General features: G+C 68.1%; 107 protein-coding genes and 1 pseudogene (2 of these 108 only partly in view). 51 read left to right on the top strand and 57 right to left on the bottom strand.

Annotation, left to right across the window (positions count from 1 at the left end; genetic code table 11):
• The 7 genes from U5N23_RS19900 to U5N23_RS19870 all read right to left on the bottom strand — a co-directional run.
• Window positions 1–262 carry the beginning of an enoyl-CoA hydratase/isomerase family protein gene (locus U5N23_RS19900; protein WP_322594458.1) on the bottom strand. 533 nt of this gene lie to the left of the window's left edge, so the window shows 262 of its 795 coding nt (coding positions 1–262); it begins with the start codon at window positions 260–262; its stop codon lies off the left edge, out of view.
• A 9-nt stretch (window positions 263–271) separates the two neighbouring features.
• Complete coding sequence (locus U5N23_RS19895; RefSeq protein WP_322594457.1) at window positions 272–2,071, bottom strand: AMP-dependent synthetase/ligase; 1,800 nt, start codon at window positions 2,069–2,071, stop codon at window positions 272–274.
• Window positions 2,068–2,889 carry an ABC transporter ATP-binding protein gene (locus U5N23_RS19890; protein ID WP_322594456.1) on the bottom strand — a complete coding sequence of 274 codons (822 nt, stop codon included), beginning with the start codon at window positions 2,887–2,889 and terminating at the stop codon, window positions 2,068–2,070. The genes U5N23_RS19895 and U5N23_RS19890 overlap by 4 nt, the downstream gene beginning before the upstream one ends.
• An 11-nt stretch (window positions 2,890–2,900) precedes the next feature.
• On the bottom strand, window positions 2,901–4,079 hold the full coding sequence (locus U5N23_RS19885; protein ID WP_322594455.1) for an ABC transporter substrate-binding protein: 1,179 nt from the start codon (window positions 4,077–4,079) through the stop codon (window positions 2,901–2,903).
• Between the two features lie 17 nt (window positions 4,080–4,096).
• A complete protein-coding gene (locus U5N23_RS19880; protein WP_305744243.1) occupies window positions 4,097–5,134 on the bottom strand; it encodes a branched-chain amino acid ABC transporter permease in 1,038 nt (345 codons plus the stop codon).
• A gap of 90 nt (window positions 5,135–5,224) precedes the next feature.
• The gene (locus U5N23_RS19875; RefSeq protein WP_322594454.1) at window positions 5,225–6,106 is read right to left on the bottom strand and encodes a branched-chain amino acid ABC transporter permease; all 882 of its coding nucleotides are present in this window, start codon (window positions 6,104–6,106) and stop codon (window positions 5,225–5,227) included.
• Window positions 6,103–6,969, bottom strand: coding sequence for an ABC transporter ATP-binding protein (locus U5N23_RS19870; protein WP_322594453.1), 867 nt, complete (start codon window positions 6,967–6,969; stop codon window positions 6,103–6,105). The genes U5N23_RS19875 and U5N23_RS19870 overlap by 4 nt, the downstream gene beginning before the upstream one ends.
• A gap of 150 nt (window positions 6,970–7,119) precedes the next feature.
• Here U5N23_RS19870 and U5N23_RS19865 point away from each other — a divergent pair, with 150 nt between their 5' ends.
• Window positions 7,120–7,893, top strand: coding sequence for a TetR/AcrR family transcriptional regulator (locus tag U5N23_RS19865; RefSeq protein ID WP_322594452.1), 774 nt, complete (start codon window positions 7,120–7,122; stop codon window positions 7,891–7,893).
• A 19-nt stretch (window positions 7,894–7,912) separates the two neighbouring features.
• Here U5N23_RS19865 and U5N23_RS19860 read toward each other — a convergent pair whose 3' ends face one another.
• The 6 genes and pseudogenes from U5N23_RS19860 to U5N23_RS19835 all read right to left on the bottom strand — a co-directional run.
• On the bottom strand, window positions 7,913–11,380 hold the full coding sequence (locus tag U5N23_RS19860) for a DEAD/DEAH box helicase family protein (RefSeq protein WP_322594451.1): 3,468 nt from the start codon (window positions 11,378–11,380) through the stop codon (window positions 7,913–7,915).
• A 166-nt stretch (window positions 11,381–11,546) separates the two neighbouring features.
• A complete protein-coding gene (locus tag U5N23_RS19855; protein WP_322594450.1) occupies window positions 11,547–13,286 on the bottom strand; it encodes a restriction endonuclease subunit S in 1,740 nt (579 codons plus the stop codon).
• Window positions 13,283–14,845, bottom strand: coding sequence for a class I SAM-dependent DNA methyltransferase (locus U5N23_RS19850; protein ID WP_322594528.1), 1,563 nt, complete (start codon window positions 14,843–14,845; stop codon window positions 13,283–13,285). The genes U5N23_RS19855 and U5N23_RS19850 overlap by 4 nt, the downstream gene beginning before the upstream one ends.
• Window positions 14,846–14,954: 109 nt before the next feature.
• Window positions 14,955–15,383: a Cu(I)-responsive transcriptional regulator gene (gene cueR, locus U5N23_RS19845; protein ID WP_322594449.1), complete on the bottom strand. Its 429-nt coding sequence runs from the start codon at window positions 15,381–15,383 to the stop codon at window positions 14,955–14,957.
• Window positions 15,380–15,598, bottom strand: a complete 219-nt coding sequence (locus U5N23_RS19840) for a heavy-metal-associated domain-containing protein (RefSeq protein WP_322594448.1) — start codon at window positions 15,596–15,598, stop codon at window positions 15,380–15,382. The genes cueR and U5N23_RS19840 overlap by 4 nt, the downstream gene beginning before the upstream one ends.
• 106 nt (window positions 15,599–15,704) lie before the next feature.
• Window positions 15,705–15,893, bottom strand: a pseudogene (locus U5N23_RS19835) (NADPH-dependent FMN reductase); the annotation flags it as partial.
• Window positions 15,894–16,065: 172 nt separating this feature from the next.
• Here U5N23_RS19835 and U5N23_RS19830 point away from each other — a divergent pair.
• From U5N23_RS19830 to U5N23_RS19820, 3 genes are all read left to right on the top strand, one after another.
• Window positions 16,066–18,303, top strand: coding sequence for a heavy metal translocating P-type ATPase (locus tag U5N23_RS19830; protein ID WP_322594446.1), 2,238 nt, complete (start codon window positions 16,066–16,068; stop codon window positions 18,301–18,303).
• 148 nt (window positions 18,304–18,451) lie between these two features.
• Window positions 18,452–20,131: a methyl-accepting chemotaxis protein gene (locus U5N23_RS19825; protein WP_322594445.1), complete on the top strand. Its 1,680-nt coding sequence runs from the start codon at window positions 18,452–18,454 to the stop codon at window positions 20,129–20,131.
• Between the two features lie 149 nt (window positions 20,132–20,280).
• Window positions 20,281–20,859, top strand: coding sequence for a hemerythrin domain-containing protein (locus U5N23_RS19820; RefSeq protein ID WP_322594444.1), 579 nt, complete (start codon window positions 20,281–20,283; stop codon window positions 20,857–20,859).
• A 7-nt stretch (window positions 20,860–20,866) separates the two neighbouring features.
• Here U5N23_RS19820 and U5N23_RS19815 read toward each other — a convergent pair whose 3' ends face one another.
• Window positions 20,867–21,991 carry an alkene reductase gene (locus U5N23_RS19815; protein ID WP_322594443.1) on the bottom strand — a complete coding sequence of 375 codons (1,125 nt, stop codon included), beginning with the start codon at window positions 21,989–21,991 and terminating at the stop codon, window positions 20,867–20,869.
• A 198-nt stretch (window positions 21,992–22,189) separates the two neighbouring features.
• Here U5N23_RS19815 and U5N23_RS19810 point away from each other — a divergent pair, with 198 nt between their 5' ends.
• Window positions 22,190–23,407 (top strand): YbfB/YjiJ family MFS transporter, encoded by a 1,218-nt coding sequence (locus tag U5N23_RS19810; RefSeq protein WP_322594442.1) that lies wholly within the window; start codon window positions 22,190–22,192, stop codon window positions 23,405–23,407.
• Between the two features lie 33 nt (window positions 23,408–23,440).
• On the opposite strand, the gene gstA is transcribed toward U5N23_RS19810, so the two are convergent.
• From gstA to U5N23_RS19780, 6 genes are all read right to left on the bottom strand, one after another.
• Window positions 23,441–24,049 (bottom strand): glutathione transferase GstA, encoded by a 609-nt coding sequence (gene gstA / locus U5N23_RS19805; protein ID WP_322594441.1) that lies wholly within the window; start codon window positions 24,047–24,049, stop codon window positions 23,441–23,443.
• 96 nt (window positions 24,050–24,145) lie between these two features.
• Window positions 24,146–24,916, bottom strand: coding sequence for a class II aldolase/adducin family protein (locus U5N23_RS19800; protein ID WP_322594440.1), 771 nt, complete (start codon window positions 24,914–24,916; stop codon window positions 24,146–24,148).
• Between the two features lie 125 nt (window positions 24,917–25,041).
• Window positions 25,042–26,274, bottom strand: a complete 1,233-nt coding sequence (locus U5N23_RS19795) for a GAF domain-containing sensor histidine kinase (protein ID WP_322594439.1) — start codon at window positions 26,272–26,274, stop codon at window positions 25,042–25,044.
• Between the two features lie 126 nt (window positions 26,275–26,400).
• Window positions 26,401–26,859, bottom strand: coding sequence for a carboxymuconolactone decarboxylase family protein (locus tag U5N23_RS19790; protein WP_322594438.1), 459 nt, complete (start codon window positions 26,857–26,859; stop codon window positions 26,401–26,403).
• 129 nt (window positions 26,860–26,988) lie between these two features.
• A complete protein-coding gene (locus U5N23_RS19785; RefSeq protein WP_322594437.1) occupies window positions 26,989–27,885 on the bottom strand; it encodes an RNA polymerase sigma-70 factor in 897 nt (298 codons plus the stop codon).
• A gap of 196 nt (window positions 27,886–28,081) precedes the next feature.
• Window positions 28,082–28,807, bottom strand: a complete 726-nt coding sequence (locus U5N23_RS19780) for an aldolase (protein ID WP_322594436.1) — start codon at window positions 28,805–28,807, stop codon at window positions 28,082–28,084.
• A gap of 203 nt (window positions 28,808–29,010) precedes the next feature.
• On the opposite strand from U5N23_RS19780, the gene U5N23_RS19775 reads away from it, so the two are divergent.
• Window positions 29,011–29,511, top strand: a complete 501-nt coding sequence (locus tag U5N23_RS19775) for an Lrp/AsnC family transcriptional regulator (protein WP_322594435.1) — start codon at window positions 29,011–29,013, stop codon at window positions 29,509–29,511.
• Here U5N23_RS19775 and U5N23_RS19770 read toward each other — a convergent pair whose 3' ends face one another.
• From U5N23_RS19770 to U5N23_RS19755, 4 genes are all read right to left on the bottom strand, one after another.
• Window positions 29,512–29,772: a YkgJ family cysteine cluster protein gene (locus U5N23_RS19770; RefSeq protein ID WP_322594434.1), complete on the bottom strand. Its 261-nt coding sequence runs from the start codon at window positions 29,770–29,772 to the stop codon at window positions 29,512–29,514.
• A 23-nt stretch (window positions 29,773–29,795) separates the two neighbouring features.
• Window positions 29,796–30,386, bottom strand: coding sequence for an NAD(P)H-dependent oxidoreductase (locus U5N23_RS19765; protein ID WP_322594433.1), 591 nt, complete (start codon window positions 30,384–30,386; stop codon window positions 29,796–29,798).
• A gap of 47 nt (window positions 30,387–30,433) precedes the next feature.
• Complete coding sequence (locus tag U5N23_RS19760) at window positions 30,434–30,919, bottom strand: DUF1772 domain-containing protein (protein ID WP_322594432.1); 486 nt, start codon at window positions 30,917–30,919, stop codon at window positions 30,434–30,436.
• 74 nt (window positions 30,920–30,993) lie between these two features.
• Window positions 30,994–31,590: a Crp/Fnr family transcriptional regulator gene (locus U5N23_RS19755; RefSeq protein WP_322594431.1), complete on the bottom strand. Its 597-nt coding sequence runs from the start codon at window positions 31,588–31,590 to the stop codon at window positions 30,994–30,996.
• Between the two features lie 169 nt (window positions 31,591–31,759).
• Between U5N23_RS19755 and mnmG the strand changes: the two genes are divergently transcribed.
• The 14 genes from mnmG (at window position 31,760) to U5N23_RS19685 (ending at window position 44,779) form a co-directional block, all read left to right on the top strand.
• The gene (gene mnmG, locus U5N23_RS19750) at window positions 31,760–33,733 is read left to right on the top strand and encodes a tRNA uridine-5-carboxymethylaminomethyl(34) synthesis enzyme MnmG (protein WP_322594430.1); all 1,974 of its coding nucleotides are present in this window, start codon (window positions 31,760–31,762) and stop codon (window positions 33,731–33,733) included.
• Window positions 33,711–34,481, top strand: a complete 771-nt coding sequence (locus U5N23_RS19745) for a hypothetical protein (protein ID WP_322594429.1) — start codon at window positions 33,711–33,713, stop codon at window positions 34,479–34,481. The genes mnmG and U5N23_RS19745 overlap by 23 nt, the downstream gene beginning before the upstream one ends.
• Before the next feature lie 102 nt (window positions 34,482–34,583).
• The gene (gene rsmG, locus U5N23_RS19740) at window positions 34,584–35,261 is read left to right on the top strand and encodes a 16S rRNA (guanine(527)-N(7))-methyltransferase RsmG (protein WP_322594428.1); all 678 of its coding nucleotides are present in this window, start codon (window positions 34,584–34,586) and stop codon (window positions 35,259–35,261) included.
• Window positions 35,262–35,383: 122 nt separating this feature from the next.
• Window positions 35,384–35,998, top strand: coding sequence for a LysE family transporter (locus U5N23_RS19735; RefSeq protein ID WP_322594427.1), 615 nt, complete (start codon window positions 35,384–35,386; stop codon window positions 35,996–35,998).
• A 16-nt stretch (window positions 35,999–36,014) separates the two neighbouring features.
• The gene (locus U5N23_RS19730) at window positions 36,015–36,815 is read left to right on the top strand and encodes a ParA family protein (RefSeq protein WP_322594426.1); all 801 of its coding nucleotides are present in this window, start codon (window positions 36,015–36,017) and stop codon (window positions 36,813–36,815) included.
• A gap of 34 nt (window positions 36,816–36,849) precedes the next feature.
• Window positions 36,850–37,419 carry an RBBP9/YdeN family alpha/beta hydrolase gene (locus U5N23_RS19725; RefSeq protein ID WP_322594425.1) on the top strand — a complete coding sequence of 190 codons (570 nt, stop codon included), beginning with the start codon at window positions 36,850–36,852 and terminating at the stop codon, window positions 37,417–37,419.
• 5 nt (window positions 37,420–37,424) lie between these two features.
• Window positions 37,425–37,721: a cupin domain-containing protein gene (locus U5N23_RS19720; RefSeq protein ID WP_322594424.1), complete on the top strand. Its 297-nt coding sequence runs from the start codon at window positions 37,425–37,427 to the stop codon at window positions 37,719–37,721.
• 56 nt (window positions 37,722–37,777) lie between these two features.
• Complete coding sequence (locus tag U5N23_RS19715; protein WP_322594423.1) at window positions 37,778–38,695, top strand: ParB/RepB/Spo0J family partition protein; 918 nt, start codon at window positions 37,778–37,780, stop codon at window positions 38,693–38,695.
• Between the two features lie 433 nt (window positions 38,696–39,128).
• Complete coding sequence (locus tag U5N23_RS19710; RefSeq protein ID WP_322594422.1) at window positions 39,129–39,881, top strand: class I SAM-dependent methyltransferase; 753 nt, start codon at window positions 39,129–39,131, stop codon at window positions 39,879–39,881.
• 321 nt (window positions 39,882–40,202) lie between these two features.
• Window positions 40,203–41,753, top strand: a complete 1,551-nt coding sequence (locus U5N23_RS19705) for a hypothetical protein (protein WP_322594421.1) — start codon at window positions 40,203–40,205, stop codon at window positions 41,751–41,753.
• 34 nt (window positions 41,754–41,787) lie between these two features.
• Window positions 41,788–42,186 carry a YcfL family protein gene (locus tag U5N23_RS19700; protein ID WP_322594420.1) on the top strand — a complete coding sequence of 133 codons (399 nt, stop codon included), beginning with the start codon at window positions 41,788–41,790 and terminating at the stop codon, window positions 42,184–42,186.
• A 29-nt stretch (window positions 42,187–42,215) separates the two neighbouring features.
• The gene (lpoB, locus tag U5N23_RS19695) at window positions 42,216–42,833 is read left to right on the top strand and encodes a penicillin-binding protein activator LpoB (RefSeq protein WP_322594419.1); all 618 of its coding nucleotides are present in this window, start codon (window positions 42,216–42,218) and stop codon (window positions 42,831–42,833) included.
• 28 nt (window positions 42,834–42,861) lie between these two features.
• Window positions 42,862–43,797: a hypothetical protein gene (locus U5N23_RS19690; RefSeq protein WP_322594418.1), complete on the top strand. Its 936-nt coding sequence runs from the start codon at window positions 42,862–42,864 to the stop codon at window positions 43,795–43,797.
• 34 nt (window positions 43,798–43,831) lie between these two features.
• Window positions 43,832–44,779 (top strand): alpha/beta hydrolase, encoded by a 948-nt coding sequence (locus tag U5N23_RS19685; RefSeq protein ID WP_322594417.1) that lies wholly within the window; start codon window positions 43,832–43,834, stop codon window positions 44,777–44,779.
• Window positions 44,780–44,789: 10 nt separating this feature from the next.
• Here the strand turns inward: U5N23_RS19685 and U5N23_RS19680 are convergent, their stop codons facing one another.
• Both U5N23_RS19680 and U5N23_RS19675 read right to left on the bottom strand, forming a co-directional pair.
• The gene (locus U5N23_RS19680) at window positions 44,790–46,205 is read right to left on the bottom strand and encodes a hypothetical protein (protein WP_322594416.1); all 1,416 of its coding nucleotides are present in this window, start codon (window positions 46,203–46,205) and stop codon (window positions 44,790–44,792) included.
• Window positions 46,206–46,478: 273 nt separating this feature from the next.
• Window positions 46,479–47,111, bottom strand: coding sequence for a flavin reductase family protein (locus U5N23_RS19675; RefSeq protein ID WP_322594415.1), 633 nt, complete (start codon window positions 47,109–47,111; stop codon window positions 46,479–46,481).
• A 217-nt stretch (window positions 47,112–47,328) separates the two neighbouring features.
• On the opposite strand from U5N23_RS19675, the gene U5N23_RS19670 reads away from it, so the two are divergent.
• The 12 genes from U5N23_RS19670 to U5N23_RS19615 all read left to right on the top strand — a co-directional run bounded on the left by U5N23_RS19670 (window position 47,329) and on the right by U5N23_RS19615 (window position 60,492).
• Entirely contained in the window at window positions 47,329–47,862 is a 534-nt protein-coding gene (locus U5N23_RS19670; RefSeq protein WP_322594414.1) for a sigma-70 family RNA polymerase sigma factor, read from the top strand.
• Between the two features lie 101 nt (window positions 47,863–47,963).
• Window positions 47,964–49,037 carry a FecR family protein gene (locus U5N23_RS19665; protein WP_322594413.1) on the top strand — a complete coding sequence of 358 codons (1,074 nt, stop codon included), beginning with the start codon at window positions 47,964–47,966 and terminating at the stop codon, window positions 49,035–49,037.
• A 130-nt stretch (window positions 49,038–49,167) separates the two neighbouring features.
• Entirely contained in the window at window positions 49,168–51,621 is a 2,454-nt protein-coding gene (locus U5N23_RS19660; RefSeq protein ID WP_322594412.1) for a TonB-dependent siderophore receptor, read from the top strand.
• A gap of 7 nt (window positions 51,622–51,628) precedes the next feature.
• Window positions 51,629–53,272 carry a PepSY-associated TM helix domain-containing protein gene (locus U5N23_RS19655; RefSeq protein WP_322594411.1) on the top strand — a complete coding sequence of 548 codons (1,644 nt, stop codon included), beginning with the start codon at window positions 51,629–51,631 and terminating at the stop codon, window positions 53,270–53,272.
• Window positions 53,273–53,302: 30 nt separating this feature from the next.
• The gene (locus U5N23_RS19650; RefSeq protein WP_322594410.1) at window positions 53,303–53,953 is read left to right on the top strand and encodes a nickel uptake transporter family protein; all 651 of its coding nucleotides are present in this window, start codon (window positions 53,303–53,305) and stop codon (window positions 53,951–53,953) included.
• Between the two features lie 6 nt (window positions 53,954–53,959).
• The gene (locus tag U5N23_RS19645) at window positions 53,960–54,271 is read left to right on the top strand and encodes a DUF3649 domain-containing protein (RefSeq protein ID WP_322594409.1); all 312 of its coding nucleotides are present in this window, start codon (window positions 53,960–53,962) and stop codon (window positions 54,269–54,271) included.
• Entirely contained in the window at window positions 54,268–54,624 is a 357-nt protein-coding gene (locus U5N23_RS19640) for a DUF3325 domain-containing protein (protein ID WP_322594408.1), read from the top strand. Before U5N23_RS19645 ends, U5N23_RS19640 begins: the two co-directional genes overlap by 4 nt.
• Window positions 54,625–54,727: 103 nt before the next feature.
• Window positions 54,728–55,384, top strand: coding sequence for a hypothetical protein (locus tag U5N23_RS19635; RefSeq protein WP_322594407.1), 657 nt, complete (start codon window positions 54,728–54,730; stop codon window positions 55,382–55,384).
• Window positions 55,384–56,634, top strand: a complete 1,251-nt coding sequence (locus U5N23_RS19630) for an efflux RND transporter periplasmic adaptor subunit (RefSeq protein WP_322594406.1) — start codon at window positions 55,384–55,386, stop codon at window positions 56,632–56,634. The genes U5N23_RS19635 and U5N23_RS19630 overlap by 1 nt, the downstream gene beginning before the upstream one ends.
• Complete coding sequence (locus tag U5N23_RS19625; RefSeq protein WP_322594405.1) at window positions 56,631–58,595, top strand: MacB family efflux pump subunit; 1,965 nt, start codon at window positions 56,631–56,633, stop codon at window positions 58,593–58,595. The genes U5N23_RS19630 and U5N23_RS19625 overlap by 4 nt, the downstream gene beginning before the upstream one ends.
• A gap of 26 nt (window positions 58,596–58,621) precedes the next feature.
• Complete coding sequence (locus tag U5N23_RS19620) at window positions 58,622–60,025, top strand: efflux transporter outer membrane subunit (RefSeq protein WP_322594404.1); 1,404 nt, start codon at window positions 58,622–58,624, stop codon at window positions 60,023–60,025.
• A complete protein-coding gene (locus tag U5N23_RS19615; RefSeq protein ID WP_322594403.1) occupies window positions 60,022–60,492 on the top strand; it encodes a Fur family transcriptional regulator in 471 nt (156 codons plus the stop codon). Before U5N23_RS19620 ends, U5N23_RS19615 begins: the two co-directional genes overlap by 4 nt.
• Window position 60,493: 1 nt before the next feature.
• On the opposite strand, the gene U5N23_RS19610 is transcribed toward U5N23_RS19615, so the two are convergent.
• Complete coding sequence (locus U5N23_RS19610; protein WP_322594402.1) at window positions 60,494–61,396, bottom strand: LysR family transcriptional regulator; 903 nt, start codon at window positions 61,394–61,396, stop codon at window positions 60,494–60,496.
• Window positions 61,397–61,535: 139 nt separating this feature from the next.
• Between U5N23_RS19610 and U5N23_RS19605 the strand changes: the two genes are divergently transcribed.
• Window positions 61,536–61,943, top strand: a complete 408-nt coding sequence (locus U5N23_RS19605) for a tautomerase family protein (RefSeq protein WP_322594401.1) — start codon at window positions 61,536–61,538, stop codon at window positions 61,941–61,943.
• Between the two features lie 24 nt (window positions 61,944–61,967).
• Here U5N23_RS19605 and U5N23_RS19600 read toward each other — a convergent pair whose 3' ends face one another.
• Together U5N23_RS19600 and U5N23_RS19595 are read right to left on the bottom strand one after the other, a co-directional pair.
• Window positions 61,968–62,534: a DUF4124 domain-containing protein gene (locus U5N23_RS19600; protein WP_322594400.1), complete on the bottom strand. Its 567-nt coding sequence runs from the start codon at window positions 62,532–62,534 to the stop codon at window positions 61,968–61,970.
• Between the two features lie 133 nt (window positions 62,535–62,667).
• A complete protein-coding gene (locus U5N23_RS19595) occupies window positions 62,668–63,504 on the bottom strand; it encodes a helix-turn-helix transcriptional regulator (RefSeq protein ID WP_322594399.1) in 837 nt (278 codons plus the stop codon).
• 104 nt (window positions 63,505–63,608) lie between these two features.
• Here U5N23_RS19595 and U5N23_RS19590 point away from each other — a divergent pair, with 104 nt between their 5' ends.
• The gene (locus U5N23_RS19590; RefSeq protein WP_322594398.1) at window positions 63,609–64,856 is read left to right on the top strand and encodes an MFS transporter; all 1,248 of its coding nucleotides are present in this window, start codon (window positions 63,609–63,611) and stop codon (window positions 64,854–64,856) included.
• 34 nt (window positions 64,857–64,890) lie between these two features.
• Here the strand turns inward: U5N23_RS19590 and U5N23_RS19585 are convergent, their stop codons facing one another.
• The 5 genes from U5N23_RS19585 to U5N23_RS19565 all read right to left on the bottom strand — a co-directional run bounded on the left by U5N23_RS19585 (window position 64,891) and on the right by U5N23_RS19565 (window position 70,183).
• Window positions 64,891–65,769 carry a sugar phosphate isomerase/epimerase family protein gene (locus U5N23_RS19585; protein ID WP_322594397.1) on the bottom strand — a complete coding sequence of 293 codons (879 nt, stop codon included), beginning with the start codon at window positions 65,767–65,769 and terminating at the stop codon, window positions 64,891–64,893.
• A gap of 5 nt (window positions 65,770–65,774) precedes the next feature.
• Entirely contained in the window at window positions 65,775–66,986 is a 1,212-nt protein-coding gene (locus U5N23_RS19580) for a dihydrodipicolinate synthase family protein (protein ID WP_322594396.1), read from the bottom strand.
• Between the two features lie 37 nt (window positions 66,987–67,023).
• A complete protein-coding gene (locus tag U5N23_RS19575) occupies window positions 67,024–68,187 on the bottom strand; it encodes a Gfo/Idh/MocA family oxidoreductase (protein ID WP_322594395.1) in 1,164 nt (387 codons plus the stop codon).
• 104 nt (window positions 68,188–68,291) lie between these two features.
• Complete coding sequence (locus U5N23_RS19570) at window positions 68,292–69,293, bottom strand: tripartite tricarboxylate transporter substrate binding protein (protein ID WP_322594394.1); 1,002 nt, start codon at window positions 69,291–69,293, stop codon at window positions 68,292–68,294.
• A gap of 236 nt (window positions 69,294–69,529) precedes the next feature.
• Window positions 69,530–70,183 carry a TetR/AcrR family transcriptional regulator gene (locus U5N23_RS19565; RefSeq protein WP_322594393.1) on the bottom strand — a complete coding sequence of 218 codons (654 nt, stop codon included), beginning with the start codon at window positions 70,181–70,183 and terminating at the stop codon, window positions 69,530–69,532.
• A 280-nt stretch (window positions 70,184–70,463) separates the two neighbouring features.
• Here U5N23_RS19565 and U5N23_RS19560 point away from each other — a divergent pair, with 280 nt between their 5' ends.
• Entirely contained in the window at window positions 70,464–71,855 is a 1,392-nt protein-coding gene (locus tag U5N23_RS19560) for a hypothetical protein (RefSeq protein ID WP_416208638.1), read from the top strand.
• 100 nt (window positions 71,856–71,955) lie between these two features.
• On the opposite strand, the gene U5N23_RS19555 is transcribed toward U5N23_RS19560, so the two are convergent.
• The 7 genes from U5N23_RS19555 to U5N23_RS19525 form a co-directional block, all read right to left on the bottom strand.
• The gene (locus tag U5N23_RS19555; protein WP_322594392.1) at window positions 71,956–74,190 is read right to left on the bottom strand and encodes an NADP-dependent isocitrate dehydrogenase; all 2,235 of its coding nucleotides are present in this window, start codon (window positions 74,188–74,190) and stop codon (window positions 71,956–71,958) included.
• A gap of 283 nt (window positions 74,191–74,473) precedes the next feature.
• Complete coding sequence (locus tag U5N23_RS19550; RefSeq protein ID WP_322594391.1) at window positions 74,474–74,965, bottom strand: hypothetical protein; 492 nt, start codon at window positions 74,963–74,965, stop codon at window positions 74,474–74,476.
• 5 nt (window positions 74,966–74,970) lie between these two features.
• Window positions 74,971–75,459, bottom strand: coding sequence for a hypothetical protein (locus U5N23_RS19545; protein ID WP_322594390.1), 489 nt, complete (start codon window positions 75,457–75,459; stop codon window positions 74,971–74,973).
• Window positions 75,460–75,530: 71 nt separating this feature from the next.
• A complete protein-coding gene (gene pdeM, locus U5N23_RS19540) occupies window positions 75,531–76,268 on the bottom strand; it encodes a ligase-associated DNA damage response endonuclease PdeM (RefSeq protein ID WP_322594389.1) in 738 nt (245 codons plus the stop codon).
• A gap of 12 nt (window positions 76,269–76,280) precedes the next feature.
• Window positions 76,281–78,995 (bottom strand): ligase-associated DNA damage response DEXH box helicase, encoded by a 2,715-nt coding sequence (locus tag U5N23_RS19535; RefSeq protein WP_322594388.1) that lies wholly within the window; start codon window positions 78,993–78,995, stop codon window positions 76,281–76,283.
• Entirely contained in the window at window positions 78,992–80,704 is a 1,713-nt protein-coding gene (locus U5N23_RS19530; RefSeq protein WP_322594387.1) for an ATP-dependent DNA ligase, read from the bottom strand. The genes U5N23_RS19535 and U5N23_RS19530 overlap by 4 nt, the downstream gene beginning before the upstream one ends.
• Window positions 80,701–81,768 (bottom strand): ligase-associated DNA damage response exonuclease, encoded by a 1,068-nt coding sequence (locus U5N23_RS19525; RefSeq protein WP_322594386.1) that lies wholly within the window; start codon window positions 81,766–81,768, stop codon window positions 80,701–80,703. Before U5N23_RS19525 ends, U5N23_RS19530 begins: the two co-directional genes overlap by 4 nt.
• A 173-nt stretch (window positions 81,769–81,941) precedes the next feature.
• On the opposite strand from U5N23_RS19525, the gene U5N23_RS19520 reads away from it, so the two are divergent.
• On the top strand, window positions 81,942–82,454 hold the full coding sequence (locus U5N23_RS19520) for a BON domain-containing protein (RefSeq protein ID WP_322594385.1): 513 nt from the start codon (window positions 81,942–81,944) through the stop codon (window positions 82,452–82,454).
• Between the two features lie 152 nt (window positions 82,455–82,606).
• A complete protein-coding gene (locus U5N23_RS19515; protein WP_322594384.1) occupies window positions 82,607–84,193 on the top strand; it encodes an ABC transporter substrate-binding protein in 1,587 nt (528 codons plus the stop codon).
• Window positions 84,194–84,212: 19 nt separating this feature from the next.
• Here U5N23_RS19515 and U5N23_RS19510 read toward each other — a convergent pair whose 3' ends face one another.
• From U5N23_RS19510 to U5N23_RS19480, 7 genes are all read right to left on the bottom strand, one after another.
• Window positions 84,213–85,682: a M81 family metallopeptidase gene (locus U5N23_RS19510; protein WP_322594383.1), complete on the bottom strand. Its 1,470-nt coding sequence runs from the start codon at window positions 85,680–85,682 to the stop codon at window positions 84,213–84,215.
• On the bottom strand, window positions 85,679–86,935 hold the full coding sequence (locus U5N23_RS19505; protein WP_322594526.1) for a Zn-dependent hydrolase: 1,257 nt from the start codon (window positions 86,933–86,935) through the stop codon (window positions 85,679–85,681). Before U5N23_RS19505 ends, U5N23_RS19510 begins: the two co-directional genes overlap by 4 nt.
• Before the next feature lie 27 nt (window positions 86,936–86,962).
• Window positions 86,963–87,667 (bottom strand): ABC transporter ATP-binding protein, encoded by a 705-nt coding sequence (locus U5N23_RS19500; protein ID WP_322594382.1) that lies wholly within the window; start codon window positions 87,665–87,667, stop codon window positions 86,963–86,965.
• Entirely contained in the window at window positions 87,664–88,449 is a 786-nt protein-coding gene (locus U5N23_RS19495; protein WP_322594381.1) for an ABC transporter ATP-binding protein, read from the bottom strand. Before U5N23_RS19495 ends, U5N23_RS19500 begins: the two co-directional genes overlap by 4 nt.
• Window positions 88,446–89,444, bottom strand: coding sequence for a branched-chain amino acid ABC transporter permease (locus U5N23_RS19490; protein WP_322594380.1), 999 nt, complete (start codon window positions 89,442–89,444; stop codon window positions 88,446–88,448). Before U5N23_RS19490 ends, U5N23_RS19495 begins: the two co-directional genes overlap by 4 nt.
• A gap of 8 nt (window positions 89,445–89,452) precedes the next feature.
• Entirely contained in the window at window positions 89,453–90,313 is an 861-nt protein-coding gene (locus U5N23_RS19485) for a branched-chain amino acid ABC transporter permease (RefSeq protein ID WP_057200353.1), read from the bottom strand.
• A gap of 81 nt (window positions 90,314–90,394) precedes the next feature.
• Window positions 90,395–91,600, bottom strand: a complete 1,206-nt coding sequence (locus U5N23_RS19480) for an ABC transporter substrate-binding protein (protein ID WP_322594379.1) — start codon at window positions 91,598–91,600, stop codon at window positions 90,395–90,397.
• A gap of 259 nt (window positions 91,601–91,859) precedes the next feature.
• Here U5N23_RS19480 and U5N23_RS19475 point away from each other — a divergent pair, with 259 nt between their 5' ends.
• Entirely contained in the window at window positions 91,860–92,705 is an 846-nt protein-coding gene (locus U5N23_RS19475) for a FadR/GntR family transcriptional regulator (protein WP_322594378.1), read from the top strand.
• A 4-nt stretch (window positions 92,706–92,709) separates the two neighbouring features.
• On the opposite strand, the gene U5N23_RS19470 is transcribed toward U5N23_RS19475, so the two are convergent.
• A complete protein-coding gene (locus U5N23_RS19470; RefSeq protein ID WP_322594377.1) occupies window positions 92,710–93,033 on the bottom strand; it encodes a YnfA family protein in 324 nt (107 codons plus the stop codon).
• Between the two features lie 111 nt (window positions 93,034–93,144).
• Here U5N23_RS19470 and U5N23_RS19465 point away from each other — a divergent pair, with 111 nt between their 5' ends.
• Together U5N23_RS19465 and U5N23_RS19460 are read left to right on the top strand one after the other, a co-directional pair.
• Complete coding sequence (locus tag U5N23_RS19465; RefSeq protein ID WP_322594376.1) at window positions 93,145–93,489, top strand: NIPSNAP family protein; 345 nt, start codon at window positions 93,145–93,147, stop codon at window positions 93,487–93,489.
• Window positions 93,486–93,830: an antibiotic biosynthesis monooxygenase gene (locus U5N23_RS19460; RefSeq protein ID WP_322594375.1), complete on the top strand. Its 345-nt coding sequence runs from the start codon at window positions 93,486–93,488 to the stop codon at window positions 93,828–93,830. The genes U5N23_RS19465 and U5N23_RS19460 overlap by 4 nt, the downstream gene beginning before the upstream one ends.
• A gap of 13 nt (window positions 93,831–93,843) precedes the next feature.
• Here the strand turns inward: U5N23_RS19460 and U5N23_RS19455 are convergent, their stop codons facing one another.
• Entirely contained in the window at window positions 93,844–94,584 is a 741-nt protein-coding gene (locus tag U5N23_RS19455; RefSeq protein WP_322594374.1) for a metallophosphoesterase family protein, read from the bottom strand.
• A 26-nt stretch (window positions 94,585–94,610) separates the two neighbouring features.
• The gene (locus U5N23_RS19450) at window positions 94,611–95,279 is read right to left on the bottom strand and encodes a hypothetical protein (RefSeq protein WP_322594373.1); all 669 of its coding nucleotides are present in this window, start codon (window positions 95,277–95,279) and stop codon (window positions 94,611–94,613) included.
• 427 nt (window positions 95,280–95,706) lie between these two features.
• Between U5N23_RS19450 and U5N23_RS19445 the strand changes: the two genes are divergently transcribed.
• Together U5N23_RS19445 and U5N23_RS19440 are read left to right on the top strand one after the other, a co-directional pair.
• Window positions 95,707–96,861, top strand: a complete 1,155-nt coding sequence (locus U5N23_RS19445) for an AAA family ATPase (RefSeq protein ID WP_322594372.1) — start codon at window positions 95,707–95,709, stop codon at window positions 96,859–96,861.
• A complete protein-coding gene (locus U5N23_RS19440) occupies window positions 96,852–97,454 on the top strand; it encodes a hypothetical protein (protein WP_322594371.1) in 603 nt (200 codons plus the stop codon). The genes U5N23_RS19445 and U5N23_RS19440 overlap by 10 nt, the downstream gene beginning before the upstream one ends.
• Before the next feature lie 133 nt (window positions 97,455–97,587).
• On the opposite strand, the gene U5N23_RS19435 is transcribed toward U5N23_RS19440, so the two are convergent.
• Entirely contained in the window at window positions 97,588–99,012 is a 1,425-nt protein-coding gene (locus U5N23_RS19435; protein WP_322594370.1) for an FAD-binding oxidoreductase, read from the bottom strand.
• A gap of 196 nt (window positions 99,013–99,208) precedes the next feature.
• On the opposite strand from U5N23_RS19435, the gene U5N23_RS19430 reads away from it, so the two are divergent.
• From U5N23_RS19430 to U5N23_RS19410, 5 genes are all read left to right on the top strand, one after another.
• On the top strand, window positions 99,209–100,000 hold the full coding sequence (locus tag U5N23_RS19430) for a GntR family transcriptional regulator (RefSeq protein WP_322594369.1): 792 nt from the start codon (window positions 99,209–99,211) through the stop codon (window positions 99,998–100,000).
• The gene (locus U5N23_RS19425; protein WP_322594368.1) at window positions 99,997–100,809 is read left to right on the top strand and encodes a transporter substrate-binding domain-containing protein; all 813 of its coding nucleotides are present in this window, start codon (window positions 99,997–99,999) and stop codon (window positions 100,807–100,809) included. Before U5N23_RS19430 ends, U5N23_RS19425 begins: the two co-directional genes overlap by 4 nt.
• A gap of 76 nt (window positions 100,810–100,885) precedes the next feature.
• Window positions 100,886–101,560: an amino acid ABC transporter permease gene (locus U5N23_RS19420; RefSeq protein ID WP_322594367.1), complete on the top strand. Its 675-nt coding sequence runs from the start codon at window positions 100,886–100,888 to the stop codon at window positions 101,558–101,560.
• A 6-nt stretch (window positions 101,561–101,566) separates the two neighbouring features.
• On the top strand, window positions 101,567–102,220 hold the full coding sequence (locus U5N23_RS19415) for an amino acid ABC transporter permease (protein ID WP_322594366.1): 654 nt from the start codon (window positions 101,567–101,569) through the stop codon (window positions 102,218–102,220).
• A complete protein-coding gene (locus U5N23_RS19410) occupies window positions 102,204–103,001 on the top strand; it encodes an amino acid ABC transporter ATP-binding protein (RefSeq protein ID WP_322594365.1) in 798 nt (265 codons plus the stop codon). The genes U5N23_RS19415 and U5N23_RS19410 overlap by 17 nt, the downstream gene beginning before the upstream one ends.
• A gap of 61 nt (window positions 103,002–103,062) precedes the next feature.
• Here U5N23_RS19410 and U5N23_RS19405 read toward each other — a convergent pair whose 3' ends face one another.
• The gene (locus tag U5N23_RS19405) at window positions 103,063–103,524 is read right to left on the bottom strand and encodes a hypothetical protein (protein WP_322594364.1); all 462 of its coding nucleotides are present in this window, start codon (window positions 103,522–103,524) and stop codon (window positions 103,063–103,065) included.
• 215 nt (window positions 103,525–103,739) lie between these two features.
• Here U5N23_RS19405 and U5N23_RS19400 point away from each other — a divergent pair, with 215 nt between their 5' ends.
• On the top strand, window positions 103,740–104,243 hold the full coding sequence (locus U5N23_RS19400; RefSeq protein ID WP_322594363.1) for a hypothetical protein: 504 nt from the start codon (window positions 103,740–103,742) through the stop codon (window positions 104,241–104,243).
• 414 nt (window positions 104,244–104,657) lie between these two features.
• A complete protein-coding gene (locus U5N23_RS19395) occupies window positions 104,658–105,230 on the top strand; it encodes a cob(I)yrinic acid a,c-diamide adenosyltransferase (protein ID WP_322594362.1) in 573 nt (190 codons plus the stop codon).
• 33 nt (window positions 105,231–105,263) lie between these two features.
• Here the strand turns inward: U5N23_RS19395 and U5N23_RS19390 are convergent, their stop codons facing one another.
• From U5N23_RS19390 to U5N23_RS19375, 4 genes are all read right to left on the bottom strand, one after another.
• Window positions 105,264–106,073, bottom strand: coding sequence for a GntR family transcriptional regulator (locus tag U5N23_RS19390; protein ID WP_322594361.1), 810 nt, complete (start codon window positions 106,071–106,073; stop codon window positions 105,264–105,266).
• A gap of 73 nt (window positions 106,074–106,146) precedes the next feature.
• On the bottom strand, window positions 106,147–107,370 hold the full coding sequence (locus U5N23_RS19385) for an amidase (protein WP_322594360.1): 1,224 nt from the start codon (window positions 107,368–107,370) through the stop codon (window positions 106,147–106,149).
• A gap of 10 nt (window positions 107,371–107,380) precedes the next feature.
• Complete coding sequence (locus U5N23_RS19380) at window positions 107,381–108,295, bottom strand: polysaccharide deacetylase family protein (RefSeq protein ID WP_322594359.1); 915 nt, start codon at window positions 108,293–108,295, stop codon at window positions 107,381–107,383.
• Complete coding sequence (locus U5N23_RS19375) at window positions 108,292–108,744, bottom strand: nuclear transport factor 2 family protein (protein WP_322594358.1); 453 nt, start codon at window positions 108,742–108,744, stop codon at window positions 108,292–108,294. Before U5N23_RS19375 ends, U5N23_RS19380 begins: the two co-directional genes overlap by 4 nt.
• A gap of 267 nt (window positions 108,745–109,011) precedes the next feature.
• Between U5N23_RS19375 and U5N23_RS19370 the strand changes: the two genes are divergently transcribed.
• Together U5N23_RS19370 and U5N23_RS19365 are read left to right on the top strand one after the other, a co-directional pair.
• A complete protein-coding gene (locus U5N23_RS19370; protein ID WP_416208637.1) occupies window positions 109,012–110,205 on the top strand; it encodes an ABC transporter substrate-binding protein in 1,194 nt (397 codons plus the stop codon).
• A 75-nt stretch (window positions 110,206–110,280) separates the two neighbouring features.
• A protein-coding gene (locus U5N23_RS19365) for a branched-chain amino acid ABC transporter permease (RefSeq protein ID WP_322594357.1) crosses the window boundary here: on the top strand, window positions 110,281–110,546 show its beginning. 613 nt of this gene lie beyond the right edge of the window; only the first 266 of its 879 coding nucleotides appear in the window; it begins with the start codon at window positions 110,281–110,283; its stop codon lies off the right edge, out of view.

Here is a 110,546-nt window from a genome sequence, read left to right as displayed (position 1 = left end):
CTAGCAGGTCCATCGCGCCCTGCACGGGGTCGGCGCGCAGGGTGGCCAGGTCGCCACCGGCCATGAAGCCCTTGCCGTTGCCGCGCAGCACCACGGCGCGCACGCCCGGGTCAGCCGCAATGGCCTGCACGGCGGCCAGGAAGGCGCGGGCCATGGGCACGTCGATGGCGTTGAGCGCGGCGGGGCGGTTGAAGCGCAGGGTGGCGATGGCGCCCTGGCGTTCGAGCAGCAGGGGAGGCGCAGCCTCGGTGGGGTCGGTCATGTCCATTCCTCAGCGGTACAGCGCTTCGATTTCAGCCGCATAGGTCTTGTAGATGCTGGAGCGGCGCACCTTCATGGTGGCGGTGACCTCGCCGTCGTCGTGGTCCAGCTCCTTGGTGAGCAGGTGGAACTGGCGGATCTGCGAGACCTGGGCCAGCCGCTCGTTGCCGCGGCGGATCTCGGTGTCGATGAGTTCGCGCACCTCGGGCGCCTCCACCAGCGAGCGGAAATGCGTGAACGCCAGGCGCCGGGCCTCGGCCCACTTGCCCACGGTCTCGTAGTCGATCATCACCAGCGCACCGACGAACTTGCGGCCCTCGGCGACGATGATGCATTCCTTGATGAAGGGGCTGCCCTTCATGGTGTTCTCGATCTCCGAGGGCGTGAGGTTCTTGCCACCCGCCGTGATCATGATGTCCTTGAGCCGGTCGACGATCTTCAGTTGGCCCTGCTCCTCGCGCACCACGTCGCCGGTGTGCAGCCAGCCCTCGACGATGCTGGTGGCCGTGGCCTCTGGGTTCTTGTAGTAGCCCGCGAACACCATGTCGCCGCGCAGCTGCAATTCACCGTTCTCGGCAATGCGGTGCGCCACGCCCAGCGTGGGCACGCCCACGGTGCCGACCACCACGTTGTCCAGCCGGTGTCCCGTGACCATGCCGGTGGATTCGGTCAGGCCATACACCTCCACCAGCGGCAGGCCGAGCACGCGAAAGAAGCGCACCACGTCGGGCGGGATGGGCGCGGCCCCGGTGAGCGCCACGCGCGCATCGCGCAGGCCGATGAAGTTCTGCAGTGCGCGGAACACCAGCCAGTAGCTGGCGGCAAAGGTCGCCCGCTCGGCCAGGCTCCAGGTGCTGCGCGGCTTCTCGGCCAGCGGCTGGCAGGCGGCGATGGCGCGGTGGAACAGCCGGCGGCGCAGGCCCCCGGTCTCCTGCAGCTTGATGTGGATGGCGGCGTGCATCTTCTCCCAGATGCGCGGCACGCCGAGGAACATGGTGGGTGCCACCTCGCGCAGATCCTCCTGCACGGTGCGGATGGATTCGCCGAAGTTCACCTGCGAACCGATGTACACCGGCACGAAGCTGGTGAGCATCTGCTCGGCCACGTGGCACAGCGGCAGGTAGGACAGGTGGGTGGTGGCCGCGTCGAGCTGCAGCCGATCGACGATGCCGGGCACCACGCCGCGGATGTTGCGGTAGCTGATCATGGCGCCCTTGGGCTTGCCGGTGGAGCCCGAGGTGTAGATCATCAGGCCCACGTCGTCGAGTGTCTGGCGCGCCAGCGCCTCGTCCACCTGCGCCTGCTGGCCGGATGCGGCGCCCAGCGCCTCGACTTCGGCAAAGGTGGCGATCAGCGCACGCACCTCGGGCGCGAAGCTGCGCAGGCCCTTGGCCTCGATGACGATGATCTTTTTCAGGCGCGGCAGCTCGGGCAGCGCCGCGAGCAGCTTGTCGGTCTGCTCCTGGTCCTCGCAGACCATGATCTCGATGTCGGCATGGCCGACCACATAGGCCACCTCGTTGGTAGGGCTGGTGGGGTAGACGCCCACCGTGACCGCACCGACCAGGCCTGCGCCCATCTGCGCGAGCACCCACTCCGTGCGGTTCTCCGAGATCACGCCCACATGGCCACCGGCCGGCAGGCCCAGCGCGCGCAGCCCCAGGCCGAAGTGGCTGGCCCGCTCGTGGTAGCTGGCCCAGGTGAAGGGCTTCCAGATGCCGAAGTCCTTCTGTCGGATGGCCACGCGCGCAGGCTCTTTGCGCGCGCGTTCGCGCAGCATCTGGGGCAGGGTGAGTTCGGGGAGTGTCATGACAGCCATCGCTTGCGGCGCTTATAGTGCTTGATGTCCTTGAAGCTTTTCGCTTCGCCACCGCCACCCATGCCGAGGTAGAACTCGCGCACGTCGGGGTCGCTGGCCAGGCGCTCGGCCGTGCCGTCGATCACGATCTTGCCGTTCTCCATGATGTAGCCCTGGTGGGCGACGGCCAGCGCCACGGTGGCGTTCTGCTCCACCAGCAGCATGGAGGTGCCGCGCTCGGCGTTGATGCGCGCGATGATGGTGAAGATGTCTTCCACGAGCTTCGGCGACAGGCCCAGCGAGGGCTCGTCGAGCAGGATCAACTGGGGCTGGGCGATGAGGGCGCGGCCGATGGCCAGCATCTGCTGCTCGCCACCCGAGAGGTAGCCGGCCAGGCCCTTGCGCCGCTCGTGCAGGCGCGGGAAGTAGCTGTAGACGCTGTCGAAATCGGGCTTCGCATCCTTGCGGCCCGTGAGTGCATAGGTGGCGGCCACGAGGTTCTCCTCCACCGTGAGGTCCTCGAACACGCGGCGGCCTTCCATCACGTGCGACAGGCCGTTGCGCACCAACTGCTGCGGCGCGAGCGCCGCAGTGGGCTGGCCGTTGAAGCGGATGCTGCCCGATTCCACCGTGCCGTCTTCCAGCGTGAGCAGGCCCGACACCGCCTTGAGCGTCGTCGACTTGCCTGCCCCGTTACTTCCCAGCAGCGCCACGATCTGTCCGCGCGGCACGGACAGCGACAGGCCGCGCAGGGCCTGCACGACCTTGTTGTAGATGACCTCGATGTTGTTGACTTCGAGGACGTGGTCCGTCGTGGCGGGCTGGGTCATGGCAGGCAAGGTCAGAGCTTGATCCAGTCGGAGGCGGCGACCATTTTTTGTGCCTTCATGTCCGCGCGGTACACGCGGCCCACGGGGATGGAGTTGCCGCTGATGGTGATCGGCACGCCGATCAGGCCGCCGGTGTCGAAGTCCTTGATCGAATTGAGCGCAGCCTTGAGGTTCTTGCCATCGAGCGGTTTGCCCGCGTCCAGGCAGCGTTTGGCCGATTCGGTGAACAGCATGGCGGCGAGGAAGCCCTGGATGTAGGCCGTGCTCTGGTACTCGGGGCGCAGCGCGCGGATCTTCTCCAGCATGGGCGCCTTCTCGGTGTCGTAGTAGTAGCGGTAGGGCATCACGCCCATGAAGCCGTCGGCGGCCTCGCCCATCTTCATCACGGTGGAGCTGTCCATGGTCCAGAAGGTGCCCATCCACTTGCTGGTCATGCCCTGCTGCTTACCCTGGGTGATGAACTCGGGGATGGGGGCCAGGATGTAGCCGTGGAAGATGGTGTAGTCGGGCGCTGCGCGGCGCAGCTTGATGACCTCGCCAGAGACGTCCACGCTGCCGGCCGGCGTCATGATCTTGACCGGCACGGACAGGCCGAGCGCCTTGGCAGCGGCTTCGCTCTTGTCGATCGGGTCGCGGCCGAACTCGGAGTCCGAATACACGAAGGCCACCTTGGCGCCGGGCTTTTCCTTGGCGATGTGCTTGAGCAGGATGCCGAACATCTCGGTGTAGTCGGGCCCCACGAGGAACTGGTGGGGGTACTTGGCGGGATCGTTGAGCTCGGACGCGAAGGACGCGCCGGCCATCAGCGTGGTGCCGGCGCGGTCGAGCTCGGGGTTGATGGTCTTGGAAAAGCCCGTGGAGTCGCCGTAGTAGAGGTTCACCTTGTTCTGGCTGGTGATCTTCTTGTAGGCCGCCACCGAGACGTCGACCTTGTAGCCCGTGTCCTCGGGCACGTACCTGAGCTTGCGGCCCTTGATGCCACCCGCGTCGTTGACCATCTTCACGTAGTCGCCGATGCCGGCATTGATGCCCACGCCCGCAAACGCGAACACGCCCGTGAGCGGGATGGAGCCGCCGATGACGATGTCTTCGCCCGATTGCGCGAGCACTGACAGTGGGTGTGCCAGCGCTGCGGCGCCTGCGGCGGCGAGCAGTGAACGGCGGCGTGGGGAGGTGGGGGTCTTGTGCATGCGTGTCTCCTGGTGGTTTAGTTTCTGAAAGGCCAGAGATGGAAGAAACGGCGGATGCGCCGCCACACTTCGGCCAGGCCATGGGGCTCGAAGACGAGGAAGCCGATGATCAGCAGCCCGAAGATCACGGTGCGCACGGGCGACAGGAACACCGTGAGTTCGTTGCCGCCAGGCAGCAGGTTGACGACCAGCTTGAGCAGCTCGGGCACCATGGTCATGAACACTGCGCCCAGGATGCCGCCCAGGATGGAGCCCATGCCGCCGACGATGATGGCCGCCAGGAAGAAGATGGACATGAGCAGCGGAAAGCTCTCGGGCGTGACCACGCGAAAGAAGTAGGCCCACAGGCCGCCGGCCACGCCCGCGTAGAACGAGGACAGGCCGAACGACAGCAGCTTGTAGCGCAGCAGCGGGATGCCCAGCACCTCGGCCGAGATGTCGCGGTCGCGGATGGCGATGAAGGCGCGGCCCACGCGCGTGCGAAACAGGTTGGCTGCGCCCAGCAGCATGAGCACGGTGACCGGCACGATCACCCAGTACAGGCGGAACGAGGTGTCGAGCGGCAGGCCGAACAGCTTGGCCGGCGGTACGCTCAGCCCCCCGGTGCCCCCCGTGAACTTCCAGTTGGCGAAGATGAAGTGCGCAATGAAGGATGCTGCGATGGTGGCGATGGCCAGGTACAGGCCCTTGACGCGCAGCGAGGGGATGCCCACGACGATGCCGCCCAGCATGGCCACCAAGCCACCGGCCAGCAGGTTCACGAGGAAGGGTGTGCCCACGCGCGTCTCCAGCACGGCCACGGTGTAGGCCCCCAGGCCCATGAAGGCGGCCTGCCCCAGGCTCACCAGCCCCGTGTAGCCCGTGAGGATGTTGAGCCCCGTGGCGCTGGCCACGTTGATGCTGACCAGGCAGGCCAGGTAGAGCCAGTAGTCGCTGGCCATGAAGGGGAAGAGCAGCAGCAGCGCAGCGGCCACCGCGAGCCAGACCTTCTGCGTGCGCGAGTCGAACAGCGCCGCGTCGGCGACGTAGGATTCCTTAAGGGTGCCGATGCGCATCAGGCCTCCCGCCGGGCCGCCCCAAGGCAGGCCTGCGCCCCCCTGGGGGGCAGTGAATACACGAAGTGATGAACGTGGGGGCGCATGTTTCTAGAGTCTCTCGATTTCGTGCGTGCCGAACAGGCCGTAAGGGCGAACGAGAAGCACTGCTACCAGGACGATGAAGGTGGCCAAGAGCTTGTATTCGCCGCCCAGGTAGGCGCCGGCCAGGGCCTCGATGAGGCCGATGAGCAGGCCGCCGATGAGGGCGCCGAGCACGCTGTCGAGCCCGCCGACGATGACCACCACCAGCACCGACAGCCCGAACACGCCCATGCTCGACGAGATGCCGCCGATGGAGCCGACGATGATCCCGGAGACTGCGGCGATCATGGCCGAGACCACCCAGGCCAGCGAGAACACACGCGGCACGTTGATGCCCACCGAGTAGGCGGCGGCCTGGTCGCTGGCCGTGGCGCGCAGGGCCACGCCGCCGCGCCAGAAGCGGAACACCAGCAGCACAGCTGCGATGAAGTCCACCGCGATCATGGCGCCCCAGAACACCTTGGGCGCGAGGAAGGCATCGCCCACCATGATGGCTTTGCTCGGCATGAATTCGGGCAGGCGGCGCTGGTCGGCCGTCCAGATCATCTCCACCAGGCCCACGAGCACCGACGCCAGGCCCACGGTGACCATGAAGACGGAGATCGGCGGCTCGCCCAGCAGCGGGCGGATCATGGTGCGCTCGATCACCGCGCCCAAGAGGCCCGAACCGAGCACCGCCGCAGGAATGGCCAGCCACAGCGGCAGCGCGAAGGTGGCGGCAAAGGTGAAGAACAGGTAGGCGCCGACCATGAGCATTTCGCCGATGGCGATGTTGACCACGCGCGTGGCCTTGTAGACCATCACGAAGGCCAGTGCCGCCAGCGCGTACAGGCCGCCACCGGCAATGCCGGTGAGGCTGATTTCGAACAGGTAGGCCCAATCCATCATGCGACTCCCTGCAGCGGCGTCGCGGCCCCAGCATGCAGCCGGGCACGCAGGTCGCCCACGTCGCCCGCGCCCAGGTAGGCGCGGACGACCTCGGGGTTGGCCTGCACTTCGGCCGGCGTGCCCTGGGCGATGACCTGGCCGAAGTTGAGCACCACCACGTGGTCCGACAGGTCCATGACCATGCCCATGTCGTGCTCGACCATGAGCACCGTGACGCCCCACTCGGCGCGCACGTCGAGGATGAAGCGCGCCATGTCCTCGGTCTCCTCGCGGTTCATGCCGGCCACGGGCTCGTCGAGCATCAGCACCTCGGGCTGCATGGCCAGGGCGCGGGCCATCTCCACGCGCTTTTGCAGGCCGTAGGGCAGGGCCGAGACGGGCGCGTGGCGGATGTGGTCGATCTCCAGGAAGTCGATGATGCGCTCCTCGATGTCGGCACGCAGGGCGGCCTCTTCGCGGCGTGCGCGGCCGATGTACAGCAGCGCGTCGAGCACGTTGGTCTTGAGGTGCGCGTGGCGCCCGAGCTTGATGTTGTCGAGCACCGTCATGCCGCGAAACAGCGCGATGTTCTGAAAACTGCGCCCCAGGCCCAGCCGGGCGCGCTGCGGTGCCGGCACGCGCGTGATGTCCTGGCCCTTGAAGCGGATGGCGCCGCTGCCCGGGCGGTAGAAGCCCGAGATGGTGTTGAACAGCGAAGTCTTGCCCGCACCGTTGGGCCCGATCACGGCGGTGATGGAGCCGGCCTGCACGCCAAAGCCCACGCCAGTGAGCGCCTTGACCCCGCCGAAGGCCAGCGTGACGCCATCGACCTGCAGCAGGGGCGGCGCGCTGGCGGGGGGATTGCCGGGTGGGTATGTCTCCATTGGCTTTCTAATGCGGGTTTGTGCTGACCAGAAAATGCCTGCGGGCCTGCAGAAATTTCCTACTTGTGCGTAAACTGTTTACTCGCGAGTAGATTCTGGAAGGCCCGGCGCCAAACCAGCATCCGTACTTTCCCGAGGAACCAGCCCGCCATGCCCAGCCCCACCGTGTCGCCCCCCCGCAGTGCGGACCGCCCGCCCGCGTCGCCCTGGGCGCCCGCGTCGCACCGCGAACAGCAGCGCGAAGCCAAGCGCAATGCCGTGCTGCAGGCCGCCGCGCAGCTGTTCAACGAACGCGGCTTTCACGCCACCTCGCTCGACGACATCGCCGCGCGGCTGAACGTGACCAAGCCCACGCTGTACTACTACGTGAAGAACAAGGACGAGATCCTGCTGCAGTGCGTGAGCAAGGGCCTGGAAATGATGCTCGAGGGCATAGACGCCTCGCGCGCGGCCGGCGGCAAGGCCATCGACCAGCTCATGACCTGCATGCAGGTGTATGCGCGCATCGTCACCATGGACTTCGGCAAGTGCCTGATCCGCGTGGGCGACGAGCAATTGCCGCCGGAAAGCCGGGTGGAGCTGCGCCGCCTGAAATCCGCCATCGACCTGGAATTTCGCCGCCTGGTTGCCGAGGGCGTGCAGGAGGGCTCGCTGCAACCCTGCGACCCGAAGATGACGGCCTTCGTGATCGCCGGGGCGCTCAGCTGGATCGGCCGCTGGTACCAGCCCGGCGGCGAGTACACGGCCGAGCAGGTGGCCGAGCAGTGCATAGCGACGCTGTGCCAGGGGGTGCTGCGGCGCGCCGATGGGGCCGTGGTGGCGGCTGCTTCAAAAGCAGCACCGGCAGCCGACAAGCCTGCGCGCAAACGCAGCGTAGCGCCTGCAAAGAAGGCGGCGCTGAAAGCTGCGGGCAGGGCCAGCTGACGCGCAACAAACGACTATGTCAGGCGGCTGCCTGCTGCAATTCAAGCCCCTCAAGCGCCTGGAACAACTGCTCCACTTTGCAGGAGTCAAAAACGCCATCCGGCCCCTGGACATGGATGTCGGTAAACGGCGATTCGTAGAGCCTTGATGCGGGCATGGCGCCGTGCTCGGTCAGGTGCTGCACGATTTCTTCGACAAACTGCAGCTGGCTGGCGCTGGCAGTGCCCGCTGCAATCAGGTTGGCAAATGCAGCCATGGCGGCCTCTCTGTCCAGGCCGACCAGGGATCGCACAAACACCGGCAGGCTGGTGTGCAGTGTGACGGCACGTTCAATATCGCTGTCCGTGCCGCCTGCCTCGTGCAGCAGGGCTTCCAGCTCCTGCAGGTCGGCGGCGGTCAGGGGTTGGTTGCGGCGCAGCTTGTGCAGTGCCAGCCGGTCATCATGGGCACGCAGGAAGACCTTGGCCTTGGCACGAAACCGATCAAAGTCCACCGCGCTGGCCACCAGCGGCAGGTCCACCTCGGTCGTCTCGCCAATGGCATCTTCAAAGTCGGTATAGACGACACTGCGGCTGCCTTTTTCAATGAGCTTGATGAGGCTGCGCAGCTTGCGCCGCGCCTGCTCCAGCATGGGCAGGGTCACGTCCTGCCACCATTCGTCGCCAGCGATGGCTTCGATCAGCAGCAGGTGCTCGCGCACGCTCGGTACATTGGCCAAGTCCAGCAGGCTGTCGGCCAGTTGCTTCACCTTGGCCTGCAGGCGTGGAAAGGATGGCTCACTGCGCAGCATCGCTAACTGGGTGTTCAGCAGCAGGGCATCAAAGCGCTTTGCATCCTCGTCGTCATCACGCATGGCTGTGGGCAGGCCCGACAGATGCGTGCCCACCTCGGCTAGCTGATCTGCGGTGGGGCGCTTCCACGCCTCCAGTTGGGCCCAGGCCTCCACCCAGCGGCGCTGGGGGCGTACTACGAAGTTGTCCAGCGACATGCCTGCCACCATGCTGTGCAGCAATGCGGCGGTGTCACGGCGGATAGTGGCTTCGGTCAGCACGGGCGACTGCTGTGCTTCATCGGCCACACCATTCATCTGCTGGCGCTTGTCCAGCAGGTCGATCAGCTCCAGCCGCGCGTTGAACAGCCGTTGCGATAGCGGTTGCGCTACGGCGCCTTCACTGCCTTCAAGTTCCTGGTTGAAGTATTCCAGGTTCTGGCAGAAGTCGAAGATGAAGAAGTCCTTCTTGTCCTGGCCCGGGCCATACAGCTCCTTGCACAGCCGCGTGCCTCGCCCCACCATCTGCCAGAACTTGGCCTTGGAGCGCACGATCTTGAAGAAGACAAGGTTCACCACCTCGGGTACATCAATCCCGGTGTCCAGCATGTCCACCGAAATGGCGATGTGCGGCATGCGGTCTTTCTGCGAGAAGTCGTCGATGAGCGACTGCGCATATTCGGTCTTGAACGTGATGGTGCGTGCGAATGTGCCCCGGTACTCCGGGTAGCTCACATCAAACCGCTGTTGGATGAACTCGGCGTGCTTTTGGTTCTTGGCAAAGATGATGGTCTTGCCCAGGCGGTCGCCACCCGCCACCTTGTGGCCCTTGCCCATCAACAGGGCCAGCATCTTGTCCACCGTGTCGGTGTTGAACAGCCATTTGTTGACGGCTTCGGCGCTCACTTCATCGGGAGCTTCGCCGCTTTCATCGTCCCACTCCAGCGCGTCCCACTGGTCTTTCTCGTCGTCACTCAGCTCGTCGTAACGGATGCCTTCGCGCTGAAACTTCAGCGGCACCGAGACCGCCCTGGGCGGTGCCAGGTAGCCCTCGGCAATGGCGTCGTTCAGCCCATATGCATCGGTGGGCACGCCGCTTTCCAGGTCGAACAGGCCGTAGGTATTGCGGTCGATCTCATCCTTGGGCGTGGCCGTCAGGCCCACCAGCAGCGCATCGAAGTAGCTGAAGATGGCGCGGTACTTCTGGTAGATGGAGCGGTGGGCTTCGTCCACCACAATCAGGTCGAAGTGCCCCACGCCAAAGCGGCGCTTGCCTCCGCTGGCGCTTTCGTTGATGAGCCCCATCATCGTGGGGTAGGTGGATACGTAGACCCGACCCTCGGTGGCGCGATCCGTCACCAGATTCACGGGCGCTGCATCGGGCAGGTGGGTCTTGAAGGCGTTGACGGCCTGGTTCACCAGCGCCACGCGGTCGGCCAGAAACAGCACGCGCTTGGCCCAGTTGGCGCGCATGAGCAGGTCCACCAACGCAATCACCGTACGGGTTTTGCCCGCACCGGTGGCCATCACCACCAGGGCCTTGCGGTGCTGGTCGTGTTCAAACACTTCGGCAATGCGGCGAATGGCGCGCTGCTGGTAGTGGCGCTCCACAATGCCTGCAGGGATGTTCAGGCTGGCCAGCGGCTTACGGGTGGTGCGGCGCTGGGCCATCAGCTCCAGTTCGTCTTTGGTGTGGAAGCCCTGCACGGGCCGGGGCGGGCTGGAGGTGTCGTCCCACATCCAGTGCTCGTAGCCATTGGTGCCGTAGATCACCGGCCGGTGGCCGTAGCGCTGCTCCAGGCAGTCGGCGTACAGGCGGGCCTGCTGCTCGCCCTCTTTGGCGCTGCGGCGGGTGCGCTTGGCTTCCACAATGGCCAGCGGAATCTCACCACTCCACAGCACATAGTCGACAAAGCCCTTGCCTTGGCCGTTGGGCATGCCCTGGACTTCAAACTCGCGGTCACGCGGCTGGTTCAGTGCCCAGCCAGCTTCCTTGAGCAGCAGGTCGATGAACAGATCGCGCGTGGCGGCTTCATGGTAGTCGTGGGCTGCGGCAGGTTGCGCCGCGTTGGCGGCTTTTGCCGCCGCAATCTCGGCGCGGTAGCGGGCCAGTTCGGCATCCAGCTCTGCATTGCGGGCCGCCGCCTCGCGCAACGCTGCATCGCGTTCGGCCAGGGCAAGGGCCTGTTTGGCCAGCGCCTCTTGCGCAGCGGCCTGGGCTGCACGGCTGGCTGCCTGTTCTTTGGTCGCGTCGGCAGACGCTGGCCGGGACAGCAACTCAGCACGGAATTGCAGGGCTGCAGCAGGGCGGTCTGCCACCCGTCGTGCATAGTGCTGTGCCAGCCAGAAGGCCACATGGAACAGCTCGCGCAGCGCGGCCATTGCGTCGTTCGCCGTCACCGGGCGAGCGTCATGCACCGCCTTGTTGCCCAGGCGGCGGATCACGTCCATCTTGGCATGCACGGCCGGGCCGACCAATTGCTGAAAGCTGGGCTCGAACAGAAAGGCCGACAGGTCCGCTTTGTAAGGCATGCGCAGGCTCCCGCCTTTGCCCCCCTCTGCCTGGTACAGCCACGCTACGGCCAGTTCCAGCGAGCGGCGGGCATAGAAGCAGGTGGTGCGCGCGTCGGTATGGGCTGTCGCCTCGGCCCGGCGGGCTTCGGCCAGCAGGTCGGGCCAGTCGGACTGGAGGAAGGAAAAGTTCGACGGAGTGCTCAAGAAGTATTCCCCCTCAATCCCAAGAATGCCGTTCTATAGCTTGGCCTAAAGCATCGATGCTTTAGAAAAAGCTTTATAAGCCGTTGTTCTTAAAAGAAATTCTTCGGCCGTTGCTGATCGCTGTTGTGCTCAGATCATATGGAATCTTTAGTCCATACGGGGTGACTTAGAGATTCCAGTGGCGCTGGCGCGCTTCGGGTGACAAGGTATCGACGATGTACCTTAGCGGAACGGTTTCGTTTTTGGGCGTGCGTTCATAAGCGCTGTCATGCGAGGCGGCTTTGGTTTGCCCGAACTTCATGTCGCGACAGTAGCGGACGGCCCAATCCAGACTTTCCACCATGGCGGGGCTGAGCTTGCTGAAGTCAGCATCGCGCAGCGCGGTGAGCGTGTGACCATGAAGACGCAGCGCCGCGCGTAGCGCACCATCGTCGAAATCGCTGAACATTCGTTCCCCGATGAGCACCCGCGTGGCGTCGTAGGCCGCTTGGGGAACAGGGCCATGGGGCAGTGCGCAATAGGTCTCGCCGTAAATCTGGTGCCCGTAGTGCTCAAGGTGATGCTTGTCCGCGAAGTAAATGGCTTTGAGGGTGTTGTACTGATCTCCCTTGGGCATTCGTTTGGCGATGTAGATCAGCGCCTCTTGGCCAATCGAGGCTTCCAGCCGCAGCAATCCCTCCAGGTCTTGGGCTGGCGAGCGTGGTGCGGCGGCGTTCTTATCTGTAGTGGTGGATGCCAACTCGCCACGAAAGGCGCGGTGCTGAAGTGAGGTAAACAGCGCATCGAGCGCGGCAAGGGCTTTGCGATGAACGGCTTTGAGGGCCGCGATCGATTGGATACGGGCGGCGAAGGCATTTTGGAGGGCGAGAGGAGGGAGTGCAACTGGTGTATCTCGCACATTTGAAACGCTGATGGTGTTGAGGCCCGAGGTTGATTTTCCAGCTCGCAACAAATGCAGGCGTCCTCCCGGCGAGTTCACATACTCGCTGGCAAAAACTGGATCAACCTTATCGCGATTGAAGCGTGCGCGAATAAGGTGGTTCTGATGCACGCACTGCTCAATTTCCCCGCTCCATAGCGCTGCTCGCCCGATCTCGTTGGGATTGCCGTGGCCCTCTACTACCAGCAGATCGTCTTTCACCAAAATCGTTCGCCGAAGCTCGGCAGGAGTCGCTCGAATGGTCTTGATCTCGGAAAGATCCAATACTCCGCGATAAACATTGGCGACCCTGAGATAGGGAACCTCCAAAGGCAGGGCTGTGCGGGTTCTGGTCACTTGCAAGCCCCCCTGCACCTCCGCCAGCTCACCAATTGTTGATATGTCCCATCTCTTTGGATTCGTCACTGGGTCCCCAAACATATCGAGAAACAGGGACTGGGTGAGGCTGTCGAGCAGGGCCAGGGCGGTGTGTCGTTGAGTTCGGAGGGCTTCGGCTTGGTCGAGGATGGCGGCGATGCGGCGTTGGTCTGAGAGCGGAGGTAGGGGAACGGGATACGACCAAAACTCGCTCATTACCATCCGTGGCATCTTGGCTCCCGCAACGACGTTGGTTGCAAACGCAAGAAACGTTGGCGACCGTAGGAAATGCGCGAGGTAGTTAGGCAAAATCTTGGATTCGTCACACCGCAATGGGACTAGCTCCGTGGTGGCGACACCGTCGTTTTCGGCAACAACAACCTTGTTGAGATAGGGGCGCAGTTTGCAGTACAGCACTGTGCCCTTGTTGAATACGTAGGTGGATGAGCCAACCTCAGTGCGATCAAGCATGAGTTTGGACAGCACTTTGCCGCTGTGCGATTCAATTTGGTCCAGGTTAAGCGCCAAAACTTCGCTTTTTCCTTCAGGAAGGGTCGCTTTGTGTGCATCGTCCAGCAATGAACGCATAGGCGCGGTAGGAAAGCTCACTGCAACATCCCTTCCAGCGCTTCCATCCCCTTCGTGATTTCCAATTCAATGGCCCGCAGTTCGGCCAGTATTTCTTCTGGCGTATCGTGCTTCACGGTCTTGTGCACCACCGCCTTGTACCGATTGATGCTCAGGTCGTAGCCAGTGGCCTCAATATCGCCTTTGGGCACGCAAAAGCTCTGTGCAGTGCGGGGGCGGTCAGGTTCGGTGCCATTGCGCTGACCCCAGCGCTCCAGCACATCTGGCAGGTTGTTCTTGGCGTGCTCTGCCTCGGATAGCAGGCTGCGTTTATCTGCAAAGCGCTGTAGGCCCAGAAGGCTTGTATCCAGCAGCGGTTGGCGTTTGTCATCCAAGCTCCATCCATCAGCCTGCATGTCGTAAAACCACACATGGTCGGTGCCGCCGCTCATGGTCTTGGTGAACAGCAGGATGGCGGTGCTGACGCCCGAATAGGGCTTGAACACGCCGCCGGGCAGGCTGATGACGGCGTCGAGCCTTTGCTCTTCCACCAGCTTGCGGCGCAATTCCTTGTGGGCCTTGCTGCTGCCAAACAGAACGCCGTCGGGCACGATGACGGCAGCACGGCCGCCGGTTTTCATGAGGCGCAGGAACAGGGCCAGAAAGAGCAGTTCGGTCTTCTTGGTCTTGACGGTTTGCTGCAGGTCCTTGGCGGTGGTTTCGTAATCCAGATTGCCCGCAAAGGGCGGGTTGGCCAGGATGAGGCTGTACGCATCGGCATTGCCTGCTGCGCCTTCGGCCAGGGAGTCGCGGTATTCGATGGCGGGGTGTTCCACGCCGTGCAGCACCATGTTCATGCTGCCAATGCGCAGCATGGTGTTGTCGAAATCGTAGCCGTGGAACATGCCGTTGTGGAAGTGCGTGTTCTGAGCGGGCACGCGCAGCATGTCGGGGTAGGTACGGCGCAGGTATTCGCCCGCGGCCACCAGAAAGCCGCAGGTGCCACTGGCTGGGTCGCAGATGGTGTCTTGCGGCGTGGGGGCCGTGAGGGCCACCATCAGGTCGATGATGTGGCGCGGGGTGCGAAATTGCCCGTTTTGGCCGGCGGATGCGATCTTGCCGAGCATGTACTCGTACAGGTCGCCCTTGGTGTCGCGATCATCGAGCGGAATGGCGTCAAGCAGATCGACCACCTTGGCCAGCAGGCCAGGGGTGGGGATGGTGAATCGCGCATCGCGCATGTGGCGGGCGAAGGCCGTTTCTGCTGCGGGGCCGCCGGACGTTTGCAGGCCACGCAGGAAGGGGAAGACCTGGTTGCTGAGCACGTCGAACATATCGGCAGGCGCCATGTTCTTGAAGCGGGACCAGCGCATGTCGTCGAACGACCGGCTGTTGGGGTCCAGGCCTGCGGGGATGATGCGCACGGGGGCGGTCTTGAGGCGCAGGGCCTTGTTGTCTTCGCGGGTCTGGTCGCTGTCGAGGGCGCGCAGAAAGAGCAGGTAGGTGATCTGCTCGATGACTTCAATGGGGTTGGCGATGCCGCCGGACCAGAAGGCATTCCAGACCTGATCGACCTTGTTGCGGAGTTCACCGGTGAGCATGGGAGCGAGACTTTTGGGGCATGGGGAAGCCCGAGAGTCTGCCATGGGACTGCCTAGGGCGTGCCATTCGCGGACCAGCCATGGTCTCTCGCTATTGAAATGAGAGCGATTAGCGAGCGTTTTGCTCGGGAATCCCCGCCAGGTCATCCAGGATCGGGCAGTCCGGCCGCTCATCCCCATGGCAGCACGACACCAGCGTCTGCAGGCTGCGCTGCATGGCCTGCATGGCGGCGATGCGCTCGTTGAGGTCCTCGATGTGGGCCTGGGCGATGCGCTTGACCTGGCTGCTGGCGCGGCTGCGGTCCTGCCACAGGGCGAGCAGGCCGGCGATCTCTTCCATCGAGAAGCCCAGGTCGCGCGCGCGGCGGATGAAGCGCAGGCCATGCACGTCGGCTGCGGTGTACTGGCGGTAGCCGCTGTCGGTGCGCGCCACGCTGGCCACCAGGCCCAGGGATTCGTAGTGGCGCACCATGCGCGCCGAAACCCCGGCACGGCGCGCGGCCTCGCCGATGGGCACGGGCCAGTCGGTCTTGCTCATGCCGCGACGGCGTAGCCTTCTTCGGCGATGGCCGCGGCCAGCGCTGCGCGCGCGGCGCTGCTGTGCGCCACATGCACATTGCCGCTGGCGCGGTCGATGCGCACCGTGGCATCGGGGTCCACGCCTTGCACGGCCTGTGTCACGGCGCGCTCGCAGTGGCCGCAGGTCATGCCCTGGACCTGGAAGTCATGGCTGGTGGTGGTGGATGGCTGCATGTGAAGACTCCTTGCTGATTGGCTGATTGCATTGAACAGCCTGGAGCGTAAACCTTCACATGGTGGCAAGGTCAAGCCCTGCTGCAAAACCTTGAAGAGGGACTGCCTACCTCGGCCGGGCGCGGCGCACGCCGGCATCGGGGCGCGAGAGGGTGCCCGCGCGCAGCTCGCCCACCGCCACCGCCAGGGCCTGGGCGGCGCCGCGGATCTCGGCCTGCATGGCGGCATCCCGGTCCAGCACCTCGTGGCTCTGGGCATAGCTTTCGTAGTAGCCGATGTAGCGGTCCAGGCGCGCGGCGCGGTCCAGCGGCTCGGGGGCTTGGCCGGTGCGCGCCCGTAGGGGTGTAGGGCTTGTCATGCACAAAATTCGACCACCGCCGGCAATGCCGCCGTATCGGACAAGGCGCCGACTTGATCTGGGGCAAGGGCTTGACCTTCACACCATGGCAAGCTGTAAGGTACCCCTCATGACCAACGACACCACCCCTGACCGGGCCCTTGAGGCCTTGCAACATTTCGACCTGGGCATCGGCGGCATGACCTGCGCCAGCTGCGTGGGCCGCGTGGAGCGTGCGCTGCGCAAGGTGCCGGGGGTGCAGGATGCCTCGGTCAACCTGGCCACGGAGTCCGCCCGCATCGGCGTGGCGGCGCCCGCCGGCAGCGATGCCGCGGCGCTGGAGGCGCAACTGCGTCGCGCCGTGCGCAATGCGGGCTACGAGCCGCTGGCGAAGGACCACGCCGATGCGGCGGAAGACCTGTCGCCCTGGGCCGGTTTTTTGCCGGTGGGCGTGGGCCTGGCGCTGTCGGCACCGCTGGTGCTGCCCATGGTGGGTGATCTCCTCGGGCAGGACTGGATGCTTCCGGCCTGGCTGCAGTTCGCACTGGCCACGCCGGTGCAGTTCATCCTGGGTGCGCGCTTTTACAAGGCCGGCTGGCATGCGCTGAAGGCGCTCACGGGCAACATGGACCTGCTGGTGGCGCTGGGCACCAGCGCGGGCTGGGGCCTGTCGGTGTGGCTATGGCTTACTGCACATGCTGGCCATGCGCCGCACCTGTATTTCGAGGCCTCGGCCGTGGTGGTCACGCTGGTGCTGTTGGGCAAGTGGCTGGAGGCACGCGCCAAGCGCCAGACCACCACCGCCATCCGTGCGCTGCACGCGCTGCGGCCCGACGTGGTGCACCTGCTGGGCAAGGCCGGCGAGGTGGATGTGCCCGTGGCCGAGGTGCTGGTGGGTGACCGGCTGGTGGTGCGCCCGGGCGAGCGCATCCCGGTGGACGGCACGGTGCACGAGGGCCACACCCAGGTGGACGAGTCCATGCTGACCGGTGAACCCCTGCCCGTGGCGCGCGACGTGGGCGCGCCGCTCACGGGCGGCTCGATCAATGGCGACGGGCGCATCGTGATGGCGGTGACGGCTGTGGGCGCCGAGACGGTGCTGGCGCACATCATCCGCCTGGTGGAGGACGCGCAGGCCGCCAAGGCCCCCCTGCAGCGGCTGGTGGACAAGGTGTCGGCCGTGTTCGTGCCGGTGGTGCTGGCGATTGCCCTGGCCACCTTGCTGGGCTGGCTATGGAGCGGTGCGGGCATGGAGGCGGCGCTGATCCACGCCGTGGCGGTGCTGGTGATCGCCTGCCCCTGCGCGCTGGGCCTGGCCACGCCGGCCGCCATCATGGCGGGCACGGGCGTGGCCGCGAAGCACGGCATTCTGATCAAGGATGCGCAGGCGCTGGAGCGCGCGCACAAGGTGGACACGGTGGCCTTCGACAAGACCGGCACGCTGACCGTGGGCCAGCCGCGGCTGACCGCCTTCGAGGCGGTGCCCGGCGTGGATGAAGGCGCCGTGCTGGCGGCGGTGGCGGCCGTGCAAAGCGGCAGCGAGCACCCGCTGGCGCGTGCCGTGGTGCGCGCCGCACAGGAGCGCCAACTGGCCCTGCAGGCCCCCGAGGGCGTGCGTGCCGTGCCGGGCCGGGGTACCGAGGGCGAGGTGCAGGGCGCCAGCTTGCTGGTGGGCAGCCTGCGCTGGATGCAGGAACTGGGTGTCGACATGGGCCCCCTGGCGACGCGTGCCGAGGCATTGCAGGCCGAGGGCGCTACCGTCTCCGCCGTGGCCGAGCGCACGGCCCAGGGCCTGGCCTTGCGCGCGCTGCTGGCCTTTGGCGATGAGCCCAAGCCGGGTGCGCGCGAGGCGCTGGCGGCCCTCAAGGCCCGGGGTATCCGCACGGTGATGGTGTCGGGGGACAACCGGGGCGCTGCCGAGGCCATGGCGCGCCGCCTGGGCCTCGACCCTGCCGCCGGCGAGGTCATGGCGGAGGTGCTGCCCGGCGACAAGGCGGCGCGGGTGGTCGCATTGCAACAGGGTGGCCATGTGGTGGCCATGGTGGGCGATGGCGTCAACGATGCGCCGGCACTGGCTGCGGCCGATGTGGGCATGGCCATGGGCAACGGCACGGACGTGGCCATGCACGCAGCGGGCATCACGCTGATGCGCGGCGACCCGCTGCTGGTGGCGGCAGCGCTCGACATATCGCACCGCACGGTGCTCAAGATCCGCCAGAACCTGTTCTGGGCCTTTGCCTACAACGTGGCCGGCATCCCCCTGGCGGCCCTGGGCTACCTGAGCCCGGTGGTGGCGGGGGCCGCGATGGCGCTCAGCTCGGTCAGCGTGATGGCGAATGCCCTCTTACTCAAGCGCTGGCGCATGTGATAAACACGTATGGCGCATGGTCACGCATGTCTGGCAAACTGCAACGTTTTGTTGCAGTCGGGCGGACAACGGGGGCAGGGGTCTCTTGCATGCAGGAGATCTCTTGCAGTCCGGCACCGGCACACATACCAATTGAAGGATGACAGACATGAATTTATTCACGCTCATGCGGCAGTTCACCATTCGATTTCGCATGCTGGGGGCCATTGCCGTGGTGCTGGGCCTGCTGGGCATGCTGGGAGGTGCCGGCATGCTGGGCATGTTCCGCATCCACGCCCTGTCCGAGGACTTCATGGCCAACTCGTTCGCCGAAGTGGGTTACCTCGCGGAGCTGCGCGGCGAGATGGGTTCCATCCGCCAGTTCGAGAAGGACATGATCATCGGCTATGAAAAGCCCGAGGTCGTGAAGGCTTCGCACGCCAAGTGGCTGGCCAGCCAGGACAAGGCCAAGAAGATCGCGGCCCAGTTCCTCGAAGGGCCGGAAGACGGTGACAACCCCGTGGTGCGCGACATCATCAAGCGCGTGGACAGCTACCGCGAGCAGTTTGCCCACGTGGCGCGCCAGCTCGAAGCCGGGGGCTACGACACGGCCACCATCGCCAACCGCATGAGCGGCAAGGCCGTGGCGGAATTCGACCAGGCTGACAAGCTCATGGCCCAGCTCGACACGGTGCTGCGCACCGAGGTCGCCAGCGCGGTGGAGCAGCAGAACAAGGTGACCAGCCAGACCAAGTGGCTGTTCGTGCTGGCGGTGCTGATCACCGTGGTGGTGGTGGTGCCGCTGACGCTGCTGAACATGATCTCCATCTGCAACCCGCTGGCCGATGCGCGCCGCATGGCGCAGGCGATTGCCGGAGGCGATCTGTCGCAGCCCATCGTGGCCAACGGCAAGGACGAGGTGGCCGACCTGCAGCGCGCGCTGGGCGACATGCAGCAGGGTCTGGGCGCGCTGGTGGCGCAGGTGCGCGATGCCAGCGGCAACATCGCCACGGCCAGCCAGGAGATCGCTACCGGCAACCAGGACCTGTCGCAGCGCACCGAGCAGACGGCCAGCAACGCGCAGGAGGCCGTGGCCTCGCTGTCGCAGCTGACCTCCACCGTGCAGCAGACGGCATCGTCCTCGCAGATGGCCAACCAGCTGGCGGCTTCGGCCTCCAACACCGCCACGCGCGGTGGTTCGGTGGTGCAGCAGGCCGTGGCCAGCATGCAGGAGATCTCGGCATCGAGCCGCAAGATCGGCGACATCATCGGCCTGATCGACTCCATCGCCTTCCAGACCAACATCCTGGCGCTGAACGCGGCCGTGGAAGCGGCCCGCGCCGGCGAGCAGGGCCGTGGCTTTGCCGTGGTGGCCAGCGAAGTGCGCAGCCTGGCCCAGCGCTCGGCCGCTGCGGCCAGCGACATCAAGGGCCTGATCCACAACAGCGTGACCGCCGTGGACGGTGGCGTGCGCCACGTGGAAGACGCGGGCACGGCCATGAAGGAGATCGTGGCCAGCGTGCAGCGCGTGGGCGACATCATCGGCGAGATCACGGCGGCCGCCACCGAGCAGTCGGCTGGCATCGGCCAGGTGAACCAGTCGGTGGGTGAGATCGACCGCATGACGCAGCAGAACGCTGCGCTGGTGGAAGAGTCCGCTGCGGCGGCCGAATCGCTGCGCGAGCAGGCGGCGCGCCTGTCGGAAGTGGTGCAGCAGTTCCAGCTCGCCGAGTCGATGGGCCATGGCGGCGGCCATGGTGGCCACAGTGGCGGGCCTGTGGCCCAGCCACAGCAGCAGCATGCATCGCTGCGTGCACCCACGGCCTCGCGCCAGCTTCTGGCACGCTGACGCTGCGCCGTCTCCCATCCAGGGCAAGGCCCCGCGCGCTTCGGCGAGCGGGGCTTTTTTCATGGGGCTTTCATTGACCTGCGTCAGTTTGGCCTGGGCACCGGCATGGCACCCTTGGAGCCTGTTCAATACCCTTTGGGAGCAAGGCCATGCCTCATGCCAGTGTGCGGACCATCCGCGACGAGCACGCGTCGCTGGCGGCGGTGCTGCGCTCGCTGCAGCTGATGCTGGACCGGGGTCCGGCCGATGCGCCGACCGCGTTCTTCGACGTGATGCGCGCGATGCTGTTCTACATCGACGAGTTTCCCGAGCGCCAGCACCACCCCAAGGAATCGCAGTGGCTGTTCCCGCGCGTGGCCGAGCGTGCGCCCGAGGCGGCCGCAGCCATTGCGCAGCTCGAGCGCGAGCACGCGGGCGGCGAGGCTGCGGTGCGCGAGCTGCAGCACCTGCTGCTGGCCTGGGAGCTGTTGGGGGACACGCGGCGCAGCGCGTTCGAGGAGGCGTTGCAGCGCTACGTGGCCTTCTACCTGGAGCACATGCGGATCGAGGAAACCGTGGTGCTGCCGGCCGCCCACGCGCACCTCGATGCGCAGGACTGGGCGGCCGTGGATGCGGCGTTTGCCACCAACGCCAACCCCCTGGCGCAGGGCCCGGGCCGCGACGGGGCCTATGACCGCCTGTTCACCCGCATCGTGATGCGGGCGCCCAATCCCATAGGACTGGGGTAAGCCGGATTCACGCCGACTGGAGGGTCGGGTAGTCGGTATAGCCTTTTTCGCCGCCGCCGTAGAAGGTGCTCTGGTCCCAGGCGTTGAGCGGGGCTTTGGTGCGCAGGCGCTCGACCAGGTCGGGGTTGGCGATGTAGAGCTTGCCGAAGGCCACGATGTCGGCCGAGCCGTCGGCCACGGCCTGCTCGGCCAGGGTGGCGTCGTAGGCGTTGTTGGTCATCCAGGCACCCTTGCCGCCGGCTTCGCGGTAGGCGGCCTTGAGGGCCGCATAGTCGAAGGGGCGGTCGGGCAGTTCGCGCGGGCCGCCGGTGGCGCCTTCGATGACGTGGATGTAGGCCAGGCCCAGTGGGGCGAGCTGGCGCACCACGTAGTCAAACAGGGGCTGGGGGTCCGCGTCCACGATGTCGTTGGCAGGCGTGACGGGCGAGAGGCGGATGCCGACCTTGCCACCACCCACGGCGTCCACGGCGGCGCGCGTGGCTTCGAGCAGCAGGCGGGCACGGTTCTCGATGCTGCCGCCGTAGTCGTCGGTGCGCTGGTTGGCGCCGGTCTTGAGGAACTGGTCGAGCAGGTAGCCGTTGGCGCCATGGATTTCCACGCCGTCGAAGCCGGCGGTTTCCACGGCGTTGCGGGCCGCCGCCGCATAGGCGTGCACGATGCCGGGCAGTTCCGAGGCGTCGAGCGCGCGCGGCTGCGAGGTGGGCACGAAACTGCCCTTGCCCGTGGCGCGGTCGATCAGGTAGGTCTTGGACTTGGCGATGAGGGCCGACGGCGCCACGGGTGCGCCGCCATCGGGCTGCAGGTCGTTGTGCGAGATGCGGCCCACGTGCCACAGCTGGGTCACGATCTTGCCGCCGGCCTCGTGCACGGCGGTGGTGACCTTCTTCCAGGCATCGAGCTGCTCGGTGCCATACAGGCCCGGCACGTCGGCATAGCCCTGGCCCTGGTGGCTGATGGCCGTGGCCTCGGTGATCAGCAGGCCGGCGCTGGCGCGCTGCGCGTAGTAGGTGGCGGTGATCTCGGCGGGCACGGCGTTGGGTGCGCGGTTGCGCGTGAGCGGCGCCATGGCGATGCGGTTGGCCAGTTGCAGGTCACCGACCTGGATGGGATCGAAAAGCGAAGCTGTGGACATGCGGTGGTACTTTCGTTCGTTCGTGCGGAGGTCGCAGGGACCGGAAATGACGGACAAGCGTATTCGCATTCGGCAAAGGCTGCAGTGGGCTGGCGCAACACAGGGCAAGGCATTTGTGTTATCGCAAGGCGCGGCGGGGCTGGCACGGGGAACGATCGGCGACAGCGCTGCGGGCCCATGCCCGGCACAATGGCCGCCATGAGCACCGTTGTTCCCGCGCCTTCGTCCGCCCTGTTGCGCAATGGCCTGTGGCTGGCCGTGGCCCTGTCGATGGGGGCAGCGGTGTCGCTCGGGATCACGCGCTTCGCCTACGCGCTGCTGCTGCCGCCGATGCGCGAGGACCTAGCGTGGTCGTACACGCTGGCCGGGGCCATGAACACCGTGAACGCGCTGGGCTACCTGCTGGGAGCCCTGGCCACACCCCTGCTGCTGCGCCGGCTGGCGCCAGGCACCCTGCTCGTGGCAGGGTCCGTGCTGGCCACCGTGTTCATGGGGCTGTGCGGCTTTTTCGTGGACGCCGTGCCGCTGCTGGTGCAGCGCCTGCTGGCCGGTGTGGCGAGCGCGCTGGTCTTCGTCTGCGGGGGCCTGCTCGCGGCGCGCCTGGGTGCCCAGCAGCCGGGGCGCAGCGGCCTGCTGCTGGGCTTGTACTACGGCGGCACGGGCTGGGGCATCAGCCTCTCGGCGGTGCTGGTGCCGGCCGTGCTGGCCGCTGCACCGGGCCCGCACCCCTGGGCCTGGGCCTGGTGGGCGCTGGCCCTGGCCTGCGTGGCGGCCACGCTGGTGCTGCTGTGGCCGGCGCGGGCGCTGCAGGCCCTGGCGGCGCCGGCTGCGGTCGCATCGTCCTCGCAGCCGGTAAGTGGCATGCGCTGGGCGCCCTTTGCGCCGGCGCTGCTCGGCTATGGCCTGTTCGGTGTGGGCTATATCGGCTACATGACCTTCGTGGTGGCGCTGCTGCGCGAGCAGGGCGCCAGCGGCACGGCGGTGACCTGGTTCTATGCGCTGCTGGGGCTGGCGGTGGTGCTGTCCTCGCGCATCTGGGCGGGCCTGCTGGACCGCAGCCGCGGCGGGCAGGCGCTGGCCCTGCTCAACGGCCTGCTGGGCGTGGCCACGGTGCTGCCGGCGCTGACTTCGGCTTGGCCGGTGGTGCTGGCCTCGGGCCTGCTGTTCGGGGCGGTGTTCCTGTCGGTGGTGGCCTCCACCACGGCCCTGGTGCGGCACAACCTGCCGCAGGCGCTGTGGGCCAGCGGCATCAGCGCCTTCACCATCGTCTTCGCGGCCGGTCAGATCGTCGGTCCCACCGTGGTCGGCTGGATCGCCGACGGCCCCGGCGGCCTGGCGCGCGGGCTGGTGTTCTCGGCCTGCGCGCTCTGGGTGGGTGCGCTGGTGGCCTCGCGGCAGAAGCCGCTGGCTGCATGACGCACCCGCAGCCGGCCTGCCGCGCGGCGCTGCTTACTTGAGCAGGCCCTCGGCCTTCATGGCTTCCTGCACCGCAGGGCGTGCGGCTACGCGCTCGCGGTAGGCGGCCAGGTGGGCGAAGGCCGAGATGTCCAGGTTGGTCGGCTTGGCCCAGTTGGTCACGGTGAACAGGTAGCCATCGGCCACGGTGAACTGCTCGCCCATCACGTACTGCTTGTCGGCCAGTTGGCCGTCCACCCACTGCAGGCGCTGCAGCAGCTTCTCGCGCGCCATGGCCTTGTATTCCTCGGGCGTGGCGGGGTTGAACAAGGGGCTGAAGCCCTTGTGGATCTCGGTGCCGATGAAGGTCAGCCATTCCTGCAGGCGGTAGCGCTGCAGCGAGCCGTTCTGGGGCGCAAGCATCTTCAGGGGCACCTGGTCGGCGATGTACTGCAGGATGGCCGGGCCTTCGCGCAGGCGCGTGCCGTCGTCCAGCTCCAGCAGGGGCACGTAGCCCAACGGGTTGATGGTGTAGTAGTCGGTGCCGTCCTGCAGCTTGTGGCTCTTGGTGCTGGCCAGCACGGGGGTGAACGCGAGGCCCGCTTCGTGCAATGCGATGTGGGGGGACAGGGAGCAGGCGCCAGGAGAGTAGTAGAGCTTCATTGTCGGGTCCTCTGGGTGGAAATGGCAGGAGACCCCGATCCTATGCGCTGCGCCTGTTTTCTGCAGGGCGTGACCAGTAAAGGCAGCGGGCAGATGTCAGCTGTCGTAACCGGGTGCATCGCGCTGCGCCTTGCGCAGCAGCGAGGGCCAGACGAAGGCGCCACCCAGGCCACCGGTCTGCACGCGCATGGCCTGGGCCACGCCGCTCACGATCTGCGGGTCCACCGGGTTGAGCTCGCCGCCGGCCTGGGCGTCGATCTGGATGCGGCAGGTGTTCTCGAAGGTGTACATCGACAGGAAGGCGTCGGCAATCGACTTGCCTACGGTGAGCAGGCCGTGGTTGCGCAGCATCAGGAAATTGGCTTCGCCCAGGTCGGCCTGCAGGCGCGGTTTTTCCTCGTCGCGAAAGGCCACGCCCTCGTAGCCGTGATAGGCCAGCGAGGCGAGCACGAAGGTGCTCTGCTGGCTGATGGGCAGCACGCCGCATTTCTGCGCGCTCACCGCCACGCCGGCACGGGTGTGGGTGTGCAGCACGCACTGCGCATCGGGCCGGGCCTCGTGCACGGCGCTGTGGATCACGAAGCCGGCCGGGTTCACGGAGAAGGGAGAGTCGTGCAGCTTGTTGCACTGCATGTCCACCTTGATCAGGCTCGACGCGGTGATCTCGTCGAACATCAGGCCGTAGGGGTTGATCAGGAACTGGTGCTCGGGGCCCGAGACCGATTCGGGCAGCTTGGCGCTGATGTGGGTGAACACCAGGTCGCTCCAGCCGTACAGTGCCACCAGGCGGTAGCAGGCGGCCAGGTCGCAGCGCAGCTGCCATTCTTCGGGGCTGACGCTTTCTTGCAGGGAGGGGATGGCGATCATGGGGCTTGTCTCCTGGAATGTCTTGGTCGGGACAGCCACTGTAGGGCGGCCCGGGTGCAGGCGCTGTCAGGCAGGCTACACAAGCCGCAGAAAAGGTCGTCGCGCCGTGCCCGGAGGCGGCCGACTCAGGCCCGGTGGCGCGGCAGGCGCACGGCGACCTCGGTGCCCTGGCCGGCTGCGCTGTGCAGCGCGACGCGGCCCTGGTTCTGCTCGACCAGGGTGCGCACGATCCACAGGCCCAGGCCCGCGCCGTCCTGCCCGGCCACGCCGGCGCTGCCCTGCCAGCCACGCTCGAAGGCGCAGGACTGCTCGGCCTCGCCCATGCCGGGACCATCGTCGGTGACGCGGATGACGATGCTGTCGGCGGTCTCCGTCGCGCTGAGGGAGACGGTGCTGCCCGCCGGGCAGTACTTGACGCAGTTGCCGATCAGGTTGCACAGCACGCGCAGCAGCTGGGCGTAGTCCACGAAGACCTCGCCGGTCTGCCCGGGCACCAGGTGCAGGTGGATGCCGGCGCGCTCGGCCACCATGCCCATGGCGTCTGCCGCATCGGCCAGCAGTCGGGCGGGTGCGATGGTCTCGCACAGCGTGCGCTCGCGGCTGTCGACGGCATGGGTGGAGAGCAGGTCGTCCACCAGGCGTTTCATGGAGGTGATGGCGCCTTCGATGCGGCGGATCGCCGGCAGCGAGGGGGCATGACCGGCGCGGGCGAGCACCGTGGTGTTCAGCCCCATCACCTGCAGCGGCGAGCGCAGGTCGTGCGCGACCACGGCGAGCAGCTCTTCGTTGGCCTTGGCCAGTGCATGGGCGCGTTCGGCATTGGCCTCGGACTCCTTGAGCGCGCTGCGCAGCTGGATCTCGCGCGCGGCGGCCTTGGCGAGCTGCACCAGGGTCTCGATCTCGGTCTCGGTCCAGCTGCGCGGCTGGTTGTCGATGACGCAGAAGCTGCCGATGGGCTGGCCGTCGACGATGAGGGGAACGCCCACGTAGGCGCGCACGTCCAGGCTGTCGACGATGGGCACGGCACGCCACAGCGGGTCGGCGTGGGTGTCTTCGATCACCAGCGGATCGGTGCTGGCGATGGCGTAGTGGCAGAAGGTGCGGCCATGCACCTCGCGCGCAGAGGCCAGCTCTTGCGGAAAGCCGTGCGCGCTCTTGTAGAAGTCGCGTTCGGCGTCGACGATGGACAGGAAGCTCGCGGGCGCACCCACGAGGTTCACGGCCAGGCGGCTCATGGCATCGAAGGTCTCCTCCGTCGGGCTGTCCAGCAACGCGATGCTGTGGACGGCGGCGAGCCGGCGGGGGTCGGAGACCAGGGGGTCCAGGTGGGCCACCAGCTCCTGCGGGGCGATCGGCATGCCGGTCCTTTGCGCCAGGGGGCTCGCTGGGGTCCGAGGCAGGGCGCGCATCAGGATCCGGGCCGCACCACACCGGTCGGCCCCGTATTGTCGCCCACCCGGGTTCGGAGCGGGAATTTCGCGTGCTCAGCCGGCCTCTACCGGGATGGGGGCGCGCATGCCCGCGTTGATCAGGTTCCAGGCGTTGATGACGCCGATGGCAAAGCCCAACTCGGCGATTTCGGTGTCGTTGAACTGTGCCTTGAGCAGGGCGAACTCTTCGTCGCTGGCATCGCTGTGCGGCGTGGCGGTGATGATCTCGGCCCAGCGCAAGGCGGCGCGTTCACGCTCGCTGAAGAAGGGCGCCTCGCGCCAGCCGGCCACGGCGTTGAGGTGGCGCGGCTCCATGCCGTCCTTGACGAGGTAGCTCCAGTGCATGTCCATGCAGTAGGCGCAGCCATTGATCTGCGAGACGCGCAGGAAGACGAGCTCGGCGAGGCGGGCGCCGATGCTGCCCTTCTTGACGGTCTCGGACAGGTTCACGAGGCCCATGAAGGCCTTGTTGGCGAGCTGGTGGTAGGGCAGGCGGGCGGTGTGTTGGGACATGGTGAAAACTCCTCAGTGGTGATGAAGGGGTGAACGTGCTTCGTGGAAGGCATTGCATCGTTTGCGGCCTTCCATACCCTTCAAGACGGGCCGGTCTGGCGGGTTGTGACAGCCCGGCCGAAAATTTCTTCAATCCAGGGTGTGCGGTATGCCCTTCAGCTTGTCCGGGTTGCGGATCGCGTAGATGGCGACGATGCGCTCGCCATCGGTGACGATGGCCTGGGCCGATTCGAGCCGGCCGCCGATGTAGCGCAGCAGGCCTGGCTCGCCATTGATCAGCACCGGCCGGTAGACCACCTGTTCGGCCATGCGCCGCCACTGGGCCCAGAACAGGTTGGCGATGCGGAAGGCGCCCACCAGTGGGTGCGGGAAGGACTGCACCTTGCCGCCGCCGTCGCCGATCAGCATGGCGTCCTCGGACAGCAGGGCCTCTATGGCATCGCGCCGGCCGCTGTGGGCGGCGGCGATGAAGCGCTCGAGCAGTTGGTGGTGTACACCCCGCGGCACCTCGAAGCGGGTGCGCGCCTGCTGCACGCGCTCGCTGGCGCGGTGCACCATCTGCCGGCAGGCAGCCTCGGTCTTGCCGAGTTGGGCGGCGATCTCGGGGTAGTCGTAGTCGAACACCTGGCGCAGCAGGAAGGCGGCGCGTTCCTCGGGGCCCAGGCGTTCGAGCACGTACAGGAAGGCGACCGAGAGCTCGCCCGCCAGCTCCGCTGCAGCTTCGGGTGTGCGCTCGTCGAGCGACTCGACCAGGGGCTCGGGCAGCCACCAGCCGACATAGGCCTCGCGCTCGGCCTTGGCGGCGCGCAGCCGGTCGATGGACAGGCGCGTGACCACGGTGACCAGCCAGGCCTCGGCCGATTGCAGGGTGGCGGTGTCCGCGTGGCTCCAGCGCAGCCAGGCGTCCTGCAACACGTCCTCGGCATCGGCGCGCACGCCGAGCATGCGGTAGGCGATGCCGAACAGGCGCGGGCGCAGGGCGGCGAAGGTGGCGTCGGCCTCGGGGGCCAGGGGGGCTGCGGTCATGGTCGGGCTCCAAGCATAGTCTGGTGCCTACCAGACGTGCGTGGTACCACTTTTGTGACACCCTGGCTTCCAATCTTCATACGTTGCGCGCTACTCGAAACTGGCGCCGCCCAGGCCAGTGCCCCGCGCAAGGGCCGCCCCGCCGCGCTGGGGGTGTCCCCCTCCGGGGGAAGGCGCGCAGCGACTCAGGGGGGCTTCAGAGTATTCTGCGCAGCGCTTCGAAGAACAGCTCGGACTGCAGGCGCTCGCCCATGGACTGCTCGCTGACGTGCTGCGCCAGCGCGGCGCTGGCCGGGGCCAGGGGGCGGCCGGTGGACTGCGCCAGCACCTGGGCCATGCAGGCGCGCTCCAGGTAGTACAGGTCGTCGTAGGCGTAGTCGATGCGGTCGCCGCAGACCACCACGCCGTGGTTGCCGAGGAAGCCGATGTCAGCCGCCTGCAGCACACCTGCGATGCGTTCGCCCTCGCGCACGTCGAGCGCGAAGCCGTTGTAGTGCGGGTCCACCGCGGTGCGGCCATGGAAGCGCATGGCGTTCTGCGAGAGCGTGGTGTCCAGGCAGCGGTCGGTGGTGAGCGTGAGCGCCGTGGCGTAGGGCATGTGGGTGTGCAGCACGCAGGCCTTCTTGCAGATGCGGTGGATGGCGGCATGGATGAACATGGCCGTGGGCTCCACCTCGTGGCGGCCGGCCAGGCGCTGGCCCTGTGCGTCGATGAGCACGATGTCCTCGGCCTGCACCTCGCTCCACATCAGGCCGCGCGGGTTGAGCAGGAAGCGCCCGGAGCGGTCGGGCAGCTCCACGCTGAAATGGTTGCACACGCCTTCGGACAGGCCGTGGTGGGCGGCGGCGCGCAGGGCCAGGGCCAGGTCGTCGCGCAGGCGGCGCACCTCGGGTGCGTCGAAATCAAGGGCGGAGGGGGTCATCGGGGTTCCTGGGGTCTTGGGTTCATCCATTGTCATCCGCCCCATGGCAATGCGCTCCCAGGTGTCGGCGGGTTCCTACGCATTGTTGGCGTGCTCGCCCGGTTGAAACCACCGAGATACGGCGTTCAATGGGGAATATGTCTCACAATTTGGAGAAGCGTGGTGCATTTGTCCCATCGCCCTTTGGTATCGTGGGCGGGCCCATGAACCTTGATCGCCTGGACATTCAGATCCTGAACCTGCTGCAGGAGGACGCCTCGCAGCCCCTGCGCGTGATGGCCCGCAAGGTCAACAGCTCGCCGGCCACCTGCCAGCGGCGCATTGCCATGCTGCGTGCGGCGGGCATCCTGCTCAAGCAGGTCGCGGTGGTGAACCGGCAGCGCGTGGGGCGCCCGCTCACGGTGTTCGTGTCGGTGGAGCTGGACAAGCAGAACGATGCACTGCTGCGCAACTTCGAGGCCAAGATGGCGGCGCAGGACGATGTGATGGCCTGCTACGAGGTCTCGGGCGAGTTCGACTTTCTGCTGATCGTCAACTCGGCGTCGATGGAGCGCTACCACGCGTTCACGCGCGAGGTGTTCTCGTCGAACAACAACGTGCGCAACTTCAAGAGCACGTTCGCGATGAACTGCTCCAAGTTCGAGACCCGGGTGGCGCTGGACGTGCCGCCGGAAGTCGACAAAGACGACGATGAGGAGGGCTGATCAGGCCGAGGGGCGTGTCAGGTCCTCAAGCCGGGTCAGGAAGGCCATGGCCGCTGGCGTGCTGTCGGCGCACATCTCGGCCGAGGGCTGCAGGCCGCTGCAGACGGCAGGGCGTGCAGGGTGCCCAAAAATGAGGCAGCGCGCGTCGTCCCCGAGCTGGATGCAGCGCACGCCCGCCGGCTTGCCTTCGGGCATGCCGGGGATGGGCGAGCTGATGGACGGGGCGGTGCAGCAGGCGCCGCAGCCGGATCGGCACTGCATCAGATTGCTATAAATTTTATAGCTTAAGCGGCTTTCAGGCGGGCTGAGGCCCAGAGTACCTGGTCGACCACGGCACGCACGCGCTCGCGGTGGGCCGGTTGCACCAGGGCGCCCGCTTCGTCGAAGGCCGTGCTGGCCTGGCCCAGGGCAAAGGCCTTGGGTGCGAGCCAGCATTCCAGGTTGACCAGCAGCGGTGCCAGGTGGCTTTGCGAGCGCAGGCCCCCCAGGCCGCCGTTGGAGGCGCTGAGCATGCCCACCACCTTACCGCGGAAGGGCTTGGTGCCGTCCTGCCACTCGGGGTTGCCGTTCACGGGGCTCGACGCCCAGTCGATGGTGTTCTTGAGCAGGGCGGTGTAGCTGCCGTTGTACTCGGGCGAGCAGATGATCCAGGCGGGGTGCTCCCACAGGATCTGCTTGAGGCGCACCACGTCGGCCGGCGTGCCCTGGGCTTCGAGGTCGGCGTTGTACATGGGGATGTCGAAGTCCGACAACTCCAGCAGCGTGACCTCGGCGCCGGTATCGCGGGCGATCGCGGCGGTCGCGTGGGCCAGGCGGCGGTTGAACGATTGCTGGCGCATGCTGCCGGCGAAGACGAGGAGCGAGTTCTTGTGCATGGCTGGATTGGAGCACAGGCGCCAGGCAGGATTCCTGCAAGCGCAGGCTAGCTGTCTGCCCGGGGCGCCGCCAGCCGCCACACCAGGGTGGCCAGCGCCGCCACGAAGGCGGCGAGGCAGAGCAGGGCGCGCCACAGGTTGGCCGCGTTCCAGCGCGCGCGCACCTCGGACCAGTCGGTGGGCAGCTGCTGCGGGTTCCAGGCTTCGGTGGTCGCATTGAGCGGCAGGTTCACCTGCTGGGTGAAGACAATGATGCCCAGTGCATAGGCCACCAGTACCACTGCCAGACTGGGCCACCAGCCCTCGCGGCGCCGCGCCCAGCCGGTGACCAGGGCCAGCGCACACCAGACGGGCGGGCCGAAGAACAGCGCAAAGAACAGGCTGTGGCGCACGTTGCGGTTCAGGGCCGATTGCACGGTGGCGTAGGTCGCGCCATCCATCTGCAACATGGCCAGGTTCACATTGCCGCTGTAGGTGCCGAAGAAACCGGCCATGAGGCCGAGCCAGAGGACCGCCAGGAAGTGGGGAGCCACGGTGATGGCGGAGTGGAGGTGGGAAGGGTGGGTAGGCATGGAGCCCACTGTGCCCATGGCGATGGCTTGTCGCCTTAACCTTTGATAAGGCCCATCTCGCTGCGCACGCGCGAGAGCGTGACATCGGTGACGCCCAGGTAGGACGCGAGGTGCCGCAGCGCGATGCGCTGGGGCCAGTCGGGGTGCTGGGCCAGCAGCCGGGCATAGCGCTCGCGTGCGCTCAGCTGCAGGAACTCCTGCTCGCGCTGCATCTTGCCGTCGAGCAGGGCGCAGAGGACTCGGTGCTCGAGCGCTGCCCAGGCGGCCCAGGCATCGGTGGGCGCTGGCATGCCCGGTGCAGGCATGGGCAGCGCCCAGACCCGGCTGTCTTCCAGTGGTTCCACGTGGAACATCGCCGGCTGCTGCCGCAGGCTGGGGGTAATGGGCCAGAACAGCGCGCCGTCGAGAAAGAAGTTCTTGTTGGCTTCCGCTCCGTCCCGGTCCACGAGGTACAAGCGCACGGCGCCGCGCTCCACCCACCACAGGTGGCGCCACGGTTCTCCAGCGCGCAGCAGGGGCTGGCCCTTGCCGAAGTCGACCGGCCGGGCACTTGCCCACCACGCTGCCACCGGTACGGGCGGATCGCCCACCAGTCCGGTGAGAAAACGGGTCAGAGGGCTGTGGGCAGACACGGTGGGCGCAAAGTGGGAAAATCCCGGGTTGCCCGCCGGGGCTGGGTGCAGGTTTGCACCCCCGCACCCGGGCGGGGCCGGTACGCACGGCAGGCCCAGGCGGGGCCCGTCCACAGGTGTCGTACCGGGATTTTTGATTATCGGGCCCGACAGGCCCCGGAGCGCTCCCATGTTGTACCCCCAGGAATTTGATGTGATCGTCGTCGGCGGTGGCCATGCCGGCACCGAGGCCGCGCTGGCGGCCGCCCGCATGGGCAGCAAGACGCTGCTGCTCACGCACAACATCGAGACGCTGGGGCAGATGAGCTGCAACCCCAGCATCGGTGGCATCGGCAAGGGACACCTGGTCAAGGAGGTCGATGCCCTGGGCGGCGCCATGGCGCTGGCCACGGACGAGGGCGGCATCCAGTTCCGCATTCTCAACAGCTCCAAGGGGCCGGCCGTGCGCGCCACGCGCGCCCAGGCCGACCGTATCCTGTACAAGGCGGCCATCCGCCGCATGCTGGAGAACCAGCCCAACCTGTGGCTGTTCCAGCAGGCGGTGGACGACCTGATGGTGGAAGGCGACCGCGTGGTGGGCGCGGTCACCCAGGTGGGCATCCGTTTTCGCTCGCGCACGGTGGTGCTCACGGCCGGTACCTTTCTGGACGGCAAGATCCATGTGGGCCTGAACAACTACGCGGCCGGCCGGGCAGGGGACCCACCCGCCGTGTCGCTTTCGGCGCGCCTCAAGGAGCTCCAACTGCCCCAGGGGCGCCTGAAGACCGGCACGCCGCCGCGCCTGGATGGGCGCAGCATCGACTTCTCCAAGTGCACCGAGCAGCCCGGCGATGGCATGCCCGGGGGGGTGAATGAGGGCAGCGTGCCGGTGTTCAGCTTCATGGGCCATGCGGCCATGCACCCCCGGCAGATGCCCTGCTGGGTGACGCACACCAACGAGCGCACGCACGACATCATCCGCAGCGGCTTCGACCGCAGCCCCATGTTCACGGGCAAGATCGAGGGGGTGGGCCCGCGCTACTGCCCTAGCGTGGAAGACAAGATCAACCGCTTTGCCGACAAGGACAGCCACCAGATCTTTCTGGAACCCGAAGGCCTGACCACGCACGAGTTCTATCCCAACGGCATCAGTACCAGCCTGCCGTTCGACATCCAGTACGAGCTGGTGCGCAGCATGCCGGGCTTGGAGAACGCCCACATCCTGCGCCCGGGCTACGCCATCGAATACGACTACTTCGACCCGCGCTCACTCAAGAGCAGCTTCGAGACACGGCAGATCCAGGGCCTGTTCTTTGCGGGCCAGATCAATGGCACCACGGGCTACGAAGAGGCGGCTGCCCAGGGCCTGTTCGCCGGTGTGAACGCCGCCCTGCAGTGCCGGGGGGACGCGCCCTGGCTGCCGGGCCGCGACGAAGCCTACCTGGGCGTGCTGGTGGACGACCTGATCACCAAGGGCGTGAACGAGCCCTACCGCATGTTCACCAGCCGTGCCGAGTTCCGCCTGCAGCTTCGCGAGGACAATGCCGACCTGCGTCTGACCGAGATGGGCCGCAAGCTGGGCCTGGTGGACGATGCCCGCTGGGACGCTTTCAGCCGCAAGCGTGACGCTGTTTCACGTGAAACAGAACGCCTCAAGGCCACCTGGGTGAACCCACGCAGCCTGCCTGCGGCCGAGTCTGAACGGGTGTTGGGCAAGAGCATCGAGCACGAATACAACCTGTTCGAGCTGCTGCGCCGTCCCGATGTGGGCTACGCATCCTTGGTGGGCATGGACGGCGGCAAGTACGCCTCGGCCGATGTTTCACGTGAAACCCTGGGCAGCTTGAGCGAGTCCGTCATCGAGCAGCTGGAGATCGCGGCCAAGTACGCGGGCTACATCGACCGCCAGAAGGACGAAGTGGAGCGCGCCGCGCACTACGAAAACCTCAAGCTGCCGGAGGGCCTGGACTACATGCAGGTGGCGGCGCTGTCGATCGAGGCGCGCCAGATCCTGACGCGCCACCGTCCCGAGACGCTGGGCCTGGCCTCGCGCATCTCGGGCATCACGCCTGCCACGATCTCGCTGCTCATGGTGCACCTCAAGAAAGGTGCATTCCGCGGTATCGCCGGTGCACGTAGCCATGCTGAACCCGCAGCGCACTGATCGGCCCATGGCGGGCAAGGGCGCCCAGGCAGGGCGGCGCACTCGGCAACGGGGCGAACTGCTGATGGTGCGCACCGTGGCTGTGGTGGCCGTGCTGTTGCTGCTGCTGGGCATTCCCCTGTGGATGAAGCACGAGCGTGACAAGCGCGCCGCCCCGCAAGCCGCAAAGCCCATCGCGGCCCAGCCGGCGGCCCGGGCCGTGGTGGCCCCTTCGTCCGCTGCGGCGCCCGAGGTCGCCGTGCCAGCGGCTGCGGCCACCCCTGGTATCGGCCACGGTCTGACCTTTGCCGTGGTGGCCGACGACGCCAGGCTGCCGGCCGAGGTCGCACGCCTGGGCTGCGCGGGGGAGCCCCGCGCGACGGACCGGCCCTTGAAGGATGACCACCCCTGCAACCACCAGCAGGGTGATACCTCGTGCCGCGTGGTGTTGCCCGTGCTGTGCATCCAGCCGGGAACGGCCGCCAAACCTGCCGGGGGCGCGGAAGCCACCTATGCCGGCTGGACCGGCGGCATGCTGGCACCCACCCAACCCGTGATGGGCGCCATCCTGACCTCGGCGGCGCTGGCGTCGGCCCGGTGCGAGAAGGAGCTGGGCAGCGGCTGGCGCATGGCCGACGTGCAGGATGGCGAAAACAGCGGCAGCCTCACCGGCATGCGCACCACCAACACGACCCTGGGCCAGGGCACCCGCTACTGGGTGCAGACCAAGGACCAACCGGCCAACTGCTGGAACAGCGCCGGCTCCTGAAAGCGCCCACGGTGCGCTGGTTCCACGTGGAACCAGCGCCGGATGCCCGACGATCCAGGGCACCGCCTACCGAACAATGGACACCCTCACCCCCCGACATCGATGAACACCCCCTCTGCCACCACCCAGGCGTTCCGTCCCACGCTGCTCTTGGCCGCCGAGCAGCTCGGCGTATCCCTTTCGGACGCGCAGGCCGATGCCCTGCTGTGCTACCTCGATCTGATCCAGAAATGGACCAAGGTCTACAACCTCACGGCCGTGCGCGACCCCAAGGAGATGCTAACCCACCACCTGCTCGACAGCCTGGCGGCGGTACCGCCGCTGCGCCGCGCCCTCGCGCAGGCAGCCTTGCCACCAGGGCAGGGCGCCCGCCTGCTCGACGTGGGCGCCGGTGCCGGCCTGCCCGGCGTGGTCATCGCCGTCTGCTGCCCTGACGTGGATGTGAGCTGCGTGGACACAGTGGCCAAGAAGGCCGCCTTCATCCAGCAGGTGGCGGTATCGCTCAAGCTGCCCAACCTGCGCGGCGTGCATGCCCGGGTCGAGAACCTGGACGGGCCCTTCGACGTGGTGACCAGCCGGGCCTTCGCCTCGCTGGTGGATTTCACCACCTGGTCGCACCAGGCCCTGGGCCCGCAGAGCGTGTGGCTGGCCATGAAGGGCAAGCACCCGGCCGAGGAAATCGCGGCCCTGCCCGCCAGCGTGCAAATGTTCCACGTGGAACCACTGGCCGTGCCGGGGCTCGATGCCGAGCGCTGCATCGTCTGGATGCGACCGGCGTGACCCCGGTATCCGCTAAAAAGGCCGGGTCGCGCGCGCCGGTCGCGTAAACTCGCCGCTCGCTGGTCGTTTTGTTGCTGCGGTATCTGCCAGCCTCGCGGTTCGTCTTTCCCCTGGGGGTTCTCATGTTTGGCATTGCGGATTACGGCGCCTTCGTGGCGGCCATCGTGCTGTTCCTGGCAATTCCCGGTCCGGGCAATCTGGCGCTCATCACCTCCACCAGCAAGGGCGGCATCCGTGGCGGCCTGGCCGCCACCCTGGGCGTGATCGCCGGCGACCAGGTGCTGATGTGGATGGCGGTGGCCGGCGTGGCTGCCCTGCTGTCCACCTACCCCGCCGCCTTCCATGCTGTGCAATGGATCGGTGCGGCCTACCTGGCCTGGCTGGGCGTCAAGATGCTCACGGCCAAGCCCGGTGCCCAGCCCGTCCTGAACATCGAGCCGCGCCACTACTTCAAGCAGGCAGCACTCATCACCCTGCTCAACCCCAAGGCCATCGTGTTCTACATGGCGTTCTTTCCGCTGTTCGTCGATCCGGCGCGCCACCAGGGCCTGCTGACCTTCGGCGTGATGGCGGCCACCGTGGCGGCGCTCACCTTTGCCTATGGCCTCATTGCCGTGCTGCTCACCCACCACCTGGCGCAGCGCATGCGCGCCAACCCCACCATCGGCCGCGTGCTCGAAAAAGTCGCCGGCGTGTTCCTGATCGGCTTCGGCATCAAGCTGGCCATTTCGAAGTAAACAAGGCATTCACCCCATGGCCCAGATTTTTTGCATTGCCAACCAGAAGGGTGGCGTCGGCAAGACCACCACCACCGTCAACCTGGCAGCCGGCCTGGCGAAGATCGGCCAGCGCGTGCTGATGGTCGACCTGGACCCGCAGGGCAATGCCACCATGGGGTCCAATCTGGACAAGCGCAAGCTCGACCTCACGGTGTACGACGTGCTGCTCGAATCCGCCTCGGTGCGCGAAGCCGCGGTACTGAGCGAGAAGTGCGGCTATTACGTGCTGGGCGCCAACCGCGAACTGGCCGGTGCCGAGGTCGAACTGGTGGCGCTGGAGCACCGCGAAAAGCGCCTCAAGGCGGCCCTGGCCGAGGCCGACGCGGACTACGACTTCGTGCTCATCGACTGCCCGCCTTCGCTGTCCATGCTGACCTTGAACGGCCTGTGCTCGGCCCATGGCGTGGTCGTGCCCATGCAGTGCGAGTACTTCGCGCTCGAAGGCCTGACCGACCTGGTCAACACCATCAAGCAGGTGCATGCCAACCTCAATGCCGACCTGCAGATCATCGGCCTGCTGCGCGTGATGTTCGACCCGCGCATCACCCTGCAGCAACAGGTGAGCGAACAGCTCAAGGACCATTTCGGCGACAAGGTGTTCAACACCGTGATCCCGCGCAACGTGCGCCTGGCCGAGGCCCCGAGCTACGGCCTGCCCGGTGTGGTGTTCGACCCGTTGGCCAAGGGCAGCCAGGCCTTCATCGAGTTCGCACAAGAGATGGTCGAGCGTGTGCAGAGCATGAAAACGCTGGGCAAGAAACCTGCGGTCGTCTGACCGGGTGCATGCCGATTGCTATCAAATTCATAGTATGAATCCATCCCCCGATACCGTGCTCGTGCTGCCCGGGTGGCAGAGCTCCGGCCCCACCCACTGGCAAAGCCGATGGGAGGCGCAGCATGGCTTTCACCGCGTGGAGCAGCACGACTGGATGCGCCCGCTGCGCGGCGACTGGACCGCGCGGCTGGAGGAAACCATCGTCGACGCCCCGGGCCCTGTCGTGCTGGTGGCGCACAGCCTGGGCTGCATCCTCACCGCCTGGTGGGCTGCGCATTCGTCCCACACGCACCGCGTGAAGGGCGCGCTGCTGGTCGCGCCGGGCGATGTGGAGCGCGAGGACATCGCCGGCTATCTGCCGGGCTGGTCGCCCATCGCACGCCAGCCGCTGCCGTTCCCTGCCGTGCTGGTGGGCAGCCGCAACGACCCCTACTGCAGCTTCGAGCGTGCCGAGGGCATGGCCCGGGCCTGGGGTGCGCGTTTCATCGACCATGGCGAGCGTGGGCACATCAATGCCGAATCCGGTCTTGCGGACTGGCCCGAGGGCCAGGCCCTGCTGGCCGGGCTGCGGTCGCCCGCCACGCCGCCGCTTTCCACCTCCTGAGCCCTATGTCCAAAACCAATCTCCTGGAAACGGCCCGGTCGTTTCCCAAGGCCTGGTCGTCCCGCGTCATCGGTCGGGCCGCCAACGCCAACGTCAAGGTGCTGCGCATGGACGACGGTGCCTACCCCGACGAGTCGCACGACTTCGACGAGGCCCTGCTCGTGATCGAGGGCTGCATGCGCCTTGACCTGCAGGGCCAGGTCACCGAAGTGCAGGCCGGCGAGGTCTTCATCGTGCCCGCAGGGGTGCCCCATGCCGTGGCACCGGGCAGCCATGGCACGCTGGTGATCATCGACCAGTGAGGGTGGCGCGGCGCCGCCCCTGATTCTCAGAACACGAAAAAGAAAGCTATTCCACCATGGTCACCAAGAAACCCAAGGGCCTCGGACGCGGCCTTGAAGCCCTGCTGGGCCCCAAGGTCAGCGAAGCCTCCGAGCAGGCCCAGGCGGCCGATGCCCGCCTGCCCAGCACGCTGATGCTGGCCGAGATGGTGCCCGGCATGTACCAGCCGCGCACGCGCATGGACGAGGGCGCGCTGTACGAACTGGCCGAAAGCATCAAGGTGCAGGGCATCATGCAGCCCATCCTGGTGCGGCGCCTGGCCGATGGCGAGAACGCCGGCAAGTACGAGATCATCGCCGGCGAGCGGCGCTTCCGCGCCGCGCGGCTGGCCGGTCTGGACCGCGTGCCGGTGCTGGTGCGCGATGTGCCCAACGAGGCCGCCGCCGCGATGGCGCTGATCGAGAACATCCAGCGCGAGGACCTGAACCCGCTCGAAGAAGCCCATGGCCTGCAGCGCCTGGTGCGCGAGTTCGGGCTCACGCACGAGCTGGCCGCCCAGGCCGTGGGCCGCTCACGCAGCGCCGCGAGCAACCTGCTGCGCCTGTTGAACCTGGCCGAGCCGGTGCAGACCATGCTCATGGCCGGCGACATCGACATGGGCCATGCGCGCGCGCTGCTGTCGCTGGACCGCGCCGCGCAGATCACGGCCGGCAACCAGATCGCAGCCAAGAAGCTCTCGGTGCGCGAGGCCGAGGCCCTGGTCAAGAAGATCGGCGCCGAATTCAGCCTGGTGCCGCAAAAGCCCCAGAAGGAAAAATCGCGCGACCTGCGGCGCGTGGAAGAGGAGCTGTCCGACCTGCTCATGGCCGAGGTCGAGGTGCGCGTGAAGAAGCGCGTCAAGCGGGCAGGGCGCGTGGAGGACATGGGTGAGCTGGCCATCCAGTTCGGCTCCATCGAGGAACTCAACGGTCTGATCGAGCGCCTGCGCGGCTAAGAGCGGCTAACAAAACTCTTCTGGCGTCGTTGCAGCGTCTTGTCGTACTACTCGTACTGCCTGCGACGCAGCGCCTAGCCAGAACCGCTTCGCTGAGCTTTGTTATCCGCTCTGGGCGGTGCCTGTTCAGGGCGCACGGAGCCCCCTGGTACGGGGCCCGTGACAAAGTACACACAATCGTGCTGCGGTGGCTTGCACAGGCGTGTTGCGGTGCGCCATGCCGGCCTACACTGCGCTCCATTCCATCCCGGGGCATGCGCTCCGGGGGAGTTCTGGAGAGTTCCATGCCCCGCGCAAGCCGCCTGCCGTCACTGCATTCCGCCGCCCTGACCACAGGGCTTGTGGGCATGGCCGTTTGCGCGATTTGCGCGCAGACTGTGCGCCTGATCGCCTCCGGCTCCGTCCCATCCCTGCACGGCCTTCTGGGCCTGTGATGCTTATGCCACTGCGCCTGCTGCCCTGGCCTCTCCCCGCGCTGCTGGCGTGGGCGGGCGCCTGGCTGCTGTACCTCAGCCTGCTGCGGGCCGTGCCGCCCGTGGCGGCGCTGGTGGCAGCCAGCCTGTTGGGCACGGCGGCCAGTGTGCTGGGGGCCAGCTGGTGGCGGCGTGGGCTGATCGCGCTGGGTTTCCCGCTCTCGCTGGCGCTCACCGGCATGGCCAGCCTGCCGGCCTGGGCCTGGCTGGTGCCGCTGGCACTGCTGCTGCTGGTGTACCCGCTCAATGCCTGGCGCGATGCGCCGCTGTTCCCGACCCCGCACCACGCGCTGCAGGCCCTGGCCGTGCAGGCCCCCCTGGCGCGTGGAGCGCGCGTGCTCGATGCCGGCTGCGGCGTGGGCGACGGACTCATCGCCCTGCGCCATGCCTATCCGGAGACCCGCCTGGAGGGGCTGGAGTGGAGCTGGCCGCTGCGTCTGGCCTGCGCGCTGCGCTGCCCCTGGGCCCGGGTGCGCCGCGGCGACATGTGGGCTGCCGACTGGAGCGGCTACCAGATGGTCTACCTGTTCCAGCGCCCCGAAAGCATGGCCCGCGCCGCTGCCAAGGCCCAGGCCGAGATGGCCGCCGGTGCCTGGCTGGTGAGCCTGGAGTTTGCTGTGCCCGGCCTGCTGCCCAGCGCCCAATTGCGTGCGCCCGGCGGGCGGGTGGTGTGGATCTACCGCCTGCCGCTGCTGCTGGAAAAGGGGGCCTGAAATGCACCGCTACAACTGTTTTCCCAGCCTGCTGCCGGTTACAGAAAAGATACATCCTTTTGCTACATTGCGCCCTGGCTATAGACCATACAAGAACCAAGAAATTCACAGCCACAGGGGGCTTGCAGCAGCAGCAGCGAGGACCAGCGCCAGGAGGGAGCGCTCGGGCCTGCACAGCCTTCCTTGTCCGGTCGACAACCTCCCTCGCAAGCGGCATGCCGCGTGTGGCACCCCTGCCGGTGCCCGCCGCAGCATTCCTGTTGCAGGGCTGCGTCGCCGGGGTTTTCTGGTGAACACCCGATCCATTTGCAAGGAGTATCCATGACCACCCGACCCCAATTGCGTCCCCGCCTCCTGTGGGTGCTGGCGCTGAGCGCCGCCCTCACCGGCTGCGCGACGATGCAGAGCCACGACAAGCTCGCCACGGACGTGCAGGGCGCCGGCCGCAGCGGCGGCATTCCCGCCGCCATCGCGCAGCTCGAATCGACGGCCAAGAGCGAGGACGAGAAGACCGCGCTGCTGTACAACATGGAACGCGGCGAGTTGCTGCGCATGGACCGCCGCTACGCGGACAGCACGAATGCCTTCCTGCTGGCCGACGTGAAGGTCAAGGAATGGGAAGACACGGCCAAGAGCAACCCGCAAAAGCTCATGGGCACCGTGGGCGCGGCGCTGATCAGCGAGCGCCTGAAGGCCTATGAAGGCCAGGACTACGAGAAGGTCTGGCTGACCACGCGCCTGGCGCTCAACCGCGTGGCCGTGGGCGACGTGGAGAACGCCCGCGTGGACATCAAGCGCACGCACGAACGCGAAGCCATCATCGCCGAGTTCCGCTCCAAGGAAACCCTGGCGGCCGAGCAGGAAGCCAAGTCCAAGGGCGCCACCTCGGGCGGCAAGGAGCTCAACGGCTACCCCGTCGAGACCTTCAACGACCCCGAAGTGCTGGCCCTGAAGAATGGTTACCAGAATGCATTGAGCCACTACCTGGCCGGCTTCCTGTACGAAATGCTCAACGAGCCGGGCCTGGCCGCGCCGGGCTACCGCAAGGCCATCGAGCTCAAACCTGAGACCGGCGTGCTCGAAGAAGGCCTGCGTGGCCTGGACAGCCGCACCAGCTTTACCTGGAAGCGCCGCCAGCGCATGACCGACGTGCTGTTCGTGGTCGAGGCCGGTGATGCGCCTGCACGCAAGCCGCGCGCCTTCACGCTGCCCGTGCCCGTGGGCAGCCGCTGGACCACGGTGAGCGTCTCCTACCCCGTGATCGAGCCCTCGCGCGATGCGCCACTGACCAACCTGTCGGCCGCCGGCACGGATTTCAAGCTCGAAAAAGTCGTGGACGTGAACGTGATGGCGCGCCGCGCCCTGAAGGACGAAATGCCCGGCATGGTGCTGCGCGGCTTCACCCGCGCCGTCGCCAAGGGCGTGATGCAGGACCAGCTGCAAAAGAAGGGCGGCCTGCTGGGTGGCATCGTGGGTGCCGTCGCAGCCTCGGCCACCGAACAGGCCGATGACCGCATGTGGCGCATGCTGCCTGGTCGCGTCTACGTGGCCCGCGGCTACCTGCCACCCGGCGAGCACACCATCACCATCAATGGCCGCGCACTGCCGCAGCCCGTGAAGGTCGACGGCCAGTACGCCCTGGTGCCCCTGCGCCTGTACGAGAACAGCGTGCTCATGGGCGATGTGGCTTCGGTCGGCCAGCTGGCCGCCGCGGCTTCCACCGCCGCCGTGGCACCAGCGGCCGTCGAAGTGCCGGCATCGTCCACCAAGACGATCTCCACGACGACGACCACCCGGACAACCACCACCACCAACCGCATGCGGCCTGCGGCCAAGCCCGCGCGAGCACCCGTGACCCCGGCCAAGAACTGAAACCGACCGACCGTTTTCCAAGGAGTTTGAATCCATGACTATCCGCACACACCTGACCGCCATCGGCGTCGCCGTGATGGCACTGACCGGCGCAGCGGCGCACGCCCAGCTGCACGACCCTGCGACACCGATCGCCGTGGCCTCCAAGGTGGCGCTGCGCGGCGAAGCCAACAGCATCGCGGTGCGCGAGATGCGCATCGTGCGCACCAACGACATCCTGGTGGTGCAGGCCGACATGGCCAACATGGGCCGCACCGACCGCACCGTGTTCTACCGCTTCAAGTGGCTGGACCAGGTGGGCAACCAGGTGGGTGACGGAGAGTCGTGGAAGCAGATGAGTGTGCTGGGCCTGGGCCAGCAGACCGTCAAGAGCGTAGCCCCCACCAGCACCGCAGTCGACCTGCGCCTGGAAATGAACGTAGAACCGCGCTGAACCCTACAGCGCCGACCGGAGAAAACACCATGCAACGCAACAGCAGCATCCAGCGCACTGCGCTCATCCTGGCCTTCGCGGCCAGCACCCTGGCCCTCTCGGCCTGCCAGAACCTGTCCTCGCCCACCGTGCGCTTCGACCGCCAGGTCAACTACGGCGACGCCAAGGCCGTGGAACTGGTGACCAACGAGTTCGGCTCCACCGACCTGCAGATGATCGCCGAGAAGATGACCGGCGGCCTGCTCGAGACCGGCATCTTCCAGGGCCGCCCCACGGTGACCATTTCGACCGTGAAGAACAAGACCAGCGAGTACATCGACACCACCAACGTCATGAACTCGATCCAGACCTCGCTGGTCAAGTCCGGCAAGGTGCGCTTCGTGCGCTCCATCAACGAGATGCAGCAGGGCGTGGACGAGCTGCAGCGCCAGAACCAGAGCGGCCTGTACAAGCAGGGCACCACCGCCAAGGTCGGCCAGATGACGGCCGCCAAGTACAGCATGGAGGGCGAGCTGACCAGCATCGTCAAGCAGAGCAACTCCACCAAGGACGTGTACTACAAGTTCACCCTGAAGCTGTTCGACGTGCAGGAAGGCACCGTGGAATGGCAGGACGAGAAAGAAATCCGCAAGACCAGCAAGCGCTGATCGGGCACGGAACCGAAAGGACTTCACCATGCAACGCAGAACCACCCTGGCGGCCGCACTGTCCGTGCTGGCCGTGACCGCCCTGACCTGGAGCGCTGGCGCCCAGGCGCAGAACGCGGCCCCCAAGATCGCCGTGACCGACCTGGCCTACGCCCAGCAGGTCTCGGAGTATTTCGTGGCCGGCGCCTACCAGCGCAGCGCCCAGATGAGCGCCGGCGGCAGCGCCAGCCACGGCATGTACGGCGGCTCGGGCAGCCACTCCATGCAGGCCTCCGAGCAGGCCAGCGGCACCTTCGTGGCCGGCCGCTACAGCTACATCGAGCAGCGCGAGCTCGGCGGCTACACCAACGACATCAAGGGCGCGCTGCTGCAGGGCACCTACTTCCGCCTGGTGCAGGGCAAGGGCTTCGACGCCGGCAAGCCGCAGAACAGCAAGGCCGAGCAGGTGCTCAACCAGGTGCAGACCGGCAAGATGGCCGCGCCCCAGGCGCAGAACCAGGTGGCCAACGTGGTCGCCCGCATCAAGAAGGGCGAGTTCGCCGGTGCCGACTACGTGCTCTTCGGCGTGGTCTCCAGCATCAACTTCACCGACGCGCTCTCGCCCCTGCAGGGCACGAGCAGCGCCACGCGCCAGTACGGCCTGCAACTGCTGGCCGACTTCTCGCTGATCAACACCCGCACCTACGAGATCAAGGCCGCCTTCTCCGCACAGGGCGAGGGCAACGACACCAAGATCCTGTCCAACCGCGGCGACATCGCCCCGCCCAACCGGGCCAAGGTGATCAGCGAAACCTCGCGCAGCCTGGCGCAGAGCGTGTACGAACAGCTGGCCGGCCAGCTGGGCTACACCGACGCCCACCTGGCGCGCGGCGTGCGCCCACCACCACCGCCCGTGGTCTACCAGGGCGGCGGCCAGCCCATGCCCGTGCCCCAGCAGCCCGACCAGGTGCTGATCCTCAAGTGAGCTTCGTGGGTTCCTTGCAGCCATGATGGGCCGCATGCGCCCCGCCCTGAAGGCCAGCCTCGCGCTGGCCTTTTTCGTGGCCGGCTGCGCGGCAGCACCGGTGCCGCAGGCGGCGGATTCCACGGCCTTCGCGCCCTACCCACTGCCCGGGGCGGGAGAGGCCCGCGTGCAGGCCCTGCAGCGGCCGGTGCGCACCGCGCCGCTGCGCTACCGCGTGGTCGTCGTGCCGGGCTCGGGCTGCGCCGGCATGGGGCCGCTGGCCGACCGCTACTTTGCCGGCCTGCTGCATGCCGAGGTGCTGGTGCTGCACAAGCCCGGCGTGGCGCCCGGTGCGCGCACGCAGGCGGGTGCGTGCGCAGCCGATTTCGTGCAGGCCGACCGCCTCTCGGCGTGGCGCGAGCATGCCCGTGCCGCGCTGCGCGCCGATGCCCGGCAGCGCCAGGCGCAGGGCCTGCCCTCTTTGCCGCATTTGCTGGTCGGCATCTCCGAGGGTGCCGAACTGCTGCCCACCCTCGCGCCCGAGGTGCCCCACCTGGCGGGCCTGGTGCTGCTGTCCGCGAGCGGGCTCGACCCGCGCGACGCGGGTGCCCTGCAGGCGCAGCGCCTGGGGGCCGCAGCCGATTGGAAGGCCTTGGGCCGCCTGCAGGCCGGCAGCCAGCCCGACAGCACGCTGGCGCAGGGCCGCAGCCTGGGCTACTGGCGCGACCTGTGGCGCTGGCCGCTGGCCCGGCCGCTGCACGAGGGCCCCTGGCCCGTGCTGCAGGTGTGGGGCGGTGCCGATGCGCTGGTGCCGCCTGCGGCCTTCGAGCAAGGTGCCCGGCTGGCGGTGGGCCGTACGGCGCCCTGGTGCGTGCGGGCAATCCCGGGTGCCGACCATGGCCTGCAAAGCCCCGGCCGCGATGGCGTGCAGCAGCTGTGGGCCTGGCTCGAGCAATGGGCGCGCGAGCCGCAGCAGGGGCTGTGCGCGCCGCTGTCGCGCTGAGCCGACTTCTTCAGGGCACGGTGTAGATCAGCTGGAACTTGCCGTTGGCCAGCATGTCCGCCAGGCCGGTACCGTAGCCCAGGAAGAACTGGGTGCCGCGCAGGCCGCTCACGTTGACCAGCTCCAGGATGGGCACGCTCTGGTCAGCGGCCAGCGTGCCCTGCCATGCCGGTGCAGGCGTCGAGGCACTGTTGAAGAGCGCCCAGCCCTGCGGCGACAGCACCGCCAGGCCCACGCCCGGCACCACGGCCACGACATAGACCACGCCGCCCTGGCCCACGTCGCCCGATGCGGGCTGCACGCGCCCGGTCAGCCGCAGCGACTGCACCGTGCCCTCGGCAGTGGCCGAGAAGCCTGCGGGTGTGGTGCCCGCTGCGGGCGGCACGCGAGCGCTGTCGGCGCTGAAGCCCGCGCGCGCGGCGATGGGCGAGAGGTCCACCGCCTCGAAGGCCGTGTGCGGCACGGTCTGCACCTGGGAGATGGTCGCGTCCTGCCACAGCCGGCTCGGATCGCCCGTGATGTACATGTCCGAACCGCCGTCGGCGATGTACATGCCATAGCGCTTGAGCGCGTTGAGGATGGCCTTGGCTTGCGCCGTGTAGTTCTCGGGCACCGGGTAGTCGGCACGCAGGCGGAACAGCTGGCCCATGGGCGGCTTGGCGGCCGAGGCATCGCCGTTGCGCGTAAGGTGGCGCGCCGGCCAGGTGTAGCTTGTGCGGATCTTGCTGCTCTGGATGGTGAAGCGCAGCGCGTGCTGGATCTCGCCGGTGCTGGCCTCCTCGGCGCGCAGCAGCAGCGGGAAGACCGGGAAGCCCGCCGCGTCCGACGAGGTCCAGCCCGCAGGGCGCAGCGCATTGGAGCGCAGGTCGAAGGCCGCGCTGCTGTAGATGTCCCAGCCGCCGTCGGGCCGGGCATAGCTCAGGTAGCTCTCCCACAGCATGCAGGTGTCGGTGTCCACGGCCAGGATGTGGTGGTCGTTGTAGACCGCCTTGTTGCTGCTGATGCCGCCTTCCACCTTGGGCTGCAGCGGGAAGGGCAGGCGCGCGGGGCTGGTCAGGCCCGTGCAGGGCCGCGCCAGGCTGCCGTCGGCGCGCGCGCAATCGCTCTCGTCGGGGGCTCCGTCGGCATCGAAGTAGACCGCGGGCCAGGTGATCTGGCTGCCGCGCACCACGTTGTACGGAATGCCCCAGTACTCGCTGCTGGCCATGTCCTCGCTCTGGCCCAGATCCAGGTGCAGGCGCCGGCTGCCGCTGCTGATGGTCTGCAGAAAGGCCGCCGACTGCGGGTGCACCGGCAACTGGTCGATGCGGGTGTTGAACACATGGTCGGCCGGCAGCACGGGGCAGGGCCCCACGGTCGGTGCCGCCACAGCGGCGCTGGCGAGCAGTGCCAGCGAGGCCAGCAGGGCGAGGGTGGGGCGGGGCATGGCGTGTCTCCTGGGATCTCTCCAGGATGCTGCCACGGCTGGTTACATTGCGGCGGGACAGTTGTAACTGCCAGCAACCAGTAGCTGCAGCTTGTACTGGGCCTCGCATCCTGGCCGCTGGTCTGCCCATGCCTGCTGAAGGCGAGAACTGGCATGCTCAAGGCCAGTGCTCCCGCGCAAGGGCCGCCCCGCCGCGCTGGGAGCGTCCCCCTCCCGACTCGCGCAGCGGGTCGAGAGAGGGGTGAAGGCGCGAAGCGACTCAGGGGGTGTGGGCTATCTTGGTCGGTACATCTTGAACAGTTGCTCGGGCCCTACCGTGAAATAGTCGGCCGGCCCCCCCGCGCGCAGGATGTGGCCCGCGGCGGCCGTGTCGTAGATACCGTCCTTGAGCAGCGCCTTGTCGATGTGGATGGCCACCACCTCGCCCAGCACCAGCCAGGTCGACACCTGGGTTCCGTCGAGACCCTGCAATTGCAGGATCTGCGTGCGCCGGCATTCGAAGGCCACCGGGCTTTCGGCCACGCGCGGTGGCGCCACCTGGGTGCTGGCCTGCGGGGTGAGCCCGGCCAGAGCGAACTCGTCGACCTCGGGCGGCACGGCCGCGCAGCTCTGGTTCATGGCCTCGGCCAGGCTGCGGGTGGCCAGGTTCCAGACGAACTCGCCCGTCTCCTCGACATTGCGCACCGTGTCCTTGTAGCCGATGCTCGCAAAGCCCACGATGGGCGGCACGTAGTTGAAGGCGTTGAAAAAACTGTAGGGCGCCAGGTTCAGCGCGCCTGCGGCGCTCTGCGTCGAGATCCATCCAATCGGGCGCGGCCCGACGATGGCGTTGAACGGGTCGTGCGGCAGGCCATGGCCGTTGCGCGGCTCGTAGCTGTGGATGGAGGAGGGTGCGGGCGTGGCCATGGGCGGTGCGGGGTGGGGTAGTGGGAGGGGCTGAACCGCCACCATACGTGAAGCGCGCCCCTTGTGCACGGCCGGGGTTGATGGCGGGCAGGGTAAAGCCGGCCAGGTGGCGGGGGCTCCCTTGCAGCAGCAAGGGGCTGCTCCTCTACAATACTGAGAATAATTCGCATTTGCCATGGTGGCCGGTCCGCCTGTTGATCCACTGTCCCTTCGCGCCGTGCTGGCCCGCTACTACCAGGAATTGCTGAACTACTTCGCCCGCACCGCGCGCGGCCGCGAGAACGCGGCCGACCTGGTGCACGAAGCCTATGCGCGCGTGCTCACGCTGCAGCGCTCGGGCCAGGCCATTGCCCAGCCCCGGGCCCTTCTGTACCGCACGGTGCGCAACCTGCTGGTGGACCAGCACCGGCGCAGCACCGTGCGCGAGCCCCTGTCCGGCGGTGCCAGCGACGAGCAGCCGCTGCCCGACGTGGCCGAACTCGCGACGCCTGCCGCCCTGGGGCCCGAGGCCCTGGCGGCATCCTCCCAAGGCATGCAGGCCATGCTGGCGACCATCGAGGCACTGCCCCTGCGCTGCCGCGAGGCCTTCATCCTGCACAAGTTCGACGGCCTCCCGCATGCCGAGGTGGCAGCGCAGATGGGCATCTCGCGCAAGATGGTGGAGCAGCACATCCAGCGCGCCATGCAGGCCTGCCGGCGCTGTCGCGATGCGATGGACATGGCTGCCGATGCAGGGGAGCGCCTGCCTTGACCTGACCTGCCGACCTGGGGTTTTTCGGCGCCCATGCGTCTACACCCTTGAGTGGCCTGGCACCGACAATCGCTGCCAGGCCGTTGGCCCCGAACCTTTGCATGACCACCGACCAGTCCTCCCCACGCCATGAGCCGGGCCCTGCCGAGCGCGATGCGCTTGCCTGGTTCGTGCGCAGCCGTGGCGGGCTCAGCGAGGGGGAGGCGCGCGAACTCGCCGCCTGGCAGGCACAGGACCCGGCGCATGCCGACGCCTTCGCGCGCTGGCAGGCCGACTGGCAGCAGCTCGATGCCCTGCCGGCGCAGGGCGTGGCCCGATTGCGCGCCCACCTGGCCCAGGACTTGGCGCGCGAGCGGGCCGCAGCCGCCAGGCCGGCACGCGGCTGGCTGGCCGGGGCCTGGGCCGGCAGTGCCGCCATGGCGGCCTCTGTGGCCGTGGTGGCGGCGGGCGGCCTGCTCGCCTGGCAGCACTGGCAGCAGCAGCCGCTGTTCGAGAAGCACATTGCCACCCGCACCGGCGAACAGGTGGACGTGCAGCTGCCCGATGGCAGCCACCTGCGGCTGGACACCGCCACGGCCATCGACGTGGCCTTGTTCCGCCAGCGCCGCGAGGTGCGGCTGCCCGAAGGGCAGGCCGTTTTCCGCGTGCAGGGCGATGCCGTGCGGCCCTTCGACGTGCTGGCTGGCCCGCTGCGCATCACCGTGGTGGGCACGCGCTTTTCGGTGCGCAACACCCCGGGCATCCCGGGCGAGGAGGGCGTGCGCGTGGCGGTGGAAGAAGGGCGCGTGCGCGTGGCCCGTGCCGATGTGCCGGCCGCAGCGTCCGGGGCGGTGGTGGAGCTCAGCGCCGGTCAGCAGATTTCCAGTGACGCCACGGGCCGGCTGGGGCCGGTGGCGGCCGTGCCGCCCTCGGGCATAGCCCCGTGGCGCGAAAGCCGGGTGAGCTTCGACAACACCCCCCTGGCCCAGGCGCTGGCCGAGTTCGGCCGCTACGGCCCCACGCGGCTCACGGTGCGCGACCCCGAGGTCGCGGCGCTGCGCCTGACCGGCACCTTCGATCCGCGCCGGCTCGACAACTTCATGCACGTGCTGCCCCAGGTGCTGCCGGTGCGCATGCAGGTGCCAGCGGCGCAGGGCGGCGAGGCCGCCACGACCGAGATCGTCGCGGCGCCCTGATTCCGGGCCCGCCAGGGGCCGGTGCTTCCCTCGGCAAAAAAATTCTCCCGGCGACCTAGGGTTCGCGCACTGCGCTGCGTCTACCTGAGAAAGCGTCTTATTCCATCTCAACCCCGGGGAACCCTTTCTCATGCGCCGCCAACGATTCCGTCCCGCACCGCTCGCCCTTGCCGCCGTGCTGGCCTTTGCTGCAATACCGACCGTCCAGGCCCAGCCCGCAGTGGCCGGACAGCCGGCAGTGCAGCTGAGCATTGCCGCCCAGCCGCTGGCCCAGGCCCTCAATGACCTGGCGCGCCAGACGCGGCTGGAGCTGATCGTGCAGCCGGCCCTGGTGGCCGGCCGCACGGCACCGGCCGTCTTGGGCCTGCTCACCCCGCGCGAGGCGCTGGACCGGCTGCTGGCGGGCAGCGGCCTGGTGGCCGTGATCGAGGGCTCGGCGGTCACCGTGCAGCGCCTCCCCGTGCCAGCGGCAGGCGCTGCGCCCGCCGCCGGCAGCAGCACCCTGTCCGAAGTGCGCGTGACCGCCGCAGGCGAGCGCAGCGGCCTGACCGAGAACACCGGCTCCTACACCACGCGCCAGGCCGGCACGGCCACGCCGCTGGGCCTGTCGCTGCGCGAGACGCCGCAGTCGGTCAGCGTCATCACGCGCCAGCGCATGGAAGACCAGGGCCTGACCCAGCTGCCCGACGTGGTGGCGCAGACCCCGGGCCTGGTGTTCAGCCAGGGCGGCAACCAGGGATCGGACACCTCGCCCATCTACTCGCGCGGCTTCAGCGTCAACACCTACATGCTCGACGGCGTGCGCCAGACGGACTCGAACTACTCGAGCATCTTCCAGACCAACGACATGGCCATGTTCGACCGGGTCGAAGTGGTGCGCGGCGCCTCGGGCCTCATGAATGGCGTGGGCACGCCCGGCGCGGCCATCAACCTCATCCGCAAGCGCCCCACGGCCGACTTCCAGGGCCAGGTTCGGGCCGAAGCCGGCTCGTGGAACCATGCGCGCGCCGAGGTGGACATCTCCTCCCCGCTGAACGCCTCGGGCAGCGTGCGCGGCCGCATCGTGGCAGCAGCGCAGGACAACGACTCCTACATCGACCGCCTCAAGGAGCGCAAGAAGCTGCTGTATGGCGTGGTCGAGGCCGACCTCACGCCCGATACCCAGTTGCTCGCCGGCGCCTCGGTGCAGCACCACGATGCCACGGGCCATGCGCGCGGCGGCCTGCCGGCCTACTACTCCGACGGCACGCGCACCGAATGGGCCCGCTCGGCCTCGGCCGCGCCGCCCTGGGCCTACTCGCAGCGCCACTACAGCTCGCTGTTCGCTGCGTTGGAGCACCGCTTCAACGACGACTGGAAGGTGAAGGCCACAGCCACGCGCACTAGCAGCTTCTACGACGAACTGCTCGGCTACGCCAGCGGCGGCGCCCCGGTGCGCGAGACCGGGGCAGGTGTCAACCTGTGGGCCGGCCGCTGGACGGCCAAGCCGCGCCAGGACAGCCTGGACGTGCAGGCCACGGGCCGCTTCGACATGCTCGGCCGCAAGCACGACATCGCCTTCGGCGCGCAGCTGTCGCGCACCAGCTACCGTGCACCCAATTACACCAACTGGACGCACGCCGGCTGGAGCAGCGCGATCAGCAACATCTATACCTGGGATGGCACCTCCCCTGCGGAGCCCAACAACCCGAGCATCGGCCGCGCCACCTCGGACGAGCGCCTGAACAGCGCCTATGCCACCGTGCGCCTGAAGCCCACCGACCGCCTGGCCCTGCTGGCCGGGCTGCGCCTGGTGGACTGGAGCCGCTACCAGACCAGCACGCGCTATTCCACAGGCGCCACCACCATCACCGACCGTGGCGAGAGCGGCGAGGTGATTCCCTACCTGGGCGCCGTCTACGACATCGACCGCAACTGGTCGGCCTACGCCAGCTACACCAGCATCTTCACGCCGCAGAACCTGCGCCTTGTCAACGGCGACTACCTGGACCCGCAGACCGGCGACAGCTTCGAGCTGGGCATCAAGGGCGCCTTCCTGAACGACCGGCTCAACGTCTCGGGCGCCGTCTACAAGGCGCGCCAGGACAACCTGGGCATCGCCATTCCCAACGTGTTCGCGCCCGACGGCAGCCAGGCCTACCAGGCCGTCTCGGGCACCAGCACGCGCGGCTTCGAGCTGGAAGCCTCGGGCGAGGTGCAGCCGGGCTGGCAGGTGTCTGCGGGCTTCTCGCGCAACATCACGCACGACCGCCTGCGCGCGCGCCTGAACACCGATGTGCCGCAGAACACGCTCAAGCTGTTCACCAGCTACCGCATCGCCGGCATCGGCAAAGGCCTGACGGTGGGCGGCGGCCTGCGCTGGCAAAACCAGATCTACCGCGACAACCAGGGCGCCGCGCGCACACGCTTCACACAGCCGGCTTATGCCGTGGTGGACCTGATGGCGCGCTACGCGGTGACCGACACCGTGGCCGTCACGGCCAACGTCGGCAACCTGTTCGACAAGGTGTACTTCAACACCGTCGGTAATTCTTACTACGGCACCCCGCGCAACCTGCGCGTGGGTGTGGACGTCAGGTTCTGAACGCGCCATGAAAGAGGGCTTTCGCCAGTGCATGGCCTGGCTGCACACCTGGACCGGCCTGGTCGTGGGCTGGGTGCTGTTCTTCGTGTTCGTGACGGGCACGGCCGGCTACTTCGCCTACGAGATCGACCGCTGGATGCGGCCCGAGTTGCCTCTTGCAGGCCATGCGGGTGACGCTCCACCCGTGGAGCCTGGAAAGGCCGTGGCGCTGGCGCAGGCCTACCTGCAGGCCCACGCGCAGGGCGCACAGGACTGGTCGGTGCAACTGCCCGGCCAGCGCGGCAGCAGCCATCTGTCCGTCACCTGGCGCCAGCCACCGGCGGCCGATGCCAAGCCCGGCACGCGCGGGCGCTTCGTGCGCAAGACGCTGGACCCGGTGACGGGCGAGGCTGCGGCCGAGCCGGCCGTGCGCAAGACCGGCGGCGGCCACCTGCTGTACCGCATGCACTACATGCTGCACTACGTGCCCTACGACGTCGCGATCCGCCTGGTGGGCGTGTGCATCATGCTGATGCTCATGGCCATCGTCACCGGGGTCATCACGCACAAGAAGATCTTCGCCGACTTCTTCACCTTCCGCCCGGGCAAGGGCCAGCGTTCGTGGCTCGACGCGCACAACCTCATCAGCGTGACGGCGCTGCCGTTCTTCGTGATGATCACCTACAGCGGCCTGGTGTTCTTTTTGTTCCAGTACATGCCGGCAGGGATCCAGGCCAGCCACTATGCCGGGAACACGCAGGCCTTCTATGACGACCTGCTGCAGCGCCCCCCGCCGGGCGGGGCCGTGGAGAGCACCGGGGCTCCGATCACGGCCCTGGCTACGCTGGTCGCCAAGGCCGAGGCGCAGTGGGGCGCGGGCCAGGTGGCCCGGGTCAGCGTGCAGCAACCCCAGGCCGCCGACGCCGACGTGCAGGTCGTGCGCGTGGCGGGCAGTCGCATCGCGGGCAGCGAGCGGCTGCGCTTTGACGCGCACACCGGTGCTCCGCTCGACCCCCGGGCCGAAGACGGCGCCGCGCGCGCGACGCAGGACGTGATGCTCGCGCTGCACGAAGGCCGCTTCGCCGGGCCCCTGCTGCGCTGGCTGTATTTCGCCAGCGGCTTGCTCGGCTGCGCCATGATCGCCACCGGCCTGGTGCTGTGGACCGCCAAGCGCCGGGCCAAGCAGGACAAGCGCGCCAAGGCCGGCGAGAAGCCCGAGTTCGGCTTTCGCCTGGTGGAGTGCCTGAACATCGGCACCATCGCCGGCCTGCCCGTGGCCGTGGCGGCCTACTTCTGGGCCAACCGGCTGATCCCGGCCGACTTCGCCAACCGGCGCGACTGGGAGGTGCACGCGATGTTCATCACCTGGGGCCTGCTGCTGCTGTACCCCGCCTTGCGCACGCCACTGCACGCCTGGGTCGAGTCGCTGTGGCTGGCTGCTGCCGCCTTCGCGCTCCTGCCGCTGCTCAATGCCTTCACGACCGAGCGCCACCTGGGCGCGAGCCTGCCGGCCGGCGACTGGGTGCTGGCCGGGTTCGACCTGACCCTGCTGGCGCTGGGCGCCTGCTTCGCCGTGGCGGCCCACCGGGTGCGCCGCAGGCTGCACGCCACTGCGGCCACTCGTGCCCCGGCCGCCCAGGCACCCCTCATGGCAGCCAACGCTGCCGGCTGACGCAACCCCGATTTTTTCCAAGGAGTCTTCATGTTCAAGCAAACGCTGCTCACCGTGGCCCTGTCCACCCTCGCGCTGTCCGCCAGCGCCCACCAGCTCTGGCTGGAGCGCGATGCCACCGGCCCGGTGCGCGTCTACGTGGGCGATGCCGACAGCGCCCACGACAAGGGCGAAGAGGTGGCCAAGCTGGCCGCCACCACCCAGGTCTTCACCAGCGACCGCAAGCAGACCGCCAGGCTCACGGCCCGGGAAGAATTCCTGGAGGCCGACGTGGCCGCCGCCGGCGACGTGCGCCTGTTCAACGACCAGGTTTGGAAGCCCTGGAAGGCCAAGGACGGCAGCTTCCAGGCAGCGGTGTTCAACGCGCGTGCCGGCCGCAGCGAAACCAAGGCGGTGCTGGAGCACGAGCTGGTGCCCCTGGCCGCCGGTGGCAACAGCTTTACGCTGCTGTTCAAGGGCCAGCCCCTGGCGAACAAGGTGGTCACCGTGATCACGCCCGACAAGTGGAGCAAGGGCTTCAAGACCGACGCCGCCGGCCGCATCGACGTGCCTGTGAGCGGCAAGGGCCGCTATGTGCTGGTCAGCACCCATGAAGCGCCCGCGGTGGGCGAGGTGGTGATCGCTGGACAGAAGGTCGCGAAGCTCGGCTACACGACCACGCTGACCTTCGTCGCCCCGTAAACCGGCATGGCAGTCCTCCCCGGCTCTCCTGCGCGCTACCGCCTCATGGTGGCCAGCCGTGCCATCGCGGGCGCTTTCGGCGGCTACGCGCTGGCTTCTCTGGTCACGGCGGTGCTGTCGCTGGCCCTGCCGCTGATCGCCGGGGCATCGCGCGCCAGTGCGCTGCTCACCGCCACCCTGCTCAGCTTCGCGGTGTATGCGCTGGCGGTGGTCTGGGTGTTCAGCGCGCGCAGCGCCCTGCGCGCCTGGGCCGGCCTGGCCATCGCATCGGCCGTGTTCGGCGCGGCGCTGCTGGCACTGCAGGGGGTGGGCGCATGACGACCCTCGGTGCGTCGGCCGTGGCGCTGGCCCTCAGCTACGCGGGCATGGCCGGGCTCAGCCTGGCCATGGACCGCCACTACGAGCAGGTCACGGGACACAGCGAGGTGCCGCCCGCGCGGCGCCGCATGCTGCGCGCCACCTCGGGCGCACTGCTTGCGCTGGCCCTGCTGGCCTGCACCGGTGCCTGGGGGGCCACGGTGGGCTTCACCGCCTGGTGGGGCTTCCTCACGGCGGGCGGTGTGCTGGTGGCCTGGCTCATGGCCTACCGGCCGCGCCAGGCAGCTGCCGGCGCGGGGGCAGCCCTGGTGCTGGGCCTGGCCGGCTGGATCGCCACTGCCGCCTGGGGTTGAGTTGCCCCGCTCGCCAGGGGCGGAACCCTGGCCCTTTTTCGATTTCGTTGGTCATGGACAGCAAGAGCCTTCCGCTGTCTTCCTGTCCCATCCACTACACGCCATGCAGTCTTCCTCATTCCCCGTTCCTTCACTGTCCAACAGCCTGCGCGGCACCGCCCTGGCCGTGCTGGCCACCACCGCCGCCTTCATGGCGCCCGCCGCCCATGCGGACTACCTGTGGCTGCAGCGCGAAGGCGCACAGGCGCGCGCCTACACCGGCGACGTGGCACGCCGCAGCGCTGCGCTGCCGGCCCTGAAGGCGCCGCGCGCCTACCTGGCCGACGGCAAGGACCTGCCGCTGGCGCCGCAGGCCGGCCACATCGAGGTCACGGCCCCCGAGGGCCAGGACCTGCGCCTGTCCACCAGCGTGGTGGGCGACAAGGGCGCGCTGACCTTCTACCAGGCGCGCCATGGCCGTGCCGAGACCCGCGCTGCCAACGACCTGGAGCTGGTGCCCACCACGCCCGGCGGCAACACCTTCAAGCTGGTGTGGAAGGGCCAGACCGTGGCGGCCTCGCAGGTCCACGTGGACACCAGCGCGGGCTGGCAGCGCACGCTGGCGCCGGCCAAGGACGGCACGGTGAGCCTGGAGACACCGTTCCCCGGCCTCTACGTGTTGGAGGTGACGGCGCGCGTCAACGGCGCGGCCACGGTGGATGGCCAGCGCTACGAGGACGTGCGCCACACGGCCACGCTGAGCTTCGAGGTAGCACGCTGATGGCGCCGATTCCTGCTTCTTCTCCATCCTCTTCCGCGCGCTGGGGCCGCTGGCTCGGGTCCTTCGCCCTGGTGGCCGTGGCCGGCGCCCTGGCGGTGGCCTGGTGGAGCCGCCCGACGCCGGTGGTGTACGACACCGCGCCCGTCGTCCTGGGCGACATCGAGGCCACGGTGAGCGCCATCGGCACGCTGCAGCCGCGCCGCTACGTGGACGTGGGCGCCCAGGTCTCGGGCCAGATCAACCGCCTGCACGTGCAGCCCGGCGCCGAGGTCAAGAAGGGCCAGCTGCTCGTGGAGATCGACCCCAGCGTGCAGCAGGCCACGGTGGACGGTGGCCGTGCCGCGCTGGCGGGCCTGCGCGCCCAGCAGGCCGAGCAGCAGGCCCAGCACCGCCTGGCGCAGCAGCAACTGGCGCGCCAGCAGCAGATGGAGCGCGAGGGCGCCACGCGCCTGGAAGACCTGCAGACGGCCGAGGCCGCGCTGGCCTCCACCGCCGCGCGCATCGAGCACCTCAAGGCGCAGATCGACCAGACCCAGGCCAGCCTCAAGGCCGACGAGGCGCGCCTGGGCTACACGCGCATCTACGCGCCCATGGCCGGCACCGTGGTGGCGCTGGAGGCGCGCGAGGGCCAGACCCTGAACGCCACCTACCAGACCCCGAACATCCTGCGCATCGCCGACCTGTCGACCATGACGGTCTGGACCGATGTGTCCGAGGCCGACATCCGCCGCGTGCGGGTCGGCATGCCGGTGTACTTCACCACGCTGGGCAACCAGGCCGACACGGCCGCGCGGCGCTGGCAGAGCAGCGTGCGCCAGGTGCTGCCGGCACCGCCCACGCCCGAGGGCAAGGCCGCTGGCGGCGGTGCCAACGCGCAGGCCGCGGCGAGCAAGGCGGTGTCGTACACCGTGCTGTTCGACGTGGACAACGCCGACGGCGAACTCATGCCGCAGATGACGGCGCAGACCAGCTTCGTCACCGCGCAGGCCCGCGGCGTGATCACCGTGCCGATCTCTGCCCTGAAGGATGCGCCGGCCTTGGCGGCCAAGGATGCCGCCAAGGCCGCGCCGAGGCTGCGCCAGCACCAGGCGCGGGTGCTGCTGGCCGATGGCAGCGTGCAGTCGCGCACCGTGGAGGTGGCCGTCAAAAGCCGCCACCGCGTCGAGGTGCGCAGCGGCCTGGCGGTGGGTGAGCAGCTCATCACCGGCGAGCGGGCCGCGCAGGCTGGCACCAGGAGGTTCAAGCTGTGAGCGTGGGTGCCTCCAACCCACCGTTGATCGAACTCACCGACGTGCGCCGGCGCTACGGCGGCGGCGACCAGCCCGAGGTGGAGGTGCTGCGCGGCGTGTCGCTGTCCATCCACGCCGGCGAGTTCGTGGCCATCGTCGGGGCCTCGGGCTCGGGCAAGTCCACCCTCATGAACCTGCTGGGCTGCCTGGACCGGCCCACGAGCGGGCGCTACCGCTTCAACGGCGAGGACGTGGCCGGCTTCGACGCCGACCAGCTCGCCTGGCTTCGGCGCGAGGCCTTCGGCTTCGTGTTCCAGGGCTACCACCTGATCGCCGCCGAATCGGCGCGCGAGAACGTCGAGGTGCCGGCCATCTACGCCGGCCTGTCGCGCCAGGACCGGGCCGCGCGTGCGTCCGCGCTGCTCACGCGCCTGGGCCTGGCCGACAAGCTGGAGAACCGGCCCAGCCAGCTCTCGGGCGGGCAGCAGCAGCGCGTGTCGATCGCGCGCGCGCTCATGAACGGTGGGCGCATCATCCTGGCCGACGAGCCCACCGGTGCGCTCGACACCACCAGCGGCACCGAGGTCATGGCGCTGCTGCACGAGCTGGCCGACGCGGGCCACACCATCGTGCTCATCACCCACGACCGTGAGGTGGCCGCCCAGGCGCGCCGCGTGATCGAGATCCGCGACGGCCAGATCGTGGCCGACAGCGGGCGCCAGCTAGTGGCCGGGCAGGCTGCGGCGCTCTCCATGCGCTTAGACCCTTCTGGCGGGGGCGCGCGCCGCGCGCTGTGGGCCGAACTGGCCGAGGCCGCGCGCAGCGCCTGGCGCGGCATGCGCATGAACCGGGCGCGCACCGGGCTCACCCTGCTGGGCATCGTCATCGGCGTGGCCTCGGTCATCGTGATGATGGGCGTGGGCGAAGGCGCCAAGCAGCGCGTGGTCGACCAGATGGGCGCCATGGGCACGACCATCATGTACCTGGGAGGCAGCTACGTGGGCAGCGGCGGGCCGCCGGGCGAGATCACGGAGGGCGACCTGGAAGCCATCGCTGCGCTGCCCGAGATCGGCCACGTGATGCCCGTGATCGGCGACCCCATTCCCGTGCGACAGGGCAATGTGGAGCGCCAGGTCTACGTCTTCGCCGCCAGCGAGGACATGCCCGCCGTGCACCACTGGAAGGTGGCCCAGGGCCGCTACTACACGGCCGCCGAAGACCGCGACCTGGCCGCGCTGGTGGTGCTGGGCCACAAGGCGCACCAGCAGTTCTTCCCGGACACGCCGAACCCGCTGGGCCGCGTCCTGCTGATCGGCAACGCGCCCTTCGAGGTGATCGGCGTGATGGCCGAGCGCGGCGCCGACTCGGGCGCGCAGAACTACGACGACATGGTCTTCATCCCGTACCAGGCGGGCCGGGCACGCGTGTACCGCGTGCAGACCCAGCCCGACTACACGGTGATCTCGGCCGCGTCGGTGGAGCAGGTGACGGCGGCCGAGAAGGCCATGCACACCCTGCTGCTGGCACGCCATGGGCGCGAGGACTTCCGCATCGGCAATGCGGCGGCCAAGCTGCAGGCCGAGGCGCAGACGCGCAACGCCATGACCATGATGCTCGGCCTGATCGCGGCCGTCTCGCTGGTAGTGGGCGGCATCGGCGTGATGAACGTGATGCTGATGACGGTGCGCGAACGCACGCGCGAGATCGGCATCCGCATCGCCACCGGTGCGCGCCAGCGCGACATCCTGCGCCAGTTCCTGACCGAGGCGGTGCTGGTCACGCTGGTGGGCGGGCTGGCGGGCCTGTCCATCGGCCTGGCCGTGGGGGCGGTGCTCATCGCCTCGGGCGTGCCGGTCATCTTCTCGCTCACGGCCATGGCCGGCGCCTTTGCCTGCTCGGTGGCCACTGGCCTGCTCTTCGGCTACATGCCGGCGCGCCGCGCGTCGGGGCTCGACCCCGTGGTGGCCCTGGCTTCGGAATGACATCTACACCTTCTCTCCCACACGCCATGCGCCTTTCCCTGACCCTGCTGGCCGCCGCACTGCTGTGTGCCTGCGCCACGACTCCGCCGCCGCTGGCGGCAACCGCTCCCGCCCTGCCTGCGCAGTGGAGCACCTCTGGCGATGCTGGGGGCTCCGCCGGCATCGCGCCCGACTGGTGGCACAGCCTGGGCAGCGCGGAGCTCGACGCGCTGGTGCAGGCCGCCCAGGCCCAGAGCCTGGACGCTGCGGCCGCCGCCGCGCGCCTGCGCCAGGCCGAGGCAGCCGCTCGCCAGGCCGGCGCCGCGCTGTTGCCGGCCCTGACGGCCAGCGTGGACGCAAGCCGCCAGGCCCGCTTCTCGGGCGGCAGCAGCACCGACGGCACGGCGGCCAACCGCTATGCGGCCGGCTTCGCCGCCAGCTACGAGATCGACTTCTGGGGCCGCCAGCGCGCGGGCCAGGATGCGGCGCTGGCGCGCCTGCAGGCCAGCGCCTTCGACCAGGGCACCGTGGGCCTGACGCTCACCGCCGCCGTGGCCGATGCCTGGCTGCGCCTGGTGGGCGGGCGCGAGCGCCTGGCGATTGCCGGCCTGAATCTGCAGGGTGCGGAGCGTGTGCTGGCGCTCGTCGATGCGCGCGCCCGTGCGGGTGCTGCCACGCCGCTGGAGCTGGCCCAGCAGCGCGGCCTGGTGGCTACCCAGCGCCAGGCCATCGAGGCGCTGCGCCAGCAGGTGCAAGGCCACCACACGGCCCTGGCCGTGCTGCTGGGGCAGGCCACGCCGCCGCCGGTGCAGGCCGACACACTGGCCGGGCTGCAGCCACCGGCCATCGGCGCCGGCCTGCCGGCCGAGCTGCTGGTGCGCCGCCCCGACGTGGCGCGGGCCGAGGCGCAGCTGGCCGCCGCCCATGCCGACTTGCAGGGCGCCCGCGCCGCGCTGCTGCCGCGCATCACGCTGGGCGCCGGCCTGGGCGTGGGCGCCGACAGACTGGGCCGCGCCTTCGAGCACCCGCTGTACAGCCTGGCAGCGGGGCTCACGGCCCCGATCTTCGACGGCGGGCGGCTGGCGGCGGGTGCCGACATTGCCCAGGCACGGCGCGACGAGCTGCTCGCCCAGTACCAGGCCGCCATCGTCGCCGCCGTGGGCGATGCCGAGGTGGCCCTGCAGGCCGTGGCCGGCACCGATGCGCAGACCGCCGCCCAGGCCCAGGTGCTGGAGCAGGCGCAGCAGGCCCACGCGCTGGCGCAGGTGCGCTACCGTGCGGGGGCCGACACCCTGCTCACCCTGCTCGATGCGCAGCGCACGCTATATGCCGCGCAGGACAACGCAGCCCAGCTGCGCCAGGCGCGGCTCATCGCCTGCGTGGCCCTGTACAAGGCGCTGGGCGGGGGTTGGCAGCCGGCTGGCGTGGCGGTTGGCCTGGGACGCCCGTGAGCGACTGCCCGTCCCTCCTGCAGCGCCTGCGCGACGCGGGCCTGCGGCCCACCACGGCGCGCATCGGCATCCTGCAGGTCATCCAGGCCGCCGGGGCCTGCGGCGTGGCGGCCGACGAGGTGTTCCGCCAGATGCTGCTGCGCGGCACGCGCGTGAGCGTCAGCACCGTGTACCGCGCCATCCAGCAGCTGGAGTTCCTGGGCGTGCTGCTGCAGGGCCGCAGCGAGCACAGCCTGCGCACCCTCTACCGCCTGGGCCCGGCGGCGCAGGCGACGGAGGAGGTGCGCATGGCCTGCCGGGGCTGCGCACGCTCGGTGGCGCTGCCGGGCGCCCAACTGCGCAGCGAGGTGGAGCGCCGTGCCGCCGAGCAGGGCATGCACCCGGCCGTGGGAGCGCTGGTGGTGCAGGTCGATTGCCTGGCGCCGCAGACCTGCCGTGCCGGCACCCTCGCGCGCCCGGCCTCCTGATTCAGGCGGGCGCCATGGCCCGTGCCTGCGCCGCCAGCCACTGGCAGAACACATCGAGCCGCGGGTGCGCGGCCCCGCTGCGCCGCAGCGCCAGATAGTCGTAGCCCGATGCGGCGAAACCCAGTGGCGCCACCAGCCGGCCGGCCTGCACGTCGTCCATCACCAGGTGCCAGGGCGCCACGGCGATGCCCAGGCCGCGCACGGCGGCTTCCAGCGTGAAGTAGTAATGCTCGTACACCGGGCCCGGGGCGGTGGCTGCGGCCGGTAGCGCCGTGCCGGCCGATGCGGCCCACATGGCCCAGGCGTTGCGCCGCGAGCGCGTGTGCAGCAGGGGCTGGCCCGCCAGGTCGGCAGGCGTGCGCGGCATGCCGGTGCGCGCGGCCAGCGCCGGGGCCAGCACTGGCCCCAGGCGCTCGGCAAACAGAGGCAGGGTGGTGGCAGCGTCGCGGGGCGTGCCGGCGTCCTCGGCGGTGATGAGCAGGTCGCAGCCCTCGCGTGCGGCATCGGTGCCCGTGTCGGTGGTGCGCAGCCGCACCTCGATGCCCGGGTGCTGCGCGTGGAAGTCGAACAGCCGCGGGATCAGCCACTTGACGGTGAAGGTGCTGAAGCAGGCCACGTCCAGCGGACCGTGGTGGGCGTCGCCCAGCGCACGCACCGTGTCCTCGATCTGCTGGAAGGCGTGGGTCAGCACCGGCTGCAAGGTGCGCGCCGCGGCCGTCAGCGTGGGGCGGGCCTTGGTCCCGTCGAACAGCGCCAGGCCCAGGTGGTCTTCGAGCTGGCGCACCTGGCGGCTGATGGCGCCGGGCGACACCGAGAGCTCCTCGGCCGCAGCCGTCATGCGGCCCAGGCGTGCGGCGGCTTCGAAGGCGCGCAGAGCAGCGAGCGGGGGCAGGCGGTGTTTCATAGCTATGTGATTCAGATGCACATAGATCGGGAGCATAAATCGCTTTTCCATGCGGACCTGGGTTGCAAGAATTCGACTTCTTCCCGGAGCGAATCGGTATCACGCGCTGGGACCATTTTGATTTTCAGGAACATACACCATGCCCTTCATCCACACCTATCTGCCCGAAGCCACCCCCGCCACCGAGCGTGAGGCCATCGTCCAGGCCATCCACCAGGCGTTGGTGGAGGGCATCGGCATGCCCGAGGACGAGCTGTTCAACATGGTCACCGGCTATGCGCCGGGGCAGTTCGCCTTCAGCCGCAGCTTCAACGGCGTGGCCCGGTCGGACGCGGTGGTCGTCGTCGAGATCACCCTGCGGCGCGGGCGCAGCGATGCGATGAAGCGGGCCCTGTATGCGGCGATCGCGCGCAACTTGCAGGAGATGGCGCACGTGGCCCCGGCCGACGTGTTCATCTTCATGCACGAGAACGACTATTCCGATTGGTCGGTGGGCCATGGGCGCTTTGCCATGGCGCTGGTGCAGCAGGTGGGGGCGCCGGGTTGATGGGCGGTGTCTGCCCGCCGGGCCCTACTTTTTGCTCAGTTCCCGAAGCTCTTTCTCCAGCGCATCCACATTGGCCTGCAGCTCACGCGCGCGCAGCTCGCAGGCGGCGGCTGCGGCCTGCATTTCCGCGGTGATGGCCTGCTCGGAGACGGCCACGGCGGTGTTGGTGCGCGCCTGGGTGCGGCGGGCGGCCCGGTCGCGCTGCTCGGCCGCACAGCGCTGCCGGTGGGTCTGCAGTGCGCCGCGCGCTTCGCGGACCAGGCGTTGTTCCAGATCGGTCTTGCGGCGCCAGGTTTCGCCAAAGGCGCCTTCCTTGCGGGGGGCCGGCGCCGTGGCAGGGACGGATGCGGCACCCGCAGCGGGTGCGGCGGCGGATGCGCCCGATGCCGGGCTGGCGGCAGCAGGCGCCGCAGCCGCGGTACCGATGCCGCTGCTCGACAGCCGGACCTCGACCTTCTCGCCCTTGCCATTGCCCGCGCAAGGCGCGTCCTGGAAGGACACCTTGCCATCCGGCCCTGTGCACTTGTTGATGGCCCAGACCGGGGCCGCCAGCGCCAGGCAGGCGGTGGCCATGAACAGCTGTCGAACCATGCTTTCCCTCTCCCCGAAACCTTGAGTTGCAGCTTCCCAGTATCGCCGCTTCCGGCCGGCGGGATGCGGCCGGCTGTCCGGGCGGTTCCCGCAAACCCCCTGGCGGTCGTCCGGGTGCATGGCAGCTGGCAGCTCACGCCGCAGGCGCAAAGGCATCGTTCCTGCCGATGAACCAGCTGGGCGGCTGCCCCATGGCGGCCTTGAACATGGCGGAGAACGCGCTTTCGCTCGCATAGCCGCTGGAGGCGGCCACCTGGCCCACCGATTCGCCGCGCGCCAGGCGGGGCAGGGCATGGGCCAGCACCGCCTGCCTGCGCCATTGCGAGAAACCCATGCCGAACTGCGCTTGGAACAGCCGGGCCAGGGTGCGTTCGCTGGCGCCGCTGTCGGTGGCCCAGTCATGCAGCGTTGCATGGCGGCCAGGCGCGTCCAGCACGGCCTGGCACAGGGCGCGCAGGCGCTTGTCGCTGTCCGCACCGGGCAGCGGCACGCCCAGGGCCAGGCGTTCGGCCAGGCCGATCTCGTCGAGCACCAGTGCGGTCAGGGCGGCCTCGCGCGCGGGGCCGGGTGGCGTGCCGCCCACGGGGTCCAGCGCGGACACCAGTTCGCGCAGCAGCGGCGTCACCGCCATCACGCGGCAGACGGCGCCGTCGGCGGGCACCACGCCGGGGTCGATGTAGAGCGTGCGGAAGGCCGCAGCCTCCAGCACGGCGATGGCATGCAGCGCGCCGGGCGCGATCCACACCGCGCGCGAGGGCGGCACGATGTAGGCAGTCGGTGCGACCGGGGCCACCACGCTCACCTGGATCACGCCGCTGGCGCAGTAGGCCAATTGCCCCCAGGCGTGGCGGTGCGGCTCGAAATGCGTGTCGGCCGGCATGTTGCGCGCACGCACCCGCACCGGGTGGGCGGGGTTGGGGGCAAACGGGTCCATGTCCCCAAGCGGGGCGACCTGGCTGGTGCGTGCCATCGGGAACTCCGTGTTTTGTTTTGTCTACGCTGTTGGCGCAAATTCGCCGAAAGCTGTCCTTCCGTCGCATTCCAGAAATCCAGGCGCAATACTACGATGCCGCCATGACCTCTGCCAACCCCACCAGCCCCGCTGCTGCCGTCCCCCTGCGTGCCGACGCCGGGGTGATCGGCCTCGTGGGCATCGCCCACCTCATCAGCCACTACAGCCAGCTCTTGCTGGCGCCGCTGTTTCCGTGGCTCAAGGACGCCTTCCAGGTCGGCTACACCGAACTGGGCTTCCTCATGACCATCTTCTTCGTAGTCTCGTGCGCCGTGCAGGCGGGCTCGGGCTTCGTGGTCGACCGCTTCGGTCCGCGCCCCATCCTGTTCGGCGGCCTGGCGCTGCTGGGCCTGGCCGCATTCGGCTTTGCCGCCAGCACCAGCTACGGCATGCTGGCCGCGTTCTCGGTGCTGGCCGGCATCGGCAACGGCGTGTTCCACCCGGTGGACTACACGCTGCTGAACCGGCGCGTGAGCGCGCCGCGCCTGGGCCATGCCTACAGCGTACACGGCATCACCGGCAGCCTGGGCTGGGCGCTGGCGCCGGCCATGCTGGTGCCGCTGGCGATCGCGTTCTCGTGGCGCGTGGCGCTGGTCTGCGCGGGCGTGCTGGCCTTTGCGGTGCTGGCGCTGCTGCTGTTCAACCGCCGCCACCTGGAGTTGCCGGCCGTACCCGTTGTTGCCAAGGCCGGCGCCACCGGCACACCCACACAAGGCAACTTCGCCTTCCTGCGCATCCCGGCCGTGTGGATGTGCTTTGCGTTCTTCTTCTTCTACGCCGTCTCGCTCAACGTGGTGCAGGCCTTTGCGCCCGAGGCCGCGCGCCAGCTGCACGCGGTGCCCGTGGCCCTGGCAGCCATGTGCCTCACGGTCTACATGGTGGCCAGCGCGGGCGGCATGGTGCTGGGTGGCTTTCTGGCGGCCGACCCGAGCCGCTGCGAGCGCATCGTGGGCGTGGGCTTCGGCCTGGCCGCCTGCGTGGCGGTGGCCCTGGCGCTGGCGCACCCGCCCGGCGCCTTGGTGCCCGTGATGTTCGGTGTGATGGGTTTTTGCGCCGGCATCGCCGGCCCCTCGCGCGACCTGCTGGTCAAGCGCTCCACGCCCGAGGGCTCCACGGGCCGGGTCTACGGCATCGTGTACTCGGGGCTGGACATCGGCCAGGCCCTGTCGCCGCTGCTGTTCGGCGTGCTATTGGACCAGGGGCGCTTCACCGCCGTGCTGCTGGGCCTGGCCGTGGTGCAGGGCGTGCTGATCGCCAGTGCCTTCAATGTGCGCCGCGTGCGGCGCACCCTGGCACCCGTTCCCGCTTGATGCAGGCAGATGTGCCGGGCAACGCCCCGGCGCATCAGACCACCGTGCGGTGACGGGCGATGCAGGTATCCAGCGTGTCCTCGCCCGTGCGCTGCCACCAGTCCAGCGCCGAGAAGATCTCCACCTCGGCATAGCCCGCAAAGCCCGCAGCCTCGACCCACTGGCGGATCTTCTTCAGTTCAATCACGCCGTCGCCCATCATGCCCCGGTCGCTGAGCAGGTCGCGCGTGGGCAGGCGCCAGTCGCACACATGGTAGGCCAGCAGGCGATCCTTGCCCGCTCGGGCGATCTGCTGCGCCAGCTTGGGGTCCCACCACACGTGGTACACGTCCAGGGCCACGCCCAGCGCACCGGTCTTTTGCGGGTCGAGTGCGTCGCAGATGTCCAGCGCGTGTTCCAGTGTGTTGATGCAGGCGCGGTCGGCCGCCTGCATGGGGTGCAGCGGCTCGATGGCCAGGGGCATGCCCACCTGGTGCGCGTAGTCGAGCGATGCGGCGATGCCGTCGAACACCTCGCTGCGGGCGCGGGCGAGGTCGGTGTAGCGGGGCGTACCGTCCAGCGCGCCGGGCAGGGCGCCCACCACCAGTACCAGGCAGGCGGCATCGAGCGCCTTGGCCTCGTCGATGGCGCGGCGGTTGTCGTCGAGCGCGGCGCGCAGTCCGGCCGCATCGGCCGCCGGGTAGAAGCCGCCGCGGCAGTAGCCCGACAGCGCCATGCCATGGGCACGCAGCTGGCGTGCAGTAGCCTCCAGGCCCGCTGCGGCCACCTGGTCGCGCCAGGGGCTGATGGCGCGGATGCCGCGCTCGGCGCATTGGTCGATGATGCGCGAAAGCGGCACCTCGGCCCCCTGCTGCTTGCGCACGGTGGCGGTGTTGATCGACAGCCAGCGGTGGTCTTGCGAGAAATCACGCATGGCGGTCAGGCGCTCACGCCGTGCAAGGCCAGCAGGTGGCCCATGCGCTGCACGGCCAGCTCGGGCTGTTCCAGCAGGTCGGCCTGATCGGCCAGGCGGAACAACTCCGCAAAATGCACCAGCGAGCGTGTGCTCTGCTGCCCGCCCACCATGGTGAAGTGGCTCTGGTGCCCGTTGAGCCAGGCCATGAAGACCACGCCCGTCTTGTAAAAGCGCGTGGGCGCCGCGAAGATGTGGCGCGACAGCGGCACCGTGGGACCCAGGATGGCGTGAAAGCGCGCCGTGTCGCCCGCAGCCAGGGCCGCCAGTGCGGCACTCGCGGCCGGGGCGATGGCGTCGAAGATGCCCAGCAGCGCATCGCTCTGGCCCTGGCGCGGCGTGGCGCCCGCACCATCGCCCGCGATGAGCTCGGCGTAGTTGAAGTCGTCGCCGGTGTACATGCGCACGCCCTGGCCGTCGGTGCCGCCTGTGGCGGGCAGGCGGCGGCGCATGGCGATTTCCTTGTCCTTGTCGAGCAGCGAGATCTTGATGCCGTCCACCTTGTCCGGGTGCGCGGCGATCACGGCCAGGGCCGTGTCCATGGCCGCATCGGCATCGCGCGAACCCCAGTAGCCCGCCAGCGCCGGGTCGAACATGTCGCCCAGCCAGTGCAGCACCACGGGCTGGCGCGCCTGCGACAGGATGCGGTCATACACGCGCTCGTAGTCGGCGGGGCTTTGCGCCACGCGCGCCAGCGCGCGGCTGGCCATGACGATGAGCTTGCCGCCGAGCTTCTCGATGGCCTCCATCTGCTCCTCGTAGCCGCGGATCACGTCGTCCACCGACTTCACCTCGTCCAGCACCAGGTGGTCCGTGCCGCAGCCCGAGGCCGCGAGCGCGCCCGGCCCGAAGTCGCGCGCCGCGTCGAGCGAGCGGCGGATCAGCTCCAGCGAGGTCGGCCAGTCCAGCCCCATGCCGCGCTGCGCGGTGTCCATGGCCTCTGCCACGCCCAGGCCCAGCGACCACAAGCGCTGGCGGTAGGCGATGGTCGCGTCCCAGTCCACCGCGCACTGCAGCCAGGGGTCGATGGCGGCCAGCGGGTTGGCCACCACGTGGGCGGCCGAGTAGGCGATGCGGTTGAACACCGCACCCTGCTGCGGTACCACCGGCGTGCGGCCTTGCAGGGTGTAGGGGCTGATGCGGCCATCGGCCGTGGGCAGGGAAAGGCGAAGGGCCATGGTGAACTCGGGAGGTGGGGTGAAATGGATCAGGTGCTCAGGCCTTGAGTGGGGCGACGTCCACCCAGCGGCGTTCCTTCCAGCTTTCCAGCGCCGCTTCCACCAGCTGCACGCCCTTGGCGCCCTCGGGCAAAGTCCACTTGTAGGGCGCGTCTTCCACCACGTGGCGGATGAAGTGCTCCCACTGGATCTTGAAGCCGTTGTCGTAGACCTGCGAGTCCGGGATCTCCTGCCACTGATCGAAGAAGTTCATGCTTTGCTTTTCGTCGGGGTTCCATACCGGGCGCGGCGTGGCCACACGGCTTTGCGCGCGGCAGCTCGACAGGCCGGCCACGGCCGAGCCGTCGGTGCCGTCCACGTGGAAGGTGACGAGGTCGTCACGCCGCACGCGCGTGGCCCAGCTCATGTTGAGCTGCGCGATCACCGGCTCGCCGTTGTGGCCCGTGAGCTCGCAGGTGGCATAGGCCGCGTCGTCGGCGGTGGCCTGGTACGGTTGACCGGCTTCGTCCCAGCGCTGCGGGATGTGCGTGGCGCCGATGCACGAGACCGATTTGACCTCGCCGAACAGGTTGTCCAGCACATAGCGCCAGTGGCACATCATGTCCAGGATCATGCCGCCGCCGTCTTCGCTGCGGTAGTTCCAGCTCGGGCGCTGGATGGGCTGCAGGTCGCCCTCGAACACCCAGTAGCCGAACTCCAGGCGCACGCTGAGCATGCGGCCGAAGAAGCCCGCGCGGCGCAGCATGTCGAGCTTGCGCAGGCCGGGCAGGAACAGCTTGTCCTGCACCGCGCCGTGCTTGAGGCCCGAGCCCGAGGCCAGGCGCGCGATCTCCACCGCCTCGTTGAGGTTGGTGGCGATGGGCTTTTCGCAGTACACATGCTTGCCTGCACGGATGGCCTTGGCCAGCAGGGTGGGGCGCATCTGCGTGGTGCCGGCGTCGAAGAACACCGTGTCCTCGGGGTTGGCCAGCGCGGCATCGAGGTCGGTGCCCCAGCGTGCGATGCCGTGGGCCCGGGCCAAGCTCTCCATCTTTTCAGCGTTGCGGCCGATCAGGATGGGGTCGGGCATCACACGGTTGCCGTTGGAAAGCACGACGCCGCCCTGCGCGCGGATGGCGCAGATGGAGCGGATCAAATGCTGGTTCATGCCCATGCGGCCGGTGACGCCGTGCATGATGAGTCCGAGTCGTTGGGTTGCCATGGTGGTCGGTCCGTTTTCAGTTCAAAGGTTGCAATAGGTGGGCAAAGGCGCGGCCAGGCCACTCCCTTCGCGGGGGCTGGCTGTGCGGTACGGCGCGGATGGGATTACTGGGTGGGCTGGAGGCCGGCGGCCTTGACCAGCACTGCGTTGCTCTTGATCTCGTCCTTGATGTAGGCGTCGAACTGCTCGGGCTTGAGCGTCCAGGCGTCGGCACCGAGCTTGAGGAAGCGCTCCTTCACCTCGGGCGTGGCCAGGGCCTTGACCACCTCGTCGTGCAGGCGGTTCACGATGTGGCGTGGCGTCTTGGCCGGAACCATCATCCCGATCCAGAAGTTGAATTCCGAGCCGGGCACGCCGGCCTCGGCCGTGGTGGGCACGTCGGGCAGGGCGGCCGCGCGCTTGGGCGAGCCCACGGCCAGCGCCAGCAACTGGCCGTCCTTGATCTGGCCGATGACGGGCGCAATCGGCGAGAAGTAGTAGTCCACGCGGCCCGACAGCACCTCGGTCACGGCCTCGGCCGAGCCCTTGAAGGGGATGTTGGTGGCGTCGATCTTCGCGGCCAGCTTGAACTTCTCGGCGTTCAGGTGCGTGGCGCTGCCCTGGCCGGCCGAGGCGAAGTTCACCGTGCCTGGCTTGGCCTTGGCCGACGCCACCAGGTCCTGCAGCGTCTTGATGCCCTTGGCGGGAGAGATCACCAGCGCATTCGGCAGCGACGAGATCGGCGTCACGCCCGCGAAGTCGCCTGTGGTGTCGAACGGCAGCTTGGCAAAGGTCGAGGGGCTCACGGTGTGCGAGGAGGAATGGACCATCACCGTGTACCCGTCGGGCGCCGCCGTGGCCACCGCCTGCTGGCCGATGGTGCCGCTGGCGCCCCCGCGGTTGTCCACCACCAGCGACTGGCCCATGCTCTGGCCCATCTTGTCGGCGATGGCGCGCGCAATGATGTCGGTGGTGCTGCCTGCGGCGAAGGGCACGATCACGCGGATGGGCTTGGTGGGGTAGCCGCCCTGCGCGAGCGCGGCAAAGGGCACGGTGGAGAGGACGGCACCCGCGAGCGCGGCGCGAGCGGCGGTGCGGGCAAAACGGGCGAGGCGCGTAGTAGGCATGGTGGATTTGTCTCCAGGGTGGCAGGCTTGAACTTGCTCTTAATTCACTGATTGGTGAATAGATTGCATTTTTCAGGATCAGCCGCCGCACGTCAACGCGGTTGCAAGGGGCGCGATTAGGGGTTTACCCGGAAACACGCAGCCCGAGCGTCCGCGCTGCGCCTTCTGCCCGGCGACCCGGGCATTCCACAGGGGGATCGATTGGACCAAGCCGGGCGCTGCTGCGCTGGCCCGGCTCAGCTCCTCAGCACATAGCCGAGCACCATGTCGCACATGTGCGAAAGCCGCTCGTTGCGGGCCTTGGGCGCCATGAGGTCGCGCGCAAAGATGGCCGAGAGCGTGTGGTTGTTCGACAGGTAGAAGTACGACAGCCCGGCGATCGAGACGTACAGCTGCAGTGGGTCCACCCCGCCGCGAAAGCTGCCCTCGCGCCGGCCGCGCTCCAGCACCTCGCCCAGCATGGCGATCAGCGGCGAGTTCATCTCGCGCGCGCGCTGCGACTCCTGCAGGTGGCGCGCCTTGTGCAGGTTGGCGCTGTTGAGCAGGGTGAGAAACTGCGGATTCTCCAGGTAATACACCCAGGTGAACTCCACCAGCCGGCGGATCGCGGTGGCGGGCTCCAGCTCCAGCAGGTTGAGCTTGCGCTCCTCCTCGCGGATGTGCAGGTAGGCCTGCTCCAGCACCGCCTGGAAGAGCTTGTCCTTGTCCTCGAAGTAGTAGTAGATCAGCCGCTTGTTCAGGCCGGCGCGTTCGGCAATGCGGTCCATGCGCGCACCGCCCAGGCCGTGCTCGGCAAACTCGTCGCGTGCCGCGCTGAAGATCGCGCCCTGCGAGCGGTCGGCGTCCCGCTGGCGCTCCTTGGCCGGGGTCGGCTCTGTGTCTTTGGTCATGGCCGAATAATTCACTATCTGGTTAACAAAATCCAGCCCCGGGAAGTCCAGGAGCGATCTTGTGGTGGCGATGCACGGCGCGGCAGGGGTCCACACGGGCACCGGGAACTATAGCCAGAGAGCGGACCAGTTCCAGGCTGGCGCATCTGCATACGCACAGCATATGGAGCTGCCCTGCGCCGGCTATTTGACGGGACGCAGGGCGCTTTCTACGATGCGCCACGGGCCCTGCTGCCCGCTTTTTGCAGAACCGCACAACATACCCGGAGACGAATCGCCCATGCACTCCCTTCCTGCATCCCTCGCGCGCGCGCTGCGCCTGCCCCTGGTGGGCCTGGCCGCCGGCCTGCTGGCCGCCTGTGCCCCGATGAAAGCACCGCCGGCTGGCAGTGGTGCCTTGCCGGCCAGCAGGGAGGCCGCCCCCGTGGCCACTGCCTGCCCCAAGGACATCGCGGCCATCGCACGCTGCCTGTCGGGCCAGGATTCGGCAGGCGCCTACTACCTGATCGCCATGCCGAACCAGTGGAACAAGGTCCTGGTGATGCATTCGCATGGCGGCCCCACGCTGGGCGCGCCCAAGGCCGAGCGCGCGGTGCAGGACCTGCAGCGCTGGTCCATCATGGTCCGGGCCGGCTACGCCTGGGCGGGCAGCACCTTCCGCCAGGGCGGCGTGGCCGTGCGCGCCGCGGCCGAGGACACTGAGCGCCTGCGCCAGATCTTCGTGGCCCAGGTGGCCCAGCCGCGCCGCACCATCCTGCACGGCCAGTCCTGGGGTGCCGGCGTGGCGGCCATGGGCGCCGAGATGTTCGGCAACGGTGCCAGCGGCAAGCCCTACGATGCCGTGCTGCTCACCAGCGGCCTGCTGGCCGGCGGCAGCCGCTCGTACGACTTCCGCACCGACCTGCGCGTGGTCTACCAGCACCTGTGCAAGAACCACCCGCTGCCCAGCGAGCCGCAGTACCCGCTGAACATCGGCCTGCCGGCCGATGCGAAAATGAGCGCCGTCGAGCTCTCGGCCCGCGCCAACGAGTGCCTGGGCCTGAACAAGCCGGCGGCCGAGCGCACGCCCGAGCAACAGCGCAAGGTCAAGACCATCGTCGACGTGCTCCGCATCCCTGCCAGCTCGATCCAGAGCCACCTGAACTGGGGCACCTTCCACTTCCGCGACGTGGTGCACATGCGCACGGGCGGTGCCAGCCCCTTCGGCAACACCGGCGCACGGTACACGGGCTCGGCCGACGATGTGGCGCTCAATGCCGCCGTGCTGCGCTACCAGGCCGATCCACAGGCCCTGGCGCGCTTCGCGCAGGACACTGACCCTACGGGCCGCATTGCCGTGCCGGTGCTCACCGTCAAGGGCGTCGACGACCCGACCGCCTTCGTCGAGCTCGACGCCTACTTCAAGGGCACCATGGAGCGCGCCGGCAGCGGCGCGCGCCTGGTGCAGACTTTCACCCAGCACAACACCCACAGCTACCTGAGCGACCCGACCTATCCCACGCTGATGAGCGCGCTGCTGCGCTGGGTGGACGAGGGCGTGAAGCCCACGCCCGAGGGCATTGCCCAGCAGTGCCCGGCCTATGAGGCCCCATTCGGCAAGGGCTGCGCCTTCCTGCCCGCCTATGTGCCCAAGCCCCTGAACAGCCGCGTGGTGGACCGCGAGCGGCCGTAGCCTGCACCCGGCCGCTTGCTCGCGGCGCAATCGGGCAAGAAAAAGGGCCCCGATCGGGGCCCTGGGCCATGGGAGTGTGGGGCTCCGCAGCGAAAAGGGATCAGGCAACGGCCTTGAGTGCCTTGTTCAGCGTCTCGCTGGGGCGCATCACCGCGTCCAGCTTGGCGACGTCGGGCAGGAAGTAGCCACCGATGTCGGCGGGCTGGCCCTGCACGGCGGCCAGTTCGGCCACGATGGTGTCTTCCTTGGCGGTCAGTTCCTGGGCCAGCGGCGCGAAGTGCGCTGCCAGTTCCTTGTCGTCCGTCTGCGCGGCCAATTCCTGGGCCCAGTACAGGGCCAGGTAGAACTGGCTGCCGCGGTTGTCCAGCTGGCCGGTCTTGGGCGAGGGGTTCTTGTTGTTGTCCAGCAGCTTGCCCGTGGCGGCGTCCAGCGTCTTGGCCAGGATCTTGGCCTTGGCGTTGCCGGTCTTCAGCCCCATGTCCTCGAACGACACGGCCAGCGCCAGGAACTCGCCCAGCGAATCCCAGCGCAGGTGGTTCTCTTCCACCAGCTGCTGCACGTGCTTGGGCGCCGAGCCGCCGGCACCCGTTTCGTACATGCCGCCACCGGCCATCAGCGGCACGATGGACAGCATCTTGGCCGAGGTGCCCAGTTCCATGATGGGGAACAGGTCGGTCAGGTAGTCGCGCAGGATGTTGCCGGTGGCGCTGATGGTGTCCTGGCCGCGGATCACGCGCTCCAGCGTGTAGCGCATGGCACGCACCTGGCTCATGATCTGGATGTCGAGGCCGGTGGTGTTGTGCTCATGCAGGTACATCTTGACCTTGGTGATCAGCTGCGCCTCGTGCGGGCGGTACGAGTCGAGCCAGAACACCACGGGCATGCCGGAGTTGCGGGCGCGGTTGACGGCCAGCTTCACCCAGTCGCGGATCGCGGCGTCCTTGACCTGGCACATGCGCCAGATGTCGCCGGCTTCCACGTTCTGGGACAGCAGCACTTCGCCGGTCGCCAGGTCGGTGATGTTGGCCACGCCGTCTTCGGCGATCTCGAACGTCTTGTCGTGCGAGCCGTACTCTTCGGCCTGCTGGGCCATCAAGCCCACGTTGGGCACCGTGCCCATGGTCTTGGGGTCGAACGCGCCGTGCCATTTGCAGAAGTTGATGATCTCCTGGTAGATGCGGGCGAAGGTCGACTCGGGCATCACGGCCTTCACGTCCTTCAGACGGCCGTTGGCGTCCCACATCTTGCCGCTGTTGCGGATCATCGCGGGCATGGACGCGTCCACGATGATGTCGTTGGGCGAGTGGAAGTTGGTGATGCCCTTGGCCGAGTCGACCATGGCCAGCTCGGGGCGGTTCTCGTGGCAGGCGTGCAGGTCGCGCTTGATCTCGTCGCGCTGGCTTTGGGGCAGCGTCTCGATCTTGGCGTACAGGTCGACCATGCCGTTGTTCACGTTCACGCCCAGCTCGTCGAACGTCTTGGCGTGCTTGGCGAACGCGTCCTTGTAGAAGATGCGCACGCAGTGGCCGAACACGATGGGGTGAGACACCTTCATCATCGTGGCCTTCACGTGCAGCGAGAACATCACGCCGGTCTTGCGCGCGTCTTCGATTTCCTTCTCGTAGAACTCCAGCAGCGCCTTCTTGCTCATGAACATGCTGTCGATCACCTCGCGGTCGAGCAGCGCGACCTTGGGCTTCAGGACAATGGTCTTGCCGCTCTTGGTGATCAGCTCCATCTTCACGTCACGGGCGCGGTCCAGGGTCATGGACTTTTCGCCATGGTAGAAGTCGCCGTGGTGCATGTGCGAGACGTGGCTGCGCGATGCCTGGCTCCATTCACCCATCGAATGGGGGTTTTTGCGCGCGTAGTTCTTCACGGCGGCGGGCGCGCGGCGGTCGGAGTTGCCTTCGCGCAGCACGGGGTTCACAGCAGAGCCGATGCACTTGCCGTAGCGCGCCTTGATCTCTTTTTCCTTGTCGTCCTTGGGCTGGTCCGGGTAGTCGGGCAGTGCGTAGCCCTTGCCCTGCAGCTCGGCGATGGCCGCCTTGAGCTGCGACACCGACGCGCTGATGTTGGGCAGCTTGATGATGTTGGCGTCGGGCTGCAGCGTCTTCTTGCCCAGCTCGGCCAGGGTGTTGGGCGCGCGTTGCTCTTCCTTCAGGAATTCCGGGAACTCGCCCAGCACGCGGGCGGCCACGGAGATGTCGGACTCCGCCACGTTGATGCCGGCCGGTGCGGCGAACGTGCGGATGATGGGCAGGAAGGAAGCCGTGGCCAGGCGAGGTGCCTCGTCGGTCAGGGTGTAGATGATGGTTGGTTGCTGGGTCGTCATGGCTTGTCTCACGAAACGAGTGTGTAAATGCCCTTTGCCGGGGTATGGCAGGGGCCAAACGCGAATGCTCTCGCATTCTCGTCTTTTGGCGCTTTCCTGAACCCCCATTTTTGCAATTGAATTCCACTATGCAAAATTTACCGTTGGGTAGGCGAAGTTTTTTAATGCGTTGCCTGTAGCGAAAGCCGTTTCGGGCAGAAATGGGGCGGCGGCAAACCTGAAAAGCCTCATTGCCGCAAGGGCCAACGAGCAAGCCAACAGGCGGGCTCCGGCCTGAGTCACCTCAGGGTCGCCGGTAGCTCAGGCTCTGCAGAACGCCCTGTGCGCGCAGCAGGGACTGCGCCTCCTCTCGCCCCGCAGGTGTGATGAAGCGGGAGCGGATGGCCCGCCTGAGGCAATCCCTGCCGAGGGTTGGGGAGCGGGGCGTTCCTTGGCCCTGCAGGTGGCACTTCGCCAACTTGACCCAGGCGTCACCGTCGCCATCGAGCGCAGCATTGCGGAACCAATGGAAAGCGCTGCGGTGGAAATGCCGTTCCTGGAACAGGATGGCCAGGTTGTTGGCAGCCACGAAATCACCTGCTTGCCGGGCCTTGCGGTACCAGATGCGTGCCTGGTACTTGCTGGAGGGCGTGCCGAGCCCTTCGTCGTAAAAATAGCCCAGACTCAGCATGGCGCCTTTGCCCCCCTGGTCGACGCAGGACCGGAACAATTGAAATGCGCGAAGCAGATCGCCCGCATCCCATGCCTGGTGGGCCTGCTCTTCTAGAACGTGCATGGCTGCTACTCCATAAGTTCCTGCACATGCCGGATGTCCGTGCATTCGATCCGCAACGTCGTGCCGCGCTCGAACACGATGTCGTGCACCAGCATGTCTGAGGTATTCATCCATACCGCGTGGGTCAGGAGGTCTCCATGGGCCGTGTGCAGGTAACGCGGATCGCCGCGCCGTGCAGGACTTTGGAAAGCATATGCCTCCACTCCTGTGTAATGCAGGTAAATGTGCCGATCGTGGTACGGCCCCAGAAGGCACAGCCGGATTTCCGCGCGCCGGATCTCCTGTCGATCACCCTGCGCGGTTTCGCCAACGGTCAGTGACTGCAGCCACGCATCGTGTAGCGAACTGCGGGACTGCAGATCGTAGTGCGCGGGATCGGCTGCGAAAGCAAACACATGGACGGGCAGGCGCGCCTGGATCGAATCCAGGTAGCGCAGATAGCCATTGAAATCGAGGTAGCCGGTTTCGGCGTTGAAGAGGTGTTCTATTGCCATAGGTGCTGAACAGGCGTACGGCCATGGTAGCTGACCCCATGGCGAACACAGGTTCGACGAGTGAGCATGTGTCAGCCAGGAGGGTCTGCACTCCGAGGAACAGCCACCACCCGATCCCCCACCACCGCAAAACGCCGCGCCTGCGGCGCCATCGATTGGCTCGACGTCCCGGTGAACGCCCCGAACGCGGGCAGCACCAGCAGCCCCGGCGTGAAGGCGAAGCAAGGCAGGCGCGCGGCATCGCGCGCCAGGCCGTACAGGGTTACCGTGGGGTGCAGATGGCCCGCGAGCACGGTGCTGCCGGCAACGGCCAGGGGATGGTGGCAGGCCCGCACCTCGGTCCCTTCCACCGGTTGCCAGGGCTCATCGACCAGGGCGATGGAGAGCGTCGGCGGCGGGTCGCCCGCATGCAGGTCGTGGTTGCCCCGCACCAGCGTCATGCGAATGCCGGCGTGTCGTTCGCGCCAGGGCAGCAACTGGTTCCACAGCGGCTCGTCGGCGCCGCTGCGCGCGTGCAGGAAATCCCCGAGGAAGACCAGGTGCTGCGCACCCGTGGCGGCCAGCACCGCGTCGAGCCGGGCCAGGTTGTCGGCCGTGGTGCCATGCGGCACGGGCTGACCCGCGCGGCGGAAGGTGGCGGCCTTGCCGAAATGCACATCGGCCACGAAGGCCGTGCGCGCGGCGGGCCACCACACGGCGCGCTGGGGTAGCAGCCACAGGGGGGTGCCGCCGGGCAGGGTGATGGCCAGGGCGCCTGCGGGCGGGGCAGTGGGTGAAGGGGCGAAAGAAGGGTCTGCGTTCACGGGCAAGGTCGGTCGTGCTCAGAATCCGTGGCGCCTTCGCGGTCGGCGGGGCGTGTCTCCCGAATCGCCTCGGCGCGCGCGCCGGGGTGGCGCGGTGCCGCCGTCGGGCACATCCCAGGCCATGTCGGCCGGGTTCACGGGATGGTTGGCGAGGTGGGTGCCGGTGGTGTCGTCGGCGGCCTTCTCCAGCGCCTGCACCATGCGCGCCAGCCGGTCGGCCAGGGTCTCGGTGCTCAGGCGCTCGCGAAAGCGCTCCACCATCAGCGGCAGGGCGAACGGGGTGGGGCGCTCCAGCGCATGGATGGACAGGGTCTGCGCCTGCATGCCGCGCAAGGTGCGGGCCAGGCGCTCCATGTCCAGCTCGTTCGCCAGCAGCTCGGCGCGGGCCTGGGCCAGCAGCAGGTTGTCGGGGTCGTACTGGGCGAACACGTCGTAGTACAGCGAGGACGAGGCCTGCAGCTGGCGGCTGCTGCGCTGCTCGCCCGGGTGGCTCTGGAAGATGAGGCCTGCGATGCGCGCGATCTCGCGAAAGCGCCGGCGCGCCATCTCGGTGGCGTTGAGGCTGGCCAGCACCTCCTCTTCGAGCCCGCTATCCAGGGCGGTGGGTGTGCCTTCGCCCAGGATGCGCGGCAGCAGCGCGGCCCAATCGATGGGCTTGGCCGAGAGCAGCTCCAGCCCATAGTCGTTGACGGCGATGGAGAAGGTGTTGGCCACCTGCTGCGATGCGCGCCAGGCCAGCAGGCCGGCCAGGCCCAGGTGCACCAGGCGGCCCGCCAGCGGGTACAGGTACAGGTGCCAGCCCTCGCGGGTGTGCAGGGTCTCGGCCACCAGGCGGCCGGGCGTGGGCAGGGCCGACCAGGCACCCTGCACGGCCAGCAGGGGCCGGGCGCACTGCATCTCGGGCGAGGCATACACGCCGCGCTCGGCCTGCTCCAGCATCTCCAGCATGGCGTCGGCCAGCGTGTTCGACAGCGGCATGCGCCCGCCGTTCCAGTGCGGCAGCGCGGCGCTGCCCTTGGGGGCGATGCGCACATAGGCCGTCATCTGCTGGGTGCGCACCAGCTCCAGCAGGCGGCCGGCGAACATGAACACGTCGCCCTTGCGCAGCCGCGCGATGAAGCTCTCTTCCACCGAGCCCAGCCGCCCGCCGCTCACGAACTGCACCTGCATGCTGGCATCGCTGACGATGGTGCCGATGTTGCTGCGGTGGCGGCGCGCCAGCCGCGCATCGGGCACGCGCCACACGCCTTCCTCATCGGGCGCAGCGCGCTGGAAGTCGGGGTAGGTGGCCAGCGAGGCGCCGCCCTGGCGCACGAACTGCAGCGCCCACTGCCAGTCGTTGTCGGCCAGCGCGGCATAGGCCGGGGCGCGGCGCACCTCGGCCAGCAGCGCCTCGGGCACGAAGCCGCCGCCCAGCGCCACGGTGACCAGATGCTGCACCAGCACATCGAGCGGCGCGCGCGGCGTGTGCCGGTCTTCGATGCGGCCCAGCGCCAGCGCGTGGCGCGCGGCGGCCGCCTCCACCAGCTCCAGGCTGTGCGTGGGCACCAGGGTGATGCTCGATGTGCGCCCCGGCGCGTGGCCGGATCGGCCCGCGCGCTGCACCAGCCGCCCCACACCCTTGGCCGAGCCGATCTGCAGCACCTGCTCCACGGGCAGAAAGTCCACGCCCAGGTCCAGGCTCGACGTGCAGACCACCGCCTTGAGCAGGCCGGCCTTGAGCCCGTTCTCCACCCAGGCGCGCACCTCCTGGCCCAGCGACCCATGGTGCAGCGCGATCGTGCCGGCCCAGTCGGGCCGTGCCTCCAGCAGCGCCTGGTACCAGCGCTCGGCCTGCGAGCGGGTGTTGGTGAACACCAGTGAGGATGCACAGGCCTCGATGGACTCCACCACCTGCGGCAGCAGCGCCAGGCCCATGTGGCCGGCCCAGGCAAAGCGGTCCACCTTGGCCGGCAGCATCACGTCCACCCGTAGCGCCTTGTCGATGCGGCCCTGCACCAGCACGGCCGGCGCTGCGGCGGGGGCGCCCTGCACCGGGCGGGGCAGCAGCGTGTCCAGCGCCTCCTGCAGGTTGCCGAGCGTGGCCGACATGCCCCAGACCTGCAGGGCCGGGTTCCAGCCCGACAGGCGCGCCAGCGCCAGCTGGGCCTGCACGCCGCGCTTGTTGCCCACCAGCTCGTGCCACTCGTCCACCACCACCAGGCGCACGTGGCGCAGGCGCTCATGGGCATCGGCGCGCGCCAGCAGCAGCGACACGCTTTCGGGCGTGGTCACCAGCAGCGTGGGCAGGCGGCGGTCCTGCGCGGCGCGCTCACCGCTGGCGGTGTCGCCGGTGCGCAGGCCGCTGGTCCAGTCGGGCGCCAGGTCGGGCAGGGGCGCCACCAGTGCGCGCAGCGTGTCGGCCGCCAGGGCGCGCATGGGGGTGATCCACAGCACGGTGAGCGGCGGCGCTACCGCACGGCGTGTGCGCAGGGCCGTGCGTGCGCTCGCCTCTGCAACGGGTGCCACGGGCGCGCCTGCCAGCGCCAGGTGCTGCAGTGCCCCCAGCCACACGGCATAGGTCTTGCCCGCACCGGTGGTGGCGTGCAGCAGGCCCGAGCGGCCTTGGCCCATGGCTCGCCACACCTCCTGCTGGAAGCCGAAAGGCTGCCAGCCGCGCGCGGCCATCCAGCCGGCGGCAGCACTCGCGGCAACCGTGGGCAGCGGCTTGCGCGGGCGGCGGGTAGTGCTCATCCTGCGGCGTCCTGCCCCGGCAGCAGGGCCATCAAGGTCTGCAAGGTATCGGCCTCGGCCACCGTCTTGTCCTGGCGCCAGCGCAGCATGCGCGGAAAGCGCACCGCGATACCGCTCTTGTGCCGCGGGCTCTTGCCGATGCCCTCGAAGCCCAGCTCGAAGACCATGCTCGCATCCACGCTGCGCACCGGGCCGAAGCTTTCGCGTGTGGTCTTGCGGATGATGGCGTCCACCTGGCCGATCTCCACGTCCGTCAGGCCCGAATAGGCCTTGGCGAAAGGCACCAGCTGGCGCTCGGGGTCTTCGGGCGGCCCGTTCCACACCGCAAAGGTGTAGTCGCTGTACAGGCTGGCGCGGCGGCCGTGGCCGCGCTGGGCGTAGATCAGCACGGCGTCCACGCTCATGGGGTCGATCTTCCACTTCCACCACATGCCCACGTCCTTGGTGCGGCCCACGCCGTAGTGCGCCTGGCGGTGCTTGAGCATGAAGCCCTCGGTGCCCATGCCGCGCGCGGCCTCGCGCTGGCGCGCGAGGTCTTCCCAGTCGCTCCCCTGCAGCAGCGCGCTCAGCCGCAGGGTGTGGTGCGGTGCGGGTGCGATGGCCGCCGCCAGGTCGGCTTGCAGTGTGGCCTCCAGTAGCGCGCGGCGTGCCTCTTGGGGCTGCTGGCGCAGATCCTGCCCAGCATGTTCGAGCAGGTCGTAGGCTACCAGCACCACGGGCAGTTCGCGCAGCAACTTGGGGCCCAGGGTCTTGCGGCCCAGGCGCTTCTGCAGGTCGGCAAAGGGGCGGGGCTGGGGCTCACTGGGCAGCCATACGAGGATCTCTCCATCGACCACCGTGCCATCGGGCAAGGCCGCCATCGCGGCCTCGGCCAGCTCGGGGAAACGGTCGGTCACCAGTTCCTCGCCACGCGACCAGACCCACACCGCGCCGCCCCGGCGCACGATCTGCGCGCGGATGCCGTCCCACTTCCATTCCACCAGCCAATCTGCTGGCGCGCCCAGCAGCGCGGGCATCTCGGCCACGGGCTGGCTGAACGGGTGGGCCAGGAAGAAGGGGTAGGGCTGGCCCGCCATGCCTGAATCCACTGCGGCGCCCGCGTCGCCATCCGCGGTCTCCTCCACGGGTGCCACCAGCGCGTTGTAGTCGTCTGCCTGGGGCTGGCGGCCGATCTGCGTGTAGCCCATGAGCCGGTGGGCGATGCGCTTGGGGTCCAGCGCGCTCACGGTGGCCAGCGCCTGGGTCACCTGCAGGCGCGACACCCCCACGCGGAAGTTGCCGGTGATGAGCTTGAAGTACACGAAGCGCTGCTCCGGCGCCAGCATGTCCCACTGTGCGCGCAGGCGGGCGTCGGCCTCCTCGGGCGGCAGGGCGCGCAGGGGCAGCAGCTGGGCCATCCATTCGGCCAGCGGCAGGTCCACCGGCTGCACCGGCGGTGGCAGCAGCAGGGCCAGCGTTTCGGCCAGGTCACCCACGGCCTGGTAGCTCTCTTCGAACAGCCATTCGGGCAGGCCGGCCGCCTCCTGCGCCAGGGCCTTCAGGCGCTTGGTGGGCACCATCTGGCGCGGCTTGCCCCCGGCCAGGAAGTAGGTGGCCCAGGCCGCATCGGCCGGCGGCGCCACGCGCAGGTAGGCCACCAGCGCCGCCAGCTTGGCCGACTGAGCGGTGCTGGCATCGAGCGCCTGGAACAACTGGGCAAAGGCCTTCATGGTGCCGCGTCCTCGGGCGCCGGTGCATCAGGCTGCGCTTGCGGCGCTGCAGCCCCTGCGTCGTCCTCGTTGTCGTCGGCGCCGTACTCGGTCGCGAACACCTGCGCATCCAGCCCCTGCTCGCACAGCCAGCGCACCATCACCTCGGTGCTGCCGTGGGTCACGATGATGCGCTCGGCCCCCGTGGCACCAATGGCTTTCTGCAGGCTGGGCCAGTCCGCGTGGTCGCTCATCACGAAGCCCCGGTCCACGCCGCGGCGGCGGCGCGCGCCGCGCACCAGCATCCAGCCGCTGGCAAAGGCATCGGAATGCTCGCCAAAGCGCTTGAGCCAGGGCGTGCCTGCCGCCGAAGGCGGTGCCAGCACCAGCGCGCGGCGCAACTCGGCCTTGGTGACGCCCGGGTCCGTCACGCGCAGCGTGGGCGGCAGCGCCACGCCCGCCGCGCGGTACACGGCGTTGAGCGGGTCCACCGCGCCGTGCACGACGATGGGGCCGATGCCGGCGTCCACCCCGTGCAGCAGCCGCTGCGCCTTGCCGAAGGCGTAGGCATAGAGCACGCTGGCCTTGCCCGCCGCCGCATTCGCGGCCCACCAGGCATTGATGTCGGCGAACAGCGCGGGCTGCGACGGCCAGCGGTAGATCGGCAGGCCGAAGGTCGATTCGGTGATGAAGGTGTGGCAGCGCACCGGCTCGAACGGCGGGCAGGTGCCGTCGTCCTCGAGCTTGTAGTCGCCCGAGGCCACCCACACCTGGCCGCCATGCTCGACCCGCACCTGGGCCGAGCCCAGCACATGCCCCGCCGGGTGCAGCGACAGGCGCACGCCGTGGTGGTCGATGGTGTCGCCGTAGGCCAGGGTCTGCAGGTCAATGTCCGCGCCCAGCCGGTTGCGCAGCGTGCCTTCGCTGTCGGTGTGCGCCAGGTAGTGCGCCGAGCCCATGCGCGCATGGTCGGAGTGCGCATGCGTGATCACGGCCCGCTCCACCGGCCGCCAGGGGTCGATGTAGAAATTGCCGGCCGGGCAGTACAGGCCTTCGGGGCGGTGGACGATGAGGTCGCTGGGCATGGGTGGACAAGGTGGGCCGCAGGGTGGCCGGGCTTTTCATCCTAAGCGCTGGAGGGGGTGCATCTGCAGGGGGGTGAGCAAGTCACAGCACTGTCCTACACGGTATCGCAACGAAGTGCATTGCTCCCATTTGTTGGCTACGATGCAGGCGCCGAAACCCCGACTGCACTCCCATGCACGCTCCGAAGCCTTTCCCCGTCCGTCGCGTGCTGGCGGCGATCTGCGTTGCTGCCAGCCTGTCATCGGCTGCCTGGGGTCAGGCCGCCCGCACCAACGCCTTCAACGACCCCTTCGTACAGGTCACCTCCGCCATCGCGGCGTGCCCCGTGCCCGAGGGCCCGCTCTACACCGAGGCCGAGGTGCGCGAACTGGCCCATGTGCGATCGCAGCATGGCGGCAGCTGCCACCGTGTGGGACGTTGCCGGCTGCCCAACTCCTACCTCTATGACGCCGAGATCATCCCGCGCGTGCAGCGCTACATCCGCGAGGAGGGGCGCTTCGACGACACCAGCGTGTGGGTGCTGGGCGAGCGGCGCCTGGTCACGCTGATGGGCTGCGTGCAGTCCGCCGAGCAGGCGCGGGCGCTGGAGAAAGCCGTGGAGCTGGTGGACGACGTGATGGGCGTCATCAATCTGCTGCAGGTGGGCACTGATCGGAGGAGCGCGCGCTACCCTCTTGCCAGGTAGACCAATACCGCAGTTGCGGTGTTTGCGCAATCGGCCCTGGCGCGCAATTGCGCTGCCGAACCACACCGCCCGGACGGGGGCTTTTGCGCGCGGGCGTCCTGCTGCATATTGCCAGTTCTTACGAACATCCCTGTTTTGCAAAGGAAACCCCCATGCACTTCAAGCACTCCCTGCTCGCGGCCGCCACCCTGGCCCTGGCAGCCATCGCCCCCCACGCATCGGCAAAACCGTTCAAGTGGGCCGGGTCCACCGACATCCAGACCATGGACATCCACTCCCAGAACAGCGCCCTGGGCAACGGCATCCATGCCGCGGTGTACGAGTCGCTGGTGATGTTCAACAGCCGCACGCTCAAGGTCGAGCCGCTGTTGGCCACTTCGTGGCAACTGGTCAGCCCCACGCAGTTGCGCGTGAAGCTGCGCCAGGGCGTGAAGTTCAGCGACGGCTCCACCATGACGGCCGACGACGTGGTGTTTTCGCTGCAACGCGCCATGGGCAAGAGCTCCACCTACGCCATCTACACGCAGGGCATGGACCGCATCGCCAAGGTGGATGGCGAGACCATCGACATCTTTCTGAAGAACCCCAACCCGGTGCTGCTCAACCAGCTGACCGAGCTGCGCGTGATGAGCAAGGCCTGGTCCGAGAAGAACAACGCCGTGGAGCCCAAGGACATCAAGTCCAAGGACGAGACCTTCTCGCACCGCAATGCCATGGGCACCGGGCCCTTCGTGCTCAAGGAATGGGTGCCCGACCAGAAACTGGTGTTCACCGCCAACCCGCTGTGGTGGAACGCAGGCAAGACCGAAGGCAACGTCACCGAGATCGTCTACACCCCCATCAAGTCCGAGGCCACGCGCGTCGCAGCCCTGCTCTCGGGCGAGGTCGACATGGTGCGCGACACCAGCCTGCAGGACCTGGAGCGGCTCAGGGCCAACCCCAGCATCAAGGTCATGGAGATGGTCGAGAACCGCACCGTCTACCTGGCCCTGGACCAGTTCCGCGAGGAGCTGCCGGGCAGCAGCGTGAAGGGCAAGAACCCGCTCAAGGACCTGCGCGTGCGCAAGGCGCTGTACCAGGCCATCGACGTGGCCACCCTGCAGCGCGTGACCATGCGCGGCATGTCCAAGCCCACGGGCGCCATGGTCTCGCCCCTGGTCAACGGCTGGACGGAGGCCGTGGACAAGCGCCTGCCCTATGACCCCAATGCCGCCAAGGCGCTGCTGGCCGACGCCGGCTACAAGGACGGCTTCGAGGTCGATTTCGCCTGCAGCAACAACTCCATCATCCAGGACGAAAACCTGTGCCAGGCCATCACCTCGATGTGGGCGCGCGTGGGCGTCAAGGCCAAGCTGCGCACCATGCCCTCCATCACCTACTACCCCATGGCGCAGCGGCACGAAGCCAGCATCACCCTGCTCAGCTGGGGCGTGCCGACCTTCGACGCGCTGTACACCCTGCAGTCGCTCACGCGCACCAAGACCACGGGCGGCGACGGCAACTACAACCTGGGCCGCTACAGCAACGAGCGCATGGACTACATCGTGGACCGCGTGAAGACCGAGATCGACCAGCCCGTACGCAACCGCCTGCTGACCGAAGGCCTGCAGCTGCAGAACGACACGGTGGCCAACATCCCCCTGCACAACCAGATGCTGGCCTGGGCGATGAAGAAGAACGTTGAACTCGTTCAGCGGCCTGACAACCGCATCGACTGGCGCCTGATCAAGGTGAACTGATGCCGGTGCCGGTGTTCCCTCAAACCGCGTCCAATGGGAACACCGGCCGGCGCACGTTCCTGAACGGGAACAGCGCGTAGTTCGAGCTGGTCACGCCCGTGGGGCTGTCGCATTCGACCAGCGCGTGCGACAGCGGCACGAACACCGGGCGGCAGTACATGCGCGACTTGAGCAGCACGAAGCGGTGCGCCGTGGGGTCCAGCCCCACGCACGAGAACACGCCCAGGTCCCAGGGCTCGTGGGTCTTTTCGGTCACCACGATCTGCGTGGCGCCGGTGTCGAACAGCACGGTGCGCCCCATGGCGCAGCGCTGCCCGGTGTAGATGGGCCCGGTCACGGTGTACTCGCCATCGCTGATGGCGCGCACCGTGCCGGTCAGCGCCACGGGCTCCTTGGCCACGTTGAGCTGGGTGAGCGGCACCTTGTTGCCCAGACGCACGGTGATTTGCGCGCCCACGCCGGCCACCACCAGTTCGGCCACCGCCCCGGGGTCGCACAGCGGGCCCACGGCGATGTCCGACAGGCCGCCGTCGAGTGCGGCCCGCAGCACATCCATGGAATCGCAGGTGCCGCCGGACATGCAGTTATCGCTGTGGTCCAGTAGCAGCACCGGGCGCTCGGCGCCTTGCGCCAGGGTCTGCGCGCGCTGCAGCGACTGCGCCAGGGGCTCGCTGTCGTAGACGAACTCGGCGCGTTCCTGCCAGATGGTGGCGGCAATGCGGTCGGCCGCGGCCTGGGCCGCTTCGGGGTCGTCGGCGCGGCCGGTGACGACCACGCTCATGAACGGCGCTTCGATGTCGGCCAGCGAAAACCCTGCGAACACCGACACTGCAGGCACGCCATCGGCCTCGGCCGCGCGGGCGGCATCCACAGCGCGCAGCATGGCACCCTGCAGCGTGGTGCTGCGCAGGGTGTGGCCCATCATGGGCAGCTGGTGCCAGCGCACGCTGTAGCGCGCCTGGCCCTGCAGCATGGCCAGCAACAGGCGGCCCGCGTGCTCGCCGGTCTCGTACATGTCGATGTGCGGGTAGGTCTTGAAGCCCACCATGACGTCCGCGTTGGCGACCATCTTGGGCGTGATGTTGCCGTGCAGGTCCAGCGCCACGCCGATGGGCACGCCGGGAGCTGCAGCGCGCACGCGTTCGAGCAGGTCGCCCTCGCCGTCGGGGCTGTTTTCGGCCACCATGGCGCCGTGCAGGTCGAGCAGGATGGCATCGCAGCCCGGCGCCGCCTCGACGATGCGCCGGGTGAGCTCGTCATAGGCGGCGGCATGCACCGGGCCGCTGGGGTTGGACATGGCCGACACCGGCGTGACCAGGGTGGCGCCCAGGCCTTGCGCCAGGTCGATGAAGGCTGCCATGGCGGTGCGCATGCCCAGGTTGTCGCGCAGTGCCTGCTCGCCGTAGGTGGGCGCAAAGGCCTCAAGGGGCGTGGGCACGGGCGAGAAGGTGTTGGTCTCGTGGTTCAGGCGGGCGATGAGGATCTTCATGCGGCCACCACCTGGGCGCTGCGCAGCATGGCCTGCAGCAAGACGTTGCAGCCGGCCTCCAGGTGCGCGGGCTCGGCGTCCTCGATCTCGTTGTGGCTGATGCCATCGGCGCAGGGAACGAAGACCATGGCCGTGGGGGCCAGGCGTGCCAGGTACACGGCATCGTGCCCGGCACCGCTGACCACGTCCATCGCGGTGTAACCGAGGGCCTTGGCGTCGCTACGCACACCTTGCACCAGCGCGGGCGCAAACGGCTGCGGCGGGAAGTACACCACCTGCTCCACCGCGATGGGCGTGCGGTGGGCCGTGCCGATGCGCTCGCAGGCGGCCCGCAGCTCCGCGTCCATCTGCAGCAGCACGGCGTCGTCGGCGGCACGCAGGTCCACCGTCATGCGCACGCTGCCGGGGATCACGTTGCGCGAACTCGGGAACACCTCCAGCATACCCACCGTGCCGCGTGCGTGCGGTGCATGGTCCAGCGCGATGCGGTTGACCTCGGCCACCAGCGTGCTGGCCGCCAGCAGCGCATCGCGGCGCAGCGCCATGGGCGTGGGGCCGGCATGGGCCTCCATGCCCTGCACGCTCACGTCGTACCAGCGCTGGCCCAGGGCACCCTGCACCACGCCGATCACGCAGCCATTGGCCTCCAGCACTGGGCCCTGCTCGATGTGCGCCTCGAAATACGCACCCACGGGCGGCGTGGGCCCGTGCTCGCCGGCATAGCCGGTGGCCGCCAGTGCCTCGGCCACGCTGGTGCCCTGCGCATCGCGCTGGGCCAGCGCATGCTCCAGCGTGAAGGCCCCGGCGAACACGCCCGAGCCCATCATCACCGGCACGAAGCGCGAGCCTTCCTCATTGGTCCATACCGCCACCTCGATGGGGGCTTCGGTCATGATGCCGTGGTCGTTCAGGGTGCGCACCACCTCGATGCCTGCCAGCACGCCGTAGTTGCCGTCGAACTTGCCGCCCGTGGGCTGGGTGTCGATGTGGCTGCCGGTCATCACCGGGGGCAGGGCATCGTTGCGGCCCGCGCGGCGCGCGAAGATATTGCCGATGGCGTCGGTGCGCACGCTGCAGCCGGCCTCGCGTGCCCAGCGCACGAAGAGGTCGCGGCCTTCGCCGTCCAGCGCGGTCAGGGCCAGGCGGCACACGCCGCCTTTGGGCGTGGCGCCGATCTGCGCCAGGTCCATCAGCGATTGCCACAGGCGCGCGCCGTTCACGCGCGGCAGCAGGGCAGAGGGGTTGGTCATCATGTTCACGGTAAGGGGTCTCTGAAAAAACTATGCCAGACCGACGCCGAGGTAGCGGTCCTTGATGGCGTCGTCGGCCAGGAAGGCGGCGTTGTCCGCCTCATGCACGATGGCGCCCTGCTCGATCACGTAGTGCCGGTCGGCCAGCTGGGTGCAGACCTCCAGGTTCTGCTCCACCAGCAAAATGGCCACGCCCGCGGCCTTGATGGTCTTGAGCTGCGCCACGATCTCCTCGACGATCACGGGCGCCAGCCCTTCCACGGGCTCGTCCAGCATCAACAGGCGCGGCGCATTCATCAGCGCGCGGCCGATGGCCAGCATCTGCTGCTCGCCGCCCGAGAGCTGGCCGCCGCCGTTACCGCGCCGCTCCTTGAGGCGCGGAAAGATGCGGTAGACGTCGGGCAGCTGCCAGGGCGAGCGCTTGCGCTGGCCCAGCAGCAGGTTCTCCTCCACCGTGAGCAGCTTGAAGATGCCGCGGTGCTCGGGCACCAGGCACACGCCGCGCTGGGCGATGGCGTGCGTGGCCAGGCCCTGCACTTCCTCGCCCGCAAAGCGCACGCGGCCCTGGGTGGGTGGCACCACGCCGCAGATGCTCTTGAGTGTGGTGGTCTTGCCCGCGCCGTTGCGCCCGAGCAGGGTGACCAGCTCGCCATCGCCCACGCGCAGGTCCACGCCCTGCAGCACATGGCTCTTGCCGTAGTGGGCATGCAGCCCTTCAATGCTGAGGATCGTCATGCCGCCTTGCCCCCCGTGATCATGTTGCCCAGGTAGGCGCTGCGCACCCGGTCGTCGCTGCGGATCGCGTGCGGGTGCCCTTCGGCCAGCACGCGGCCCTGCTGCATCACCGTCACGGTGTCGGAGATGTCCATCACGATGTTCATGTTGTGCTCGATGAGTACCACGGTGTGCTCGTCCTTGAGGCCCTGGATCAGCTGCTTCATGTCATCCAGGTCGTCGATGCCCATGCCCGAGGTGGGCTCGTCCAGGAAGATCGCCTTGGGCCGCGCGGCCAGCGCCATGCCCACCTCCAGCCGGCGCTGCTGGCCGTGCGAGAGGTTGCCCACCGGCGTGTCGGCATGGCGCTCCAGCCCCAGGCGCGCCAGCACGCTGGCGACCACGTCAGCCTGCGAGCGCGCGCCCTGGGGCGCATGCCAGCAGTTGAGCGCATGGCGCGGCGCGGTGCCCTGGGCCGACAGGCGCAGGTTCTCGCGCACTGGCAGGGTGAGGAAAAGGCTGGTCACCTGGAACGAGCGCGCCATGCCGCGCTGCACGCGTTGGTGGTCGGGCTCGTGCGTCACGTCGTGCCCGTCGAACACGATGCGCCCGCCGCTCACGTTCTTGGTGCCCGTGAGCATGTGGAACAGCGTGGTCTTGCCGGCGCCGTTGGGGCCGATGACCGAATGGACCGTGTTCGCGCGCACCTTGAGGTCCACGCCCGCGAGGGCTGCGAACTTGTCGTAGCGCTTTTCCACGCCCACGGCTTCGAGCAGGATGGGAGAAGTGGCTGCGGTGCTCATGCCTGGCCTCCTTGCGCGCTGACTTCATCCTTGCCGCCACGGCCCTTGCCGCGCAGCAGGTTCCAGGCCGACTCGCCCAGGCCCCACAGGCCGCGCTGCATGCCCAGGCTGACCACCATCAGCACCACCCCCAGGATCAGCAGCCAGCGTGGCCACAGGGTGGACAGCCAGTCACCCAGCAGCAGGTAGAAGGCAGACCCGAGCAGCGAGGCCAGCAGGTTGCCCGTGCCGCCGATCACCGTCATCACCAGGATCATCTCGCTGGTGTGGTATTCGGCATTGGCCAGCGGGGCGATGCCGATCATCATGGCGTGCAGCGCGCCGGCCAGGCCCGTCACCGCACCCGAGATCACGAAGGCCTGCAGCTTGAGCAGCTTCAGGTTGTAGCCGATGGCGCCCGCGCGCTCCTCGTTGTCGCGCACCGCCAGCAGCGTGCGCCCAAAGACCGAGGCCGACACCTTCTGCAGCAGCCAGAAGGCCACCAGGAACACCGTGGCCACGAAGCCGTAGTACTGCCAGGGCGAATTCAGCGGCCACAGTGTGAAGCCGCCCACGGCCAGCGAGGGGCGCGGGATGTCCATCAGCCCGTTGTCCCCGCCCGTGATGCCGGGCATGGAGTAGGCGAGAAAGTAGAACATCTGCGCGAAGGCCAGCGTCAGCATCACGAAGTAGGTGCCGCGCTGGCGGATGGCCACCCAGCCGACGATGGCCGCGCCCAGTGCGCCCATCACCACGGCCAGCGCCAGGGCCAGCGGCATGGGCAGGGGCCAGCGCGTGAGCGTGAGGGCAATGGTGTAGCTGCCCAGCCCGAAGAAGATGCCCTGCCCGAAAGACAGCAGCCCGGTGTGGCCCAGCAGCAGGTTGCAGCCCATGGCGGCCAGGCCATAGATCAGCACCTCGCTGGCCAGCGAGCCCGACTGCATGGTCAGCGGCATCACCAGCACCACGGCCAGGGCCAGCAGCAGGTGGAAATTCTTGCGCAGAAGTGTCGTCATGGTGGGGTTCATCCTTTGCGGCCCAGCAGGCCATGCGGGCGCAGCAGCAGCACGGCAGCCATGGCGATGTAGATCATCAGCCGCGCGCCCTCGGGCCACACGGTGCTCATCACGCTCTGCACGATGCCGATCAACAGGCCGCCGATCAGCGCGCCGGCAAAGCTGCCCATGCCCCCGACCACCACCACGATGAAGGCCACGCCCAGTGCCTCGATGCCCATGAAGGGCTCGGCTCCGCGCATCGGGGCGGCGAGCACGCCGGCAATCGCCGCGGTGGCCGCACCCAGCGCGAACACCAGGCTGAAGATGCGGAACACGTTGATCCCGAGCAGCGAGACCATCTCGGTCGACTCGCTGCCCGCGCGCACCGCGCTGCCCAGGCGCGTGCCTTCGAGCACGTACCACAGGCCCACGGCCAGCACCGCGGTGAAGCCAATCACGAACAGCCGGTACTTGGGGTAGACGATGCCACCCCACATGACCACGCCCTGCAGCAGGTCGGGCACCGGCACGCTGTCGCCCAGCGGCCCCCACTGCAGGATCACCAGTTCCTGGATGGCCAGGGCCAGGCCCACGGTGACGAGGATGTGGAACTCGTGCGGCTTGGCGTACACATGGCGCAGCACGAGCTTCTCGGTGAGCCAGCCCAGCGCGCCCACGACCACGGGCACCACGGCCAGGGCGAGCCAGAAGCTCAGGCCCCAGCGCGTCATCTGAAAACAGAAGTAGGCGCCCAGCAGGTAGAACGCCCCGTGCGCGAAGTTCACGAAGCGCAGCAGGCCGAACACGATGGACAGGCCGACCGCCAGCAGGAAGTACAGCATGCCGATGCCGATCCCGTTGATGGCCTGTAGCAGGTAGATGTTCATGGACGAGGGAAAAGGGAAGGGTCTCCCGGCCCGCAGCTGCGGGCCGGGGAGGGGACGCAGGCCAGAAAGGCCGCGTGGCGCTCAAACGATCTTGCAGCCGGTCTGGTCCAGGGGCAGGAAGGACTTGCCCGAGCTGACCACGTCCACGTAGTCGTCCTTGTTGGCCATCTTCGCCTTGGCCTTGCCCTTGAGCAGGTAGTAGTTCTTGAGCACCTGGTGGTCGCCCTTGCGGATCTCTTCGTCACCCGTCAGACCCTGGTACTTCATGCCTTCCATGGCGGCGATCACGGCCTTGGGCTCCACCGTGCCGGCCTTGATGATGCCGTCGATCATGAGCTTGGTGCAGATGTACGAGCCCGCCAGGCTGTAGTTGGGGTTGGACTTGAACTTGTCGTTGCTGCGCTTGACCAGGTCCAGGTTCAGCGGTGCGTTGGCCGTGTGCCAGTACTGCGCGCCGAAGTACACGCCCTCGCACAGGTCGGCACCCAGCGACTCGAACTGCTCCAGCCCCGAGGCCCAGGCCACCAGGATGGTCATGTTCTTGTGCATGCCGAAGCTCACGGCCTGGCGCAGCGCGTCGGACGATTGCGAGCCGAAGTTGAGCAGCAGCAGCACGTCGGGCTTGGCGGCCATGGCGTTGGTCAGGTAGCCGCTGAACTCCTTTTCGGTCAGCGAGTGGTAGCTGTTGCCCACGTGCTCCAGGCCCTTTTCCTTGAAGATGTTCTTGGCGGCCGACAGCAGGCCATCGCCGAACACGTACTGCGGCGTGATGGTGTACCAGCGCTTGGCCTTGGGCAGGGCCTCGGCCAGGGGGCGCACCGTCTGCTCGATGGCGCCGAAGGTGGGCACCGACCAGCGGAAGGTGGCGGCATTGCAGTCCTTGCCTGTGATCTCGTCGGCACCAGCGGTGGTGATGAAGATGCCACCGGCCTTCTCGGCCTCCTTGCCCATGGCCAGCGATTCGGACGACAGGATGCCGCCTGCGAAGAAGCGCGTGCCCTGCTGCTGCGAGGACTCCTGCACCTTGCGCACGGCGGTGGCGGGCTTGCCTTCGGTGTCCAGCACCGTGTAGGCCAGGGGGCGCTTGAGGACGGTTCCGTACTGCTCGATGGCCAGCTTCATGCCCAGGTCCGCGAACTTGCCGTTGGCCGCGAACGCGCCCGACATGGGCACCGGGCAGCCGAACTGGATGGCGCCGCTGGCCTGCGCAAAGGCGCTGCTGGCCATGCCCAGCGATGCGGGCAGTGCGCCCAGGGCAGAGAGTTGCAAGAGGTGGCGACGGTGCATGGGGGCTCCTGTGGAGGGGTTGAGGCCGGGTGGCCGAAAGCGGGGCACGGCTTGTGCAAAGCACATGGCGTGCCACCGCTGCAGAGCGTCGGTCGCGCTCATTTCTGCTATTTATAGTGATAAATAGAATAAACACCGTGCGTGGAAACCCTGCATCCCCACCGCCGCCCCCTTGCGGTGCATACACTGCACCATGGGCGGTACCTCACCCCTGAAGCGCACCGGCGCGTGCATCCGTCCGAGCAACGACAATCCCTCCATGCCAAGCAAACCGTCCGCACAGAAGCCGCTCAAAGCCCTCAAACGCCCCGACCTGGTGGCGCAGGAGATCAAGCGCCTGATCACCGAGAAGAACCTGAGCCCGGGCGACCGCCTGCCGCGCGAGAGCGAGCTGCAGGCGCAGTTCGAGGTCAGCAAGGGCACCATCCGCGAGGCGCTCAAGTCGCTGGAGGTGCAGGGGCTGGTGACCATCTCCACCGGCCCCTCGGGCGGCGGCACCATCGCCGAGGTGCCGCTGGACCGCACTCTGCAGTTCATGCAGAACTACCTGTTCTTCCAGGAAGTGACCATCGACAACATCTACGCCGTGCGCCAGTTCCTGGAGCCCGAGCTGGCCGCCGGCGCCGTGCCGCACCTGACCGAGGCCGACTTCGAGGCGCTGGAGCACTCCATCGCCTGCTGCGACCCGGCGTCGAGCAGCGAGGACATGCTCAGCCAGCGGCGCGAGGACGTGAACTTCCACGACATCCTGGCCGCAGCCAACCCGAACCCCTTCCTGCGCTTCAATTGCGAGCTGATCAACGAGATGCTGCGCCAGCTCATCGTCTACGGCAACCGCACGCCCAAGGCCGAGCACCGGCGCTTCGGCGAGGTCAACGCCAACTTCCACCGCGAGATCGTGCAGGCGGCGCGGGCGCGCGACGTGGAAACCGTGCGCACGCTGATGGCGCGCCACATGCAGGACGCCGCCAGCAGCGTCAAGCGCATGAAGGGGCGCATCCAGGGCCGGCTGATCCTGGACGCCGACACCCTGCGCAGCCCGCGCTCGGCCCATGTGCGGCCCAAGGCCGCCGCCAAGACGACCAAGCCGAAAGCTGGCGAGTAGGAGCTCAGCGCGCTGGCTGGAACATGATGATGGCCATGCCGCACAGCGCCACGGCCACACCGGCAATGTCCCAGGCCGTGGGTCGGATCTGGTCCACGGCCCAGAGCCAGGCCAGCGCCACGCCGATGTAGACGCCGCCATAGGCGGCATACACCCGGCCGGCGGCCGCCGTGTCGTGCAGGGTCAGCAGCCAGGCGAACAGGGCCAGGCTGGCGGCGGCGGGCAGCAGCAGCCACACAGTCTTGCCCTGCTTGAGCCACAGGTAAGGCAGGTAGCAGCCCACGATCTCGGCCAGCGCGGTGGCGATGAACAGCAGCAGGGTCTTCATGCGGAGGGCAGGGGCGGCAGGGCGATTTGGGTCATGATGCTTCGATGGTGGGCGAAGCATCCAGGGCGGTCAAGCGCCTATCGTGAAGCCTGTTTCCACGAAAGGCTTCGCATGATCACCTGTTTCATCCGCTACGAGATCGATCCCTTCCAGCGCGACACCTTTGCCGAGTACGCGCGGCGCTGGGGCCAGATCATTCCGCGCTGCGGCGGCCATCTGCTCGGATACTTCCTGCCGCACGAGGGCAGCAACTGCGAGGCCTGGGGCCTGATCGGCTTCGACTCGCTGGCCGCCTACGAGGTCTACCGGGCGCGCCTGCGCAGCGATGCCGAGGGCCGCGCCAACTTCGCCTTCGCGCAGGAAAAGCGCTTCATCCTGCGCGAGGAGCGCACGTTCACCCAGGGTGTGGAAGGCACGCTGGGCCTGCCAGCCCATGCGCAGGAGTCCACGCCATGATGGCCGTGATCTTCGAGGTGACGCCCGCGCCCGGCCAGCGCGGCGCCTACCTGGATGCGGCAGCGGCCTTGAAGCCCCTGCTCGCGCAGATCGATGGCTTTGTCTCCATCGAGCGCTTCGAGAGCCTGGCCACGCCGGGCAAGCTGCTGTCCCTGTCCTTCTGGCGCGATGAAGAAGCCGTGGCCTGCTGGCGCCAGCAGGAGGCACACCGCAGCACCCAGGCGGCCGGGCGTGACCAGGTGTTTGCCGACTACCGGCTGCGCGTGGCGGCCGTGGTGCGCGACTATGGCATGAACGACCGGGCAGAGGCGCCTGACGATTCGCGCGCGGTGCACGGCTGAAAATCGGCTCGCCTCATACCGGCATGAGGCCGGTGCGCAGGGCGTGCGCCCACCCGGGCCGGCCGTTCCGATCGGCCAGCACGGCCATGGATTCGTGGTCGTAGGGCACCAGGTGGTGCTCCACCGCCCAGCCCCGCCCAGTCAACTGCGCGATGGCGTAGCGCGCGTCAGGCGTGCCGTTCTCCACCTTGTGGGCCACGGGGTGGTCGTCGTCATAGGCCTGCAGGCCCACGCTGCCGGGGTTGAGCAGCAGCAGCCTGGCCCCGATCCGCACGTGGCGCGGCACATGCGTGTGGCCGCAGGCAATGAGCGGCGCGTACTGGCCTGACAGGCGTTCCTCGATCTCTGCGGTGGTGGCCGCGCGCATGGTGTGGCCATCCAGTGTTTCGAGCAGGTATTCATGGTCGCTGCGTGGCGAGCCGTGGCACAGCAGGATGTCGTCACCCAGCCGCAGGGAATGGGTGAGGCTGCGCATCCATGCGAACTCCGCGTCGGTGAGTTGCGCATGGGCGTACTGGTCCGAGGCACCGCCATGGCCGGGGCGCAGCTGCAGCACCTGGCGCTCGTGGTTGCCGGCCAGGGACAGCCAGTCCGAGGCCATGAGCCACTGCGCCGTCTCGCGCGGCAGCAGGGGGCCCGAAAGGTTGTCGCCCAGGTTCACCACGCGGTCGGCGCCGCGGCGGGCGATATCGGCCGCCACGGCTTCGAGTGCCGCGAGGTTGCCGTGGATATCGGAGACGAAGGCGATGCGCATGGGTGGGGTCTGGTTGCTTCGCGGTATCAGCATGGCGAGACGCTGCCGCCCGCGCTACTGAGCAGGTGGGCGGTCACCCGCGCCCTGTTGAACAGCAGGTCGCACAGCCATGCATGGACCAGGGCAATATAGCCCAGCAGCGCCCAGCCCACATAGTCGCCGAAGACGATGGTGTGCAGCCAGTTCTGCCCGAACAGGTAGACCGCGCTGGCCGCTGCGGTGGCCAGCAGCAAGGTGGACGCCGCGGGCAGCAGCTGCAGGCGGGCCTCGGGGTGGCGCAGTGCGACTACGCCCAGCAGGGCAAAGGCCAGGGCATTGGCGCCGCTGAAGATGCGCAGCTCGCGCAGCAACTGGCCCGCGGTTTCCAGGTACTGGCTGCGGATCAGCGATGCGAGCTGGGCCTGCATTTGCTGCAAGCTGCCCAAGCGCAGCTCCGTGCCCTCTCGGTGGCGACGGCGGCACTCGCAGTCCGGTACGCCCATCTGGGCCGTGATGGCCGCGATGCGCGCGGGCAGGCCGTCGGTGAGGGCGCGGCGCGCCGCCGCAATCTCGCGCTCATGGTCCTGCAGCAGGGCACGGGCCCTGCCGTCGAGGAAGCTGGCATCCAGCGCCGCGATCTTCTCGCCGGTCTTGCGCTCGATCTGCGCGCGGATCAGCTCCCGGGCCTGGTGCTCCACCCAGGTCGGCTGGGCCACGGACACTACCAGTAACCCGCTGAAAAGCAGGCTACCTGTGAGGGCGATGGCCAAAATGGATGGGCGGATGAACTGGTGCATGGAGGCAAGAAGATTGTAGGAAAGGTCCAAAATCTCACGATACGCCACCGGTCCGCTGTGGCCATCTTGCGGCCCGCTCCCGCTAGCCCCTTGCGTGATTTATGCCGCGCAAAGCGCCGACATCGTAGAGCTCAGACCTCCGACACGTCGTGGCCCAGGTCGGTGGTCGTGGATCCAATGCGTTGGGGGCGCTCTGATTGAATCGGTTGGCGAATGAGGGTTCAGCTCCCATCCTTGGGCCGTTCCGCGCGGGTTGCCCCTACCAATTTCAAACAGATAATCCGCTCTTGAACTCGCATTGTCCTAGCAGGGCGAGCGTGCGCCGTTGCAGGAATCAAGGAGAAGAATGATGTTGGTAACCCGGTTGAAACTGAAGAACTGGAGAAACTTTCGATTGATCGATGTTCCGCTGCGTGAAGTCTCTTATCTTCTGGGGCCCAATGCGTCGGGCAAGTCCAATCTTCTGGATGCATTTCGGTTCTTGCGGGACGTCAGCAAGTCCAAGGGAGGCGGTCTTCAGACCGCCGTTGCCGACCGGGACGGAATCAGCAAGCTGCGCTGTCTTCACGCGCGGACTGATAACGAGGTATTGATCGATATAGAGCTAGCCCCATCTGCCGACTCGGAAGTTACTTGGCGCTATGTATTGGGATTCAAGCCCGAGGGCAAAGGGGCTCAGCGAATACTTGTTTCCAACGAACAAGTATGGGAAGGCAAACGCTGCCTCTTTCAGAGACCAGACAAAGCAGACAAAGCAGATCCCGTGTTGCTGACCCAGACCCGTTTGGAGCAGATCGGTGCCAACGGCCAGTTTAGAGAATTGGCGGAGTTCTTTGGCACGATCACATACTTGCATCTTGTGCCCCAACTGCTGAAATTCGCTGACAAGATGGGTGGCAATCGCATTGAGGATGATCCATTCGGACAGGGGTTTTTGGAGCGCATCGCCAAAACGCCTGAAAAGACACGCACTGCGCGCCTGAACAAGATCGGTGCTGCGCTGAAGCTGGCCGTGCCGCAATTTGCAGAACTGCGGTTTTCACAAGACCAACTGGGGCGTCCACATCTGGAAGCGCTATATGTACACCACAGGCCGAATGCGGGATGGCAGTCGGAAGAGCATTTCTCAGATGGAACGTTGCGCCTTCTGGGGCTGCTGTGGACACTGCTTGAAGGCAATTCGCTGCTGCTGCTGGAGGAGCCAGAGATTTCGCTCAACGATGCGATCGTTAAGGAGATTCCTCTCATACTGCAACGGCTTCAACGCAACAAGAAGGTCCGCCGCCAGATTTTCCTCAGCACGCACAGTGAAGCGCTGCTTAGCAACCCCGGCATTGACGGAAGAGGGGTGGTTATTCTGGAAACGGGGGAGCAAGGCTCGACCGCCCGTACAGTGACCCATCAGGAGGCCATGGAAATGGAGGCGGGTCTCTCTGTTGCAGAAGTGATGTTGCCCAAGACACGTCCTCTGTCCGTGAATCAGCTGGGCTTGTGGCAATGACCTATGTTGCGCTTGCAACCGAAGACGCATTGAGTGAGGCGGTGGGGCTGCGACTCTTGCAGGAACTCCCTTTTGAGGTCACGCCCAGTCCCCTGCTCAGGCGGGATGGCTTTGGCTACCTTCGTTCAGGCATGTCCAAGTGGCGTGAGCTCGCAAAGAGACAGGCTGTATTGCTTATCACCGATCTGGATAGACTGGAGTGTCCGAGCGCGTTGAAGAGAGACTGGCTGGGGTCGAAACCTGCTCCTGAAAACTTATTGTTTCGCGTGGCTGTCCGAGAGGTGGAGTCCTGGGTCTTGGCTGACCATGTGGCGATGAGGCGGTTGGTGGGACCAAAAAGCAAGCTGCCGCCAGAGCCAGACAAGCTGCCTGATCCTAAGAGCCATCTGCTGGGATTGGCCAAATTTGCTGCGCGTGAAATTCGCGAAGACATTGTCCAGCAGGCCGGTGCTGTTGCAAGCCAAGGTATCGGCTACAACAGCCGGCTGACTGCATGGGTGAGGGACGAGTGGGACCCTGAACGTGCAGCGCAACGCTCGCCAAGTCTGCAGCGAGCCCGTGTGCGTTTAAGTGAGCTGGTAGAGCGACTTTAAACGGGAGCAGGTTGCATGGTCAGTTTGTCAAGACCAGGCGTGTTGTGACGCGGCGGGCAGCAGGACATCCCTATGGCAGCTTGAAAGGTCCAGTGAGCCTCGGCTGGAGCCAATGAACCGGAAAGGGCCCCCTTCACAGCGCGAAGATCTTGCCCGGGTTCAGGATGTTCTTCGGGTCCAGCGCGCGCTTGATGGCGCGCATCATGTCCACTGCGCCGGCGCCGGTCTCGTCGAGCAGGAAACCCATCTTGTGCAGGCCTATGCCGTGCTCGCCGGTGCAGGTGCCGCCCAGGGCCAGGGCGCGCGCCACGAGCTTGTGGTTCAGGTCCTCGGCGGTCACGCGCTCTTCGGGGATGTTCGGGTCCAGCAGGTAGCCGAAGTGGAAATTGCCGTCGCCCACGTGGCCCACCAGGAAGTAGGGGATGCCGCTGGCCTCGGCCTCGGCCACCGAGTCGAGCAGGCAGTCCGCCAGGCGGCTGATGGGCACGCAGGTGTCGGTGCTGATGGCGCGGCAGCCCGGGCGGCTCTGCACGGCTGCGAAGTAGGCGTTGTGCCGCGCGGTCCACAGGCGCGTGCGTTCCTCGGGCGTGCTGGCCCACTCGAAGGCATTGCCGCCGAACTCGCTGGCGATCTCCTGCACGGTCTCGGCCTGCTCCTTCACGCTCGACGGCGAGCCGTGGAACTCCATGAGCAGCATGGGTTCTTCGCGCAGGCCGAGCTTGCTGTGGGCGTTGACCATGCGCACCGTGTGGTGGTCGATCAGCTCCACCCGCGCGATCGGCACGCCGAGCTGGATGGTCTGGATGGTGGTGCGCACGGCCGCCTCGATGCTCGGGAACGAGCAGGTCGCGGCCGACACGGCTTCGGGCAGCGGGTACAGGCGCACGGTGATCTGGGTCATGATGCCCAGCGTGCCCTCGCTGCCCACCATCAGGCGCGTGAGGTCGTAGCCGGCGCTGCTCTTCTTGGCGCGCGTGCCGGTGTGGATGACCTCGCCGCTGGCGGTCACGACTTCCAGCGCCAGCACGTTCTCGCGCATGGTGCCGTAGCGCACGGCGTTGGTGCCGCTGGCGCGCGTGGCGCTCATGCCGCCGATGCTGGCGTCCGCACCGGGGTCGATGGGGAAGAACAGGCCCGTGTCCTTGATCGCGTCGTTCAGCGCCTTGCGCGTGATGCCGGGCTGCACCGTTACCGTGAGGTCCTCGGCATCGATGCTCAGCACCTGGTTCATGCGGCTCACGTCGATGCTGATGCCGCCCTGCACTGCCAGCAGGTGGCCCTCGAGCGATGAGCCCGCGCCGTAGGGGATCACCGGCACCTCGTACTGGGCGGCCAGCTTCACGGCATCGGCCACGTCCTGCGTGCTTTCGGCAAACACCACGGCCGAGGGCGGTGGCGCCTGCAGCGAGCCCTCGTCGCGGCCATGCTGCTCGCGCACGGCCTGTGCCAGTGAGCACCGGGCACCGAAACGGGCCTGCAGCGCATCGATCAGCGCCTGGGGCACCTCGCGCAGGTGGATCTCGGGCAGCAGGTGCGAGGCGGCGGTGGGGGCGTTCATGGGATGTCTCCGGCGGAATCTGGTGTGGGATTCATTTTAGGGCGGTGTGCCCAAACGCGGGGCGGGCCAAGGAGAACCCGACCGCCGTGTGCGCCGCCGTAGTGCGGCGAGCGTTGCCTGTGCATCCCATTGGTGCGCCAAGCTGGTGCATTGTGCTTGTATACCAGTTGGCACGGAAGCTGCGTAAGGAGGTGCAATGACCTCCGCCACCGACATCAGCAACCGCATCATCGAAGCCGTGATGGCCCAGAAGCTGGCCCCGGGCTCGCGCCTGGGCGAGCAGCAGCTGGCCATGCTGTTCGACTGCAGCCGCACCATCGTGCGCGAGGCGCTCACGCGGCTGTCCACGCGCGGCATCGTCACCGTGAGCGCGCGCCGCGGCTGGTACGTGATCGAACCTTCCGAGGACGAGGCGCGCGAGGCCTTCGAGGCGCGCCGCGTGATCGAGCTCGGCCTGCTGCACCAGCTCAAGTCAGTGGACAAGGCGGCCGTGCGCCAGCTCAAGAACCACCTGCAGCGCGAGAAGGCGGCCCTGGCCGGCAGCGATGTGGGTGCGCGCAGCTTTCTGCTGGGCGATTTCCACGTCTGCCTGGCCGAATGCCTGGGCAACAGCCTGCTGGCCGACACGCTGCGCGACTTCACCGCGCGCACCACGCTGATTGCCATGCTCTACCAGTCCTCGCACGACGCGGCGCAGTCCTGCGCCGACCACGTGCGCATCGTCGAGGCGCTGGAGGCCGGCGACATCGCCCGCGCCGAGGCCCTCATGTCCGAACACATCGGCACCGTGCAGGACGCCCTGCGCCTGCAAGCGGCCCACGACCCGCTGGCCGAGCTGCGCGATGCGCTGGCGCCGGTGCGCAAGAGCGCTGCCGTGCCCGAGGCGGCAGTGCCTGCCAAGGGCCGCGCTCCGCGCAAGGCGGCCGCCAAGAAACCCGTTCCCCCACCGTCCGACGACGCATCCACCTACCTAGGAGCCTTGCTATGACCCCCCGCGCCACCACCACCCGCCGTTCCACCCTGGGCCTGCTGGCCGCCGCCGGCCTGTCGGCCGCGCTGCTGGCGCCCGCCGCGCATGCGCAGAACGCGCTGGACAATATCCAGAAGGCCAAGGAAATCAAGATCGCCATCCCCACCGACTACCCGCCCTACGGCTTTGTCGGCACCGACCTCAAGCCCCAGGGCCTGGACGTGGATATGGCCAACTACATCGCCGCCAAGATGGGTGTGAAGGTCGAGCTGATCCCGGTGACCAGCGCCAACCGCATTCCCTACCTGCAGACGCAGAAGGCCGACCTCGTCATCTCCACCCTGGGCAAGAACCCCGAGCGCGAGAAAGTCATCGACTTCACGGCCGCCTATGCACCGTTCTTCCAGGCCGTGTTCGCGAGCAAGAGCCTGTCGATCAAGAGCTTTGCCGACCTGACCGGCAAGTCGGTGGCCGTGACGCGCGGCGCCATGGAAGACCAGGAGCTGGCCAAGGTCGCGCCCGCAGGCGTGGACGTCAAGCGCTTCGAGGACCATGCGGCCAGCATTTCTGCCTTCGTATCGGGCCAGACGCAGGCGATCGCCACCAGCGCATCGACGGCCGGCACCATCATGGTCAAGAACCCGAACCTGGCCACCGAGTACAAGCTGCTGCTCAAGGACAGCCCGAACTTCATCGGCGTGGCCAAGGGCGAGGACAAGCTGCGCCTGCGCGTGAACGAGATCATCGCCGAGGCGAAGAAGTCCGGTGACATCGACAAGATGTCGAGCAAGTGGCTGGGCCGCCCCGCAGGCGACCTGCCCCAGTAATCCCGGCTGCACCGCTCCTTTCGTACCCACCTTGCACAGGCCCGCCGCGCGATGAACGCAGCGGGGTAGGCACACCATGCTGATCCAACTGGATTTCTCTGCCGTGTTCTCGCAGTGGCCGATGCTGCTGCGTGGCGTGGCCTGGACGATAGGGCTCACCGTGGTGGGCACGGTGCTGGGCCTGCTGCTGGGCACCGCCTGCGCATGGACCCGCGCACGCAACCTGGGCCCGCGCCCGGCGGCGCTGCGCTGGGCCGTGGCTTCGTACGTGGAGCTGGTGCGCAACACGCCCTTCATCGTGCAGCTGTTCTTCATCTTTTTCGGCCTGCCGGCGCTGGGGCTCAAGCTCTCGCCCGAGCTGGCCTCGGCGCTGGCCATGGTGATCAACCTCGGCGCCTACTCGTCGGAGATCATCCGTGCCGGCATCGAAGCCACGCCGCGCGGCCAGGTGGAGGCCGCCGCCAGCCTGGCCCTCACGCCGGGCCAGACCTTCCGGCGCGTGGTGCTGCCGCCTGCGCTGCAGAAGGTGTGGCCTTCGATGGTGGGCCAGATCATCATCGTCATGCTGGGCTCGGCCGTGTGTGGCCAGATCTCCACGCCCGAGCTGAGCTACGCGGCCAACCTGATCTCCAGCAACACCTTCCGCGCGTTCGAGGCCTTCATCGTGGCCACCCTCGTGTACCTGGCGCTGTCCATGCTCACCCGGCGCCTGCTGGTGTGGGTGGGCGCGCGTTTCCTGGTGGGGAGGTAATTCGATATGGTCGAGTTTTCCGTCTGGGACATCCTGCGCAACCTGCTCGGCGCCGCGCGCTGGACGGTGAGCCTCTCGCTCATCGCCTTCATCGGCGGCGGCCTCGTTGGCCTGGCGCTGTTGGTGCTGCGGCTGTCCAGGCTGCGCGGTGCGCAGCGCGCCATCAGCGCCTATGTGCAGGTCTTCCAGGGCACGCCGCTCCTGATGCAACTGTTCCTGGCCTACTTCGGCATCGCGCTGTTCGGCATCAAGACCTCGCCATGGACGGCGGCGGCTTTTGCGCTCACGCTTTACACCAGCGCCTACCTCACCGAAATCTGGCGCGGCTGCGTGGAGTCCATCCCCAAGGGGCAGTGGGAGGCCGCGCAGAGCCTGGCGCTCAACTTTCGCGAGCAGTTGCGCCATGTGGTGCTGCCGCAGGCGCTGCGCATCGCCGTGCCGCCCACGGTCGGCTTTCTGGTGCAGGTGATCAAGGGCACGGCGCTGGCCTCGGTGATCGGCTTCGTGGAGCTGACCAAGGCCGGCAGCATGATCTCCAACGCCACCTACAAGCCCTTCCTGGTCTACGCCTGCGTGGCCCTCATGTACTTTGCGCTGTGCTTCCCGGTGAGCCTGGTGGCGCAGTCCCTCGAAAGGAAACTCCATGGCAACCGGCACTGAAACCACTTCCTCTGCCGCCCCAGCCCCTGCCGACGTGCTGGCGGGCCGCCCCATCGTGGACATCACGGCGTTGCGCAAGTCCTACGGCACGAACGAGGTGCTCAAGGGCATCGATCTCAAGGTGCAGCGCGGCGAGGTCATCGCCATCATCGGCAAGAGCGGCTCGGGCAAGAGCACGCTGCTGCGCTGCATCAACGGGCTGGAGGTGTTCCAGGAAGGCGCGCTCAGCGTCAACGGCCAGAAGCTCATGCACGAAAGCCCCACCGCCATGCGCGCGCTGCGCCAGCAGGTGGGCATGATCTTCCAGAACTTCAACCTGTTCCCGCACCTCTCCGTGGGCCGGAACATCATGCTGGCGCCTACCCTGGTCAAGGCGCGCGACGCCAAGGCCGCAGCCGAGCAGGCGCGCAAGCTGCTCGAACGGGTGGGACTGGCCGAGAAGTTCGACGCCATGCCCGACCAGCTCTCGGGCGGCCAGCAACAGCGCGTGGCGATCGCTCGCGCGCTGGCCATGGAGCCACAGGTGCTGCTGTGCGACGAGATCACCTCGGCGCTGGACCCGGAATTGGTGGGCGAGGTGCTGCGCGTGGTGGAGTCGCTCGCGCTCGAAGGCATGACGCTGATGATGGTCACGCACGAGATGGCGTTCGCGCGCAAAGTGGGCGACCGCGTGATCTTCATGCACCAGGGCCGCGTGCACGAGACCGGCACGCCGGCCGAGCTTTTCGGCAGCCCGAAGACGCCTGAGCTGCAGCAGTTCCTCTCGTCGCTGCACGACTGATTGGCGGGCAAAAAAAGCACGCCGCAGCGTGCTTATGGGATGAATGGGGAGGTGGAGCCGATCAGGACTTGGCGGCCAGGGCGAACTCTTCAAGCGACAGGAATTTGTCCTTGTTGCGGTCCAGGGCCTCGAATTTCTGGCTGATGGCCGGCAGCATCACGGCCTCTCGCGGGCTCAACTGGCCATCGCGGTTGGCGTCTGCACGCGAGAAGGCGACGCCGGCCTGCGAGTTCTGCGCCTGTTGGGTGGAGTTGGCGGTGCCGCCGAGCTGGGGTGCCAGGGCGGGCGATGCGGTCGTGGCGCTGTGGGGGATGGGCGGCGTCACACCCAGGCTGGGTGCAGCAGAGCGGGTGCTGTTGCCCGGGGCGGTCAGCGGAGGATTGTTGGCGCTGGTCTGCGCATGGGCGGGGGACACTGCGGAAAAAGCGCCGATGGACAGCACGGCGAACAGCAGGGCGCTGCTGGCATCGAACGGGTGGGGAGCCTTGCGCGATGGGGTGTTCACGGTCGTTGGGGTCTTCATGGGTCGTGAGCTCCGAAGTTGAACAGGCCGCCATTGCACCGCAGATGGCGGTGGGCAGCCAGCCATTTTGCCTGCTGTTGCCTGGTCCTACATTTGCCTGCCCGGTGTAACGCCTGGCGTAGGACGCCCGGCCGACCGCTCTGTCGCACGGTGCGGCGCTGGCGCTTGAAGTCCCACGCCAGTCCCTGCGCAAGTCCTACAGGCCCGACCACGGTGTGCTTGAACAATGGACCCAGAGCATTCAACGCTCTTCTTTTGACAAGGACTCTCCAATGACTACCAAGCACACCTTCATGGCTTCCCTGGCTGTTCTCGCTTGCAGTGCCGCTCTGGCCCAGGCACCCGCAGGAGTGGCCAAGACGCCGCCCGCCGAGGTGAATCCTTCGGCATCGGGTGGCGCAGCTGCCGCGAACGCCCAGAACAAGGTCGACAACAAAAAAGCCAATTCCTCTGCCGCCGTGGCCAACCCCGCAGCAGGCATGGGCAAGACCGCCGCACCCGCAGAAATCGATGCTACCGCTGCGGGTGGCAAGGCAGCTGCCAATGCTGAAAAGAAAACCAATGCTCGCCTGATGGACGCCAACGGTGACAACATGGTGTCGCGCGACGAGTGGGATCGCTACCATGCCAATGCGTGGTCCGGCATGCAGTCCACTGCCAAGAATGGCCTCGTTTCCACGGCTGACATCGACGCCGCCAACCGCGGCGCTGTGCGATAAGCGCTGCGATGGTGACACATGAGGCCGGTGTGCCCTGCGCTGGAGATAGAGCGCAGGGCATAGTCCGGTCTGGCGGCCAAGAGCGGCTAACAAAACTCTTCTGGCGTCGTTGCTGTATCTCGTCGTACTGCTCGTACTGCCTGCGACGCAACGCCTGGCCAGAGCCGCTTCGCTGAGTTTTGTTATCCGCTCTAAGCGCCCATTGATGACTGGCGCTTTCTCGTCGCGGTAGTTGTGTGCGTCTTGGCACTCCCACTGCACGAGGCTCAGCGCCTTGCAGCGTCGCAATCCCTGTGCGTGCGAATGGATGACAATGCGGCCTTGCCTGTCCCGGCAAGCGCTGTGCCCCTTGGACAGCATTCCCATTCAAGATCCCGCCGCCGCAGTCTGTGGCGTGCAGCACAGGAGGCCTCCATGGGCAATCGACTCACCGCCATCGCCACCCGCACGGGCGACGCCGGCACCACCGGGCTGGGCAATGACCAGCGTGTCTCCAAGAACAGCATGCGTGTCCACGCCATGGGCGATGTGGACGAACTCAACTCCCACATCGGCCTGCTTCTGTGCGAGCCGTTGCCCGACGATGTGCGCAGCCTGCTGGTGCAGGTGCAGCACCAGCTGTTCAACCTGGGCGGCGAACTGTCGATCCCGGGCTACGAACTGCTCAAGCCCGAGGCCGTGCTGCAGCTCGATGAGGCGCTGGCCCACTACAACGCATCATTGCCACGCCTGCAGGAGTTCATCTTGCCCGCAGGCACCCGCGCTGCGTCACAGGCCCATGTGTGCCGCACCGTGGCGCGCCGCGCCGAGCGCGTGGTGGTGGGCCTGGGCAGCGAGGAAACCCTGAACGACGCGCCGCGCCAGTACCTCAACCGCCTGTCGGACCTGATGTTCGTGCTGGCGCGCGTGCTCAACCGCATGGACGGCGGAGACGATGTCTACTGGCAGAGCGAGCGGCTTGCGCGATCGCAGGCCGCAGACAACTGATCGCCGCCGCCGCTTGCGGAGACACTCAGCCTCTCAGGCCATTCCGAGCATGCGCGCCAGGTTGTTGTCGCTGCGCTCTTGCTGCAGCGCGATGCTGTGCTCCAGCGCCAGCAGGTGCGCTTCCATCTCGCGCGCGGCGCCGTCGGCGTCGCCCTGGCCGATGAGGTCGACCACGCGCGCATGCTCCTCGTGCTCGCACGAGGCCTTGCCGGGCGGCTCGTACAGGGCCACGATCAGCGAGCAGCGCGACACCAGCTCCATCAGGTAGCGTTGCAGCACGGGGTTGCGTGACAGCTCTGCGAGCCTCAGGTGGAAGGCGCTGGCCAGCCGTGCCCAGGCGGGCTGGGTAAAGCGGTGCATCGCGTGGTGCTCTTCCTCCAGTTGCTGGCGCAGCGAGGCGATGTCTTCGGGCGTCGCATGGCGCGTGGCCAGGCGCACGATGGAGCCTTCGAGCGCGCGGCGCGCCTCGAAAACCTGGCGCGTCTCCTCGGGCGTGGGCTCGGCCACGATGGCGCCGCGGTTGGGGCGCAGGTCCACGATGTGGTCGTGCGCCAGCGCCTGCAGCACCTTGCGCACGGTGGCGCGGCGCACATCGAACAGCTCGCACAGCGAGGCCTCGGGCAGCTTGGTGCCGGGCGTCAGGCGCTGGGTCATCACGCTCTCGTACACGGTGTTGTAGATGCGCGTTTCCACATCGTCGCCCGTGCGCAGGCCCGGCAAGCCGGGCAGGTCGCTCTCCTGCAGGTGCGCAACCGCCTTGGGCGGCACTGCCGCAGGCGGCTGGGTCGGGGTGGTGGCCCGCGGCGGCCTGGCGCCAGCGCGGGGAGTTGTCTTGGTGGCCATGGTGTTCGCCCGGAATGCCTGCTGTCTGTCGTCGCGCGGCCCGGCGGATGTTGTTGCCCCCATTGTCGCGCCTTCAGAGCCCGCCGTCCTGCAGCGCCTGCCGGACCTGTACCGCCAGGCGCACCAGGGCCCGGTCGCTGCCCGCCGGGCCGATCAGCGACACCCCTGCCGGCAGGCCGCCGGCCGTGGCCAGTGGCAGGCTCACCTGCGGCAGCCCGGCCAGACCGGCGATGCAGCAGATGCGCAAGGTGCGCGCGCGGACGGCATCGATCTCGGCACCCCCCGCACTGCGCAGCGGCGCCACGCTGGCCGCCGAGGGCAGGAGCAGCACCGTGTCGCTGCCCACCAGTGCGCGCACCTGGGCGCGGGCGGTCAGCCCTGCGGTGCGCGCAGCCCCGGCGGCTTCGGCGGTGACCTGCGATGCCGCCTGCCAGCGGCCGGCGATGGCGTCCTCGAAGCCGGGCGCGGTGGTGCTGATCCAGCTGCCATGGGCCTGCCAGGCCTCATGGGCACCCCAGGCCACGTAGTGGCGGCGCCAGTCCTCCAGCGAACTGCCCTGGGCTGCCGTTGCCGTACCCGCCCCCTCGGGCAGGACCCTGGCGAGCACTTCGCCCACCCGGGGCAGCAGTGCGGCCACCTCGGCGTCGGCCTCGGCAGCCGCGTCCTCCAGCACGAGTGCGCGCGCCGCCGCGAAGGGGGTGGCCGGCAGCAGCGCCCCGGCCACGCGCTCGAAGCTGCCGGCGTCGTGCGCGAACCAGGTCGCGGTGTCGAAGCTGTCGTGCAGCGGCACCAGGCCCTCGCGCGACACCAGGCCGTGCGTGGTGCGCAGGCCCCACACCCCGCAGTAGCTGGCCGGCACGCGGGTGGAGCCACCGGTGTCGGTGCCCAGCGCGAAGTCCACCAGGCGCGCGGCCACGGCCGCGACCGAGCCGCTCGACGAGCCGCCGGGGATGCGCTCGGGCGCGGCGCTGTTGAGCGGCATGCCGTAATGCAGGTTGTGGCCATGGATGCTGTAGGCCAGTTCGTCGCTGATCACCTTGCCGCACAGCATGGCGCCGGCACCGAGCAGTTGCTGCACCAGCGCGCTGTGGCGCGTGGGCACCGGGTGGCTGTCCAGCCAGGCCGGGTTGCCGGCGCCCGTGGGCTGGCCGGCCACGTCGAACACATCCTTGGCGGCAAAGCGCAGGCCGGCCAGGGGGCCGTCGGGCGCTCCTTCGATCACGAAATGGCCGTGGGGCACCCAGGCCTGAACGGTGTCGGTGAAGGGCAGGCCGGGGGAAGCGATGGGGTGGTGCATGGGACGGGGCTCAGGCAGAGGGGAACAGGGCATCCACGTGCGCGCAGATGGCGCCGGGCGTGGTGAACCAGACGGCACCGGCATCCCGCGCGCGCGCCACGTGCTCCAGCGCGCGGCGCAGGTGGCGCAGGCGGTAGGGCTGGCCCACCAGGTAGGGGTGCAGGGCAATGCCCATGACCAGCGGCTGCGCGGCCGATTGCTGCAGCATCTCGTCGAAATTGTCGACAACCATCTGTGCGAAGTCCTTGCCGTCGAGCTGGCGCGCAATGATCATCGGGATGTCGTTGAGCTCCTGCGGGTAGGGAATCGACCACAGCCGCTGGCCACTGCGCGTGCGCATCGGCACGGGCTGGTCATCGTGCGCCCAGTTCAGGGTGTAGCGGTAGCCGGCCTCGGCCAGCAGGTCGGGCGTGGTGGGGCTCTCAGAGATCCACGGCGAGAGCCAGCCTGCGGGCGCGTTGCCGCTGGCTTTTGCGATGCGCTCTCGGCAGGCGGCGAGCAGGGCGGCCTCCTCGGCCTCGGCGAAGTCGCCCTGGCGCTCGGAATTGGTGTGGCCGTGGCCGATCAACTCGTCGCCGCGCGCCGTACAGGCTGCAAGCAGCTCCGGGCAGTGCTCGTACAGCGCCGTGTTCAGGATGCAGCCGGTCGGCAGGGCCAACTGGTCGAACAGCTCCAGGCAGCGCCAGGCGCCCACGCGGTTGCCGTACTCGCGCCAGCTGTAGTTGAGCACGTCGGGCTCGGGCGAAGCCGGGCCGATGCGCGCGCCCAGGCCCCCGCCGAAGGCGAAGTGCTCCAGGTTGAAACCCAGGTACACCGCCAGGCGCGCGCCGTTTGGCCAAGTGTAGTCGGGGCGGCGGGTGATGGGCGTGTAGCCGAAGCGCCCGTGGCCTGGCAGGGGGCCGTCGCCGTAGATGCTGGTGGTCATGCGCCGGCACCTTCGGAGGGCGACCAGGGCGCGGCCAGGCCGGCACGCACCAGCAGCCATTCGGCGCTGTCGTTCCACACGTCCATGCGCACGATCAGGCCGCGCTGCAGCACGTAGCGGTCCACATAGCGGTTGCCCTCGAACGGCGTGCCATCGGGCCAGGCGCCGTAGAGCGTGCCGGTGTTGTAGACCACGGCCTCTTCGTGCGTGGCGCCGGCCACCACGTCGGTGCTGCCGAACTTCTTTTTCACCCAGGCGTAGCGCGTGGCGTTGAAGGCGCTGCACTCGGCCGGCTGGCGCATGGGGCGCCCGCCCGTGAAGCGGATGGCCAGGCCGGGCGCGACGAAGCGGCTCGCGGCCACGGGGTCCGGAATCATCACCAGGCGCAGGAACTCTTCGACGATGGCGCCGGCGTCCTGGGTGGGGGGTGTATGTGCTTGCTGCTGCATGTTGGTGCTCCTGATCGCACCACCGGAGTGCGAAATGTTGCGCGGGCTGCCTCGGAATGGGGCGGAACGCGGTGAACTGTCTTTGGCTTTTGTTGTCAGCAAAGCGTGTGCCAGGTTGTCGACAATGACGTATCAATAAAGTTGCCAATAGATGTTGGTGTTTGTTGACATTGGCACGGTGCTTGCTGGTGGAGCCACCCGAGGCGGTCCGACACCCGCCCACCGATCCGTTCATTCCCGTCCACCCGCCACTGCAGGAGAACCGCCATGCCTTTCACCACCCGCCGCCGCTTTGCCGTCGCCACGCTCGCCACCGCTGCCTGGGCCGCCATGGGCGCCCTGGGCGCTGCCCATGCCGCCGAGCCCATCAAGGTCGGTCTGGTCACGGCGCTCTCGGGCCAGTCGGCATTGGCGGGGGACGCCATCACGCGCGGCCTGACCATTGCCATCGATGAGATCAACGCCAAGGGCGGCCTGCTTGGCGGCCGCAAGCTCGAACTGGTGCGCCGCGACGACGAGGCGAACCCCGCCAAGGGCGTGACGGCTGCGCGCGAACTGATCTACAAGGAAAAAGTGGCCGTGCTCTTCGGCGGGCTGGACACGCCGGTTTCCATCGCCATCGTGCAACTGGCCAACCAGGAAAAGGTGCCCTTCATGGGCCCGTGGGCCGCAGGTACGCCGGTGACCAAGAACGGCGCCAAGCCCAACTTCGCGTTCCGCGTCTCGGCCGTGGACGAGATCGTCGACCGCGGCATGCTGGCCTATGCGCAGAAGACCTTCAATGCCAAGAACCCCGGCATGATCCTGGTGAACAACCCCTGGGGCGAGTCCAACGAGAAGGGCCTGACCGCAGCCCTGGCCGCCAAGGGCATGAAGGCTGCCGGCATCGAGAAATTCGGCGACAGCGACGTGGACGTGGTGCCCCAGCTCACGCGCCTGAAGGCCGCCGGCGCCGATGCGCTGTTCCTGGTCGGCAACGTGGGCCCCTCGGCCCAGGTGGTCAAGTCGCTCGACCGCATGGGCTGGCAGGTGCCCATCGTCTCGCACTGGGGCCCTGCGGGCGGCCGTTTCACCGAGCTGGCCGGCCCCAACGCCAAGAACGTGCACTTCGTGCAGACCTACAGCTTCTTCGGCAAGCAGGGCCCGGTGGGCGAGAAGGTGCTGGCGGCCCTCAAGGCCAAGTACCCCGAGATCAAGGGCCCCGACAACATCACCCCCGCCGTGGGCGTGGCCAACGCCTACGACGCCATGCAGCTGGCGGCGCTGGCCATCGCCCAGGCCGGCAGCACCGACGGCGATGCCGTGCGCCAGGGCTTCTACAAGATCGGCAAGTACGAGGGCCTGATCAAGGGCTACGACAAGCCCTTCAGCGAAGCCAACCATGACGCACTGAGTGAGAACGACTACGTGTGGGCGCAGTTCATCGGCAATCGCATCCTGCCCGTGGGCCTCGAAAAGTAAGCGCGCCACGCCACGCTGTCCCGCGCCCAAGGCGGCGCGGGACGTTCCCTGCTCTTCCAATTTTTGAACACCACGATGCTCTTTCTCTCCGCCCTGATCAGCGGCATCGGCCTGGGCAGCATGTACGGGCTGATGGCGCTGGGCTTTCACGTCACCTTCGTCGTCTCCGGCACCGTGAACTTCGCCCAGGGCAGCTCCATGATGCTGGGCGCCGTGCTCACCTACGGCTTTGCCATGGTGCTGGGTTGGCCCATGGCGCTGGCCGTGCTGCTGGCGCTGCTGCTGTGCGCGCTCTACGGCCTGGCCGTGGAGTTCTTCGCCGTGCGCCCGTTCGCGCGCCG

The organism is Acidovorax sp., from assembly GCF_034519795.1.
Taxonomy (GTDB): domain Bacteria; phylum Pseudomonadota; class Gammaproteobacteria; order Burkholderiales; family Burkholderiaceae_C; genus Acidovorax.
The sequence above is the reverse complement of the archived record's forward strand: the minus strand, read 5'-3'. Positions and strand labels throughout refer to the sequence as shown.

Excerpts from the sequence above, each read along its gene's own strand:
- U5N23_RS19650 (WP_322594410.1), top strand. The coding sequence starts at position 53,303 with ATGTTCAAGCAAACGCTGCTCACCGTGGCCCTGTCCACCCTCGCGCTG.
- U5N23_RS19870 (WP_322594453.1), bottom strand. The coding sequence starts at position 6,969 with ATGGAGACATACCCACCCGGCAATCCCCCCGCCAGCGCGCCGCCCCTG.
- U5N23_RS19700 (WP_322594420.1), top strand. The coding sequence starts at position 41,788 with ATGACTATCCGCACACACCTGACCGCCATCGGCGTCGCCGTGATGGCA.
- U5N23_RS19430 (WP_322594369.1), top strand. The coding sequence starts at position 99,209 with ATGACCTCCGCCACCGACATCAGCAACCGCATCATCGAAGCCGTGATG.
- U5N23_RS19560 (WP_416208638.1), top strand. The coding sequence starts at position 70,464 with ATGCACTCCCTTCCTGCATCCCTCGCGCGCGCGCTGCGCCTGCCCCTG.
- U5N23_RS19590 (WP_322594398.1), top strand. The coding sequence starts at position 63,609 with ATGACCTCTGCCAACCCCACCAGCCCCGCTGCTGCCGTCCCCCTGCGT.
- U5N23_RS19385 (WP_322594360.1), bottom strand. The coding sequence starts at position 107,370 with ATGCACCACCCCATCGCTTCCCCCGGCCTGCCCTTCACCGACACCGTT.
- U5N23_RS19725 (WP_322594425.1), top strand. The coding sequence starts at position 36,850 with ATGAATCCATCCCCCGATACCGTGCTCGTGCTGCCCGGGTGGCAGAGC.
- U5N23_RS19680 (WP_322594416.1), bottom strand. The coding sequence starts at position 46,205 with ATGCCCCGCCCCACCCTCGCCCTGCTGGCCTCGCTGGCACTGCTCGCC.
- U5N23_RS19380 (WP_322594359.1), bottom strand. The coding sequence starts at position 108,295 with ATGACCACCAGCATCTACGGCGACGGCCCCCTGCCAGGCCACGGGCGC.
- U5N23_RS19685 (WP_322594417.1), top strand. The coding sequence starts at position 43,832 with ATGCGCCCCGCCCTGAAGGCCAGCCTCGCGCTGGCCTTTTTCGTGGCC.
- U5N23_RS19765 (WP_322594433.1), bottom strand. The coding sequence starts at position 30,386 with ATGCACAAGAACTCGCTCCTCGTCTTCGCCGGCAGCATGCGCCAGCAA.
- U5N23_RS19420 (WP_322594367.1), top strand. The coding sequence starts at position 100,886 with ATGCTGATCCAACTGGATTTCTCTGCCGTGTTCTCGCAGTGGCCGATG.
- U5N23_RS19370 (WP_416208637.1), top strand. The coding sequence starts at position 109,012 with ATGCCTTTCACCACCCGCCGCCGCTTTGCCGTCGCCACGCTCGCCACC.
- U5N23_RS19545 (WP_322594390.1), bottom strand. The coding sequence starts at position 75,459 with ATGGCAATAGAACACCTCTTCAACGCCGAAACCGGCTACCTCGATTTC.
- U5N23_RS19515 (WP_322594384.1), top strand. The coding sequence starts at position 82,607 with ATGCACTTCAAGCACTCCCTGCTCGCGGCCGCCACCCTGGCCCTGGCA.
- U5N23_RS19600 (WP_322594400.1), bottom strand. The coding sequence starts at position 62,534 with ATGGTTCGACAGCTGTTCATGGCCACCGCCTGCCTGGCGCTGGCGGCC.
- U5N23_RS19390 (WP_322594361.1), bottom strand. The coding sequence starts at position 106,073 with ATGGCCACCAAGACAACTCCCCGCGCTGGCGCCAGGCCGCCGCGGGCC.
- U5N23_RS19705 (WP_322594421.1), top strand. The coding sequence starts at position 40,203 with ATGACCACCCGACCCCAATTGCGTCCCCGCCTCCTGTGGGTGCTGGCG.
- U5N23_RS19460 (WP_322594375.1), top strand. The coding sequence starts at position 93,486 with ATGATGGCCGTGATCTTCGAGGTGACGCCCGCGCCCGGCCAGCGCGGC.
- gstA (WP_322594441.1), bottom strand. The coding sequence starts at position 24,049 with ATGAAGCTCTACTACTCTCCTGGCGCCTGCTCCCTGTCCCCCCACATC.
- U5N23_RS19610 (WP_322594402.1), bottom strand. The coding sequence starts at position 61,396 with ATGAAACACCGCCTGCCCCCGCTCGCTGCTCTGCGCGCCTTCGAAGCC.
- U5N23_RS19795 (WP_322594439.1), bottom strand. The coding sequence starts at position 26,274 with ATGCCGATCGCCCCGCAGGAGCTGGTGGCCCACCTGGACCCCCTGGTC.
- U5N23_RS19785 (WP_322594437.1), bottom strand. The coding sequence starts at position 27,885 with ATGACCGCAGCCCCCCTGGCCCCCGAGGCCGACGCCACCTTCGCCGCC.
- U5N23_RS19470 (WP_322594377.1), bottom strand. The coding sequence starts at position 93,033 with ATGAAGACCCTGCTGCTGTTCATCGCCACCGCGCTGGCCGAGATCGTG.
- U5N23_RS19565 (WP_322594393.1), bottom strand. The coding sequence starts at position 70,183 with ATGACCAAAGACACAGAGCCGACCCCGGCCAAGGAGCGCCAGCGGGAC.
- U5N23_RS19425 (WP_322594368.1), top strand. The coding sequence starts at position 99,997 with ATGACCCCCCGCGCCACCACCACCCGCCGTTCCACCCTGGGCCTGCTG.
- U5N23_RS19575 (WP_322594395.1), bottom strand. The coding sequence starts at position 68,187 with ATGGCAACCCAACGACTCGGACTCATCATGCACGGCGTCACCGGCCGC.
- U5N23_RS19605 (WP_322594401.1), top strand. The coding sequence starts at position 61,536 with ATGCCCTTCATCCACACCTATCTGCCCGAAGCCACCCCCGCCACCGAG.
- U5N23_RS19495 (WP_322594381.1), bottom strand. The coding sequence starts at position 88,449 with ATGAGCACCGCAGCCACTTCTCCCATCCTGCTCGAAGCCGTGGGCGTG.
- U5N23_RS19530 (WP_322594387.1), bottom strand. The coding sequence starts at position 80,704 with ATGAAGGCCTTTGCCCAGTTGTTCCAGGCGCTCGATGCCAGCACCGCT.
- U5N23_RS19675 (WP_322594415.1), bottom strand. The coding sequence starts at position 47,111 with ATGGCCACGCCCGCACCCTCCTCCATCCACAGCTACGAGCCGCGCAAC.
- cueR (WP_322594449.1), bottom strand. The coding sequence starts at position 15,383 with ATGAGCAAGACCGACTGGCCCGTGCCCATCGGCGAGGCCGCGCGCCGT.
- U5N23_RS19895 (WP_322594457.1), bottom strand. The coding sequence starts at position 2,071 with ATGACACTCCCCGAACTCACCCTGCCCCAGATGCTGCGCGAACGCGCG.
- mnmG (WP_322594430.1), top strand. The coding sequence starts at position 31,760 with ATGTTGTACCCCCAGGAATTTGATGTGATCGTCGTCGGCGGTGGCCAT.
- U5N23_RS19825 (WP_322594445.1), top strand. The coding sequence starts at position 18,452 with ATGAATTTATTCACGCTCATGCGGCAGTTCACCATTCGATTTCGCATG.
- U5N23_RS19570 (WP_322594394.1), bottom strand. The coding sequence starts at position 69,293 with ATGCCTACTACGCGCCTCGCCCGTTTTGCCCGCACCGCCGCTCGCGCC.
- U5N23_RS19690 (WP_322594418.1), top strand. The coding sequence starts at position 42,862 with ATGCAACGCAGAACCACCCTGGCGGCCGCACTGTCCGTGCTGGCCGTG.
- U5N23_RS19830 (WP_322594446.1), top strand. The coding sequence starts at position 16,066 with ATGACCAACGACACCACCCCTGACCGGGCCCTTGAGGCCTTGCAACAT.
- U5N23_RS19865 (WP_322594452.1), top strand. The coding sequence starts at position 7,120 with ATGCCCAGCCCCACCGTGTCGCCCCCCCGCAGTGCGGACCGCCCGCCC.
- U5N23_RS19465 (WP_322594376.1), top strand. The coding sequence starts at position 93,145 with ATGATCACCTGTTTCATCCGCTACGAGATCGATCCCTTCCAGCGCGAC.
- U5N23_RS19810 (WP_322594442.1), top strand. The coding sequence starts at position 22,190 with ATGAGCACCGTTGTTCCCGCGCCTTCGTCCGCCCTGTTGCGCAATGGC.
- U5N23_RS19555 (WP_322594392.1), bottom strand. The coding sequence starts at position 74,190 with ATGACGACCCAGCAACCAACCATCATCTACACCCTGACCGACGAGGCA.
- U5N23_RS19580 (WP_322594396.1), bottom strand. The coding sequence starts at position 66,986 with ATGGCCCTTCGCCTTTCCCTGCCCACGGCCGATGGCCGCATCAGCCCC.
- U5N23_RS19890 (WP_322594456.1), bottom strand. The coding sequence starts at position 2,889 with ATGACCCAGCCCGCCACGACGGACCACGTCCTCGAAGTCAACAACATC.
- U5N23_RS19595 (WP_322594399.1), bottom strand. The coding sequence starts at position 63,504 with ATGGCACGCACCAGCCAGGTCGCCCCGCTTGGGGACATGGACCCGTTT.
- U5N23_RS19880 (WP_305744243.1), bottom strand. The coding sequence starts at position 5,134 with ATGCGCATCGGCACCCTTAAGGAATCCTACGTCGCCGACGCGGCGCTG.
- U5N23_RS19520 (WP_322594385.1), top strand. The coding sequence starts at position 81,942 with ATGCACGCTCCGAAGCCTTTCCCCGTCCGTCGCGTGCTGGCGGCGATC.
- U5N23_RS19490 (WP_322594380.1), bottom strand. The coding sequence starts at position 89,444 with ATGACGACACTTCTGCGCAAGAATTTCCACCTGCTGCTGGCCCTGGCC.
- rsmG (WP_322594428.1), top strand. The coding sequence starts at position 34,584 with ATGAACACCCCCTCTGCCACCACCCAGGCGTTCCGTCCCACGCTGCTC.
- U5N23_RS19510 (WP_322594383.1), bottom strand. The coding sequence starts at position 85,682 with ATGAAGATCCTCATCGCCCGCCTGAACCACGAGACCAACACCTTCTCG.
- U5N23_RS19645 (WP_322594409.1), top strand. The coding sequence starts at position 53,960 with ATGGCAGTCCTCCCCGGCTCTCCTGCGCGCTACCGCCTCATGGTGGCC.
- U5N23_RS19375 (WP_322594358.1), bottom strand. The coding sequence starts at position 108,744 with ATGCAGCAGCAAGCACATACACCCCCCACCCAGGACGCCGGCGCCATC.
- U5N23_RS19500 (WP_322594382.1), bottom strand. The coding sequence starts at position 87,667 with ATGACGATCCTCAGCATTGAAGGGCTGCATGCCCACTACGGCAAGAGC.
- U5N23_RS19525 (WP_322594386.1), bottom strand. The coding sequence starts at position 81,768 with ATGCCCAGCGACCTCATCGTCCACCGCCCCGAAGGCCTGTACTGCCCG.
- U5N23_RS19620 (WP_322594404.1), top strand. The coding sequence starts at position 58,622 with ATGCGCCTTTCCCTGACCCTGCTGGCCGCCGCACTGCTGTGTGCCTGC.
- U5N23_RS19660 (WP_322594412.1), top strand. The coding sequence starts at position 49,168 with ATGCGCCGCCAACGATTCCGTCCCGCACCGCTCGCCCTTGCCGCCGTG.
- U5N23_RS19720 (WP_322594424.1), top strand. The coding sequence starts at position 37,425 with ATGTCCAAAACCAATCTCCTGGAAACGGCCCGGTCGTTTCCCAAGGCC.
- U5N23_RS19875 (WP_322594454.1), bottom strand. The coding sequence starts at position 6,106 with ATGATGGATTGGGCCTACCTGTTCGAAATCAGCCTCACCGGCATTGCC.
- U5N23_RS19775 (WP_322594435.1), top strand. The coding sequence starts at position 29,011 with ATGAACCTTGATCGCCTGGACATTCAGATCCTGAACCTGCTGCAGGAG.
- U5N23_RS19770 (WP_322594434.1), bottom strand. The coding sequence starts at position 29,772 with ATGCAGTGCCGATCCGGCTGCGGCGCCTGCTGCACCGCCCCGTCCATC.
- U5N23_RS19640 (WP_322594408.1), top strand. The coding sequence starts at position 54,268 with ATGACGACCCTCGGTGCGTCGGCCGTGGCGCTGGCCCTCAGCTACGCG.
- U5N23_RS19550 (WP_322594391.1), bottom strand. The coding sequence starts at position 74,965 with ATGCACGTTCTAGAAGAGCAGGCCCACCAGGCATGGGATGCGGGCGAT.
- U5N23_RS19475 (WP_322594378.1), top strand. The coding sequence starts at position 91,860 with ATGCCAAGCAAACCGTCCGCACAGAAGCCGCTCAAAGCCCTCAAACGC.
- U5N23_RS19815 (WP_322594443.1), bottom strand. The coding sequence starts at position 21,991 with ATGTCCACAGCTTCGCTTTTCGATCCCATCCAGGTCGGTGACCTGCAA.
- U5N23_RS19445 (WP_322594372.1), top strand. The coding sequence starts at position 95,707 with ATGATGTTGGTAACCCGGTTGAAACTGAAGAACTGGAGAAACTTTCGA.
- U5N23_RS19410 (WP_322594365.1), top strand. The coding sequence starts at position 102,204 with ATGGCAACCGGCACTGAAACCACTTCCTCTGCCGCCCCAGCCCCTGCC.
- U5N23_RS19415 (WP_322594366.1), top strand. The coding sequence starts at position 101,567 with ATGGTCGAGTTTTCCGTCTGGGACATCCTGCGCAACCTGCTCGGCGCC.
- U5N23_RS19730 (WP_322594426.1), top strand. The coding sequence starts at position 36,015 with ATGGCCCAGATTTTTTGCATTGCCAACCAGAAGGGTGGCGTCGGCAAG.
- U5N23_RS19485 (WP_057200353.1), bottom strand. The coding sequence starts at position 90,313 with ATGAACATCTACCTGCTACAGGCCATCAACGGGATCGGCATCGGCATG.
- U5N23_RS19635 (WP_322594407.1), top strand. The coding sequence starts at position 54,728 with ATGCAGTCTTCCTCATTCCCCGTTCCTTCACTGTCCAACAGCCTGCGC.
- U5N23_RS19665 (WP_322594413.1), top strand. The coding sequence starts at position 47,964 with ATGACCACCGACCAGTCCTCCCCACGCCATGAGCCGGGCCCTGCCGAG.
- U5N23_RS19630 (WP_322594406.1), top strand. The coding sequence starts at position 55,384 with ATGGCGCCGATTCCTGCTTCTTCTCCATCCTCTTCCGCGCGCTGGGGC.
- U5N23_RS19505 (WP_322594526.1), bottom strand. The coding sequence starts at position 86,935 with ATGATGACCAACCCCTCTGCCCTGCTGCCGCGCGTGAACGGCGCGCGC.
- U5N23_RS19480 (WP_322594379.1), bottom strand. The coding sequence starts at position 91,600 with ATGCACCGTCGCCACCTCTTGCAACTCTCTGCCCTGGGCGCACTGCCC.
- U5N23_RS19435 (WP_322594370.1), bottom strand. The coding sequence starts at position 99,012 with ATGAACGCCCCCACCGCCGCCTCGCACCTGCTGCCCGAGATCCACCTG.
- U5N23_RS19790 (WP_322594438.1), bottom strand. The coding sequence starts at position 26,859 with ATGTCCCAACACACCGCCCGCCTGCCCTACCACCAGCTCGCCAACAAG.
- U5N23_RS19735 (WP_322594427.1), top strand. The coding sequence starts at position 35,384 with ATGTTTGGCATTGCGGATTACGGCGCCTTCGTGGCGGCCATCGTGCTG.
- U5N23_RS19405 (WP_322594364.1), bottom strand. The coding sequence starts at position 103,524 with ATGAAGACCCCAACGACCGTGAACACCCCATCGCGCAAGGCTCCCCAC.
- U5N23_RS19800 (WP_322594440.1), bottom strand. The coding sequence starts at position 24,916 with ATGATCGCCATCCCCTCCCTGCAAGAAAGCGTCAGCCCCGAAGAATGG.
- U5N23_RS19710 (WP_322594422.1), top strand. The coding sequence starts at position 39,129 with ATGCTTATGCCACTGCGCCTGCTGCCCTGGCCTCTCCCCGCGCTGCTG.
- U5N23_RS19655 (WP_322594411.1), top strand. The coding sequence starts at position 51,629 with ATGAAAGAGGGCTTTCGCCAGTGCATGGCCTGGCTGCACACCTGGACC.
- U5N23_RS19715 (WP_322594423.1), top strand. The coding sequence starts at position 37,778 with ATGGTCACCAAGAAACCCAAGGGCCTCGGACGCGGCCTTGAAGCCCTG.
- U5N23_RS19780 (WP_322594436.1), bottom strand. The coding sequence starts at position 28,807 with ATGACCCCCTCCGCCCTTGATTTCGACGCACCCGAGGTGCGCCGCCTG.
- U5N23_RS19840 (WP_322594448.1), bottom strand. The coding sequence starts at position 15,598 with ATGCAGCCATCCACCACCACCAGCCATGACTTCCAGGTCCAGGGCATG.
- U5N23_RS19585 (WP_322594397.1), bottom strand. The coding sequence starts at position 65,769 with ATGCGTGATTTCTCGCAAGACCACCGCTGGCTGTCGATCAACACCGCC.
- lpoB (WP_322594419.1), top strand. The coding sequence starts at position 42,216 with ATGCAACGCAACAGCAGCATCCAGCGCACTGCGCTCATCCTGGCCTTC.
- U5N23_RS19885 (WP_322594455.1), bottom strand. The coding sequence starts at position 4,079 with ATGCACAAGACCCCCACCTCCCCACGCCGCCGTTCACTGCTCGCCGCC.
- U5N23_RS19820 (WP_322594444.1), top strand. The coding sequence starts at position 20,281 with ATGCCTCATGCCAGTGTGCGGACCATCCGCGACGAGCACGCGTCGCTG.
- U5N23_RS19395 (WP_322594362.1), top strand. The coding sequence starts at position 104,658 with ATGGGCAATCGACTCACCGCCATCGCCACCCGCACGGGCGACGCCGGC.
- U5N23_RS19455 (WP_322594374.1), bottom strand. The coding sequence starts at position 94,584 with ATGCGCATCGCCTTCGTCTCCGATATCCACGGCAACCTCGCGGCACTC.
- U5N23_RS19535 (WP_322594388.1), bottom strand. The coding sequence starts at position 78,995 with ATGAGCACTACCCGCCGCCCGCGCAAGCCGCTGCCCACGGTTGCCGCG.
- U5N23_RS19745 (WP_322594429.1), top strand. The coding sequence starts at position 33,711 with ATGCTGAACCCGCAGCGCACTGATCGGCCCATGGCGGGCAAGGGCGCC.
- U5N23_RS19850 (WP_322594528.1), bottom strand. The coding sequence starts at position 14,845 with ATGCTCACCGGTGAACTCCGCAACAAGGTCGATCAGGTCTGGAATGCC.